The sequence below is a fragment of the Cupriavidus sp. 22TCCZM01-5 genome, assembly GCF_057798915.1.
This window is the reverse complement of the sequence record NZ_JBYOJR010000033.1, coordinates 1-88976: the sequence shown is the minus strand read 5'-3', so window position 1 is coordinate 88976 and position 88976 is coordinate 1. Positions and strand designations below refer to the sequence as shown.

The 88976-nt window shown below is 66.9% G+C and carries 90 protein-coding genes; 48 read left to right on the top strand and 42 right to left on the bottom strand.

Annotation, left to right across the window (positions count from 1 at the left end; all coding sequences use genetic code 11):
• Nucleotides 1-80: 80 nt before the first annotated feature.
• Nucleotides 81-341, bottom strand: a complete 261-nt coding sequence (locus AC3FNH_RS25660; RefSeq protein WP_276101516.1) for a hypothetical protein — start codon at nt 339-341, stop codon at nt 81-83.
• A gap of 375 nt (nt 342-716) precedes the next feature.
• Here AC3FNH_RS25660 and AC3FNH_RS25655 point away from each other — a divergent pair, with 375 nt between their 5' ends.
• The 3 genes from AC3FNH_RS25655 to AC3FNH_RS25645 all read left to right on the top strand — a co-directional run bounded on the left by AC3FNH_RS25655 (nt 717) and on the right by AC3FNH_RS25645 (nt 4558).
• Nucleotides 717-1688 (top strand): Bug family tripartite tricarboxylate transporter substrate binding protein, encoded by a 972-nt coding sequence (locus tag AC3FNH_RS25655; protein WP_488722060.1) that lies wholly within the window; start codon nt 717-719, stop codon nt 1686-1688.
• Between the two features lie 188 nt (nt 1689-1876).
• Nucleotides 1877-2827 (top strand): GntR family transcriptional regulator, encoded by a 951-nt coding sequence (locus tag AC3FNH_RS25650; RefSeq protein WP_488722059.1) that lies wholly within the window; start codon nt 1877-1879, stop codon nt 2825-2827.
• 225 nt (nt 2828-3052) lie between these two features.
• Nucleotides 3053-4558 carry a DASS family sodium-coupled anion symporter gene (locus AC3FNH_RS25645; protein WP_488722058.1) on the top strand — a complete coding sequence of 502 codons (1506 nt, stop codon included), beginning with the start codon at nt 3053-3055 and terminating at the stop codon, nt 4556-4558.
• Between the two features lie 56 nt (nt 4559-4614).
• Here AC3FNH_RS25645 and AC3FNH_RS25640 read toward each other — a convergent pair whose 3' ends face one another.
• From AC3FNH_RS25640 to AC3FNH_RS25625, 4 genes are read right to left on the bottom strand one after another with little or no spacing between them, the layout of a single operon-like run.
• Complete coding sequence (locus AC3FNH_RS25640; protein WP_488722057.1) at nt 4615-6171, bottom strand: TolC family protein; 1557 nt, start codon at nt 6169-6171, stop codon at nt 4615-4617.
• Nucleotides 6158-8173 (bottom strand): FUSC family protein, encoded by a 2016-nt coding sequence (locus AC3FNH_RS25635; RefSeq protein ID WP_488722056.1) that lies wholly within the window; start codon nt 8171-8173, stop codon nt 6158-6160. Before AC3FNH_RS25635 ends, AC3FNH_RS25640 begins: the two co-directional genes overlap by 14 nt.
• Nucleotides 8154-9203, bottom strand: a complete 1050-nt coding sequence (mdtN, locus tag AC3FNH_RS25630; RefSeq protein ID WP_488722055.1) for a multidrug transporter subunit MdtN — start codon at nt 9201-9203, stop codon at nt 8154-8156. The genes AC3FNH_RS25635 and mdtN overlap by 20 nt, the downstream gene beginning before the upstream one ends.
• Entirely contained in the window at nt 9200-9463 is a 264-nt protein-coding gene (locus AC3FNH_RS25625; RefSeq protein ID WP_276103252.1) for a YtcA family lipoprotein, read from the bottom strand. Before AC3FNH_RS25625 ends, mdtN begins: the two co-directional genes overlap by 4 nt.
• A gap of 213 nt (nt 9464-9676) precedes the next feature.
• Here AC3FNH_RS25625 and AC3FNH_RS25620 point away from each other — a divergent pair, with 213 nt between their 5' ends.
• The 4 genes from AC3FNH_RS25620 to AC3FNH_RS25605 all read left to right on the top strand — a co-directional run bounded on the left by AC3FNH_RS25620 (nt 9677) and on the right by AC3FNH_RS25605 (nt 12593).
• The gene (locus tag AC3FNH_RS25620; RefSeq protein WP_346348630.1) at nt 9677-9940 is read left to right on the top strand and encodes a hypothetical protein; all 264 of its coding nucleotides are present in this window, start codon (nt 9677-9679) and stop codon (nt 9938-9940) included.
• 374 nt (nt 9941-10314) lie between these two features.
• Complete coding sequence (phaP, locus tag AC3FNH_RS25615; RefSeq protein ID WP_488722054.1) at nt 10315-10854, top strand: TIGR01841 family phasin; 540 nt, start codon at nt 10315-10317, stop codon at nt 10852-10854.
• A gap of 377 nt (nt 10855-11231) precedes the next feature.
• On the top strand, nt 11232-12059 hold the full coding sequence (locus tag AC3FNH_RS25610; protein WP_276101689.1) for a DUF2092 domain-containing protein: 828 nt from the start codon (nt 11232-11234) through the stop codon (nt 12057-12059).
• 12 nt (nt 12060-12071) lie between these two features.
• Nucleotides 12072-12593 (top strand): hypothetical protein, encoded by a 522-nt coding sequence (locus AC3FNH_RS25605; RefSeq protein WP_488722053.1) that lies wholly within the window; start codon nt 12072-12074, stop codon nt 12591-12593.
• 41 nt (nt 12594-12634) lie between these two features.
• Here AC3FNH_RS25605 and AC3FNH_RS25600 read toward each other — a convergent pair whose 3' ends face one another.
• Nucleotides 12635-13603: a threo-3-hydroxy-L-aspartate ammonia-lyase gene (locus AC3FNH_RS25600; RefSeq protein WP_488722052.1), complete on the bottom strand. Its 969-nt coding sequence runs from the start codon at nt 13601-13603 to the stop codon at nt 12635-12637.
• Nucleotides 13604-13862: 259 nt separating this feature from the next.
• Here AC3FNH_RS25600 and AC3FNH_RS25595 point away from each other — a divergent pair, with 259 nt between their 5' ends.
• Entirely contained in the window at nt 13863-14459 is a 597-nt protein-coding gene (locus AC3FNH_RS25595) for a J domain-containing protein (protein ID WP_276103249.1), read from the top strand.
• Between the two features lie 78 nt (nt 14460-14537).
• Nucleotides 14538-15629, top strand: coding sequence for a mechanosensitive ion channel family protein (locus AC3FNH_RS25590; RefSeq protein ID WP_488722051.1), 1092 nt, complete (start codon nt 14538-14540; stop codon nt 15627-15629).
• A gap of 18 nt (nt 15630-15647) precedes the next feature.
• Here AC3FNH_RS25590 and AC3FNH_RS25585 read toward each other — a convergent pair whose 3' ends face one another.
• The 3 genes from AC3FNH_RS25585 to AC3FNH_RS25575 all read right to left on the bottom strand — a co-directional run bounded on the left by AC3FNH_RS25585 (nt 15648) and on the right by AC3FNH_RS25575 (nt 17662).
• Nucleotides 15648-15983 carry a hypothetical protein gene (locus AC3FNH_RS25585; protein ID WP_276101685.1) on the bottom strand — a complete coding sequence of 112 codons (336 nt, stop codon included), beginning with the start codon at nt 15981-15983 and terminating at the stop codon, nt 15648-15650.
• A 106-nt stretch (nt 15984-16089) separates the two neighbouring features.
• On the bottom strand, nt 16090-16626 hold the full coding sequence (locus AC3FNH_RS25580) for a superoxide dismutase family protein (protein WP_276101684.1): 537 nt from the start codon (nt 16624-16626) through the stop codon (nt 16090-16092).
• Between the two features lie 94 nt (nt 16627-16720).
• Nucleotides 16721-17662 (bottom strand): LysR family transcriptional regulator, encoded by a 942-nt coding sequence (locus AC3FNH_RS25575; RefSeq protein ID WP_488722050.1) that lies wholly within the window; start codon nt 17660-17662, stop codon nt 16721-16723.
• 356 nt (nt 17663-18018) lie between these two features.
• Here AC3FNH_RS25575 and AC3FNH_RS25570 point away from each other — a divergent pair, with 356 nt between their 5' ends.
• From AC3FNH_RS25570 to AC3FNH_RS25535, 8 genes are all read left to right on the top strand, one after another.
• A complete protein-coding gene (locus AC3FNH_RS25570; protein ID WP_488722049.1) occupies nt 18019-18930 on the top strand; it encodes an alpha/beta hydrolase in 912 nt (303 codons plus the stop codon).
• 208 nt (nt 18931-19138) lie between these two features.
• Nucleotides 19139-20371, top strand: coding sequence for an efflux RND transporter periplasmic adaptor subunit (locus AC3FNH_RS25565; RefSeq protein WP_488722048.1), 1233 nt, complete (start codon nt 19139-19141; stop codon nt 20369-20371).
• Between the two features lie 118 nt (nt 20372-20489).
• The gene (locus AC3FNH_RS25560) at nt 20490-23681 is read left to right on the top strand and encodes an efflux RND transporter permease subunit (protein ID WP_488722047.1); all 3192 of its coding nucleotides are present in this window, start codon (nt 20490-20492) and stop codon (nt 23679-23681) included.
• A gap of 11 nt (nt 23682-23692) precedes the next feature.
• Nucleotides 23693-25201: an efflux transporter outer membrane subunit gene (locus tag AC3FNH_RS25555; RefSeq protein ID WP_488722046.1), complete on the top strand. Its 1509-nt coding sequence runs from the start codon at nt 23693-23695 to the stop codon at nt 25199-25201.
• Between the two features lie 105 nt (nt 25202-25306).
• Nucleotides 25307-25864: an SRPBCC family protein gene (locus tag AC3FNH_RS25550; RefSeq protein ID WP_488722045.1), complete on the top strand. Its 558-nt coding sequence runs from the start codon at nt 25307-25309 to the stop codon at nt 25862-25864.
• Between the two features lie 197 nt (nt 25865-26061).
• Complete coding sequence (locus AC3FNH_RS25545; RefSeq protein ID WP_488722044.1) at nt 26062-26541, top strand: YbhB/YbcL family Raf kinase inhibitor-like protein; 480 nt, start codon at nt 26062-26064, stop codon at nt 26539-26541.
• 21 nt (nt 26542-26562) lie between these two features.
• A complete protein-coding gene (locus tag AC3FNH_RS25540; RefSeq protein ID WP_488722043.1) occupies nt 26563-27003 on the top strand; it encodes a hypothetical protein in 441 nt (146 codons plus the stop codon).
• Nucleotides 27004-27091: 88 nt separating this feature from the next.
• Complete coding sequence (locus AC3FNH_RS25535; protein ID WP_488722042.1) at nt 27092-27553, top strand: DUF2127 domain-containing protein; 462 nt, start codon at nt 27092-27094, stop codon at nt 27551-27553.
• Between the two features lie 126 nt (nt 27554-27679).
• Here the strand turns inward: AC3FNH_RS25535 and AC3FNH_RS25530 are convergent, their stop codons facing one another.
• Nucleotides 27680-29626, bottom strand: a complete 1947-nt coding sequence (locus AC3FNH_RS25530) for an ExeM/NucH family extracellular endonuclease (protein WP_488722064.1) — start codon at nt 29624-29626, stop codon at nt 27680-27682.
• Between the two features lie 158 nt (nt 29627-29784).
• Between AC3FNH_RS25530 and AC3FNH_RS25525 the strand changes: the two genes are divergently transcribed.
• Together AC3FNH_RS25525 and pssA are read left to right on the top strand one after the other, a co-directional pair.
• On the top strand, nt 29785-30075 hold the full coding sequence (locus AC3FNH_RS25525; protein ID WP_276101659.1) for an antibiotic biosynthesis monooxygenase family protein: 291 nt from the start codon (nt 29785-29787) through the stop codon (nt 30073-30075).
• A gap of 10 nt (nt 30076-30085) precedes the next feature.
• On the top strand, nt 30086-30718 hold the full coding sequence (pssA, locus tag AC3FNH_RS25520; RefSeq protein ID WP_276101658.1) for a CDP-diacylglycerol--serine O-phosphatidyltransferase: 633 nt from the start codon (nt 30086-30088) through the stop codon (nt 30716-30718).
• 15 nt (nt 30719-30733) lie between these two features.
• Here the strand turns inward: pssA and AC3FNH_RS25515 are convergent, their stop codons facing one another.
• Both AC3FNH_RS25515 and AC3FNH_RS25510 read right to left on the bottom strand, forming a co-directional pair.
• Nucleotides 30734-32044: an MFS transporter gene (locus AC3FNH_RS25515; protein ID WP_488722041.1), complete on the bottom strand. Its 1311-nt coding sequence runs from the start codon at nt 32042-32044 to the stop codon at nt 30734-30736.
• A gap of 106 nt (nt 32045-32150) precedes the next feature.
• Nucleotides 32151-32747 carry a TetR/AcrR family transcriptional regulator gene (locus AC3FNH_RS25510; RefSeq protein WP_488722040.1) on the bottom strand — a complete coding sequence of 199 codons (597 nt, stop codon included), beginning with the start codon at nt 32745-32747 and terminating at the stop codon, nt 32151-32153.
• Nucleotides 32748-32888: 141 nt separating this feature from the next.
• Here AC3FNH_RS25510 and AC3FNH_RS25505 point away from each other — a divergent pair, with 141 nt between their 5' ends.
• From AC3FNH_RS25505 to AC3FNH_RS25470, 8 genes are all read left to right on the top strand, one after another.
• Nucleotides 32889-33656: an SDR family NAD(P)-dependent oxidoreductase gene (locus AC3FNH_RS25505; RefSeq protein ID WP_488722039.1), complete on the top strand. Its 768-nt coding sequence runs from the start codon at nt 32889-32891 to the stop codon at nt 33654-33656.
• 192 nt (nt 33657-33848) lie between these two features.
• Complete coding sequence (locus AC3FNH_RS25500; RefSeq protein WP_488722038.1) at nt 33849-35189, top strand: MFS transporter; 1341 nt, start codon at nt 33849-33851, stop codon at nt 35187-35189.
• A gap of 134 nt (nt 35190-35323) precedes the next feature.
• Nucleotides 35324-36439 carry an NADH:flavin oxidoreductase/NADH oxidase gene (locus AC3FNH_RS25495; protein ID WP_488722037.1) on the top strand — a complete coding sequence of 372 codons (1116 nt, stop codon included), beginning with the start codon at nt 35324-35326 and terminating at the stop codon, nt 36437-36439.
• 34 nt (nt 36440-36473) lie between these two features.
• A complete protein-coding gene (locus tag AC3FNH_RS25490) occupies nt 36474-36896 on the top strand; it encodes a VOC family protein (protein WP_276101652.1) in 423 nt (140 codons plus the stop codon).
• A gap of 91 nt (nt 36897-36987) precedes the next feature.
• Nucleotides 36988-37467 carry a YjjA family protein gene (locus tag AC3FNH_RS25485; protein ID WP_488722036.1) on the top strand — a complete coding sequence of 160 codons (480 nt, stop codon included), beginning with the start codon at nt 36988-36990 and terminating at the stop codon, nt 37465-37467.
• Nucleotides 37468-37664: 197 nt separating this feature from the next.
• Nucleotides 37665-37832 carry a hypothetical protein gene (locus tag AC3FNH_RS25480; RefSeq protein ID WP_488722035.1) on the top strand — a complete coding sequence of 56 codons (168 nt, stop codon included), beginning with the start codon at nt 37665-37667 and terminating at the stop codon, nt 37830-37832.
• A 511-nt stretch (nt 37833-38343) separates the two neighbouring features.
• On the top strand, nt 38344-38694 hold the full coding sequence (locus AC3FNH_RS25475) for an MFS transporter (protein ID WP_488722034.1): 351 nt from the start codon (nt 38344-38346) through the stop codon (nt 38692-38694).
• A gap of 155 nt (nt 38695-38849) precedes the next feature.
• The gene (locus tag AC3FNH_RS25470) at nt 38850-39287 is read left to right on the top strand and encodes an EamA family transporter (RefSeq protein ID WP_488722033.1); all 438 of its coding nucleotides are present in this window, start codon (nt 38850-38852) and stop codon (nt 39285-39287) included.
• A 10-nt stretch (nt 39288-39297) separates the two neighbouring features.
• Here the strand turns inward: AC3FNH_RS25470 and AC3FNH_RS25465 are convergent, their stop codons facing one another.
• Complete coding sequence (locus AC3FNH_RS25465; protein WP_488722032.1) at nt 39298-39951, bottom strand: AraC family transcriptional regulator; 654 nt, start codon at nt 39949-39951, stop codon at nt 39298-39300.
• Nucleotides 39952-40047: 96 nt separating this feature from the next.
• Nucleotides 40048-40746: a Crp/Fnr family transcriptional regulator gene (locus tag AC3FNH_RS25460; protein WP_488722031.1), complete on the bottom strand. Its 699-nt coding sequence runs from the start codon at nt 40744-40746 to the stop codon at nt 40048-40050.
• A 226-nt stretch (nt 40747-40972) separates the two neighbouring features.
• Here AC3FNH_RS25460 and AC3FNH_RS25455 point away from each other — a divergent pair, with 226 nt between their 5' ends.
• On the top strand, nt 40973-42607 hold the full coding sequence (locus AC3FNH_RS25455; RefSeq protein WP_488722030.1) for an acyl-CoA synthetase: 1635 nt from the start codon (nt 40973-40975) through the stop codon (nt 42605-42607).
• Nucleotides 42608-42615: 8 nt separating this feature from the next.
• Here the strand turns inward: AC3FNH_RS25455 and AC3FNH_RS25450 are convergent, their stop codons facing one another.
• From AC3FNH_RS25450 to AC3FNH_RS25440, 3 genes are all read right to left on the bottom strand, one after another.
• On the bottom strand, nt 42616-42888 hold the full coding sequence (locus AC3FNH_RS25450) for a DUF6566 family protein (protein ID WP_488722029.1): 273 nt from the start codon (nt 42886-42888) through the stop codon (nt 42616-42618).
• Nucleotides 42889-42914: 26 nt separating this feature from the next.
• Nucleotides 42915-43187, bottom strand: a complete 273-nt coding sequence (locus AC3FNH_RS25445; RefSeq protein ID WP_276101645.1) for a hypothetical protein — start codon at nt 43185-43187, stop codon at nt 42915-42917.
• Nucleotides 43188-43405: 218 nt separating this feature from the next.
• Entirely contained in the window at nt 43406-43654 is a 249-nt protein-coding gene (locus AC3FNH_RS25440) for a hypothetical protein (protein WP_276101644.1), read from the bottom strand.
• 172 nt (nt 43655-43826) lie between these two features.
• Between AC3FNH_RS25440 and AC3FNH_RS25435 the strand changes: the two genes are divergently transcribed.
• Nucleotides 43827-44933 (top strand): AGE family epimerase/isomerase, encoded by a 1107-nt coding sequence (locus AC3FNH_RS25435; RefSeq protein ID WP_276101643.1) that lies wholly within the window; start codon nt 43827-43829, stop codon nt 44931-44933.
• A gap of 112 nt (nt 44934-45045) precedes the next feature.
• Here the strand turns inward: AC3FNH_RS25435 and AC3FNH_RS25430 are convergent, their stop codons facing one another.
• The 4 genes from AC3FNH_RS25430 to AC3FNH_RS25415 form a co-directional block, all read right to left on the bottom strand.
• Nucleotides 45046-45414, bottom strand: a complete 369-nt coding sequence (locus AC3FNH_RS25430; RefSeq protein WP_276101642.1) for a hypothetical protein — start codon at nt 45412-45414, stop codon at nt 45046-45048.
• A 26-nt stretch (nt 45415-45440) separates the two neighbouring features.
• Nucleotides 45441-46139 (bottom strand): alpha/beta hydrolase, encoded by a 699-nt coding sequence (locus tag AC3FNH_RS25425; RefSeq protein ID WP_488722028.1) that lies wholly within the window; start codon nt 46137-46139, stop codon nt 45441-45443.
• Nucleotides 46140-46303: 164 nt separating this feature from the next.
• Nucleotides 46304-46594: a hypothetical protein gene (locus AC3FNH_RS25420; protein ID WP_276101640.1), complete on the bottom strand. Its 291-nt coding sequence runs from the start codon at nt 46592-46594 to the stop codon at nt 46304-46306.
• 262 nt (nt 46595-46856) lie between these two features.
• A complete protein-coding gene (locus tag AC3FNH_RS25415; protein WP_488722027.1) occupies nt 46857-47735 on the bottom strand; it encodes an alpha/beta hydrolase in 879 nt (292 codons plus the stop codon).
• A 349-nt stretch (nt 47736-48084) separates the two neighbouring features.
• Between AC3FNH_RS25415 and AC3FNH_RS25410 the strand changes: the two genes are divergently transcribed.
• From AC3FNH_RS25410 to AC3FNH_RS25395, 4 genes are all read left to right on the top strand, one after another.
• A complete protein-coding gene (locus AC3FNH_RS25410; protein WP_488722026.1) occupies nt 48085-48636 on the top strand; it encodes a copper resistance protein CopQ in 552 nt (183 codons plus the stop codon).
• 369 nt (nt 48637-49005) lie between these two features.
• Complete coding sequence (locus tag AC3FNH_RS25405) at nt 49006-49572, top strand: TetR/AcrR family transcriptional regulator (protein WP_276101637.1); 567 nt, start codon at nt 49006-49008, stop codon at nt 49570-49572.
• Nucleotides 49573-49979: 407 nt separating this feature from the next.
• The gene (locus tag AC3FNH_RS25400; RefSeq protein ID WP_488722025.1) at nt 49980-50681 is read left to right on the top strand and encodes a copper resistance protein CopQ; all 702 of its coding nucleotides are present in this window, start codon (nt 49980-49982) and stop codon (nt 50679-50681) included.
• Between the two features lie 206 nt (nt 50682-50887).
• On the top strand, nt 50888-51457 hold the full coding sequence (locus AC3FNH_RS25395) for a TetR/AcrR family transcriptional regulator (protein ID WP_488722024.1): 570 nt from the start codon (nt 50888-50890) through the stop codon (nt 51455-51457).
• Here the strand turns inward: AC3FNH_RS25395 and AC3FNH_RS25390 are convergent.
• From AC3FNH_RS25390 to AC3FNH_RS25340, 11 genes are all read right to left on the bottom strand, one after another.
• Complete coding sequence (locus AC3FNH_RS25390) at nt 51441-52193, bottom strand: alpha/beta fold hydrolase (protein ID WP_488722023.1); 753 nt, start codon at nt 52191-52193, stop codon at nt 51441-51443. The genes AC3FNH_RS25395 and AC3FNH_RS25390 overlap by 17 nt on opposite strands.
• Nucleotides 52190-53212 carry a M14 family zinc carboxypeptidase gene (locus tag AC3FNH_RS25385; RefSeq protein WP_488722063.1) on the bottom strand — a complete coding sequence of 341 codons (1023 nt, stop codon included), beginning with the start codon at nt 53210-53212 and terminating at the stop codon, nt 52190-52192. Before AC3FNH_RS25385 ends, AC3FNH_RS25390 begins: the two co-directional genes overlap by 4 nt.
• Nucleotides 53213-53280: 68 nt before the next feature.
• Complete coding sequence (locus AC3FNH_RS25380; RefSeq protein ID WP_488722022.1) at nt 53281-54168, bottom strand: LysR substrate-binding domain-containing protein; 888 nt, start codon at nt 54166-54168, stop codon at nt 53281-53283.
• Nucleotides 54169-54364: 196 nt separating this feature from the next.
• Complete coding sequence (locus AC3FNH_RS25375) at nt 54365-56509, bottom strand: phosphocholine-specific phospholipase C (protein ID WP_488722021.1); 2145 nt, start codon at nt 56507-56509, stop codon at nt 54365-54367.
• Between the two features lie 66 nt (nt 56510-56575).
• On the bottom strand, nt 56576-56788 hold the full coding sequence (locus AC3FNH_RS25370; RefSeq protein WP_276101631.1) for a hypothetical protein: 213 nt from the start codon (nt 56786-56788) through the stop codon (nt 56576-56578).
• 290 nt (nt 56789-57078) lie between these two features.
• Complete coding sequence (locus tag AC3FNH_RS25365; protein WP_488722020.1) at nt 57079-57222, bottom strand: DUF2474 domain-containing protein; 144 nt, start codon at nt 57220-57222, stop codon at nt 57079-57081.
• Complete coding sequence (gene cydB, locus AC3FNH_RS25360) at nt 57222-58229, bottom strand: cytochrome d ubiquinol oxidase subunit II (RefSeq protein WP_488722019.1); 1008 nt, start codon at nt 58227-58229, stop codon at nt 57222-57224. Before cydB ends, AC3FNH_RS25365 begins: the two co-directional genes overlap by 1 nt.
• A gap of 4 nt (nt 58230-58233) precedes the next feature.
• A complete protein-coding gene (locus AC3FNH_RS25355) occupies nt 58234-59673 on the bottom strand; it encodes a cytochrome ubiquinol oxidase subunit I (protein ID WP_276101628.1) in 1440 nt (479 codons plus the stop codon).
• Nucleotides 59674-60037: 364 nt separating this feature from the next.
• Nucleotides 60038-61132, bottom strand: a complete 1095-nt coding sequence (locus tag AC3FNH_RS25350; protein WP_488722018.1) for a branched-chain amino acid aminotransferase — start codon at nt 61130-61132, stop codon at nt 60038-60040.
• A 213-nt stretch (nt 61133-61345) separates the two neighbouring features.
• Entirely contained in the window at nt 61346-62458 is a 1113-nt protein-coding gene (locus tag AC3FNH_RS25345) for a 3-deoxy-7-phosphoheptulonate synthase (protein WP_276101626.1), read from the bottom strand.
• Between the two features lie 44 nt (nt 62459-62502).
• Nucleotides 62503-63456: a LysR substrate-binding domain-containing protein gene (locus AC3FNH_RS25340; protein WP_276101625.1), complete on the bottom strand. Its 954-nt coding sequence runs from the start codon at nt 63454-63456 to the stop codon at nt 62503-62505.
• A 131-nt stretch (nt 63457-63587) separates the two neighbouring features.
• Between AC3FNH_RS25340 and AC3FNH_RS25335 the strand changes: the two genes are divergently transcribed.
• The 10 genes from AC3FNH_RS25335 (at nt 63588) to alaC (ending at nt 73918) form a co-directional block, all read left to right on the top strand.
• Complete coding sequence (locus tag AC3FNH_RS25335) at nt 63588-64607, top strand: tripartite tricarboxylate transporter substrate binding protein (protein ID WP_488722017.1); 1020 nt, start codon at nt 63588-63590, stop codon at nt 64605-64607.
• A 7-nt stretch (nt 64608-64614) separates the two neighbouring features.
• A complete protein-coding gene (locus tag AC3FNH_RS25330; protein WP_488722016.1) occupies nt 64615-66138 on the top strand; it encodes a UxaA family hydrolase in 1524 nt (507 codons plus the stop codon).
• 31 nt (nt 66139-66169) lie between these two features.
• The gene (locus AC3FNH_RS25325) at nt 66170-67645 is read left to right on the top strand and encodes an NAD-dependent succinate-semialdehyde dehydrogenase (protein WP_488722015.1); all 1476 of its coding nucleotides are present in this window, start codon (nt 66170-66172) and stop codon (nt 67643-67645) included.
• Nucleotides 67646-67681: 36 nt separating this feature from the next.
• Nucleotides 67682-68488, top strand: a complete 807-nt coding sequence (hpaI, locus tag AC3FNH_RS25320; RefSeq protein WP_276101621.1) for a 4-hydroxy-2-oxoheptanedioate aldolase — start codon at nt 67682-67684, stop codon at nt 68486-68488.
• 75 nt (nt 68489-68563) lie between these two features.
• Nucleotides 68564-69967: an FAD-binding oxidoreductase gene (locus tag AC3FNH_RS25315; RefSeq protein ID WP_488722062.1), complete on the top strand. Its 1404-nt coding sequence runs from the start codon at nt 68564-68566 to the stop codon at nt 69965-69967.
• A 126-nt stretch (nt 69968-70093) separates the two neighbouring features.
• On the top strand, nt 70094-71167 hold the full coding sequence (locus AC3FNH_RS25310; RefSeq protein WP_488722014.1) for an MBL fold metallo-hydrolase: 1074 nt from the start codon (nt 70094-70096) through the stop codon (nt 71165-71167).
• A 230-nt stretch (nt 71168-71397) separates the two neighbouring features.
• Nucleotides 71398-71745 carry a hypothetical protein gene (locus AC3FNH_RS25305; RefSeq protein ID WP_488722061.1) on the top strand — a complete coding sequence of 116 codons (348 nt, stop codon included), beginning with the start codon at nt 71398-71400 and terminating at the stop codon, nt 71743-71745.
• 165 nt (nt 71746-71910) lie between these two features.
• Nucleotides 71911-72144, top strand: coding sequence for a type II toxin-antitoxin system Phd/YefM family antitoxin (locus AC3FNH_RS25300; RefSeq protein WP_276101618.1), 234 nt, complete (start codon nt 71911-71913; stop codon nt 72142-72144).
• Nucleotides 72141-72536 carry a type II toxin-antitoxin system VapC family toxin gene (locus AC3FNH_RS25295; RefSeq protein ID WP_276101617.1) on the top strand — a complete coding sequence of 132 codons (396 nt, stop codon included), beginning with the start codon at nt 72141-72143 and terminating at the stop codon, nt 72534-72536. Before AC3FNH_RS25300 ends, AC3FNH_RS25295 begins: the two co-directional genes overlap by 4 nt.
• Before the next feature lie 131 nt (nt 72537-72667).
• Nucleotides 72668-73918 carry an alanine transaminase gene (gene alaC, locus AC3FNH_RS25290; protein WP_488722013.1) on the top strand — a complete coding sequence of 417 codons (1251 nt, stop codon included), beginning with the start codon at nt 72668-72670 and terminating at the stop codon, nt 73916-73918.
• Between the two features lie 21 nt (nt 73919-73939).
• Here alaC and AC3FNH_RS25285 read toward each other — a convergent pair whose 3' ends face one another.
• The 6 genes from AC3FNH_RS25285 to AC3FNH_RS25260 form a co-directional block, all read right to left on the bottom strand.
• A complete protein-coding gene (locus tag AC3FNH_RS25285) occupies nt 73940-74605 on the bottom strand; it encodes a Crp/Fnr family transcriptional regulator (protein WP_488722012.1) in 666 nt (221 codons plus the stop codon).
• Nucleotides 74606-74620: 15 nt separating this feature from the next.
• Nucleotides 74621-75751: an enoyl-CoA hydratase/isomerase family protein gene (locus AC3FNH_RS25280; RefSeq protein ID WP_488722011.1), complete on the bottom strand. Its 1131-nt coding sequence runs from the start codon at nt 75749-75751 to the stop codon at nt 74621-74623.
• 9 nt (nt 75752-75760) lie between these two features.
• Nucleotides 75761-76531, bottom strand: coding sequence for an enoyl-CoA hydratase (locus AC3FNH_RS25275; protein ID WP_488722010.1), 771 nt, complete (start codon nt 76529-76531; stop codon nt 75761-75763).
• Nucleotides 76532-76543: 12 nt separating this feature from the next.
• Nucleotides 76544-77437 carry a 3-hydroxyisobutyrate dehydrogenase gene (gene mmsB, locus AC3FNH_RS25270; protein ID WP_488722009.1) on the bottom strand — a complete coding sequence of 298 codons (894 nt, stop codon included), beginning with the start codon at nt 77435-77437 and terminating at the stop codon, nt 76544-76546.
• Between the two features lie 52 nt (nt 77438-77489).
• Nucleotides 77490-79013 carry a CoA-acylating methylmalonate-semialdehyde dehydrogenase gene (locus AC3FNH_RS25265; RefSeq protein ID WP_488722008.1) on the bottom strand — a complete coding sequence of 508 codons (1524 nt, stop codon included), beginning with the start codon at nt 79011-79013 and terminating at the stop codon, nt 77490-77492.
• Nucleotides 79014-79077: 64 nt separating this feature from the next.
• Nucleotides 79078-80211 carry an acyl-CoA dehydrogenase family protein gene (locus AC3FNH_RS25260; RefSeq protein WP_276101610.1) on the bottom strand — a complete coding sequence of 378 codons (1134 nt, stop codon included), beginning with the start codon at nt 80209-80211 and terminating at the stop codon, nt 79078-79080.
• A gap of 169 nt (nt 80212-80380) precedes the next feature.
• Here AC3FNH_RS25260 and AC3FNH_RS25255 point away from each other — a divergent pair, with 169 nt between their 5' ends.
• Nucleotides 80381-81397, top strand: coding sequence for an AraC family transcriptional regulator (locus AC3FNH_RS25255; protein ID WP_276101609.1), 1017 nt, complete (start codon nt 80381-80383; stop codon nt 81395-81397).
• Nucleotides 81398-81478: 81 nt separating this feature from the next.
• Here AC3FNH_RS25255 and AC3FNH_RS25250 read toward each other — a convergent pair whose 3' ends face one another.
• The 3 genes from AC3FNH_RS25250 to AC3FNH_RS25240 all read right to left on the bottom strand — a co-directional run bounded on the left by AC3FNH_RS25250 (nt 81479) and on the right by AC3FNH_RS25240 (nt 83266).
• Nucleotides 81479-81631 (bottom strand): hypothetical protein, encoded by a 153-nt coding sequence (locus AC3FNH_RS25250; protein ID WP_276101608.1) that lies wholly within the window; start codon nt 81629-81631, stop codon nt 81479-81481.
• Between the two features lie 352 nt (nt 81632-81983).
• A complete protein-coding gene (locus AC3FNH_RS25245) occupies nt 81984-82364 on the bottom strand; it encodes a cupredoxin domain-containing protein (RefSeq protein ID WP_488722007.1) in 381 nt (126 codons plus the stop codon).
• Between the two features lie 14 nt (nt 82365-82378).
• A complete protein-coding gene (locus tag AC3FNH_RS25240; protein ID WP_276101607.1) occupies nt 82379-83266 on the bottom strand; it encodes a metallophosphoesterase family protein in 888 nt (295 codons plus the stop codon).
• Nucleotides 83267-83457: 191 nt separating this feature from the next.
• Between AC3FNH_RS25240 and AC3FNH_RS25235 the strand changes: the two genes are divergently transcribed.
• Nucleotides 83458-84078 carry an RNA polymerase sigma factor gene (locus tag AC3FNH_RS25235; protein ID WP_276101606.1) on the top strand — a complete coding sequence of 207 codons (621 nt, stop codon included), beginning with the start codon at nt 83458-83460 and terminating at the stop codon, nt 84076-84078.
• Complete coding sequence (locus AC3FNH_RS25230) at nt 84068-84862, top strand: anti-sigma factor family protein (protein WP_488722006.1); 795 nt, start codon at nt 84068-84070, stop codon at nt 84860-84862. Before AC3FNH_RS25235 ends, AC3FNH_RS25230 begins: the two co-directional genes overlap by 11 nt.
• Nucleotides 84863-84887: 25 nt before the next feature.
• On the opposite strand, the gene AC3FNH_RS25225 is transcribed toward AC3FNH_RS25230, so the two are convergent.
• The gene (locus AC3FNH_RS25225; RefSeq protein WP_488722005.1) at nt 84888-86579 is read right to left on the bottom strand and encodes an MBL fold metallo-hydrolase; all 1692 of its coding nucleotides are present in this window, start codon (nt 86577-86579) and stop codon (nt 84888-84890) included.
• A 228-nt stretch (nt 86580-86807) separates the two neighbouring features.
• Here AC3FNH_RS25225 and AC3FNH_RS25220 point away from each other — a divergent pair, with 228 nt between their 5' ends.
• Nucleotides 86808-87182 carry a short-chain fatty acid transporter gene (locus AC3FNH_RS25220; RefSeq protein WP_488722004.1) on the top strand — a complete coding sequence of 125 codons (375 nt, stop codon included), beginning with the start codon at nt 86808-86810 and terminating at the stop codon, nt 87180-87182.
• 262 nt (nt 87183-87444) lie between these two features.
• On the top strand, nt 87445-88863 hold the full coding sequence (locus tag AC3FNH_RS25215) for a DUF1254 domain-containing protein (RefSeq protein WP_488722003.1): 1419 nt from the start codon (nt 87445-87447) through the stop codon (nt 88861-88863).
• The last annotated feature ends 113 nt before the right edge of the window (nt 88864-88976 follow it).

Below are 88976 nucleotides of genomic sequence, written 5' to 3'. Positions count from 1 at the left end.
CAGGTTCTGGATGGTCAAGGACATGATGGTCTCCTGGGCAGGCTGGTTGGGCTGGTTGGGCTGAACGGGTTGGATCGGGATCAGTGCTGCACGGCCTGCACGATGCCGCCGACGTTGTTGAGCAGGTTGCTGATGCTCGACAGGTTGACGTTGGTGCGGGTCGAGGCATCGACCTGCGTCACCGGGGCGACGATGATGTTGGGGCTGGCGAAGGAAACGCCGGAGCCGCCCAGGATCGCGTTGATGCCGTTATTCAGGAACAGGCTGCCGCCACGAACGGCGCTCATGCTGGCGTGGTCGAGGTCTTGTTCGACGGGCAGGTTCTGGATGGTGAGGGACATGATGTAACTCCTTGGGGTGCTGGTCTGGTTTGGCTTAGAGAGCATCGGGTGTTGCGCTCGCAGTCATATACGCATGGGGTGTGCCAGCTCTCGTCTCAGCCCCGAATCGAGTCGTCAAGTCATTGAAATTAAATAAGAAATCTTGCGAATTGGCACGTCATCCCGCCATTTCAGACCGTGGGCGCTGTGTGGTCGCTCCCAACACATCTGGCCCTCCTGTTTGCGTAGCGACGACACCGGCGACGCCGCGCGTCCGTGGATACCCACATTGACGGTCAATTTCATGTGCGTAAAAATAAATTCATAAACATGAATACCGCGTGGTACTGGCCGGAGGTGGCCGCGCCACGGTCAACGCTGTACTGGAGACATCTGATGAAGCCGAACTTCCGTCGCCGCCTGATGCTCTGTGCCACTGTGCTGGGCGCGATGCCCGCACTGGCCTGGAGCGATACGTATCCGAACAAACCGATCCGGATGGTGGTGCCGTTTGCCCCGGGCGGGGCCACCGACGTGGTGGCGCGCCTGATCTCGCAGAAGCTTGGCGAGGCACTCAAGCAATCGGTGGTGGTGGAGAACCGGCCCGGTGCCAATGGCATCATCGGCACCGATGTCGTCGCGCGCGCCGCACCGGACGGCTATACCTTGCTGCTCAACACGGCTGGGGCGCAGACGCTCAGCCCGCTGATCTACAAGGCCGGCTATGACCCGCTGAAGAGCTTCGAGCCGATTTCGCTGATCAGCAATATCGGCTTCGTGATGGTGGTGCACCCGTCGGTGCCGGCCAGGACCGTGCAGGAATTCGTGGCACTGGCCAAGTCCAGGACCCGGCCGCTGAGCCTGTCGGCGGGCAGCAGCATGATCGAGCTGATTGGCGCCAGCTTCAAGGCGACCGCCGGCACGCCGGACATCGTGACCGTGTCTTACCGTGGCACCGGCCCGCAGATGCAGGCCGTGGTGGCGGGCGAGGTGGACATGACGATCGACCCGTTCAACTCGGTCGCCATGATCAAGGCCGGCAAGCTGCGCCCGCTTGCCGTGCTGTCCGACAAGCGCTCGCCGGCGCTGCCGGATGTGCCGACCATGCAGGAGGCCGGCTATAGCGGCATGGCATTCGGTTCCTGGGCAGGCCTGCTTGCCCCGGCGGGAACACCGAAGGAAATCATCACGCGCCTGAACAAGGAAGTGACCCGTATCGTGGCGCAGCCCGATATCCGCGAAAAGCTGGCCGCCATCGACTACGACGCCGTGGGCAGCACGCCGGAACAGTTCGCCAGGACCATTGCCGACGACACTGCGCGGTGGAAGAAGATCGTGAAGGAGACGAACTACAAGGCGGGCTCGTAATACCGCCGGGCGCGCACCGGATCGCGCTGATCCGGCGCGGGCCTGCGCCAGGACGAGACCGCCAAGGCACGCCTGCGGCCGGCGGCAGCACGACGTGGCCTACCGCACGCAAGTTGCCATGGCAGCTTGGGCCCCGGCACACCATCGACTAACGTTGAAAGTCCGCATCGCTGCTTCGAGGGCTGACGATGAAGAGACGCAACGGGCGCTTGGGCCTGCTGCTCGTGGCAGCAGTGCCGGCCTTGCTGGCCGGGACGGGCGCGCACGCGTCGGATATTGTCTGCAAGGCTCCCGTGGGCGGTCGGTCGACCCGATGCGATGAGCCCTACGGCATTGGCGTGGGCTGCGAAGGGCGGCCCGATGCGCATGCCGGTGCCCGCAAGGAGCACCTGATCTGCGAGTACACCATGCTGTCGGAGCGCTATGAGCACATCTATGCCGAACAGCAGAGAATGCTGCGCCAGGGCGCGATGCAGGCCGCCGACATCGCGGCATGGCGTGCCAGGCGGGACGCCTGCGATTCCGTGCGGTGCATGGACGAGGTCTTCCATCAGTTCTGGCGACAGCGCGATGCCATGCCGAAAACGCCGGCCAGGCCGGCCATGGCCCGACAGGGCGTAACGGAGAGCCCGGGCGCGGCAAATCATGTGGCGGCATCGAGGGCACCCGCACCCGCACCCGCGCCCGCGCCTGCGCGCGCCATGCCGTCGCCGGGGAGGACCGCATTGCGCGATGCGCCCGGCTCCGCGCCGGGGCTGGCAGCCGCTGGTCCGGTGCTATTCGCCGCTCCGGCCGCTCCGGCCGCTCCAGCGGCTCCAGCGGCTCCAGCGGCTCCAGCGGTATCCGCCGCGACCTGGCAGGGAGGCTTGCCTGACGCAAACGCCGCCGCGCTGCCTGTATTCAGTGGCACGCCCGAGCGTCGCGTGAAGGCCTGGCCGGCGCTGTTGCTCGTGGAAAGCCTGGTATCGGGGCTTGCCGTCCTGGGCGTGGGAACGGGCTACATATGGAACCGCAGGCGTGCTGTGCCTCGGGCGGCCGGGATCGCGCAGCGCCGGCAAATTCCGCCGGTCGTGATGATTACGTATGGCCTGCTGTTCCTGAATGCACTGTTGCTGCCGTTCACGCTCGGCCTGCGGTAGGGGTGCCATGGCCCTGATGGCCTGACCTGACAACGCGTCGCCAAAAGTCGGGTCCTCGTAATCTTTTCATATTCCCCTCGAAAAGATTCACTTCTGCTCGCGAGGCACATCGGTCACCCTGACTTTGGAAGAGTGCTACGTCGCGGGGGGCGCTCGGTGCGCCTCGAGTGGCGCGGGACTTCGGCTGGCTTTTATCCCCGATCTCCTTTTAGAGGAGCTTCACAGATGCTCGCAAAGATCGTGGCGATCTATCGCTATTTCATGTCGGTGGTGCCGTTCCGGCTGACGCCGGCCATCATCAGTACAGTCGTGCTGGTCACGCTGCTGCTGATACCCCCGCCGGCTGGCCTGAAGGCCGACGCCTGGGACCTGGTGGCAATCTTCCTGACCACGATCGTCGCCATCATTCTCAAGGTGATGCCGATCGGCGTCATGGCAATGATGGCGATCGTGATCGTGTCGCTGGCGCAGGTGACCTCGAACTCGTCCAAAGGTGCCATTGCGGATGCCCTCAGCAGTTTCTCGAATCCGCTGATCTGGCTGATCGTCGTGGCGATCCTGATCTCGCGCGGGCTGAAGAAGACCGGGCTGGGCAATCGCATCGGCCTGATGTTCATCGAGCTATTGGGCAAGCGCACGATTGGCATCGGTTATGGGCTCGCGATCTGCGAGCTGGTGCTGGCACCATTCACCCCCAGCAACACCGCGCGCGGCGGCGGCATCGTGCATCCGATCATGCGTTCGATCGCCGGGGCCTTCGACTCCGATCCGGCCAAGGGGACACAGGGCAAGGTCGGCACCTACCTGGCACTGGTCAACTACCACGCCAACCCGATCACCTCGGCCATGTTCGTGACAGCCACCGCGCCGAACCCGCTGGTCGTGGACTATGTGGCCAAGGCCAGCGGGCAGTCGCTGCACCTGAGCTGGACCACCTGGGCGCTATGCATGCTCCTGCCCGGCCTGCTCTGCCTGTTTGTGATGCCACTTGTCATTTACGTGCTTTGCCCGCCGGAGTTGAAGGCGACGCCCAACGCGGTCGACTATGCCAAAGGCGAACTGGCCCGCATGGGCCCGCTCAGCGGCCAGGAGCGGGTCATGATGGGGGTCTTCGCCATGATGCTGGTGTTGTGGGCCAACGTGCCGGCGATGATCCTTGGCCAGGCATACACGCTCGACCCGACCGTGGTCGCCTTTCTCGGCCTGTTCGCATTGATCATTACCGGCACGCTCGACTGGGACGACGTCTTATCGGAAAAAAGCGCCTGGGACACCCTGATCTGGTTCGGCGCCCTGGTGATGCTCGCCGAGCAGCTCAACAAGCTTGGCGTGATTGCCTGGTTCTCGACCAATATGCGCGATGCCATCGTCGCCAGTGGCGTGGGCTGGCTCCCGACAGCCGCCGTACTGGTGCTGGCGTTCGTGTTTTCCCACTACCTGTTCGCGAGTACGACCGCACATATCAGCGCGATGATGCTGGCCTTTCTTACCGTGGGCGTGCAGTTGATCCCGCCACCCTATGTCCCGCCGTTCATGCTGATGATGGCGGCCGGCTCCGCGATCATGATGACGCTGACCCACTACGCCACCGGCACATCGCCGATCATCTTCGGCAGCGGCTATGCGACGCTGGGGCAGTGGTGGCGGGCCGGTGCGGTGATGTGCGTGCTGGAACTGATCATCTTCACCGTGGTGGGTGGCGTCTGGTGGAAGATCCTGGGGTTCTGGTAAGGCGGGAGCCGGCGGTGTGCGGTCCTGCTTGCCGCGGTACCAAGATCGGCTGAACCCTACCGCCCAGGCCACGCGCCCTCATCCCGAATCGACCCGATCGACCCGGTAGCCAGCGCCAGCGCCGCCGCGGCCGACAGCGCGCCGCTGTAGGCGTCGGCCGAGGCGTTCTGCGCCAGCAGCAGCTGGTTCTGCGCAAGGTTGGCTTCCGTCACCGAACCCACGCCTTTTCGATAGGCGGCGAATGCCGCGTCATAGGTGATCCGGGCCGCATCGGCCAGTGCCCGGGCCGCATCATAGGCGGCCAGGCTCGATTCCAGCGCGCTCTGGCTGACCACCACCTGCCGCACCGATTCGTCCTTCGCGCGGGTGAGCCTGGTCGACGCGCTGTCGGCATCGTTGCGTGCCTGCGCCAGCACGGCGGAGCGCAGCCCGCCGTCGTAGATCGGCACCGTGACGCCAAGAAAGACGCTTGCGCCATAGCGGTAGCCGTTCAGGTTGACCGTCGGCGGCTGCTGGCCGATCGGCGGTATCGCCGTAATGGCCGAGCCGCCCGAGGCATAGGACGTAAACGCCGACAGGAAGACCTTCGGCATGAAGCCGGCCTCGGCCGCCTGTACGCGGGCCTGGCTTGCGCGTTGCGCCGCATAGGCGCCCAGCACATCGGGGCGCCGCGCGATTGCGGTGTCGACGATCTGCTCGACCGAGCTGCGCAGCGTCGGCGGGAGCGGGCGCAACGGCATCTCCGCGATGCGCGGCCGGGACAGCGGGGAGATCCCTACGGCGTTGACCAGTGCCAGGTAGGCGTCGGTCTCGGCGCCCCTGGCCTGGACCATCGCCAGGTTGGTCTGCGCGCGGTTCTGCGTGGCCTGTGCCACTTCGACCACGGTGCCGATGCCGCGCTGGTAGCGCGCTTTGGCCGCGGCCTGCACCGCGTCGGCGTTGTCCATGGCCTGCTGCACCGTGCCGGCACGCGTGCGCGCGGCCTGGTAGCGGTAGAACGCAACGCTGACGTCGTGGATGATCTTCTGGTGCACGGCGGTGAACGCAATGTTCGCCGCCACCGAAAGCTGTTCCGTGGCTTCGACAATGCCGGAGCGCTCGCCGAAATCGAAGAGCAGCCACTGCAGCGACAGCACGGAGATGGCGCCGTGCGTGGACGCGTTCGCGGCGAGCGGCCCCAGCGCCGTCGATGTGGCGCTGTGCCCGTTCTGGTAGCCGCCCATGGCGGCGGCCGAGATATAGGGCAGGTAGCTGGCCTTGGCGATGCCGGCCGCCAGCGCCGCGTTGCGCGCATCGTTCCAGGCAATGCGCGTCAGCGGGTTGGTGGACTCGGCCAGGTCGATCAGCTCGGGCAGCGTGTAGGCATGCGCGGGATCGAGTGTCGCGGGCGGGGAAACCGCCGCGAGTGCCGGGTTTGCCGGCAGCGTGTAGTCGGATGGCGCGGGTGCCCGCTGGCCGGCGGCCGCGCCCGGCACGATTTCGCCAGACGCGGTGGTGAGCGGCTGCCAGGGCCGGTCGGGCTGCTCCGGTGCCAGATCGAGCGACGATGTCGCGCAGCCGGCCAGCGCCAGCGTGCACAGTGCCAGCGCGGCCAGGGGATCAGGTTTGCGCATGGATGGAGGACGGGGAAGCCGTGTCCGGCGCGTCGGCATGGGACGCGTCGAGTTGGTGGTCGATGATGGCGAGCAGTGCCTGGCGTGCCTCGATATCATGCAGATCGGCCGGCATGGTTTCGGCGGGTGGCGCGGCGTGCAGGGGCGGGCCGTCGGCCCTGAGCCGGTTCAGGCGTTGCGCGAGTGCCGGGTCGCCAGGAAAGCGCTCGGCAAGCAGGAATATGGGCGCTGAGATGGCATCGAGCCTGGCCAGCCGTTCGCGATGACTGTCGACCCATTCCGGCGCCGGCCCGACGCTTGCCGGTTCATAGTGGGCCAGGATCAGGTCCTGTGTGATCGTGCCATGCAGGGCCAGTGCGGTCGCGGCGTGCTGGCGCCTTGCCGCGGGCTGCGGCGTGTCGATCAGCGCCTGCCATTGGCCCACCAGCCCCGCCAGCGCCGGCCCGATGCGGCCCGCGATGCTGATCGGCCAGACCCGCGTGAACACCAGGTAGACGACGAGATTGCCGAGCATCACGCCGATCACGCGGTCGCGCGCGATGGTCAGGTCGAAGCCGGGCGCCGGGCCCTGCACCACGCACAGGTAGAACGCGAACGCGATCTGGAAGCCCGCGTAGGCGATGCGTGGCGAGCCCTGCGCCACCCAGGCGGAGACCCATGTCCCGGCGAACACCAGCAGCATCAGGCCGCCTACGGATGACAAGCCGGGAACGACGTACACGATGGCTGCCGTGCCGATCGCCGCGCCGATCATGCAGCCGGCCAGCCGCAGCGAGAGTTTTTCGACGGTCTCGGCCATGGTCCCGAGCGACACCAGGTAGCACGTGATGAAGCACGTATGGATGCCGGGCCAGTTGAGTTGCTGGTAAAGCAGGTAGCAGAACATTGCCGCGCCGGTGGTCTTGAGCGCATAGCGGACATGGTCGGGATTCGTGAAGGCGTCGGCGTTGAGGAAGCCGCCGTGTCCGGTGCCGTTTTCGGCGCCTTTTCCGGATTCCGCTGCCGGCGCCGGTGGGGCTGCCGCGCCGGCATCGGCGTAGCCATTGATCGCGGCGACCAGTTCGCGCACGACAGTCTGCTGCACCGGCGCAAGGTGGTCGGCCAGCGACGCCGGCAGGCCGATTTCGACGGGATAGCCGCCTGCGTCCAGCATGCGGGCCATCTCGTCGAGCGTATCGGCGATGGGCGCTGCGGTTGCCGCCGGCATTGGCGCGCCAGCCCGTTGCGCCACGTCGACGGCCAGCAGGATCGCCATGGTCGATGCCATCGCCTGCTGCAGCGCGCGCAGATCCTGCGCGTTGACCGTGCCTTCGACCCTGGCAAGCCTGAGCCAGCCGGCAACGGGCTGGACGCCGTCGTGCAGCGCTGCATGCAGGGCCTGCGCATTGCCGCTGTGGTCCGCGGTACCGCGCAGGCAGCGTGCGGCCACGCGCAGGCAATGACCCAGGCGATCCGTTGCGAGCCGGCGCGGCGACGGGCCGATCAGCAGGTTGACGACGATGTTCACGCCGATCGGGATCGCCACCATCAGCAACGCGTAGAGCAGCCCGCGCGTAGCGGCTTCGCCGCCGGGCACAAGCCCGAGTTCATCGAGCCCGAAGCCGATGATCATGGCGACGATGGCGCCGATCGGTCGCAGCTTGCTGGCCGATGTCAGGAACAGCATGGCTGCGGACAGCACCGCCATGCACGCCACGCGCAGCATCGGGTCGTCGACGCTGAGGTCGGCGAGCCACATCACCAGCGCAATGATCAGGCTGATCAGCACCAGCGCGGCCGCGCTCATGATGATGCTGGTGGTGCGGTCGGCCCGGTTGATGAAGAAGATGATGTAGGCGGAGATGGCCGCCTCGGGCGTGCCATAGATGCTGGTGACCAGTACCGTCAGCGTGCAGGCCACCGTGATGCGCGTCGCGGCAGCGGTGCGGCCCGGGAACGGCGCCAGCAGCGCGCCGATATCGGCCAGCCCCAGGCGCAGCTTGTCAGCGGCAGGCTGCGCCATGCCGGATCTCGACCGTTGCGCTCGCGCCCACGCGGGCCAGCGTCTCGGGCGGATCCTCCAGGCGGATCCGCACCGGGAAGCGCCTGGCCACGCGCACCCAGTTCACCGACGGCTGCACATAGGGCAGCGAGCGTGGCAGGTTGAGGCGGTCGGTGTCGGTAATGCCGATGCCGATGCCTTCCACCTTGCCGCGCAGGGCCTGGCCGCGGTCGATCATCGAGTAGACCGTGGCGCAGTCGCCGACATGGATGCCGGCAAGTGCGGTCTCCCGGAAATTCGCCATCGCGAACCATTCGCCGGTATGCACCAGCAGGAACAGCGACTGGTTGGGGATCACGACTTCGCCCGACAGCACGGTCAGGCCGCTGACGCGTCCGGCATGCGGGGCGCGGACCGTGGTGTCGTCGAGCGCGCGCTGGGCGATCGCCAGCGCCGCCTCGCGCGCGTGCACGGCGGCCGTGGCATCGTCTTCATTGCCGACCGCTTGCGCGGTAGCGGTGCGTTGCGTGTGGGCCTGCCGCAGCGACACGCTGGCATCGCGCTGTGCGACCTGCGCCTGGTCGAGCTGCTGCGCGGGCACGTAGCCGTCAGCGACCAGCGGCCGCAGCCGTTCGACGGTGCGTGCGGTCAGCGCGTAGTTCTGCTCGGCCCGCTGCGTCTGCTCCGACGCAAGCGACGCCGTGGCACGTTCGGTGGAGATCGTGCGACGCCGGGTACCGAGCGCGGCCTGGGCCAGCTCGAGGTCCGCCCGCGCCTGCGCGACGGCCAGTTGATAAGGGACGGGATCGATTTCGAACAGTACGTCGCCCTTGGCTACCAGCTGGTTCTCTGCGACGTGGATCTTGGCGATGCGGCCCCCGACCGGCGATGCCACGTGCACCATGTCGGCGTCGAGCGATGCGTCATCGGTCGACGGATAGCGGCTGGTGCGATGGTAGGCGTAGACGGACAGGAGCACGGCCACCAGGACAATGGCCAGCGTGATCAGTTTGCCGCGCTTGGGGCTGCCACGTTCGCCGGCCATTTTCATAGGAGGTGTCCCGTACCCAGTAACCAGACGAGCTCCGCGAGGATGAGGCCGATCGCGGTGTTGACCAGAAGCTGGGCGCGCACGATCTCGGCCCAGCCTGTCGCGACGAAGATCCGGTAGGACACGAGCGCCCCCGCGATGCCGGCCAACGCGCTCAGCAGCCAGAGCGGGAAGTACGCGCCGAACAATCCGAATGACGGGGCACCGGCGCAACCATAAAGCGAAGCGGCCAGCGCGAGAAGCGCAAGCGAGCGTGCCATGGAATCAAGGTCGAAATGGTCGCCGTAATATAGCAGCGCCGCTTGCGCGTTGTCCAAGCCACGCCGGGCTGCTGCGGCGGTCCACCCCTGGCGCGGGCAGCATGCGCCGGTGCTCATGGCAAGGTGTGTCCTGCTACAGTCACAGCTGCGGCCATGACCGCGGCAGCCGCCATCGCAGCGGCTACGACAGATCATTTCCTGGGGACACCACAGATGAACCGCAAGGGCTTGCTTGATGCCGCAGACTCCCTCGACGAACTCGCTGCCGGCAGGCAACCCGCGCCGGCCAGGGTGGCGTCCGGCGCCGCCGCGCTGGAACGCTTGCATGCGGACTTTCCCGGCTGGCGCGATGTTGGCGATGCGCTGTTCGGTCTCAAGGCGCTGGCCGGCGGCTGCGCCGTGGATCTGGACGCCAACGGGCGCCAGCGCGCTGGCCGGCTGGCCGATGTCGTGCGCAGCCTGCTCGACCAGATCTGAGCTTGCAGCCGCGGCACCACGCCATTCGCAGTTCAACGGGCCGAGACCGCCGCCGCGCAGTTGCGGCGCAGCACGGTCGTACGATTTTGAGCCCTTTGGGAGGCTTGGTGCGAGCGACGGTGGCATCTCGCGTCGCAGCATTTAATCGTAACTGAATGTTACAAACATGACCTATGGTGCACAAAATGCTGCGCCACGACGACGAGGTTTGGGTAATTACTTAGGGATCGACTTAGAGCATTTCTTCTAATCTTTGCAGCTCGATGCGGTGCGCCTCTGGCCGACGCGCCGTGGTCGAGAAACCCAACCTCGGTCAGAACGCCATGGCGGCACATGGCGCCTTTCTGGCCGGTCGCTCTCAAGGAGAACCACGCATGTCCGCCTTCACGCCTGATCAGTTTGCGGCGCTCCACAAGACCAACCTGGCCAATCTGGCCATGATGTCCAAGTCGACCATCGACGGCTTCCAGAAATTAACCGAGCTGAATCTCCAGACCGCCAAATCCGCGCTGACCGAGGGCCAGGAGAGCCTGAAAGCCGTGCTGGCGGGCAAGGACCCGAGGGACGTGCTCGCCGTGCAGGGCAGCGTGGCCCAGCCCGCGGCAGAGAAGGCCATTACGTATGCGCGCCAGGTGTGCGAAATCGCCACGCAGGCGCAGGCGGAGCTGGCCCGCGCGGTGGAAGAGCAATACGAACAGCATCACCGCAATCTGCAGGCCTTTGTCGACACCTTCGTAAAGAATGCCCCGGCCGGATCGGAAGCGATTTCCGCGCTGCTGCAGTCGACGGTTGACGCGGCCGGCAACACCTATCGCTCGGCTCAGGCAGTCTCGAACCAGATGACCGAGTTCGCGCGCGGCAACCTTGCCGCCAGCGCGGCCGCGGCAGGCAAGGCGGCTTCCGCCAAGGCCTGACCTGGCGCCGGCATGGCCGGCGCCACATTGGGCAGGGCAGGCCGGCAGCGGCTGCCCTGCCTGGCATGACTCCCTCCCGGCACGCTATCGCGTTGCCCTGGCCACGGGATTGCACCGCGAGGTGACCGTGGCGCGCCGCCTGCGTCGGCGAATCAAGATCCTTCCGCCATGCCCATCGAGTTCCGCCACGCCGCACGCTGGCGTGAAGGGGGCGTTCCCCTGACGACGGCCTGAGCGAAAAATTTCAGATCGTCCTCGCGAACATTCACTACGGCTTTGGAAGGGGTTGCCATAAATTCACTGGAGACATTGCGCCGGATGAGCGGTGTGCAATGGCCTGTCTGCCGTTCGCCCAGCAAGGATAAGGAGAACAAGAGATGAAACTGAGAACGCTCTTCGTCCAGGCATCGCTCGTGGGCCTTGCCGCCTGCAGCAGTGCGCCGCCAACCGCCTCCGGTTCGGCCGCGGGCCCGTCAGCCGGGACTCCCGCGCCAGCACCGGCGCCGGCGCCGGCGGCCAGCGCGCAACCGGCAGCGAACGCGGTCGACCCGGCAGCGATCCAGGCGCTGAATAACATGGGCAAGTACCTGCAGTCACTCAAGGCGTTCGAGGTCGTCATCGACTTGTCTGGCGAGCGCGTGCTGGCCGACGGCCAGAAGCTGCAGCACACCGCGACGGCCGACCTCGATGTCGCGCGCCCGAACAAGCTGCGAGCCCAGATGCGCAGCGCGCGTTCCCAGCGTGAGCTGATTTACGACGGCACGACCGTGACGCTCTATACACCGGCGCAGAAGTCTTACTCCCAGGCACCATTCAAGGAGAACCTCGGTGCGCTTGCGGAGCGCCTGCGGGCGCGGTTCGGTGTCGAGATCCCGTCCGCCGACCTGTTCCTGTGGGGCACCGATGCCGCCCCGCTCGATAATATGCAGTCGGCCATGAACGCAGGTCAGGACATCATTGGCGGCGAGATCTGCGACCACTACGCGTTTCGCCAGGGCGAGATCGACTGGCAGATCTGGATTGCCGCCGGCGGCCGGCCGCTGCCGCGCAAGCTCGTCATCACCAATCGCGGCGACGAAGCGCGGCCGCAGTCGGTCACGCTCTACAAGTGGAACCTGAATCCGCGGCCCGGCAGCTCGGCCTTCGCCTTCAAGCCGCCGCCGGGAACCAAGCAGGCCGAGTTCGTCCCCCTCAAGTCCCGGTAAAGGAGCGACGCCATGAGACACGCATTCGGAAAGCGCTTCGCGGCGGGCACGGCCGTGCTGGTTCTGGCAACGGCGGGATGGACGCCGGCGGCTGAGGCAATCGGCGGCGGACGCGCCGCAGCTGCCCAAGCCGGCGGTGGTGGTGGTGCTCGTCAGGCAGGCGGCGGTGGCGGCGGCGCCAGGCAGGTGGACAACCAGCGCGCCGACGCACGGACCAACAACGTGCGCAGCACGAGCGTCAACAACGTCAATGCCAGCCGCAATGTCAATGTCAATTCAAACCGCAACGTCAACGTCAACGTCGAGTCACACGGCGGCTGCTGCGGCTGGGACAACGACTACCACCCCGTGGCGACGGCCGCCGCCGTTACCGCCACAGTCGCTGTGACTTCGGCGGTGATCGGCTCCATGGTGCGCACGGTGCCGCCGGGTTGCGTGCCGGTCAACTACGCGGGCATGGTCTACCAGCAGTGCGGAACCACGTGGTACCAGCCGCAGGGATCGCAATACGTGGTGGTGAATCCCCCGTATTGACAGGGGCCAGGGGCGAAGGTGCCGGCGCGCGGGTCGATGGCCTATGCCGAGACCAGCGCGCAAAAGCGCTCCAGGTCGATATTGCCGCCGCTGATCAGGATGCCCACGCGCTTGCCCCGGAGCGCGTCCTTGTCCTGCAAGGCCGCCGCCAGGCTCAGGCAGCCCGTGGGTTCGACGACCATCTTCATGCGCGAAGCATAGAACTTCATCGCCTCGATGAGTTGGGCATCGGACGCGGTCAGGATGTCGTCGACATCGCGCCGGATGATGGCGAACGTGTACTGGCCCAGATGCTGGGTCTGCGCACCATCCGCGATCGTCTTCGGGGTATCGATGTGGACGATCGAACCGCTGCGGAACGATTGCTGGCCGTCATTGCCCGCTTCGGGCTCCACGCCATAGAGTTTGCATTGCGGTGCCAGCGCGCGTGTCGCGAGCGCCATGCCCGACAGCAGGCCGCCGCCGCCGAGCGGGCAGAACAATGCGTCGAGCGCGCCGGTTTCCTCGAACAATTCCCGCGCCGCAGTGCCTTGTCCGGCCAGTACGTCCGGGTGGTCATACGGCGGAATCAGCGTGTATCCATGTTGCTCGGCCAGGCGGCGCCCGATCGCCTCGCGGTCTTCCGTGTAGCGGTCATAGATCACGACGTTGGCGCCATAGCCCTTGGTTGCCGCCACCTTTGCCGCGGGCGCGTCATGCGGCATCACGATCGTGGCGGGAATGCCCAGCAGCCCGGCCGACAGTGCGATGCCCTGCGCGTGGTTGCCCGACGAGAACGCCACCACGCCTGCGCGGCGTTGCTCCGGGCTGAACTTCGACAAGGCGTTGTAGGCGCCACGGAACTTGAAGGCGCCCATGCGCTGGAAGTTCTCGCACTTGATGAAGACCTCGGCACCAAGCATGTCGTTCAGGGTGCGCGAGGTATTGACCGGCGTGCGATGGGCGACGCCTTCGAGCCGCCTGGCGGCGGCCTCGACGTCTGCGTAGGTGGGGAGATCCAGTGTGGTCATGGGAGGGTCCGTTCAGCCAGTGGATGAAGGTCCGGGCTCGGTCCTGCAGGGCCGGCCCAGTCAAGTCGAACACTGTAATGTCTGTTCTTGCCGCATGCAAAGCTGGCCGTGCACATAGGTCTGCAACGACGCCAAGTAGCGCTTGCGCCGGTTTATGCTGGTTTATGCCGCGCATCGGCCTGCATGTGGCCATGCGGGAGCGGGGACGCCGATATCGCATGCTAGGATGAACCCTTCCGCAGCCGCCGCCCCATCGGCCATGACTACCCTTTACGCGACCCTCGGCGTCGAGTCCGACGCTACCCTGGACGAGATCAAGCGCGCCTACCGCCGTGCCGCCATGAAATGGCATCCCGACCGCAACCCTGGCCGCGAGGCCGAGGCGCATGCGGCATTCCAGGACATCCGCGACGCCTACGCCATCCTTTCCGACGACGAACAGCGACGCGTGTACGACGAGGTGTTCGAGCAGGAAATGCGCCGCTGGCAGGCCGAGCATGCGGAGCAGGAAGCGCAGGAGCAGGCGGCGCAACGCGAAGCCCAGCGCGCCGCGCAGGAGCACTACGAGAAAATGGTTGCCATCGCCATGCGCTTTGCCGACGACGGCCACAATCGCGACGTGCTCTTCGGCGTGCTGCTGGGCCAGGAGTGCGAGGCTGAACTCGCCGCGCGCATTGCGGACAGCGTATGGGCCTTGCAGGTATCGCGCAGGGCACACGCGCAGGCAGCGCAGGCGTCGGATGATGGCGTGCCAGAGGAGCCGGCGGAGCCACAGGCCGAAGACACCAGGCGCGCCAACCGTCACCCGGGCACGTTCGAGTCGTTCTGGCACGGCTTGTTCGGCATTCGTACCTAAGACCGGCCGGTCACCGGATCCGGAACGCTGTTCCGGACATTGCCCGCGCATTTCACCAGCCTTGTTCAAGGATGACCGATGGATATTGGAATCCTCCTCGCACACCCCTGGTTCGGTACATGGGCAGCGGCCGTGGCCGCCGTGTTCGTCGCGCTGATCGCGCATCGCCTCGGCGGCCTGGTACTGCTGCGCGTGACCCGGCCCGCGGCCGTGCTGCATGCGATCGTCAGGAAAGCCCGCGTGGCGTCGGGCGTCGTGTTGCCGCTGCTCGCCTTGCAGACCGTGTGGCAGGCGGCGCCGGACGCATTGCCCTGGATCGACAGCCTGCGCCACCTCAATGGCCTGCTGATAATCGCCGCGACGACATGGCTGGTGGCCCGGATCATCGCCGGCTTTGCGCAGGGCGTGATGGACCGGCACCCGGTCGACGTGGCCGACAACATGGGCGCGCGGCGTATTCATACGCAGACACGCGTGCTCTCGCGCATTGCGATGACGCTGGTCACGGTGATGGGCGCGGCCATGCTGCTGATGACGTTTCCCGGAGCGCGGCAGGTCGGGGCGAGCCTGCTTGCTTCGGCCGGCGTGGTCGGGCTGATCGCGGGCTTCGCGGCCAAGCCGGTGTTCAGCAATATGATCGCGAGGCTGCAGCTCGCGCTGACGCAGCCGATCCGGCTCGACGATGTGCTGATCGTCGAGGGCGAGTGGGGCCGCGTGGAGGAAATCACGGGGACCTACGTCGTGCTGCGGCTGTGGGACGAGCGCCGGCTCATTGTCCCGTTGCAGTACTTCATCGAGAAGCCGTTCCAGAACTGGACGCGCAACAGCGCGCAGATCATGGGCTCGGTCTTTTTCCACGTCGACTATGGCATGCCGCTGGCACCGCTGCGCAAGGAACTCGAGCGGGTGGTGCACGCCGCGCCGGAGTGGGATCGGCGGTTTTTCGACCTCGTCGTCTCCGATGCCACCGAGCGCACGATGCAGCTTCGCGTGCTGTGCACCGCTGCCTCGTCGGGGCTGGCGTGGGACCTGCGCTGCAGGATCCGCGAGGCGCTGATCGACTTCATGCAGCGGGAGTTCCCCCAGCACCTGCCGCGCCTGCGCTTCGAGCGCGATACCGAGGCCCAGGCCCAGGCCGGCATGCCGGCCGCGGTATTCAGCGAGGCCTGAGCGCCATGCGCCGATGGTTCATGGTTTGCGGCTGGCGTTGGCGGCTTTTGCCTTCCACTCCCGGAACACCGTGTCCAGGCATGAGGCGGACTGGCAGCCGTCGCGCTTCGCGCGGAATGCGGTGAGTTCCGCTTCAGTCAGTTGCCCGGCCTTGAGCAGGCGTTGCTGCTCCGCAAAGATGCGCTGGTAGCCCATCGAGAACAGCGCGGATTCGCAGATCAGGCGGTGCGACGGCATCTGGCTGGCCGGCGCCGCCGCAGGATCGCAGTCGATATCCGTGGCACGGGCATGGCCGGATAGCGCGAGACCGGCGGCAGTCAGGAGGGGCAGGGCGTGGCGGAGCGGGCGAGGCATGACAGGGACTTGGAAGCGGCCCGCTATGGTAAAGCCAGGACGGATGCAGTGAGAGCGGCGCGACGGCGGATTGAACCGTTGCGCCGGCACGGGCACGCGGTCCGGCTCAGGACGCCGCCACCACGCCGCAGGCAATCCGTCCGCCCGAATTGCCCGTCGGCTGCGTCTTGTAGTCGTCCGGATCCTTGTGCACGACCACGGCGCGCCCGATGACGCCATTCGGGCCGGTGCCCACGCTCAGGTCAGGCAGCAGGAAACTCGCGCGCGCATTGCCGTTCGCATCCGCCGTCAGGTTGTTCATGTCGCCGGCGTGGTGGTCGGGCATGTTCATCTGCCCGTGCGGCTTGCCGGCCGGGTTGAAGTGGCCGCCTGCGGTCATGGCGTCGGGTGCCGAGCAATCGCCCTTTTCATGCACGTGGAAGCCATGCGTGGTGTTGGGCGGCAAGCCGGTGACCGACGCCACCATCATCACGCCGCCGCTCTGCTGCGTGAAGGTGACCGTGCCGCCGGTGTTCGTGCCGCTCTTCGGCTCTAGCGTCGCGGTGGCCTTGGCCCCGCCGCTGGTGGTCCCCGTGCCGGCGCAGCCCGCCAGGGTCATCGCTACCGCTGCCGTGGCCGCCAGGCCGAAAAGTACGCGTTTCATCCGAACCCTCCCTTTGATGTTATTGCGGAAGAAACAACAGTATAGGATGCGACGCTTACGCAGGGGTGCTGACTGGGCTACTTGACTGGACAGGTCACGCGGCCATCTGCGAGACCGGGCCTTTCTGCGCCGCGGCGCCAAAATGGGGATGCCGCCCGAAAATGTCAGCGACCCAGTCGACGAAGACCCGGACCTTGGCCGACAGGTGGCGATTCTGCGGGTACATGGCTGAAATCGGCAGCGCTTTGGTTTGCCAGTCACTCATGACTTCGACCAGTCGCCCGCTGGCCACGTAGGGTTCCGCCATCGCGCGCGACAGGCAGGCGAGTCCGTGGCCGCCCAGCGCGCATTCCACGTAGATGTCACCGTCGTTGGTCGAGATGGCGGAGGGCAGCAGGATCTCGGCATGTTCGCGGCCCCGCGCGAGGTCCCATGGCCACTCGCGTCCGTTCCGGTTGGACAGGTAGTTCACGGCCTTGTGCTGGGCCAGGTCGGCCAGTTCGTGCGGCGTGCCGAAGCGGTTGAGGTAGATCGGCGACGCGAAAAACGCCAGCTTGAGCTCGCCGACGCGCCGCGCCACCATGGATTCGTCCACCTCGCCGACGCGCAGCACCACGTCCACCCCTTCCTGCAGCAGGTCGATCGGCTTGCCGTTGATGGTGAGGTCGAGCTTCAGTTCCGGATAGCTCGTGAAAAAATCGTGCAGGTTCGGGATCAGCGCGAGCCGCGCCAGTGCGGCCGTGGTGTCGACCGACAGGGTGCCCTTGGGAGAGTTGTTATGGCGCGTCAGTGACTGCTCGGCTTCTTCCACGTCGGCCAGGATGCGCACGCACCGTTCATAGTAGGCCGCGCCGTCGCTGGTCACGCTGATGCGCCGCGTGGTCCGGTGCAGCAGCTTGACGCCAAGATGGGTTTCCAGGTTCTGGATCAGGCGGGTGAGGGTGGCCTTGGGCAGGTCGAGCGAATCGGCGGCACGCGCGAAGCTGCCCATGTCGACCACCCGGGTGAAGGCCTGCATTGAGACGAGACGATCCATGATGAGCTTCCGACGAAGGTTTCCTGACTGCGCGCCGAACGGGCAACCGGACTGGCTGGTTGAGAGACTGAGGCCTGGAGGATGTGCCGGTCGGCCGCCGTTGCAGGCTTGCCGACCCGTGGACTGGGCGCTGGCCGGCTGCCCTTGGCAGGAGGTGCGCAGCCGCGAGAGCGGGAGTGAATCACATTTCCCAAGACCTTGTCATGCGTGGGGTCTCAGCAGGCCGATTATTCCAAACACGGAACAGTGCATTGGCTATCTCTCGCTTTATCCCATCGGCGTCAATCACCATAATCCGTTCCATCGCAACACATCATAGGCGCGCTGGCGATTTTCAGCACGCCGGACCGGTGCCCATGCCTCAGTCGACCAGCCAACGCTCTCCCGCCGCCCCGCCGGCCAATGGCAACGGGCAGGCACGCGTCGTGGAACACACGGTGGCAAGCGGCGGGCGCGAGATTTCGGTGTGCGTCTGCTATCCGCCCGGCTATCCGGCACCGGCCGCCGCGGGCGGTGCGCTGCTGCCCTGGCTGGTGTACCTGCACGCGGGCGGGTTCGTGGACGGCGGGCTCGAAAAGACGCGGCGACTGGTGCAGGCGCTGGCGGCATCGGTGCCCGCGGTGGTGGTGACGCCGGCGTATTCGCTGGCGCCGGACCACCCGTTCCCGGCGGCGCCCGAAGACGCGTACAGCACCGTGGAATGGGTTCTGCGCAACGCGCGCCGGCTGAAAGTCGACAAGACGCGCTTTGCGCTGGTCGGCGAAGAGGCCGGGGGCAACCTGGCGATCGCCCTGTCGCAGATGCTGCGCGACCGCTGCGCCGCGCAGCCGCGCGGGCAATGGCTGATCCGTCCGGTGACGGACCCGTGCCTGCAGCACGCGTCGTGCGCGGGCGCGGGCGGCGGCCAGGTGCCGCTGGAAACCCTGCAGCGGCTGGCCTGCAACTATCGCGAATACCTGCCGACGCCGGCCGCCAGCGTGCATCCGTATGCCGCACCGGCGCTGGCCTCGCGGCTGGCGGGGCTGCCAGCCACGCTGGTGCAGGTGGCTGAAGTGGATGCGCTGCGCGCGGAAGGCGAAGCCTTCGCGGGGCGCCTTGCCAAGGCCGGGGTGCCGGCCGAGGCCATGATCATGCCCGGCGCCTGTGGCGACGGCGTGGAAGAGACCCACGAGGATTGTCAGTCGTGGGTCGACGAAGGTGCGCGGTTCCTGCGGCGATGTCTGGCCGCGGCCGACGACACCTCAACCCGGCGCGAAAGCCGGCCCTGAAGTTGACCCGGAACGAGCCTGCCGGCTGAGGCCATCCGGGTAAAACCGCCAGCCGGTACTGATGCCGCCAAGACGGACTGCGCGGCATCCGGCAAACAGTCTTGCTGATCTGTCCGACATGGTCCGGACCGCATTTCGCGGCCCGGTGGGCGGCGTTCGCGCTTTTGCTTTCCCAGTTGAAGAAAACCCGCAACAGGAGTGAAGAAAAATGAGTATCCAGAATCGACGCACGTGGATCGCGATTGCCATCGTGATCGTCCTGGGCGCCGGCGTCGCCACCTCCATGCTGCGGCCGTGGCATGGCGGCGAGGCGCATGCCAAAACGCCGCCGCCGGCCCCGGCCATTGAAGTGGCGAGCGTGGTCGGCAAGACCATTACCGAGTGGGACGAGTTCTCGGGCCGCATCGAAGCGGTGGATCGCGTGGAAATCCGTCCGCGCGTGTCCGGCACGATCGAAACGGTGCATTTCCGCGAAGGCTCGATCGTGAAGAAGGGCGAACCGCTCTTCACGATCGACCCGCGTCCATATGCCGCCGAGGTAGCCCGCGCCGAAGCCGCGCTGGCCGCGGCGCAGGTGCGCGCCTCGCACGCGCAGACGGAAAAGGCCCGCGCCCAGCGCCTGCTCGACGACAACGCCATCTCGAAGCGCGAATTCGACGAGCGCATCAACGCGGCCAGCGAACTGTCGGCCGACGTGCGCGGGGCGCAGGCGGCACTGGAGGTGGCGAAGCTGAACCTGAGCTATACGCGCATCGTGGCGCCGGTCTCGGGCAAGGTGTCGCGCGCGGAGCTCACCGTGGGCAACCTCGTGGCCGCCGGCGCGGCGTCGCCGCCGCTGACCACGGTGGTGTCGGTCTCGCCGGTCTACGCCAGCTTCGAAGTGGATGAGCAAAGCTACCTGCGCTACACGGCGCCGGGCGCTGGCGGCGGCAAGGACGGCTTGCCGGTATTCCTGGGCCTGGCGAACGAAGACGGCAATCCGCATGAGGGCAAGATCCATTCGGTCGATAACCGGCTCGATACGCGCAGCGGCACCATCCGCGTGCGCGCCGTGTTCGACAACGCGGACGGGCGCCTGCTGCCGGGCCTGTATGCGAAGGTCAAACTCGGTGGCGGCGCGCCGCACGACGCCGTGCTGATCAACGACCGCGCCGTCGGCACCGACCAGGGCAAGAAGTTCGTGCTGGTGGTCGACCAGGCCAACAAGCTGACATATCGCGAGGTGGACCTCGGGCCGACCTATGAAGGACTGCGCGTGATCCGCAAGGGCCTGAAGCCGGGCGAGAGCATCGTCGTGAACGGCCTGCAGCGCGTGCGCCCCGGCGACACGGTGGCGCCGAAACCGGTGTCGATGGCGTTCCGCAGCGAGCTGGAGCCGCGGCCATCCGCGCCTGACCGCAAGCAGGCGTCCGCCGAGGCGCAAGGCAAGCCGGTGAGCTAAGCAGGCCCAGAAGCCCCGCCACAGACAGTCAATCGCATTTGCTTCCCCTGATGTGCATGGCGCCCGCCACGGCGGGCCGCCAGGGGGGCTTCTTGCCGAAAACAGGCCGAGAACCAAGATGAATCTCTCGAAATTCTTTATCGACCGTCCCATCTTCGCGGGCGTGTTGTCGGTGCTGATCTTCCTGATCGGCGCCATCTCGATGTTCAAGCTGCCGATTTCGGAGTACCCGGAAGTGGTGCCGCCGTCGGTGGTAGTGCGCGCGCAATTCCCGGGCGCCAATCCGAAGGTGATCGCCGAGACTGTGGCCACGCCGCTGGAAGAACAGATCAACGGGGTCGAGGACATGCTCTACATGAACTCGCAGGCCAACAGCGACGGCTCGCTCACGCTGACGGTGACGTTCAAGCTGGGCACCGACCCGGACAAGGCCCAGCAGCTCGTGCAGAACCGCGTGTCGCAGGCCGAGCCGCGCCTGCCCGAAGACGTGCGCCGCCTGGGCATCACCACCGTCAAGAGTTCGCCCGACCTGACCATGGTGGTCCACCTGGTCTCGCCGAACGACCGCTATGACATGACGTACCTGCGCAACTATGCGCTGATCAACGTGAAGGACCGCCTGGCGCGGATCCAGGGCGTGGGCCAGGTGCAGATGTTCGGTTCGGGCGATTACTCGATGCGGGTCTGGCTGAATCCGGACAAGATCGCCGAGCGCAACTTGTCGGCATCGGACGTGGTCAAGGCCATCCGCGAGCAGAACGTGCAGGTGGCGGCGGGTGTGATCGGCCAGTCGCCGTCGCTGCCGGGCACCGACCTGCAACTGTCGGTGAATGCGCAAGGCCGACTGCAGACCGTGGAGGAATTTGGCGACATCATCGTCAAGACTTCGCCCGATGGCGTTGTCACGTACCTGAAGGACATCGCGCGCATCGAACTCGGCGCGTCGGAATATGCGCTGCGTTCGCTGCTGGACAACAAGTCCGCCGTGGCACTGCCGATCTTCCAGTCGCCGGGTTCGAACGCCATCCAGATCTCGAACGACGTGCGCAAGACCATGGCCGAGCTCAAGCAGAACATGCCGGAAGGCGTGGACTACAGCATCGTCTATGACCCGACGCAGTTCGTGCGCCATAGCATCGAGGCCGTGGTCCATACGCTGTTCGAAGCCATCGCGCTGGTGGTGCTGGTGGTGATCCTGTTCCTGCAGACGTGGCGCGCATCGATCATCCCGCTGCTGGCGGTGCCGGTGTCGATCGTTGGCACGTTCGGGCTGATGCATGCGTTCGGTTTCTCGATCAACGCGCTGAGCCTGTTCGGGCTGGTGCTGGCGATCGGCATCGTGGTGGACGACGCGATCGTGGTGGTGGAGAACGTCGAGCGCAACATCGAGGAAGGGCTGTCGCCGAAGGAGGCCACCTACAAGGCCATGCGCGAAGTCAGCGGCCCGATCATCGCGATCGCGCTGACGCTGATCGCCGTGTTCGTGCCGCTCGCCTTCATGACCGGCCTGACCGGCCAGTTCTACAAGCAGTTCGCGCTGACCATCTCGATTTCGACGATCATCTCCGCCTTCAACTCGCTGACGCTGTCGCCGGCGCTGTCCGCGCTGCTGCTGCGCGGGCATGACGCGCCCAAGGACTGGCTCACGCGCGGCATGGACCGCGTGCTCGGCGGCTTCTTCGCGCGCTTCAACCGCTTCTTCGGCCGCAGCTCCGACAACTATGGCCGCGGCGTGAAGGGTGTGATCCGCCGCAAGGGGTCGGTGTTCGGCGTCTACGCGGTGATGCTGCTTGCCACCTGGGGCATCTTCCAGATGGTGCCGAAGGGCTTCGTGCCGGCGCAGGACAAGCAGTACCTGGTGAGCTTCGCCAAGCTGCCCGACGGCGCCACGCTGGACCGGACCGAGGACGTGATCCGCCGCATGTCGGAGATCGCGCTCAAGCATCCGGGCGTGGAATCGGCCGTGGCCTTCCCGGGCCTGTCGATCAATGGCTTCACCAACAGCCCGAGTGCCGGCATTGTGTTCGTCACGCTGGATCCGTTCGAGAAGCGCAAGGGCAAGGAGCTGTCCGGCGGTGCGATCGCCGCGGACCTGAACAAGCAGTACGGGTCGATCCAGGATGCCTTCATCGCGGTGTTCCCGCCGCCGCCGGTACAGGGCCTGGGAACGATCGGCGGCTTCAAGATGATGATCGAGGACCGCGCCGCGCTCGGCTATGACGCGCTGTTCGACGCCACCAATGCCTTCATGGCCAAGGCGCGCGCCACGCCCGAGCTGGCCGGCATCTTCAGCAACTACCAGGTGAACGTGCCGCAGCTCGACGTGCAGCTCGACCGCACCAAGGCCAAGCAGCTCGGCGTCCCGGTGACAGACGTGTTCGATACCCTGCAGACCTATCTTGGCTCGTCCTACGTGAACGACTTCAACAAGTTCGGCCGTACGTACCAGGTCAAGGTGCAGGCCGACGCGCAGTTCCGCCAGCATGCCGAGGACATCCTGCAGCTCAAGGCGCGCAGCGCCAGCGGCGAAATGGTGCCGTTGTCATCGATGGTGAAGGTCAGGCAGAGCTTCGGTCCGGACAGCGTGAGCCGCTACAACGGTTTCACTGCTGCCGACATGAACGGTGGCCCGGCCCCGGGCTTCTCGTCGGGCCAGGCCCAGGCCTCCGCCGAGCGGATTGCCGCGGAAACGCTGCCAAAGGGCATCGGCTTCGAATGGACCGAGCTGACCTACCAGGACATCCTGGCCGGCAACGCGGGCGTGTGGATCTTCCCGCTGTGCGTGCTGCTCGTGTTCCTGGTGCTGGCCGCGCAGTATGAAAGCCTGACGCTGCCGCTGGCCGTGATCCTGATCGTGCCGATGAGCCTGCTGGCCGCCATGACCGGCGTGTGGCTCACGCGTGGGGACAACAACATCTTCACGCAGATCGGCTTCATCGTGCTGGTCGGCTTGTCGGCGAAGAACGCGATCCTGATCGTGGAGTTCGCCCGCGAGCTGGAACACCACGGCCGCACGGTGGTGCAGGCAGCGATCGAAGCCAGCCGCCTGCGCCTGCGCCCGATCCTGATGACCTCGTTCGCTTTCATCATGGGCGTGGTGCCGCTGGTGGTGTCGACCGGCGCCGGTGCGGAAATGCGCCATGCGATGGGCGTGGCCGTGTTCGCCGGGATGCTCGGCGTGACCTTCTTCGGGCTGTTCCTGACGCCGGTGTTCTATGTGGCGCTGCGCCTGCTGGCCACGCGCAAGCAGCGCCGCGAGGCCCTGGCAAACGATGCATCGGCCTCGCGCGCCGTGCCGTCCGCAGAGTGATGGTGACCAAGATGAATAACGTGATGACGCAATACCTGCCGAGGCTTGCCACGCTGGCTGCCGCGCTGGTGCTCGCCGGCTGCTCGCTGGCACCGGTCTACAAGGTGCCCGAGACGCCCACCGCAGCGACCTTCAAGGAGGCCGATGCCGCTGCCGCGGAAGGCGCGCAATGGAAGACCGCCGCGCCGGCCGAAGGCCAGCATCGCGGCGACTGGTGGAAGATCTTCGGCGATGCCGAGCTGGACCGGCTGATCGACGCGGCCAACACCTATAACCAGGATCTCGCCGCCGCGGCGGCGCGGCTGAAGCAGGCGCGCGCGCTCACCGGCGCCACTGAAGCCGACCTGTATCCGCAACTGAGCGTCGGCCTGGACCCGACGCGTTCGCAGCCGTCGGCCGCGTCGCAGGGTTTGCCGGACGGCACGCGCGTGGCGCCGCAGACCGTGCTCAGGGCACGTGCGTTTGCCAGCTACGAGCTCGACCTGTTCGGCCGCGTGGCCAACAGCGTGAATGCCGCGCGCGCCGAAGAGAAGGGTGCCGAGGGCCTGTACCGCTCGGTGCAACTGGCGCTGCAGGCCGACACCGCGCAAGCGTACTTTGCGCTGCGTACGCTGGATAGCGACCGCGAGCTGCTTCAGGCGACAATCAAGCTGCGCGAGGATGCGCTGACGCTGCTGCGCAAGCGTTATGAGGCCGGTGAGACCACCGATCTCGATCCGGCCCGCGCGGAAGCCGAGCTGGGCACGGCGCGCGCCGATCTGGCTGCTACCGAGCGCCGTCGCGCCAACCAGGAGCACGCGCTTGCCGTATTGACCGGTGTGTCACCGTCGCAGTTCGGACTGGAAGCGAAGTCGCTGAGCACCACGCCGGTGGCTGTGCCGGCCGGCTTGCCGTCCGAGCTGCTCGAGCGCCGTCCCGATATCGCTGCCGCCGAACGCCAGATGGCGGCGGCCAATGCCCGGATCGGCGTCGCGAAGGCGGCCTTCTTCCCGCGTATTTCGCTGTCGGCGCTGTTCGGCTTCGAGTCGTCGGATCTATCGAACCTGTTCAAGTGGTCATCGCGCACGTGGGCGCTCGGACCACTGGTGGGTTCGACGATTGCGCAGACCGTGTTCGACGGCGGGCGCAACAGCTCGAACCTGGCAGGCGCCCGTGCCGCGCACGAGGAGAGCGTGGCGAGCTACCGGCAGACCGTGCTGGTGGCGTTCCGCGAAGTCGAGGACAGCCTGGCCGACGTGCGCTGGCTCAGCCAGCAAGCCACGGCGCTGGACCGCGCGCTGGCCGGTGCGAAGCGCGCCCAGCGCACTTCCCGCAGCCGCTATGACGCGGGAGCAGTGGACTACCTGACCGTGATCGACGCGGACCGCACGGTGCTGCAATCGCAACGCGATGCCAACGTGGTGGCGGGCTTGCGGGCCGCGGCGACGGTGGCGCTGGTGCGCAGCCTTGGCGGAGGATGGGGGCCGGCGCCGGAAGCGGTGGCGACCGTGCCGGCAGCTTCGCTGGCTTCCGCGCCCTAGGGCTGCGGCAGGTGGGGGCGGCTGGCGGGAGTGGCGCGATGCAAACGGTTCGCTACACTGAAGGCATTGCGCCACGCACCCGGACCTGCGCGGGCCCCCGCCTCCATGCCCCGACACACGACGCTGTTCTGGATTCTGATTGCAGCGGCCACAGGCGCCGCGGCCTTGTTCGTGCCGCTGCCCTGGACCGACACCACGCGCATCGACAATGAGGTGGTGATTGCCCGGCCGCCGGCCGCAGTGTTCGACTACGTGTCCACACCCGGTAACTGGCCGGCCTGGCACCCGTCGTCGCTGGGCGTGGCGGGTGCCACGGATCACTCGCTGCAACCCGGCGAGCGCGTGACCGAGACGTTCGTGGTCGCGGGGCGCAGCGGCGTTGTGGTGTGGACCGTGACGAAGAGCGAACCACCGCGGACGTGGATGATCGAAGGGGAGATCGAGGGACGCAAGGCCGGTACCGTGACCTACACGCTGACACCGGCGCTGACGCCATCGCTCACGCCGCGCGAGGAGAGCACGCGCTTCGAGCGGGTTTTCAGCTACCAGTCGCCCACCTTGCTGTTTGTCCTGCTGAACCGCCTGGTGCTGCGCCCGCGCATCGAGGCGGAATCGGCGGAAGCCGTCAGGCGCCTCAAGGCGAAGCTCGAGGCCCCGCGCTGAGGCGGGGCGGCGTCGCTTGCGCGGCGACATGATCCGCACTAAGTTGGAATTACCATCCGACGGCGGCCAGCCCGGCTGTAGTCTTCTGGGATCACATGACCTATCCCATGGCCCGGCGTCCTTTCCGCAGGCTGCACTGGCTGCTGGCCGGCGCAGCGGTGCTGGCCCTTGCGTCACAGTCACAGACGAGGCCGCACATGCCGCTTGCCCTGACATCCTCCGCATTCGCCCATGGCGATGAAATCCCGGCCCGCTTCACATGCGAGGGCGCAGATGCTTCGCCGCCGCTGGCATGGTCTGGCATGCCGGCCGGTACGGCCAGCCTTGCCCTGATAGTCGACGATCCGGACGCGCCGGACCCGGCCGCGCCACGCCAGACCTGGGTGCACTGGGTCCTGTACAACCTGCCGCCGCAGGCAAGCGCACTGGCCCAGGGCGTGCGGCGCGAAGAACTGCCGCCCGGTGCCCGCGAAGGGCTCAATGACTGGCACCGGACCGGCTATGGCGGCCCGTGCCCCCCGATCGGGCGCCATCGCTACTTCCTCAAGCTGTATGCGCTCGACGTGGCATTGCCGGACCTGGGCATGCCCGACAAGGCGGCACTGGAGCGCGCCATGCAGGGGCATATCCTGGCGCAGGCCGAACTGCTCGGTACTTACCGGAAGCACGCGCACTGAGCGGGAACGCGGAAAGCCCGAATGAGAACCCTCCAACTTCTTCCGATACATGCCAGTCAGCGTCAGCTGCGGGCAGTGAGCCTGGGACTGCTGGCGGCGCTGGCCTTGTGCGCGGCCAGTCCGTTGCAGGCCCAGCCGCAGGAAACCGGATCGATCACTGTGGCGGGCTCCGCCCATGTGCGCGGGCCGGTGGTGGTGCACGGCAGGTTGATCGTCGCCGGGCGCGTGCATGCGCGCGGGCCGCTCACGGCCGCATTCTTCTCCGGACCCGCCGTGGCCCGAGGCGTGCCCTATGCAGCTGGCTACCTCAAGGTCTTCAATGGACCGCTGACCGTGCATGGCACCATGGTGGTCAACGGCGATCTCACTGCCGACGGGCCCATTACCGTCGACGGTCCACTGGAAGCGAGCGGCGGCATTGAGGCCGACGGCCCGATGCAGGAGCGCGAGTACACGCGCTGACGACGTGGCGTTGCCATTGACGGTGGTGCGCGGGGGCGGCCCATATTGCACAATATGGGCCTCGGATCACAACCCCCGGAGCCCGTTCATGGCGAAGCAGCAGGTATTCGGCCTGAGGACCATTGCGCTGTTCGAAGCCGCCAAAGGCGCGCTGGTTATCGTGGCCGGCCTGGGGCTGGTGGCTTTCCTGCATCGTGATGCGCAGGCGCTTGCCGAAGCCATCATCATGCGCCTGCACATCAACCCGGCCAGCCGCTATCCCACTATCTTCCTGTCCCTGCTGGCACACCCGAGCGACGCGCGCCTCTGGGCCATCGGCGGTTCCGCCGCGGTGTACGCCCTGATGCGCTTTGCCGAAGCCTGGGGACTGTGGCACCGGCTGGCATGGGGCAACTGGCTTGGGGTGTTTTCCGGAGGCATCTACCTGCCGTTGGAACTCTATGAAGCGCTGGCGCACCCGAGCTGGATGCACGCAAGCCTCGCCGTGGCGAACGTGCTCGTGGTGCTGTACCTGATCAAAGGGCTGGCACGCCACGAGGTCCGCGCCTGATCGCGCGAGGGGGGAGCCTGGCGGGTTTCAGATAAAAGACGCGGGCTGCCGGAGAAGCCCGCGTGTTTCCTTGCCGAAGCCCGTGCCGCGCGGATTGCGGAGGGCGGCGCATCATTGGCTGGGCGATTACCGTGCCTTCCGGCGCCGGGCTGTCGGCATGGCAAGCGTTGCGCCTGCGGCGAGCAAAATGGCCAGCAGTGCGACGGTCCCTACGACGCCACCACCGCCGTCGGGCTCGGTCACCGCATTGCCGCCCCCGGGATGGGCGGGCGCGGCGTCCGGCACGGGCTCGCGCCAGGACAGGTCGACCAACACCGGATCATGGTCCGAGGCGCGCCAGGCATTCGGCGCGTAGTAGCGCTGCTGCTGGGCCGCGCTGCGATAGGCCTGCGCGTAGCCAAAGGCTGAAGGTTCGTCGGCGTTGGCATGCCAGATGCTGACAGCCCGGACACGCGTGGCGAGAGCGGCATCGGCCAGGGCGTAGTCAAGGTAGCCAGCCTGCCCGTCGAAGACATAGGTGTACGCGTCGCGTCCGGCCAGCCTTGCGATCATGTCCGCATAGCCCTCGCGTGCCAGCAGGCTGACCGGGTCTTCGCCGGCATAGCTGTTGAGGTCTCCGATCACCAGCGTGCCTGCGCCCGCGGGGCCGGCCGGCAAGGTCTTGAGCCACTCGGCCAGCGCCCGCGCTGCCTGCAACCGGGTCGCGTTCCAGCAACCCTGGCCGTCGCCCTGGTCCCGGTCGGGCCCTTCGGCATCGGTGCAGCTCTTGGACTTGAAGTGGTTGACCACGACAGTGAAGGCATTCGAGGGATTGCCAACAGGCGCGAACACCTGTGCGAGCGGCTGCCGGCTGCGCGCCTCGAGCACCGTCGTCACGGGCGCGCCAATCGGCCTCACGATCCGCTGGTTGTAGAGCAGCGCGACGGCAATGGCGTCCAGGCCAAGCCTTGGCGTGCCGGGCTCGACCGCGCGCCAGTCCGGTCCGAGCAGGGCCGCCAGGCGCTGCACGGCACTGCGCGGACCAAAGCCGTTGTTCTCCACCTCCATGAGGCCGATCACGTCCGCGTCAAGCGCGCGCAGTGCCGCGAGCAGCTTGGCTTCCTGCCGCGCGAACTCGGCAGGGCTCTTGGCGCCACGGTTGTCGGGGGCGTCGAAGCCGCTGCCCTGGCCGTTGCCGTTGAAGTAGTTGAGCACGTTGAATGCGGCTACGCGCATGTCGGTGCCCGTAGCGCGGACGGGGGCAGGCTGGCGAGGATTGGCGGCGGTGAACCGGGGAGGTGCGGCACCGGGCACGGGCTGCACGCGCCAGCTGCCATAGCGCTTTTCCTGCACGCCGCGCAGGCCGGTCACGGTGTCGCCGGCGCGCACCGGGTTTGCGGTGCTCAGGGCGGGAGCGGGGTAGGGAACTACCGCCGGGTTCTGGTGGCTTGAACCATCGTCCAGTACCAGCCGGTTCAGCGCGTTCTCGGCCGCAGCCCGCGCAGCCTCTTCGCGTGGCGCGGCGACGGCAGTAGGCGTGCGCAACCGGCCGAGCCCGAGCAGCAGGCTGCCGTAGCGGCCCAGTTCATGCGTGTCGTTGACCGTCAGGGTCTGAGGCAGGGTGACGAGCATGCCTTCGTGTGCCCTCAGTGCCATCTCGCTGGGAAAGGGCAGCACAAGACTGGCCGCAGTGACGGAGCGCCCCGTCGCGCAGAGCGAGGGCATGCCCGACAAGGCCAGCTGGGTCTGGCCGTAGCGCTCCTCCACCGTGCCGGCCAGCCGCAGCAGGTCGCCGGTACGTGCGGCGTAGCGCGGCGCGTAGACGAACAAGCCCTCGGATACGCCCGGCCGGTGCTGCCGTTTGTCGTCGCCCTGCTGGATGAAAAAGCCCATGAAGCCGTCGGGGCCGCTGTAGTCGGCCGTGACCACGGCCTCGATCTCCACGGGCTTGCCCACGAACGGCGAAACGGCCGCCGCGCCTTGCACATCGGCAATCAGCGTCGACGGTGACCCGCACGCCGCGGTGGCCGCAAGGGCGAGGGTGGTGTGGCCGGCGAGCAGCAGTCCGGCGGTCAGGGCATTCAGCGGCTTCATTGGCATGGCGGTTCATGATGGCTTCAACAGAAGCTGCGATGCTACGGTGCACGAGTCACGAAAGGATTGCGGCCACGCGATCCACCCGCGTGATCGTGCTAAGGTAATGTCATCCGCCGGCACGTGCCGGCAGCCACCCAACCAGATACAGGGACATCATGATCAAGGAAATCGCGCAAATCACCGTCAAGCCTGGCAGTGAAGGCCAGTTCGAGCAGGGCGTCGCCAAGGCCAAACCGCTGTTCCTGCGTTCGCGCGGGTGTCACGGCGTGCAGCTGTTCCGCTCGATCGAGCAGCCGCAGCAATACACGCTAGTAGTCGAGTGGGAAACGGTCGAAGACCACATGGTGCATTTCCGCGAAGCGCCGGAATTCCAGGAGTGGCGCGCGCTGGTCAGCGACTGCTTCGCGGCTGCGCCGCAGGTCGGCCACGTGTCCAAGGTACTCTGAGCCAAACCAGATGTCGGCACCTCAGGAACGGCCCCGCCATTTCTCCATGCTGCGCGAGCTGCAGCTTGCGGATGTGTTCACGCTGGGCAATGCGGCCTGCGGGATGGCGTCGGTGTTCTTCGCCATGTTCTACGTGGCCACGCCGACGCCGGCGCATTTCTTCACGGCGGCCGCGCTGGCGCCGCTGGCATTCATCTTCGACGTGCTCGACGGGCGCATCGCGCGCTGGCGGCACCAGCATTCGGCGCTTGGGCGCGAGCTGGATTCGCTGGCCGACATCATCTCCTTCGGCGTCGGCCCGGCCACGCTGGCGTTTGCCGCCGGCATGCGCGGCGGCTGGGACCTGGCGGTGCTGATTGTCTTTGTCTGCTGCGGCGTCAGCCGGCTCGCGCGTTTCAACGTCACCGCGGAGACGCTGTCGGCCGGCAGCGGCAAGGTGAAGTATTTCGAGGGCACGCCCATCCCCACGAGCGTGCTGCTGACCGGCGTGCTGGCCTGGTGCGCCGCGCAGGACCGCATCGGCGCGGCGCTGCCCGGCGGCGCATGGACGATCGGGCCGGCCGAGCTGCATCCGCTAGTGCTGCTGTTCGCGCTGTCCGGCTCGCTGATGGTCAGCAAGACACTGAGGATTCCGAAGTTCTGAGCGCGTGGCGAGCTCTCAGCCGTTTGCCGGTTGCACCGCGGCGGCGTTGCCCGACGTCGCGGCACGCCTGACGAACAGCGCCAGCAGAGCCGCCGCGAAGCACGCCGCGCCCGCGGCATACAAGGCGGGCGTGTAGGTCAGCAGCAGCGTACGGCTCAGGCCAGCGCCGAACGCCGCCGTGGCCGCGCCGATCTGGTGGGCGGCAAAGATCCAGCCGAACACCATCGGCGCGCGGTCGCGGCCGAACGCGGTGGCGGCCAGCTTGACCGTGGGCGGTACGGTGGCAATCCAGTCCAGGCCGTAGAACATCGCGAAGATCGACAGACCGTACAGGGTGAAGGTGGAATGGGGCAGCCAGAACAGCGACAGGCCGCGCAGCCCGTAGTACCAGAACAGCAGCTTGCGGCTGTCATAGCGGTCCGACAGCCAGCCGGACAGGATGGTGCCGACGAAGTCGAACGCGCCCATCATGGCCAGCGCCGAGGCGGCCGGCACAGGGCCCATGCCGAAGTCCCCGCAGAGCGCGATGAAGTGGGTCTGGATCAGACCGTTGGTGGACAGGCCGCAGATGAAAAAGGTACCGGCCAGCACCCAGAAGGCCTGGTTGCGCATGGCGTCGCGCAGCACGACGAAGGGGCCGCGCAGTGTCAGGGGAGCGGGTGGCGGGGCCGCAGCCACCGGGACCGCGGCAGGGACCTCGCCGAATGCGGCCAGGCCGACGTCGGCGGGGCGGTTGCGCATCAGCGCGAACACCAGCACGGCCAGTACCGCGCATCCAGCCAGCACCGGCAGCACGGCCACGCGCCAGCCCATGTGTTCGATCAGCCAGGCTGCCGCCGGCAGGAAGGCGAGCTGGCCGGTGGCCGAACTGGCGGTGAGCAGCCCGATCACCAGCCCGCGCCGCGCGCTGAACCAGCGGTTGGCCACGACGGCGGCCAGCACCAGCGCGGTCATGCCGGAGCCGATGCCGAGCATCACGCCCCATGCCAGGAACAGCTGCCACAACTCCGTGACGACCGTGGCCAGCGCCATGCCGCCGGCAATCAGCGCCAGGGCGGCGCACACCACGTTGCGCACGCCGAAGCGCTCCATCAGGAGCGCCGAGAACGGCGCCATCAATCCGAACAGCGCGAAACGGAACGCCAGGATCGAGGAAATCTGGTCAGTGTTCCATCCCATCTCGCTGCTCAGCGGCTTGAGGAAGGCGCCGGGCAGGCCGAGTGCCGCCGACGTGGTGAGCATGACGAGAAAGGTGACGGTGGCGACGAGCCACGCATAGTGGATGCCGCGCCGGTCGAGCCGGCTGGAAATCGCTTGGGCGAACATGGGTCTCTCTGTCGGGGCGCTTGCGAGCGCGGGGATGAGCCAGGGCATGCGTGTCCCGGTGGGGCACGCAGAGCGGTAAATCAGGGCGTTTCGGAATTGTGGCGGGTTAGCCGGAAGACGTTCCGAGCAGCCGTTCGCGCACGGCGTCCAGGATGCCGTCGGACATGGTGTCGCCTTCGATGGCACGTGCCAGCGTAACTGCGCCTACCAGCATCGCCATGCGGATCAGGGCTTCCTTGTGGCGCGTCTCGGCGCTGTCACTGGCCACGGTCGTTTCCATATCCCGGACCAGCGACCGGAAGCCTTCCAGGTAAGCGAGCCGTACCGGCTTGTCGGCCGGCTCGCGCGCCACGTCGCTGGCAAGTGCCACCGCCACGCAGCCGTCGCCGGGGTTGGCGCAATGCGCCCGCGTGAGATAGGGCTCGACCAGGTTGGCCAGCATGGCTTGCGGGTCGCCCGCCGCGCGATCGATGCGGCGTTCCCAGCGTGCCGCCGCCTCGTCGAATGCGTGCGTGCAGGCCTGCGCCGCGAGTGCGTCCTTCGAGGCGAAGTGCCCATAGAAGCCGCCGTGCGTCAGCCCGGCGCCAGCCATCAGCTCGGCCACGCTGACGCCATTCAGTCCGCGTTCGCGGAACAGGCGCGACGACGCCTGTTCGATGGCTTCCCGATTCTTGTCGGCTTGTTCCCGTGATGCACGCGCCATCTGAAGGCTCCTTCGGAAATTGATCCTTGACGAATTTTAGATGATGGCCATAATTTGTTCAATAAATGTTGTTCGTCATTTAAGCGGCGTGCCGGTCGGTCACGCCTTCCTTGTGTCCTCCAATCGACAGGAGTCCCTGTAATGCAGAACCTCTTTGACCTTTCGGGCCGCGTGGCCGTCGTGACCGGCTCTACCAAGGGCATGGGCCTTGAGATGGCGCGTGCGCTCGGACATGCCGGCGCCGCTGTCGTGGTTTCCGGCCGTGACAGCGATGTCGCACAGACCGTTGCCGCGCAGCTGGAGAGCGAGGGGATACGCGCCCGGGGCATTGCCTGCGACATCGCCGACCTGGCCAGCGTGCGCGCATTCGCGGAACAAGCGCTGGCGGCGTTTGGCCGGGTAGATGCCCTGGTGCTGAATGCGGCGGCGGACGGTGCGGTGGGATCGTTGCTGAGCCAGGGTCCGGAAGTGTTCGACGCGGCCATGGCCGGCAATGTGCGCGGCAACCTGTTGCTGGTCAACGCGCTGACGCCGCAAATGGTGGCGCGGCGCGATGGCTCGATCACCTTCATGTCGAGCATCGCGGCCAAGCGCGGCTCCGCATACCTGGGCATGTACAGCATCACCAAGGCTGCCGTGGATCAGGCGGTGCGCAGCCTGGCACTCGAACTGGGAGCGAGCGGCGTGAACGTCAACGCCATCAACCCCGGCCCGGTACGGACGGAGTTCTCGCGCGAGGCATTGTGGGGCGACCCGGACCGCGAGGCGCAACTGGCCGCGCGCAATCCGATGCGGCGCATCGGCGAAGCGGGCGACGTAGCTGGCCTGGCGTTGCTGCTGGCCTCGGCCGCCGGGCGCTTCATCAACGGGCAGAGCATCAGCGTGGACGGCGGTCTGTCGGTTGCCTGAGCGGCAGAGGGAATGGCTTCAAATGTGCATACATATGAAGCCGTCTTCAGCGCGTTGAAGGAATTTCCCGTATCGTCTCGGTTGAACCGTGCCGGGCCATGATCCGGCCGCAACCGCGCGATCCCCGTGTCCAGTCCCGCTCCGATCCAATCCGTCTCACAGCCGGCGTCCGCCGCCGTTGCCTCGCATACCATGACGTCGCGCGAGCGCCGCGGCATGGCAGCCATCATGATCGCCGTGGCGCTGGCCACGCTGGACACGGCGATCGCCAACACCGCCTTGCCTTCGATTGCCGCGGACCTGCATGCGACGCCTGCGGCGTCGGTCTGGGTGATCAATGCCTACCAGCTCGCGATGGTGGCCACGCTGCTGCCGTTCGCGGCACTGGGCGGCATCCTTGGGCACCGGCGCGTCTATATCGGCGGCGTGACGGTGTTCATCGCCGCCTCGGTGGTGTGCGCGCTGGCGTGGTCGCTGCCGTCGCTGGCGGCGGCGCGGCTGCTGCAGGGTATCGGGGCCAGCGCCATCATGAGCGTCAATACGGCGCTGATCAGTACGATCTTTCCGATTCACCGACTCGGCCGCGGTGTCGGGCTGAATGCACTGGTGGTCGGCGTCTCGTTCGCACTGGGGCCGACCGTGGCTTCGGTAATCCTGTCTTTCGGCTCGTGGCCATGGCTGTTTGCCGTCAATCTTCCGATCGGCCTGCTCGCGCTCGGTATCGCGCGCGGGTCCCTGCCGCAGACGCCGCGCAGCCAGCACGCGTTCGACCGCGTGGCCGCGCTGCTGAACGTGGTGGCGTTTGCCGCGCTGATCTTCGCGCTGGGCGAAGGCGCGCAGCGCGCGCCGCTGGCGGAGTCCCTGGCCGCGGCGGGCATCTTCGTGGTGGCGTTCGGCCTGCTGCTGTGGCGTGAGCGCGGCCACCCTGCGCCGATGCTGCCGGTGGACCTGTTCCGCCGCCCGATGTTCGCGCTCTCGACCCTGACGGCGGTCTGCTCGTTTGCGGCGCAGGGTTTGGCCTTTGTCTCGCTGCCGTTTTATTTCCAGCACGTGCTCGGCCGAGGCCAGGTGGAGACGGGATTCCTGCTGACGCCGTGGTCCGTGGTGGTGGCGCTGATGGGGCCTGTTGCCGGACGCCTGTCCGACCGTTATCCGCCGGGCCTGCTCGGCGGCGTTGGGCTGGCCGTGATGAGCGCAGGCATGGCGTCGCTGGCCCTGATGCCGGCCAACCCCAGCGCGCTGGAGATCGGCATCCGGATGTGCATCTGCGGCGCCGGTTTCGGCTTCTTCCAGTCGCCGAACCTGAAGGCGCTGATGGCCAGTGCCCCTCGCGAGCGCAGCGGCGGGGCCAGTGGCGTGATCGCGACGGCGCGGCTGCTGGGACAGTCCACTGGCGCGGCGCTCGTGGCGCTCAGTTTCGGCCTGGCGGGTGACCATGGCCCCGGGCTGGCGCTGGCCCTGGGCGCGGGGTTTGCCGGTGTCGCCGCCGTGGCCAGCGGCTTGCGCCTGGTGATGCCCGCTGTCAAGCATTGAACATTTCATGTCGCTGACCAAGCCGTGGCGCGGCGGCGACAAGCGGGAAGTTGGGCCTCGGCCTAGAATCCCGCAATCCACCGTAAGCATCCGGCTATGCGGCGCGTCCTGATCCGAAACACAAGGGTTTCCCCATGAGCCATCTGTTCGATCCTCTCGATATCGGCAAGCTGACCCTGTCCAACCGCATCATCATTGCGCCGATGTGCCAGTATTCGGCGCAGGACGGCAATGCGGGCGACTGGCACATGATCCACCTCGGTTCGCTGGCGTTGTCCGGTGCGGGCATGCTGATCCTCGAAGCCACCGCGGTCTCGCCGGAAGGCCGTATCACCGCGGGAGATCTGGGCCTCTATGACGACGGCAACGAGGCTGCATTGGGCCGTGTTCTGCGTGCCATCCGCGCGCACTCGCCCATTGCCGTGGCCATACAGCTCGCGCACGCCGGGCGCAAGGCGTCCAGCCAGGCGCCGTGGGATGGCGGCAAGCAGGTCCGTCCCGGCGCGCCTGGCGGCTGGCAGGCCGTGGCGCCGTCGCCTGTGCCGCACGCTGACGACGAAGTGCCGCCGACCGCGCTGGACCGCGCAGGCATGGATAAGGTCCGCGATGATTTCGTCGCGGCCGCGGTGCGCGCGGTAAGGCTCGGCATCCAGGGCATCGAGATCCATGGCGCGCACGGCTACCTGCTGCACCAGTTCCTGTCGCCGCTGGCGAATCATCGCGATGACAAATACGGCGGCAGCCTGGAAAACCGCATGCGTTTCCCGATCGAGGTCTTTGACGCCGTGCGTGCAGCCGTGCCCGCGGACTGCCCGGTGTGGATGCGCATCTCGGCCACGGACTGGGTGCCGGGCGGCTGGGATATCGACGGCACGGTGGCGTTGTCGCAGGCGCTCAAGGTGCGGGGCTGTGCCGCGATCCATGTGACCACGGGTGGCGTCTCGCCGGCGCAGGCGATCAAGCTCGGGCCAGGCTACCAGGTGCCCTACGCACAGCGCGTCAAGGCCGAAGTAGGCCTGCCGACCATCGCCGTAGGCCTGATTACCGAACCGGAGCAGGCTGAAGCCATCATCACCGGCAACGAGGCCGATGCGGTGTCGCTGGCGCGCGCCATGCTGTACAACCCGCGCTGGCCCTGGCATGCCGCGGCGAAGCTGGGGGCAAGCGTGGCGGCGCCGAAGCAATACTGGCGTTCGCAGCCGCGCGAACTGAAGGACCTGTTCTCGGACGCGAGCTTCGGCCAGCGTTGAGCCGTTCCCATCCGAAGCCGAAGGAGGATGCTGCATGAAACCACGTGTCACCCTGATTACGCTGGGCGTTGACGATCTGCAGCGGTCCCTGCGCTTTTACCGCGAAGGGCTGGGCCTGACGACCGAGGGCATCGTCGGCGAGCAGTTCGAGCATGGCGCGGTGGCCTTCTTCGACTTGCAGCCCGGCCTCAAGCTGGCCATCTGGCCACGGGCCAGCCTCGCGCACGACAGTGGTCTGCCGCTCTCCGTGCGCGCGGCGCCCGGATGTTCCCTGGCGCATAACGTCAGCAGCCAGGCCGAGGCTGACGCGGTCATGCAGCAGGCTGCCGCCGCCGGCGCCACCATCGTCAAGCCTGCGCAGCCGACCTTCTGGGGTGGCTACGCGGGCTACTTTTCCGATCCGGATGGGCATCTGTGGGAGGTCGCCTGGAACCCGCAGATGCTCCCCGCCGATTGAAGGCAGCCGTAAGTGCCGGGCAGGGTACAAGACTGCCGCGCGCACTATAGTAGTAGCTGACCTACGTGGCCATCGACGGAGGGAAGGGACGATGGAGGCAGGCAAGACATCGCTTGAGCGGGCGCGCCGTTTTGCCACCCTGGCACTGGCCGCAACCGTGTTCATGGGCCTGGCGCCGGTGTCGCGGGCACAGCTGGGTGACGTGCTGAAGAACCCCATGGGAGGCGGGGGCGCCGCGGAGAGCGCGGCAGCGCGTGGCGGAATGGGCGGCGGTCTTTCGCTGCAGTCGCTTTCCTCGGGCAGCGTGGGCAATGTCGCTGGCTTGCTGGACTTCTGCATCAAGAACAACTATCTCGGTGCGAGCGGGGCGGCGTCGGTCAAGGACAAGCTGATGGACAAACTCGGCGGGCCGTCCCAGGCCTCGACGGACACCGGTTTTACAAGCGGCGCACGGGGCATCCTGCAGGATAGCCACGGCAAGACACTGGACCTCAGTGGCAGCGGCCTGAAGGCAAGGGCCACCGAGCAGGTATGCGAGAAGGTGCTCTCGCAGGGTAAATCGCTACTGTGATTTTGCGCACCGCATCATTGTTTTCGCATTTTTCGCAGGGATTTCCATGATTGCCACATCGCATCGAAGTGGCCACCATGGTTTGCAACAGACAGCAAAGGCATTGCGCCAGGGCGTCCCCCCAGTAGAAGCGGCCTGGCGGCAGCACGATGTAGACCAATAAAAACATCCGGGGCAAGACCCCGCGGGAGACATCCATGCAAGTCTATGACGGCCTCTTGTACCTGACTGCGATGGTGCTGGTGTGCTTGTACGTCTATCTAGGCGTGCTGACACGCAGTGCTGCAATTCGGCTGGGGTCTCCGGCCATTGTGGCTGCGCTGGTCTTTGCGTATTCGTTGTCGCCCCTGCATTCGGTTGGGTAAGGGCGTTGGCGGTAGTTTCTGTTCCGCCGCATAGCCGGCGGGGAAGCGCCTGCGCCAGCGACGCTGATGCCAGTGCATGCCGGCTACTGAGCCGCGGAGCAGCCGAAGGCGATGATGCGATATCGGTGTTAGCAGGCGGCCACCGCCCTACATGGGGATCGTACAAAAGCCGGTTATCGCAGGCACTGGTTCTGAATCACTATGCGTAGCAGGCCCGAACGGGCAACCACGTCTCGCGAGACCAAAGCCGCTTGAAAACAAGAAGCGCATCGTTGATGGCCAGCCGCCAGGCGACGCGCTTTTCTGCTTACTCTTTTGTCGCTCGGACAAAAGAGTAAGTCGCCGGCTACGCCGGCGAAACAGCAGCGCCTGCCAAGCGCGACATCCCAGACATCGCCAACCCGCTGGCAGTTCGAAAAGAGTCCCCTTCCGCTCGTCGCTTTAAATCCCATACGACCCACGCCGCAGACCACGCCAAACGTGCGGTCGCATCGGTGGCAGCTGGCAGCGCGTGGCATTGCCGGCGGCAAGCTGCGCGCTGGCGCCGTCGATCTACTCGCTGGGGCCGGCCATGCTGGCCGAGGTCTGCCCGCCCGCGCAGCGTGGCGCGCTGCTGTCGATCGACGCCTCGATCTCATCGATCGCCGGCATCCTGGCGCCGCCGCTGGTGACGGGCTACCTCATACAGAATGCGAGCGGCGCGCATGGCTATGAGACCGGCTTCGCGTTCTGTGGGGCACTGATGATCGTGGGTGGTCTTGCGGGCGCGGCCATGATCAACCCCGAGCGCTCAAGGCAGCGGATGGCCGGCTTGCAGCAGCAGGCGAGTGCGGCCCGGAATGCGCGTCCTGCGCACGCGTAACGACAGATGAGCGCTGCGGGGCCGCGCACGCGGCCCCTTTGCCTTCCGGGCCGCGCGCACTCTGGTGTATTGGAGCAAGGCCCATGTGTGTGCGGCGCCGATATACTTCAGGCTCCGCCGGGCCGTGATGCCCGGTTTTTGCCGGAGCTTTATAGATGATGCCTGCCACATCGAGCTGGTTTGCCTGGGCCGCGCTGTCCGCGGTGTTCGCGGCCCTGACCGCTATCTGCGCCAAGGTCGGCCTGGCCGGCATCGACTCTGACATGGCCACGCTGGTTCGCGTGGTGATCATCTTCGTGGTGCTGGCCGCGTTCGTGGTGGCCACCGGCAAGTGGATGGACCCCTCGGCATTTTCGGCCAGGAACTGGGTCTTCCTCACGTTGTCCGGCCTGGCCACCGGTGCCTCGTGGGTCTGCTACTTTCGTGCCCTCAAGATCGGTGATGCCTCCAAGGTGGCGCCCGTCGACAAGTTCAGCCTGGTGCTGGTGGCGCTGTTCGCCGTGCTGTTCCTCGGCGAGCGGCCGGCCCCGCGCGAATGGCTTGGCATCGGCCTGGTTGCCGCGGGCGTGATCGTGCTGAGCCTGCGGCGATAGCCCTGTGAAATCAGGCCGTAGCGGGGAGCGGCCAGCCGTTCCAGGCCGGCGTTCCGGCGCGCCTGGTGCCGGGCAGGCCCGGCAGCAGTTGCGTCGGCTCTACGCCAAATAGATTGGCGCACGCGCTGGCAAATGCCGCCGCGGAGCGCAAGCCCGACTCGGTGGCAAGCAGGTCCAGCCGCGCGGGTGGCAGCCCAGGCCTGGCGTCGGGCAGCGCCAGCATGTAGAAGGCCCGTGCCGCACGCTGTTCCCGCACGATCGGATGCAGCGCCTCGCCTTCGGCGAACAGGCGCGCGCGCACCAGGCGCTGGGTGACCTGCCACTGTTCGCCGAGGCGCGCGGCATTCCAGTCGACGGTCGGATGTTCAAAGACCAGCCTCGCGAGCGTACGCGACCAGTGCTTGTCATGCTGGATGGCATTCATGCGCGGGCAGACCGCGTCGGGCACGGCTTCGAGCGTGATGGTGCAGGGCTGCGATGGCGCGGCCTGCAACTCGCAGTCGAAGTGCGCGAATGCCGGTACCACGAAGGGATCGCCAGGCCGCACGTCGCGGCGCGCATTGGCGTCGCGCAGCCGGGCCGCGCCCTGCCATGCTTCCACGCGCACGGCGAATGGAAAGCGCAGTCGGGTTATGCGGACGGGGTTGCGGCTGACAAGGGGCATGCGGGCAGTGGCTGGAGCGCGGCCGGTTACTGTCGCAGCATTCTAAGGGCGGCGCAACCGTCGACGATGTCGCCGGGGCGACATTTCGCCGGCGGCCTACAGCTCCGACAGCCCGAAGTGACGCAGCCGCGGCAAGTCCGTCACGCGGATGGTCTGGTAGGCCAGGTGGACCAGGCCCTCGTCGGCCAGCCGCCGCAACGCCTGGTTGACGCGCTGGCGCGACAGGCCGGTCAGCAGGCCGATCTCTTCCTGCGACAGCTCCAGTACGGGGCTGGTGCGCGGATACAGCGATGGATGGAATAGCTGAGCGATCGCCTGTGCCACGCGCGCATCGGCGCTGAGCAGGCGGTCGTTTTGCACCGTGGCGATGAACTGTCCCATGCGTTCGTTGAGCTGCGTCACCACGAAACTGGAAAAGGGCAGGCTCTGCGCGAGCAAGGTGTTGAATACGGGCTCCGGCACCAGCAGCACGCGCGAATCGCGGATCGCGATCACGTCATAGCGGCGTAGTTCTCGCTTGATCACGCTGCCCTCGCCACACCAGCCCCCCGCGGGCACGCCCGAAAACGTGCAGCCACGGCCGTCCGGCGTATAGACGGCCAGCTTGATCAGCCCGCTGTCGACGCCGATCCAGTCGCGCGATGGCTCCCCGCGCCGGGCGATGAAGGCCCCGGCGGGGAATTCCTGCAGCATCGTGGCGCGCGCGGCCAGCGCCTGGTGTTCCGGCGAGAGGGCGCGAAACCAGGCATGGCTTGCCAGCGGCGAGGCGGATGGGGAAAGGTCGGGCGCAGTCATTGAGGACGGGTTGGGCAATCAGGCAATCCGGCCTTGCGAGGCCCCTTGCGAGACCCCTTGTGAGACATTCACGCTGGCCTTGTAAGAAACCTGTAAGCCTTGCCTGGCGCGGGTTTCCGGGGAGTTTGTCATCCGGACGACAGAGCGCGGGCGTGTGCGATGATAGCCTTCTGTACGAAAAAGTAACAGCGCCCCGGTGCAGAAGAGTTCAGCGGAGACACAAGCAATGCCCACAGATTTCGACAGCGGCCTGGGCCGCAATACGGCCAATTTCGTGCCGATCACCCCGATTGATTTCCTGGTCCGCGCGGCCGAGGTGTATGGCAACAGGCTTGCCATCGTGCACGGTCCGGTGCGCCAGAACTGGCGCGACACCTATGCGCGGGCACGGCGCCTGGCCAGCGCGCTGGCACGGGCCGGGGTCGGCAAGGGCGATACCGTGGCGGCGCTGCTGCCCAATACGCCGGCGATGGTGGAAGCGCACTTCGGTGTGCCGATGGCCGGCGCTGTGCTGAACGCCCTGAATATCCGCCTCGACGCCGCCAACCTGGTCTTCATGCTGCGCCATGGCGAGGCGCGCGTACTGCTGGCCGATACGGAATTCGCGGACCTTGCCCGGCAGGTTTCGCTCGAAATCCCCGGCCTGAAGGTCATCGCCGTGGAAGACGCGCTGGGGCCGCAGGCCGAGCGCTTCGGCGATACCGACTATGAATCCTTCCTGGCCTCGGGCGATCCGGACTATGCGTGGCAGATGCCTGCCGACGAGTGGGACGCCATTGCGCTGAACTACACGTCGGGTACGACCGGCGACCCCAAGGGGGTGGTGTACCACCACCGTGGCGCGGCGATGAACGCGATCTCGAACATCCTCGAGTGGGACCTGCCCAAGCACCCGGTCTACCTTTGGACGCTGCCGATGTTCCATTGCAACGGCTGGTGCTTCCCCTGGACCGTCGCCGCGCGCGCCGGCGTGAACGTGTGCCTGCGCAAGTTCGAGCCGCGCCTGGTGTTCGACCTGATGCGCGATGAGGGCGTGACGCATTATTGCGCGGCCCCCATCGTGCACACCGCGCTCGTCAACGCGCCGCCGTCGTGGCGCGAAGGCCTGCGCGGGCCGGTGCGCGGCATGGTGGCCGGCGCACCGCCGCCGGCCGCGGTGCTCGCACAGATGGAAGCCATGGGCTTCGAGCTGACCCATGTATATGGCCTGACCGAAGTGTATGGCCCGGCGGCCGTGTGCGCGGAGCAGGACGACTGGAGCCAGCTGTCCCAGGAAGACCGTGCGGTGATGAAGGCGCGGCAGGGCGTGCGCTATCACCTGCAAGCGGGCGTGACAGTACTCGACCCCGATTCGATGCAGCCCGTGCCGGCCGATGGCGAGACCATTGGCGAGATCATGTTCCGCGGCAATATCTGCATGAAGGGCTACCTGAAGAACGAAAAGGCCACGCGCGAGGCCTTCGCCGGTGGCTGGTTCCACACCGGCGACCTTGGCGTATGCATGCCGGACGGCTACATCAAGATCAAGGACCGCAGCAAGGACATCATCATCTCGGGCGGCGAGAACATCTCCAGCGTAGAGGTCGAAGATGCGCTCTATCGCCATCCTGCCGTGCTGGCTGTGGCCGTGGTGGCACAGCCCGATGCGAAGTGGGGGGAGACGCCCTGTGCGTTCGTGGAGCTGAAGGAGGGCGCCAGTGCAACCGCCGAGGAACTGATGGCGCATTGCCGCACGCTGCTGGCGGGCTTCAAGGTGCCCAAGGCGGTGTATTTCGGCCCGCTGCCCAAGACCTCGACCGGCAAGATCCAGAAGTTCGAACTGCGCCGCAAGGTCAAGTCGGATTCGGCGATCGACGTCTGACGCGGCGGTCAGGAGAAGGCGGCTTCTTCAGCGGCCTGCTGGCTGGCAAGCCGCCTGTCGATAAGCTCGCGGCCCCACGCCAGCCCCGCGCGGCGGGCGTCGGTGGCGCAGGCGAAGCGCACGCCACTGTCCGGGTACAGATCGGGCAGGACGTGGCCGTGCAGCCAGACGCCCGCGCGCAGCGTCCACCACCCATCGTGCTGGCCGCCGTAGCGCAAGGCTACGATGTGGATGCGGTAGCCGCGGTAGCTGTCGCTGTGCTCGTGCGAGCCGCTGGGCATGGCTGTTGAATATTCGTGTTGAACATTCAGCGCAAGCTTGCGCCGTGCCGCGGCGGGCCGGACCTGTGCCACTCCTGCGAGATCTCGGGAAACACCTCGCATTCGCCGCGCACGATATTCTCGATCGTGGCGCAGACGCCCGCAGTGCCGCGCGGCCCCACGCAGACCAGGCTGCGTGGATGGTCGGTGTGCTGCGGGATGGCGTACACGTGCATGCCCTCCTGGAACAGAGGATGCCTTGCCAGGCGCTCGTTCATCAACTCAACGAAGCGCTGGGGACTGACGACCGGCTTTTCCATAGCGAACTCCTGCAGCGCTGCCGTCGGGCGCGTTGTGCGTGCACGGGGCCGGCATACGCGGTAGTAAAGGCCAGGAATATTTCGGGCGAGTGGCATGTGCCCCGCTGTATCGGGGTGGCCGGAGGAAGCGCGGACAAAAAAGCCGCCCACGTTGCCACTGCCAACGATTTCAGGTTAGGCGATGCATCCGGCGAAGCAAGTCCGCCGGATGGACCTGGTCACGAAGGCCGCACTTCTCCGGCGGCGCGTGGCCCCTCGAGCATGTAATTGCCAGCCGCCCAGCAGGCGGCTTCGGCTTCGGCCTCGGAGTGATAGACGGAAGGGGCTTCGATGGTGCAGTCGGCATCAGCCGCGCCGCAGTGCTCTTCCATCACGATGCGCCAGGTGTAAAGGCCCGGCGGATCTTCCAGGACGTGGAGCACGAGGGTGCGGTGGCTGTCGGCGAGGGTCAGGGGCTGGGTCGACATGACAGTCTCCGGTGACGGCGACCCCTAGATGCTAGCAATTGCCGCGGACCAATACCAGCCTGCATTCCGGTCGCCGCATGCGCCGCGCAGTGCGGTGCATCTTCCGCCGCCGCACGGTTTCCAGTATCTTCTGCACCGGGGCGCCGGGTGGCGCCCGCTTCTCCGGATTCGCATGCCCATCTCGCCTCAACTTGCCGAACTGGTTGCGTCGCTGCGCGCACACTATGACACCGCCATCCTGCCGCACTGGACCGGCAACGGCTGGAATGCCGACCTGCTGCTGCCCTACGAGGCACTGGATGGTGCCAACGGCAATGCCATGCCGCCCGCGCGCTACCGTGCCATGGCCTGCGCGCGCCAGATCTACGTGTTTTCCGTGGCGGGCAAGCTTGACCACGCCGATACGCTGTTCGGTTCGCTGCAGGCCTACTTCAGCACCGGCGAAGGCGGCTGGCTCTACAGCGTCGACCCGGCGGGGATGCCGTTGGACCCAACGCGCGACCTCTATACGCATGCTTTCGTGATCTTTGCTTGCGCGCACTACTACGCCTGCGGCGGCAACGAGGACGCGCTTGCCGTGCTGCAGGAAACGCGCGAGATGGTCGAGCAGCACTTTGCCGACGGTGCCGGGCTGTATCACGCGGCGCTTTCCGAGTTCTTCAAGGACAAGGGCGCGGGTGTTCAGCAGAACCCCATCATGCACCTCACCGAGGCTTACCTCGCGGCGCTCGACGCTACCGGCGACGATTGGTTTGCGCGGCGTCTGCGCGAGATCGCCGCGGCCGTGCAGGACCGGTTCGTCGATCCGGCCAGCGGTTGCATTGCCGAGTTGCCGCAGGGCACGGCCGGCAATCGGATCGAGCCCGGTCATCAGTTCGAGTGGTTCTCGCTGGTGGCGGGCAACCCCGCGCTGTTCGAAGGCGTGCCGCTCGGCGCTTCGCTGCAGCGTGCGTTGGTCTTTGCGCAGGCGCACGGCGTGGTCCCAGGTACGCTGGGCGTCAGCGCTGCGCTCGACGCGGACGGCAGCGTGCTCGACGGCACCCAGCGCATCTGGGCGCAGACGGAATTCGCCCGTGCGCTGGCTGTGCACGGGACACCGGAATCGCTGGCGACGCTGGAAGCTCAGCTGGGCCAGTACCGCAGACGTTTCCTGCATGCCGGCGGCTGGCATGAGTGCCTGGCGCCATCAGGCGAAGTGGTGCGTGCCGAGATGCCGTCCACCTCGCCATATCACCTTGCTACGGCCTACGCGGCGCTGGAAGAGCTGGCCGGGAGTTAGCCGCCGGTGCGGCAGCCTGCGGCGCGCGGGTCGCTCTTCTGCAGGAGCCGCAGCATCGGCTCGCCCGCTGGCTCAGCCGGCCGAAAGCGGAGGCCACGGAAGAAGTGGAACGCTACTCGTTGACGCCGTTCTCGCGCAGCAGCCGCTCGCATTCGTCGAGCATGTCATGCGCGAACGCTGACTGGTAGTTGGGATCGAGCGCCTCCATCATTTCGTGCGAGGCATAGAGCCCGGCTTCGCGCGAAAGCGTGTCCGCGAGCTGGCGCGCGAACTGGTCGCTCAGCTCCGAAAGCAGGCGGCGTTCCGACAGGGCGAGTTGCAGCTTGGAGCGCGACAGCCATTCTCCGGCCAGCGTGGCGCCCTGGGCATCGGTGAGCCATTTTCCGTGCTCGTAATAGGCTGACAGGCGCTCGGCGGTCAGCGCGAACAGGAGCGCCTTGCGGGTGTTGAAATCGATCTTCAGAAGCGGTGCAGCTTTCATATTCGTGGTGATGACTGTGGCGTGGCTCAGCGTTGCGCCGCTTGCTGCGTGATGCGGGCAAACGTTCCCTTGAGCCACGAGCCGATTGCCTCGATCTCTTCCAGGCACACTGAATGCGGCATGGCATAGGTATGCCACGCGACGGGAATGCCGCGTGCCAGAAGGAAGTCCCGGGCCTGCTCGCCGAGGCGTGGCGGCACGATGTCATCGAGCGTGCCGTGCGCAGCGAAGACGGGGATGGCGGCATTGGCGGGCGTGGTTTCGGCCGCCAGCATGTCAGGCGCCGGAATATAGGTGGACAGGGCGATGATGCCCGCCAGCGTGTCCGGGTGGGTGAGGGCAGTGGTGTAGGCGATCGCGCCGCCCTGCGAAAAGCCGGCAAGCACAATGTGGCCGGTCGCGATGCCGCGCGCGTTTTCACGCGCGATCAGCGCCCGGATGCGTTCGCATGAAACCCGGATGCCATTCTCATCCGCACGCCGGCCGGCTTCGTTCAGCGAGTAGATGTCATACCAGGCGGGCATGACATAGCCGCCGTTGCACGTGACGGGCATGGCGGGTGCATGGGGAAAGATAAAGCGCACGCCGGGCGTGCCTTCCAGTCCGAGTTCCGGAACCACCGGCACGAAATCATTGCCATCCGCGCCCAGGCCGTGCATCCAGATGACGGTGAAAGCGGGATCTGGCGCGGTCTCGATTTCGATCGCGGGCAGTAGTTCGTGCATGGGGGCTCCTGTGTGACAGTCCGCACGCCAGCTTGCGCGGCGGGCAGCGCGAGTATCGCACAGGTCGGCACACGTTCCCGCGTGCCGTGCGGCGCTACAGATGACCAGCGGAGTTCGAGAGACTCCGCCGCTGGTCAGTCAATTTGCAACCGCGTACTGCAGCGCTAGGCGGCCGAGGGCACGATCGGGACGGTGGTCAGTCCGGGCGCGACACGCGGTGCCGAGAAGGTTTCGATGGCCGCGGGAGCGGCGCGGCGCTTGTCGACCACGTCCTCGACGCCCTTGGTCGCCACGTCTTCGAGGAACGCGACCATGTCGCGATAGTAGGCGACCTGCATTTGCGCCTCTAGCAGGCGCCGTTCCGCCTGGAACAACGTCAGCCTCATGTCTTGCAGTTCCCTTTCGGCAATCTTTTCCGGGGTCGGCGGACTGAACAAGTTTGCGAGCCAACGCATGGCATTACCTCCAGTGCTGATCAACAGCGAAGAATCGATGCTTTTGCCATGAGGACCAATATAGACAAGAAATCGGTAAAAGAATCTCAACCTGCGCATTCGTAGCGCCTAGCCTACAAGGATGATTGCCGCGCCGCGAAGACTCGGTTAGATTCTCCGGTCGCAAGTTGCAGCATCGCGTTTCATCTCATTTGCGCATGGTGGTATTGCGGCATTGCGGCCCTGGCTGGACCGCATGCGATGTCGGGCACGAAGTCCTGATTCACGCGATCGCGGGTTCCCGTGCGGCTGTTGCGCGTGGAGCCAGCATGAATGCGATCACGGGCGTCCAGAACGCACTCATGTAGTCAGGCAAGATGGCTGCGTCATGCGGCATGTCGTCAAACAACATCAGTTCCTGAAGATTCGAAGCCGCCTGCGCAAGGCGCTCCACATGGCCCAGCGGCAGGACTTCATCGGCGCGGCTGTGCACGAGCATCAGCGGCAGTTGCAGCCGGCGCATGCGCGCTGCGTTGTTCCAGGGATCCGGCAGCAACCACGCCAGCCGCGGCGGCACACGGCCAGTCTGGACCGCAGCGGTGCGTGCGGAACTGAAGCCCGAGGCAATGATCATCCCGTCCGGGGCTGGCGCAAGCCGGCGCGCGACATCCAGCAGCACACCCGATCCGAGCGAGTGCCCGAGCACGTAGCGCCGTGTGGCGTCCGGCGTTGCAGCGAGGAAGCTGGCATAGGCCGCCCGCGCGTCTTCGCGCAGGTGTCGCACGGTCGGGTGTCCGCTGCTTGCGCCGTAGCCGCTGTAATCGAACACGAACGTACTGATGCCTGCTTGCGACAGCAGGGCCTGCACGGGCGCCCAGTCGGCCAGGCATTCGTCGTCGCCGTGGCACACCATCAGCGCTGGCGCCGTAGTTTGTGCCGCCGGCGCGTGAGCGGCATGGAGCAGCCGCTTGCCGCTGCGGAATGTACTGTGCTGCAGTGCCGCTTCGGGGAGGTCGGACGCGGGCGGCATGCTGGACGGCGTGACAAAAGCCTCGCGTTCGAGTGCGCGGAACAGCATGTGGCGTGCCAGCCCGGCCAACAGCGCAAGGCCGGCAGTGCCGGCCAGCCAGCGCGGAATCGCGAAGTCAGGAGTTTTCAGCATAGGTCTGGAGGCTCGGGTGCCCGTCAAGGCTAGCAGCTGTCGTGCAATTGGCCCAGCCAGAAGTGTGAGGCCAGCCAGAGTTGGGCGGCCGCCCCTTGACTATCGGGGCGATAGGAAATTTTATCCTTGACTATCTACCTAGTAGTAGATAGTATTCTGTCCATGGAAGCGCTGCTCCACCGGCAAAGACAAAGAAGCCGGTTCTGCAACGGAGCCATTGCAATACCGCAAGGCGGTCTTTTTTTGAAATCAGCCATCTATCTACTAGTAGATGCGAGAACAAAGAGAGACCCCGTAATGAACCGAATATCGCGACGCCTCCGGGAGGTCGCCAGCCAAGGAGCCCATCATGAATGCCAAGTTTGCCAAGACCGTGATCACTGCTGCCACTCTTGCCGCCGCGCTCGCCAGCGGCCTGGCCCAGGCGGCTGGTCCGCGTGACAGCAGCGTTGCCGGTGACAAGTATGGTTACACGTTCCGGGTCAGCAAGGTTGATCCGTTCACCGACGGCGCGAAGATCGGCAAGTACGACCCGTACACCGATGGCGCACGCGTTGGCAAGACTGATCCGTACACCGATGGCGCCCGCACGGTAGCGGGCCTGAACACGGGCGGCGTTTCGGCATCGCCCGCACGCACCGTCGACCCCTACACGGACGGCGCCCGCACGGTAGCCGGCCTGAATACCGGTGGCGTTTCGGCATCGCCGGCGCGCAGCGTGGACCCGTACACGGACGGTGCCCAGGTCGGCAAGTTTGACCCGTACACCGACGGTGCCCGCACGGTAGCCGGCCTGGATACGCGTGGTGTCTCGGCAACCCCGGCCCGCAGCATCGACCCGTACACGGACGGCGCCAAGGTTGGCAAGTTCGATCCGTACACCGACGGCGCGCTCGCCTGATTCGTCTGCCGGCCCCGACAGGACCGGCGACCTTTTCGCCACGGCAGCCAGGCCCGTTCGGGATCTGGCTAGCCGCAATGGAGTCCATCATGAACTTGCGTGACAGTATCCTTCTGCTTGGCGGATGGCTGCTGGTCTGCGTGACGAGTGGCTCGATGATCACCTTCGCCGCGCAGGTCCTGCCTGGTTAAACTGCCCGACTGAATCCCACATCCACGCATGCCCCGTTGTTGCGGGGCTGCGTCCGTTGGGGCGCCGACAAGAGATTTGGGGCCCCGCCGTCTCCGACGAGCATTGGCCCTAAGGGATTACCCGCGCCTCCAGATATTCTGGCTTGAGCGTCTATCTTCATGTAGATAAACTGGCCTCATGAAAACGCAAACCGTCCGAGAGCAACTGCTCGAGCACACACTGGTCCTGATTCGGCGGCGAGGCTTCAATGGCTTCAGCTACCGGGACCTGGCCGAACTGGTCGGGGTCAAGACGTCGAGCATTCATTATTACTTTCCGACCAAGGACGATCTCGTCCTGGAGGCCGTGAAGACGTACAGCGCGACGATGTCCGAGCGCCTGCGGTCGATCGATACGACACTGCCCGTGACGGAGCAGGCCGCCATCTACCTGGCGCCGTTCCGCGCGAGCTGTGGTTCTGACCAGATCTGCCTGTGCGGCATGCTGTCGGCCGAGACCTTGTGCCTGCCCGAGTCGGTCCACGGGCTGCTGCAGAGCTTCTTCCTGATGAACGAGAAGTGGCTGACCGGCTTGCTGGAACGCGCCCAGCCCCACCGCACCACACCGTTCCCGGTGCCGCCTGCACGCCTCGCGCAGGTGGTGTTCGGCTCGTTGCAGAGCGGTCTGATTTCCGCACGCCTGTTTGGCACGGCGGACAGGGTCGAAGCCGCTGCCGATACCCTCATGGCTGCCGTGGCGGGTTGACGCCAACCCGCCCGGTGACGCGGAGCCGCCATGTGGCGAATGCTGCATGGCGGCTTTTACTTTTGCGTCGCATGCGGGTGCATCCGGGCCCCGCCCAGCGCTCGGAAATCCTGGGAATCTCTTTATTTATCAAGCAATTGCCGTGGAGTGAGGCAATGCTATCAAGGCGATAGAAATGTTTTCGCTTGACTATCTACCTAGTAGTAGATAGTATTTGACCCATGGACGCGCTGCTCCACCGGCAAAGACAAGAAGCCGGTTCTGCAACGGGACCATCGCAATACCGTGAAGACGGTCTTTTTTTGAACCCGGTTATCTATCTACTAGTAGATGCGGGATCAAAAGAAGACCTGAAATTGAACCGAACCCAGGCGCCCCTGTGGGGGGCGCCAGCCAAGGAGTCCATCATGCAAGCCAAGTTTGCCAAGACCGTCATCACTGCAGTCACCCTTGCCGCCGCGCTCGCCGCGGGCGTCGCCCAGGCCGCCGCGCCGCAGGGCAGCCGTTCCGCCGGTGACACGTATGGCTACAACTACCGCGTCGGCAAAACCGATCCGTTCACCGACGGCGCGAAGATCGGCAAGTACGACCCGTACACCGACGGCGCCCGCGTTGGCAAGACTGATCCGTACACCGACGGCGCCCGCACGGTAGCCGGCCTGAACACGGGCGGCGTTTCGGCATCGCCCGCACGTACCGTCGACCCCTACACGGACGGTGCCAAGGTCGGCAAGTTTGACCCGTACACCGACGGCGCCCGCACGGTAGCCGGCCTGAATACCGGTGGCGTTTCGGCATCGCCGGCGCGCAGCGTGGACCCGTACACGGACGGTGCCCAGGTCGGCAAGTTTGACCCGTACACCGACGGTGCCCGCACGGTAGCCGGCCTGGATACGCGTGGTGTCTCGGCAACCCCGGCCCGCAGCATCGACCCGTACACGGACGGCGCCAAGGTTGGCAAGTTTGACCCGTACACCGACGGCGCCCGCACGGTAGCCGGCCTGAACACCGGTGGCGTTTCGGCATCGCCGGCACGCACTGTCGATCCGTACACGGACGGCGCCAAGGTCGGCAAGTTTGACCCGTACACCGACGGCGCACTCGCCTGATCAGAGCGGCCGGCAATGGCCGGCCAGCTGACATCAACAGCGGGCCGTGCTGCGCCCGGTGCCAAGGGGAACATCATGAATCTGCGTGACAGCGCACTGATACTGGTCGGATGGGTGGGGCTCTGCCTCTTCAGCGGTTCGCTCATCACGCTGGTCGCGCAAACGCTGCCAGCCTGACCGGCAGAGATTGCAGGGAGTCTGAAGCCATGAAATCACTATCCGTACGCGAACAACTGATCGAGCACACGTTGGTGCTGATCCGTCGCAAGGGGTTCAACGGCTTCAGCTATCGCGACCTGGCCGAGCTGGTTGGCGTCAAGACCTCGAGCATTCACTACTATTTCCCGTCCAAGGACGATCTGGTGCTGGAAGCGGTGCGCGAATACAGCGCCCGCACCTGCGAACGCATCCGCGCGATCGATACCAGCCTGCCCCCCGCGGAACAGGCACGGCAATACCTGGAACCGATGCGCACGGGCTTCGGCACCGACCAGGCTTGCCTGGTGGGAATGCTGTCGGCCGATGTGCTGTCGCTATCCGAGCCGGTGCGTACCACCATGCGCGAGTACGTCCGCATGCACGAGCAATGGCTGGCCGGCCTGTTCGAGCGGGCGCAGCCGCTGCGCGACACCCCGTATCCGGTGCCGCCCGCGCAACTGGCCCAGGTCGTCTACGGCGCGCTGCACAACGGGCTGATGGCCGCTCGGCTGTTCGGCACGCATGAGCGGCTCGAGGCCGCTGCGGCCGTGCTGGCCGGGGTCATGCCGCAACCGTGAGCCGGCGCGCGACCATCTCGCACAGCCAGTCCGGATCATCGTGGGGCAGGTCGTGGCCCGCCCATGGGTGGCGCAGCAGCGGCATATTCCACCTGTGCGCGAGTTGTGCCGAACAGACCGGGTCGACCAGGCGGTCGGCATCCGAGGCGATCAGCAGCATGGACGCACAGGGCGCCCGGCGCCCGGCGCGGTAACGGGCAGCCGCCAGCAATTGCCGCAGTGCCGAGCTTCGGCTGACCGGCGCGCTTGCCGCGATCTGCTTCCACGCCAGGATGTCGGCCTCCCTGGTATCCGTCCGCGCGCAGGTCAGCCGGTGGATGGTGCGCTCGCAATAATCCCGGTCTGCCCAGCTGGCGGCCACGCGCAGCAGGCCGGGCCAGTTGGCGGCACGCAGTCGCTGCGTCGTGGTGCTGAAGGGGCGCATGCTGGTATTGACCAGCACGAGCGCCGCCACTTCGTCGGGATACTGGCGTGCCCATTCCGCCGCCACCATGGCGCCCAGCGACATCGCCAGCACGCGGCTGCGCCGCGGCCCTCCCGCTTGTCGCAGACTGTCCCGCACCGAAGCCACGAGCCCCTGCACGCTTGCGGGTGATCTCTCATGACAAAGACTGCCATTGCCGGGCAGGTCCACGGCCAGCGGACGGCCCAGGCCGGCCGCCTGCCAGCGCTGGGCCAGCGTGCCCCAGTGCCGGCTTTCACGCGTGAGGCCGCGCAGGAAGATCCAGTCCGTCATGGCCCGGGGCGCTGGTGCCAGTGAGCCAGCGCCTGTTCCTGCAACTGTGCGCGGCGCTCGCCCGTCGGCAACCAGCGCTGCGGCGCAAAGGCGATGCGGCCCAGGAAATCGAACAGGCTCACATGGCGGCGCAGGACCCGCGCGGTACGGTGCGCCTTGATCGGGTTGAAGATGCCCTCGCGCGAGAACAGCTGTCGCGGATTCTTCTTGATCCACAGCCATGAGCCAAGCTCCAGCGTCATTGGCAGGAACAGGTTGTGGGGCGGTGTCAGGTCATACGCGTAGTCCCACAGGTCGCCGTGCAGCAGATACTGGTGGCTCTGTGGCTCGAAGGCGTAGCCATGGTGCGGGTGCGCCTGCTCGAACATGGTCTTCAGCAGGTACATTTCGGGCAGGTGCGGCATGGGACTGTGCGTGCGCGCATACGGAAACCAGATGCTGTCGCGCCAGCCGTAGCCGGAGTGGCAGTCGACCGCGAAGCTGAGCGGCCGCGACAGCAGTTCGTCCTGGACCACGCTCAGCAAGGCCAGGCTTTCTGCCTCCATGGGGCGGCCGGCCTGGCCACGGAACCATGGCAGCCAGGCGCCGATACGCTGGCCGCCCGCCAGGAACGGCACGTGCGCGTCGGCGTCCTGCGGCGCGTTGCGCATCAGGTCCACGCCATTCGGGTTGGCGCGGGTGGCGGCCCACATGCCGCCCGGATTGACGATGGGCATGAAGACCAGCCGCACCGACTGCAGCTCCTCGTGCAACAGCTCGTCCCACTCGAGCCGGCTCAGCAGCGAGCGCAGGTAGTCCAGCACGAGTTGCGTGCCGATGCGCTCCAGGCCGTGAATGCCTCCGAAAATGCCGATCGCCGGCGCATTGGGCGCGGTGGTGCCCACCGTGGCAGCATAGACCGAGAAACGATGGCCGCGCACCGAGGTTTCGCAGACCGTGCGCGCGTCCAGCACGCGGCTGCCGGCATCCAGGAGGCCCAGCAACTGTTCGTATTCGGCAAAAGCGGCGTGCTCGCTCATGGCACCAATATAGGCGCTGGGCGGCATGGCGGCCACGTGGCGGCCGGGCAGCGCACTCCTCGCATCGTTCAGGCAACCTGTGCCTGCAGATCAGGCACCTGCGCTTCCACGCATTCGAGAAAGGCGCCTACCAGACGCGTATGGCGCCGACTTTCCAGGCAGTACAGGTACTCGTGCAGGATGGGCGGACGCTGCGTGAACGGCACCATGCGCAGTGCCGGGTCGCGCGGCACTTCGCCGGCGGGCACGACGCTGGCGCCAAGGTTCTGGCGAATGGCTTCGTAGATGGCCTCGCGGCTGCCGATGACCATGTGGCGCGGCAGTTCATGGCCGCAGGCGGCCAGTGCGGCCTCGGTGGCCTGGCGCGTCATCGAACCATGTTCGCGCACGAGCAGGTGGCAATCGGCGAGCCGGGCGATATCGACATGGGGCAGGCGTGCGAAGGGGTGGTCCGCGTGAACGACAAGCACCATCGGATCGGAAGCCAGGCGGGTACGTGCCAGCCTGGCATCCTCCACGGCGTGCGAGGAGACCGCGGCGTCGATGCGGTACTCCAGCAGCGCTTCGATCATCTGCTGCGAGTTGCCGATCTCGATGCTGACCTCGACCGCGGGATAGCGTTGCCGGAACGCGGCCACGCTGCGCAGGATGTAGTAAGGCCCGGTCGCGCCGATGCGCAGGTTGCCGAAACGCAGGTTTCCTGCGTTGCGCAGCAGATAGTCGGCATTGCTTTCCTGTTGCATCAACTGCTCCACCACCGGCATCAGCGCGACGCCGACGTCGCTCAGGTCGATCCGGCTCGCGCGGCGATAGAACAGCTCCACGCCATAGGCATCCTCCAGCTGGCGGATGCGTGCCGTGACCGTGGGCTGGCTGACGCCGAGCTGCCTGGCGGCCGTGGTAATGCTGCCCTGGCGAGCCACTTCGAAGAAGGTCGTGAGAAGGTCGCCGAGCATGGTGGTTCCGGGAAACGGGGGCTGGAAGGCGGCAGACGCGCTGCGACCGCGCAGTCTAGCGGTCCAAGATGACAGAACGGCTACAGCCTTCCCGTGGCATTTCCCGATACCAACACGGATTCCCCTTCCAGGCCCCTCTGCCGTCATGGGAGAGGGGAGTCGTCGGGCGGCACGCCGGCCCGCGGGCGCGGCGACGTCAGCCTCCCGTGCCCATTGCGGGATCCGACACACTGTCTTCGCCGGTCTCGATCCGCCCGGCGAAGCGGCGCGTGAAGCCGCCTTGCGCCGTGGTCACGCTGAAGTCGTACCAGTTGCCCTGCCTGCCCACCGGCCAGTGCTGTTCCAACTGCTTGCCGGCGGGAATCTCGTAGGACCAGGGCCCGTCGGTACGATAGGCATTGGGCCGGACCGTAAAGGTGCAAGGGGCGCTGCCGGTGTTGATCATGGTCAGGTACACGGCCGCGTTGGCAATGTCGTAACACACCCGGATCTCCGGCGCGCTGGCGCCGGCGGCCGCCACGGCACTGACGTCGCCGCTGAAGGCGCGGTGGAATCCGTTGGGACCGAGCACCCACAGGTCATACTTGCCGCTGTCGGCGGCGAATGTGTCCCAGCTGCCGTTCAGGTCCTTGCCTGCCTCCACCATATAGCGGCGCGGGACGCGGTCCAGGTGCAGACGGTCGTAAACATGGAACACGGCGGCCTGCGTGCCGGTATTGCTGAAAAGCAGCCACAGCTTGCGCGCGGCGGCGTCTTCGCGGGCGCTGACATGCAGCTCGTAGGGCAGGGCGCGCGAGGGCCGTACGCCCGTCTGCTGGGCCGGCATCTGCTGGCTGTCCGCCGAGGGCAACGGCACCTGGGGCAGGGCACCCTGCGCGGTACGGATGGCGTCGGCGCTGATCTTGTCGCGGTTGGGCAGGGAAGGTACCGCGCCGGAGTTGGGATTGAGGAAGTTGAAGGCGGAGGTCAGGTCGCCGGCCACCGCGCGGCGATAGGCGCTGATATTGGGCTCCTGCACGCCAAAGCGGGCCTCCAGGAAGCGCAGCACCGAAGTGTGGTCGAACACCTGCGAGTTGACCCAGCCACCGCGGCTCCACGGCGAGAGCACATACATCGGCACGCGCGGGCCGGGACCGTACGGCTTCTGGTCGGTGTGATATTCGCCGGCCGTCGACACGGTGGAGGCGCCAGCCAGTACCCCGTTCTCGTACGCCGGCGCACAGGGAGGCGGCACGTGGTCGAAGAAGCCGTCGTTCTCGTCGAAATTGACCAGCAGCACGGTCTTGCTCCACACATGCGGATTGTCGGTCAGCGCGTTCAGGACTTCCTGCGTGTACCAGGCACCCTGCACCGGGCTGGACGGCCCGGGGTGCTCCGAGTAGGTCGCGGGGGCCACGATCCATGACACCTGGGGCAGCGTGCCCGCGGCAATATCGTCCTTCAGCGCCTGCAGGAATCCGCCGTCGGGCATGGTATTGCCAATGCCCTTGAGCAGCGGGCTAACGGCCTCGTCGGCGGGGCTGTACGGCGGGTACGGGCTGCCGTTCGGCTGGTTGCCGCGGGCGGCGTTGGCGTCGCGGTACTGCTTGAAGCCGGCCAGCGGATTGTCGGTGAAGTTGTCCGGCAGGTTCTGGTAGACCTTCCAGCTCACGCCGGCGGCCTGCAGGCGTTCCGGGTAGGTGGTCCAGCGGTAGCTGACTGTGGTGGCGTCGAGCGAGTCGCCGCTATTGTCGATGACGGGGCCGCCCATCGCTCCGGTCGGATCGTTGGTGCCGGTCCAGTGGAACAGCCGGTTGGTATTGGTGCCGCCATGGAAGGAGCAGTGGTAGGCGTCGCAGATCGTGAAGGCATTGGCCAGCGCGAACTGGAAATCGGCCTCGGCTTCGGTGTAGTAGCCCATCGACTGCGTCTTCTTGTAGGTGGGCCACTTGTTCATCCGGCCCAGGTCCCAGGCGTTCTGGGCGTCGGGGTAGCTGTGCGGCGTGCCGCTGACGCGCTGCGCATTGCCGGCAGTGCTGTCCAGGTGGTAGGGCAACACCATGCGGCTGGCGCCATTGCTGATATACGTCTGCTGGAACGCATTGAGCCCGCCCGCGAGCGGGATCGGGAACCTGTCGCCAAAACCGCGTACGCCCCTGAGCGTACCGAAATAGTTGTCAAACGAACGGTTTTCCTGCATCAGGATCACCACGTGCTCCACGTCGCGGATGGAGCGGGTGGCATTGTTGGCCGGGATGGCGAGCGCTCGCCGGATCGCGGGCGGAAAGGCGGCCAGCGCGGCGGTGGCGGCGGCGCCGGTGCCGGCGAGCTTGAGGAAATTGCGTCTGCTGTTGGAGTTCATGGGGTTCGGTAGCCGGATAGGTTGGTGGTGGGCGGCGTATGTGTCTGGGAACCGGGCCGGCGCCGTTCAGGGCGCGCAGCGCATGACCGGCTTGGCGGCAGGCGGCTGGTTGGGCTGGTCGCCACCGCCCTGATTCGCGTTTTGCCCCGCACTGCTGGGGGTGAGGGTCCCCTGTCCACCGTTGTCCGCGCCGTCGCCGCCGCAGGCGGTCAGTGCCGTGCACAGCAGTACGGCGCCTATCCAGCGCGAGCGCGCCAGGATGCTGAGTGGGTTTGTCATGATCGAGCTCTCTTCAGGGAATAGGGGTGTTCGGTCTGCGCGGCTGCGCGCCTGGCATTGCCTGGCGGGCTGGGCACCGGGCAATGCGCTCGCAGAGTAAGAGGGGAGGTTGTCACCGGGGTGACAGAGGGGCAAAGAATCCTGATTCCGGTATTCGGAATCTTGCGGACATTGCAGACAATGCCGGCGTGACAAGGCCGCGCGGGCAGTGCCGCGCGGCCGTCAGGATCGGTATCGGTATGGGGAAGGAAGTGGCATTGTCCGGCGGGCGCCGGAGCATGCCGTGCAGATCAGCGGTGGAAGCCGGCGCCAGCCATCAGCAGCCGCAGCAGCCAGGCTGCTACGCCCAGTGCCGCAACGCTGGCCGCCCAGATCAGCAGGAGCCAGCCAACGCGCCTGAGCCACAGGCGAGCGCCGCCTGTTTGGGAGCGCATCAGTGGTACCCCTCGCCGTGGCGGACCTTGCCGCGGAACACGTAGTAGGCCCAGACCGTGTACATCAGGATGAACGGGATGATGAAGAGCGCGCCCACCAGCGCGAAGCCCTGGCTCTGCGGCGGCGCGGCGGCGTCCCAGATCGAAATGCCGGGCGGGATGATATTGGGCCAGACGCTGATGGCCAGCCCCGTATAGCCCAGGAACACCAGGCCCAGCGCGTACAGGAACGGAGCCATATTGGGCGACTGCCGCAGCGAACGCATCAGCCCGAGCACGCACAGCACCACCAGCAGCGGCACCGGCGAGAACCACACCAGGTTCGGCAGGCGGAACCAGCGCTCCGCAATCTCCGGGTGCGTGAGCGGGGTCCACACGCTGATGGCCGCGATCACGGCCAGCAGCACCCAGCCCAGCGTGCCGGTCAGCCGCACCATGCGCTGTTGCAGGCCGCCTTCGGTCTTCATGATCAGCCAGGTGCTGCCGAGCACCGTGTAGGCCACGACCACGCCCACGCCGCAGAACAGCGGGAAGGGCGCCAGCCAGTCCAGCGGCCCGCCGGCAAAGCGGTGGCCTTCCATGCGGATGCCGTCGATATACGCGCCCAGCGCCACGCCCTGGAAGAACGACGCCGTGAGCGAGCCGCCGGTGAAGGCGGCATCCCACACCGGGCGCTCGCGGTCATTGGCCTTGAAGCGGAACTCGAAGGCCACGCCGCGGAAGATCAGCCCCAGCAGCATCAGCATAAGCGGCAGGTAGAGCGCGCTCAGCACCACCGAATAGGCGAGCGGGAACGCCGCCAGCAGCCCCGCGCCGCCGAGCACCAGCCAGGTCTCGTTGCCGTCCCAGACCGGGGCCACGGTGTTCATCATCACGTCCCGGTCATGGCGGTCCGGCACGAACGGAAACAGCATGCCGATGCCCAGGTCGAAGCCGTCCATGACGACGTACATCATCACGCCGAAGAAAATGATGAGGATCCAGAGGAGGGAAAGGTCGATGCCCATGGTGTTAGCTCCTGCTGCGAGCGGGTTGGTTGGGCGCCATCACATCATCGTCCTCAATGGCGGAAAGCGGGCGTGCGGGAGTATGTCCGCGGCCGGGGCCGCCCTGGGGCTCATGCTTGCCTTCGTCGATCACCGGGCCCTTGCGCACCAGCCGCAGCATGTAGGCAATGCCCACGCCGAACACGAAGAAGTAGGCCACGACGAACAGGCCCAGCGTCAGTGCGAGTTCGGGCACGTGGTGCGGCGTGACCGCGTCGGCGGTGCGCTGCAGCCCGTAGACGACCCAGGGCTGGCGCCCGATCTCGGTGGTGTACCAGCCGGCCAGGAGCGCGACCAGTCCTGTCGGTCCCATCCACAGCGCCATGCGCAGGAACGGCCTCGACTGGAACAGCCGCTTGCCGCGCCTGAGCCACAGGCTCCACAGGCCCAGCAGGATCATCAGCATGCCGAGCCCGACCATCACGCGGAATGACCAGAACAGGATGGCCGAGTTGGGCCGGTCCTGCGGCGCGAATTCCTTCAGGCCCCGGATCTGGCCATCGAGGCTGTGCGTGAGGATCAGGCTGCCCAGGCGCGGAATGCCCACGGCAAAGCGGGTTTCCTCGCGTTCCATGTCGGGCCAGCCGAACAGCAGCAGCGGGAAGCCCTGCTCGCCGTGGTTTTCCCAGTGGCCTTCCATCGCGGCGATCTTGGCAGGCTGGTGCTCCAGCGTGTTCAGGCCATGCATGTCGCCGATCACGGCCTGGATCGGCGCCACGATCAGCAGCATCCACATCGCCATCGACAGCATCTTGCGGATGGCCGGATTGTCGCGGCCGCGCAGCAGGTGCCAGGCCGCTGATGCGCCGACGAACAAGGCCGTGGCCAGGAAGGCCGCCACGCTCATATGCACCAGGCGGTAGGGGAACGACGGGTTGAAGATGACCTGGAACCAGTCGGTCGGCACGACGCGGCCATTGATGATCTCGTAGCCTTGCGGGGTCTGCATCCAGCTGTTGGAGGCCAGGATCCAGGTCGCCGAAATCAGCGTGCCGAGCGCCACCATGACGGTCGCGAAGAAATGCAGTCCCGGCCCGACGCGATTCCAGCCGAACAGCATCACACCGAGAAAGCCTGCCTCGAGAAAGAAGGCCGTCAGTACCTCATAGGTCAGCAAGGGGCCGGTGATGCTGCCCGCGAATTCCGAGAAGAAGCTCCAGTTGGTGCCGAACTGGTACGCCATGACCAGCCCCGACACCACGCCCATGCCGAAATTGACCGCAAAGATCTTCGACCAGAAGTGGTACAGGTCCCGGTAGACCGGCCGCTGCGTGCGCAGCCAGCAACCCTCGAGCACCGCGAGATACGCGGCCAGCCCGATGGTGATGGCGGGAAAGATGATATGGAAGGAAACGGTAAAGCCGAACTGGATACGGGCGAGTTCTAGCGCGGTGAAGCCAAACATGTCTTGTTCTCCGTGGCGCTGGCCCTTCGCACGCCGTAGCTGCTTCGCCACGCTGGTAAGCGCGACGGGTTCGCAGGCAGGCGCGCCAGGGGCTCGGGCCGTTGGCGCGTGCGGTAAGCGTAGTGTACGCCGCACGCGCCGCCACGTGCCGGCAAGGGCTCAGATGCTGCGGCGACATATCGTCGCAGCAGGCTGGCGCCAGCTCTGGGCCTTCGCCGCACGTTTCGATGCTAAGCGTGCGGCGGGCAGGAGAACAGAAGCAATGGACGTGAAAAAGACCGTATCAGATTGGCCACCCAGGCTTGCTGGGCCGGCCCTGACCCGGTGACCGGTGACCGGTCAGCCCCGGGGCAGGGCGTGGGCGTCAGTCGATGTGGTGGACCCAGCCGAAGGTGTCCGGCTCCTTGCCGCGCTGGATGCCGGTCAGCAGCGAGCGAATGCGGCGCGTGACTTCGCCCTCGCCGCCGTTGCCGATCGTGAATTCGCCGCCGGCATGGCGCACGGTGCCAATCGCGGTCACCACGGCGGCGGTGCCGCAGGCGAAGGTTTCCTTGACGCGGCCGCTCGCGGCGTCCGCCTGCCATGCTTCGAACGCGTATGGCGTTTCAGAAACCTTGAGGCCTTCGCGGCGGGCCAGTTCGATGATCGATGCGCGCGTGATGCCCGGCAGGATCGTGCCGGACAGCGGGGGCGTCAGCAGCGAGCCGTCGTCCATGACAAAGAACACGTTCATGCCGCCGAGTTCCTCGATCCAGCGGTGTTCCGCGGCGTCAAGGAAGACCACCTGGTCGCAGCCCTTCTGCGAGGCCTCGGTCTGCGCGATCAGGCTGGCCGCATAGTTGCCGCCGCACTTTGCCGCACCCGTGCCGCCCGGCGCCGCGCGCGTGTACTGGTCCGACACCCACACCGTGACCGCCGACTTGCCGCCCTTGAAGTACGGGCCGACCGGGCAGGCGATGACACAGAACACATACTCGGCCGCGGCGCGCACGCCGAGGAAGTTTTCCGTGGCAAACATGAACGGGCGCAGGTACAGGCTGCCGTCGCCACCCGGGATCCAGTCGCGGTCGATGTCCACGAGCGCCTCGACCGCGCGCAGGAAATCGGCTTCCGGCAAGTCGGCCATCGACATGCGGGCAGCGGAGGCGCGAAAACGCTTGGCGTTTTCCTGCGGGCGGAACAGCGAGATCTTGCCATCGGCGCCGCGGTAGGCCTTCATGCCTTCGAAGATCTCCTGCGCATAGTGCAGGACGGCGCAGGCCGGGTCGATCTGGAACGGGCGGCGCGCTTCCACCTTGGCGTCATGCCAGCCGCGCCCTTCGGTCCAGCGGATCGTGACCATGTGGTCGGTGAAGACACGTCCGAAGGCGGGGTCGACCAGCGCGGCCGCGATCTTGTCGGCCGGCGTGGGGTTGGGGTGACGTTCCACGGTGAACTGCAATTGGTTGTCAGCGCTCATGTTTCTGTGTCTCTTCGTCTTCGGATAGGGATTCCGGATTGCCGATGCAATGCGTGCAAGCTAGTCCCGGGTTCAGGTGTGAAAGTGGCGAAAATGCCGCATTTCAGATGCCGGTCCGGGAACAGGAAGAAGTTTAACTCGACGGTGCGGTGCAGGATCGGTCAATTAGGCCGATGCACTCCGTCCACGCGGGCAGCGGGACACCAGGATGGGTCAAACGGCAGTCTTGCGCTGTCGTGCCGTGACCGCGTCGGCCAGCATGTCGAGCACCGCGACCGAGTCTTCCCACCCGATACAGGCATCGGTGATGCTCTGGCCGTAGGTCAGTTCCGCCGGGCTGTGCTGGCCCGGCGTGAACTTCTGGGCGCCGGCGATCAGGTGGCTCTCGACCATCACGCCAAAGATCGACCGGCTGCCGCCGCTGACCTGTTGTGCCACGTCGCGCGCGACATCGACCTGGCGCTGGTGTTGCTTGCTGCTGTTGGCGTGGCTGCAGTCGACCATGAGGCGCCGGCCCAGCCCGGCCGCTTCCAGCTCCTTGCAGGCGGCGGCCACGGAATCGGCGTCATAGTTCGGGGCTTTGCCGCCGCGAAGGATGACGTGGCAGTCCGGATTGCCGCGGGTGTGTACCGTCGCGACCTGCCCGTTCTTGTGCACGCCAAGAAAGTGGTGCGGGCGCGAGCCCGCCTGGATCGCGTCGATGGCGATCTTGATATTGCCGTCGGTGCCATTCTTGAAGCCGATCGGCGCCGACGTGCCCGATGCCAGTTCCCGGTGGATCTGGCTTTCCGTGGTGCGCGCGCCGATGGCGCCCCAGCTGATCAGGTCACCGATGTATTGGGGCGAGATGACGTCCAGGAACTCGCCGGCGGCCGGCAGCCCGAGGCGATTGATCTCGAGCAGCAGGTGGCGTGCCATCCGCAGCCCCTCGTCAATGCGGTAGCTTTCGTCGAGGTACGGGTCGTTGATCAGGCCTTTCCAGCCCACGGTGGTACGGGGCTTTTCAAAGTACACGCGCATCACGATTTCCAGCGTCGCGGCATGCCGTACGCGCTGCGCCATGAGCCGCTGCGCGTAGTCGATCGCAGCATGCGGGTCGTGGATGGAGCACGGCCCCATGATGACGAGCAAGCGGTCATCCTGGCCATGCAGGATGCGGGAAATGCGCTGACGCGTCGTTGTGACGAGCGATTCGACCGGCGTACCGCTAATGGGAAAGAACCGGATCAGGTGTTCGGGCGGCGGCAACGGGATGATGTCGTCGACACGTGCGTCGTCCGATACGCTGGTGCGGTCCGAGGTGGAGGTCTGCGGATCGTGGTGCATGGCTTGCTCTTGATGAACTGGGCAAAAGCGGTATGGTAGCCCTTTTATGCCGCCTGGCCGCGCGCCGTCAACCCGGCGGCGGCGCGCCGAAGGTAGTCGGTCATCTGTACGGCACTGCTGGTCAGCGCGCGCTCGCGCAGCGTCATGACGCCTACCGGGGGCAGATCTACCGGCACGTCCATGGCCAGGATCCGCAGGCGGCCCTCGGCCTCCAGGGCCTGCGCGGCGGAACGGGCCATGAAGCCCGCCGCGTCGCGCTCGGCGGCAAAGGTGGCCAGGGCCAGGTAGGACGACGACTCGATCACGTCCTGCGGCGGATGCAGGCCGTGCTGGTGGAAGGCCTGCTCGATCTTTACCCGCAGCGAGGCCCAGGGCGGCGGCAGTACGCACGGCATCTGCGCCAGGTCGCGCCAGCCCGGGCCGGACTTGCGCGTGAGGCGGTGCCCGCGCCTGACTACCACGACCATCGGATCGTCATACAAGGCTTCGGCCAGCAGGTCCGGCGCGGCATAGCCGGGTTCGAGCCTGCCGACGATGAGATCCAGCTCGCTCAGGCGCAACTTGGGCAGCAAGTGGGTCAGGTCGCCTTCCTCGACCAGCACGGTGGCGCGCGGCGAACGCTCCTTGAGCATGCCCACCGCGCGCGCCAGCAGTGCCGGCAGCGCCGCACCCATCGAGCCGATACGGATACGCCCCGATGCACCGCTTTCGACGGCAGCGATCTCGTCGCGCGTCTGCTCATACTGCGCCAGTACCGAGCGTGCGAAACGCACCAGCGATTCGCCGGCCGCCGTGGGCTCGGTGCCGCGCGTGGAGCGCGTGAACAGCGTCAGGCCGAGCATCTTCTCGACTTCCGTCAACACGCGCGAGACGGCCGGCTGGCTGACCGACAGGAATTCGGCCGTGCGGCCCAGGTGCCGGAATTCATCGAGCGCCACCAGCAACTGCAGGTGGCGTAACTTGATGTTGGAGCGCAGTGCGCGATCGATATTGGCCATGGCCCGAGTCTACATAACGATGATGTTATGTAGCAATGCCAGTTTCTGATTGGATTGTTATGTTTGGCGCGAACACAATGCAGGCACAGCGCGGGCGGCCTGTCCGCCCCATAACAACGGAGACATCCCCCATGACTCAAGGACTCCCCTTCAACCCGAAGCGTCGCCAGCTGCTCATCGGCGGTGCGGCGGCCGCTGCCGCGGGTACGGCCGGCATGCTCCTGCCTGGCGTGGGCCACGCTGCCGCGGCGGAGTATCCCGAGCGTCCCATCACGTTCATCTGCCCCTGGCCGGTGGGCGGCACCGCGGACCAGTCCATGCGCGCCCTGTGCCAGGTGGCCTCCGGCATCCTGAAACAATCGATCGTGGTCGAGAACCGTGCCGGCGCGTCCGGCATGATCGGCACCAAGGCACTGGCGCGGGCCAACCCGGACGGCTACACCATCGGGCAGATCCCGATCTCGGTCACGCGCTTCTCGCAGCTGGGCATGCTGCAGCTGGACCCGCGCACCGAGCTGACCTACCTGGCGCGCACCTCGGGCCAGACCTTCGGCATTGCCGTACCCACGAACTCGCGCTTCAAGACGCTGCAGGATGTCGTAGCCGCGGCCAAGGCCAGTCCCGGTCGGATTACGTACGCGCATGCCGGCATCGGCGGCGCCACGCACGTCGGCATGGAGCAGTTCGCGCTGGCGGCCGGCGTGAAGTTCAACGCCATCGCCTACAAGGGCGGCGCCGCGGCGCTGCAGGATGTGCTGGCCGGCCAGGTCGATCTGCTGGCCGACTCCAGCTCGTGGGCCCCGCACGTCGAGGCCGGCAAGCTGCGCCTGCTGGCCACCTGGGGCGAGCGGCGCGCCACGCGCTTCAAGGAGACGCCCACGCTGAAGGAACTGGGCTTCAACGTGGTGGTGGAGGCGCCGAACGGTATCGGCGCGCCAAAGGGCCTGCCAGCGGCCATCGAGAAGAAGCTGCGCGACGCCTTCCGTGCTGCGGTGGCAAGCACCGAGTTTCACAATGTGGCCGCGCGCCTTGACGCACCTGTGATGTACCTCGATGGCCCCGACTACAAGAAGTACGTGGCAACGGTGTACGCCCTGGAAACCCAGCTGATCCAGGAGCTGAGGCTCAAGGAACTGCTGCAGCAAGGTTGAGTGCCAAGTGAATACGAATCCCGTTATCCGGCTGCATGCCAACGACAACGTATTGATCGCCAGGGGTGAACTGGCGCTGGGGCAGCAGTTGTCCGATCCCGCGCTGCGCGTGCGTGCGCAGGTTCCGGCCGGCCACAAGATCGCGGCCTGCGCCATTGCCGGCGGCACGCCGGTGCGCAAGTACGACACCGTGATCGGCGTCGCGGCGCGCGATATCGCGGCCGGCGAGCACGTGCATTCGCACAACCTCAGGCTGGTGGACTTCTACCGTGATCCGGGCTTTTGCCAGGACGTGCGCGAGATCGACTACGTGCCGGAAGCGGAGCGGGCCACGTTCATGGGCTTTGTACGCCCGGATGGCCGCGTCGGCACGCGCAATTTCGTCGGCATTCTGTCGTCGGTGAACTGCTCGTCGACCGTGATCCGGCAGATCGCCGCGCATTTCACGCCGGAACGGCTGGCCGCCTATCCGAACGTGGACGGCGTGGTGGCCTTCGCGCAGACCAGCGGCTGCGGCATGTCGTCGCCAAGCGAGCACTTCGACGTGCTGCGCCGTACCCTGGCCGGCTATGCGCGGCATCCGAACCTGGCCGGCGTGCTGATCGTGGGCCTGGGATGCGAGCGCAACCAGGTCGCCGGGCTGGTGGAATCGCAAGGGCTGGAACCGGGCGCGGCCATGCAGACGCTGGTCATGCAGGACACCGGCGGCACGCGCGAGACCATCCAGGCAGGCGTCCGCGCCGTGGAATCGATGCTGCCGGCCGCAAACCTGGCGGTCCGCCGGCGCGTGTCGGCCAGCCATCTGAAGATCGGGCTCGAGTGCGGCGGCTCGGACGGGTTCTCCGGCATCAGCGCGAACCCGGCGCTGGGCGCGGCAATGGACATCCTGGTGCGCCATGGCGGTACCGCGATCCTGTCGGAAACGCCGGAGATCCACGGCGTGGAGTACATGCTGACGCGCCGCGCGGTCACGCCGGAAGTCGGGCAGAAGCTGCTCGATCGCCTGGCCTGGTGGGAGCGCTACACCGCCGGGCACAACGCGCAGTTCAACGGCGTGGTCGGTCACGGCAACCAGCAGGGCGGACTGGCGAACATTTTCGAGAAGTCGCTCGGATCGGCCATGAAGGGCGGCACCACGCCGCTGCAGGCGGTGTACGAGTACGCCGAGCCGATCGACCAGGCGGGTTTCGTCTTCATGGATTCACCCGGCTACGACCCGGTGGCGGTGACGGGCCAGATTGCCAGCGGCGCCAACCTGATCTGCTTCACGACGGGCCGCGGCTCGATGTTCGGCTCCAAGCCGGCGCCGACGATCAAGCTCGCGTCGAATTCGCCCATGTACGCGCGCCTGCAGGAGGACATGGATATCAACTGCGGGCTGGTGGTGGATGGTGTGCTGACGATCGAGCAGATGGGGCAGCGCATCTTCGAACATATCCTGCAGGCCGCGTCCGGCCTGCCGACCAAGAGCGAGCTGCTGGGACTGGGCGACAACGAGTTCGTGCCCTGGCACCTGGGCATCGTCAGCTGAGCGCTGCATCTGCATTCCTAACGCAACTTCCATGTCCCTGACTCTTGCCAATGCCGCGCTGCTGCGCGGGCAGAACTTCATCAACCAGCAATGGCGCGATGCCGGGCAGGGCCGCCGCCTTGCCGTCACCAATCCGGCCACGGGCGAGGTGTTCGCCCATGTGCCCGACAGCGACGATGACGACGCGGGCCGTGCAGCCGACGCCGCCGCCGACGCGTTCCCAGCCTGGAGCGCCCGCCCGGCGCGCGAGCGCGCGCAACTGATCAAGCGCTGGCACGCGCTGATCCTCGAGAACAAGGATGACCTGGCGCGCATCATCTCCACCGAGCAGGGCAAGCCGCTGAAAGAAGCAGTGGGCGAGGTGCTGTATGGCGCCTCTTACGTGGAGTGGTTTGCGGAAGAGGCCACGCGCATCTGCGGCGACATCGTCGCGGAGGCCGTGCCCGGCCGCAAACTGCTGGTGCTCAAGGAGCCGGTAGGCGTGGTGGCGGCCATCACGCCGTGGAATTTCCCGCTGGCGATGATCGCCCGCAAGATCGCACCGGCACTGGCAGCGGGGTGTACGGTAGTGGCCAAGCCCGCCGAGGACACGCCGCTGACCGCGCTCGCGCTGGTCTGGCTGGCGGAGCAGGCCGGGCTGCCGGCGGGCGTGCTCAACATCGTCACGGCGTCGCGCGAAAGCACGCCGGCCGTGGTCGATGCCTGGCTGGCCGACAGCCGCGTGCGCAAGATCACGTTCACGGGCTCCACGCCGGTCGGCAAGCACCTTGCGCGCGAATCGGCCGGCACGCTCAAGAAGCTGTCGCTGGAACTGGGCGGCAATGCGCCGTTCATCGTGTTCGGGGATGCCGACCTGGACGCCGCGGTCGATGGCCTGATGGCGTCCAAGTTCCGCAATGGCGGGCAGACCTGCGTATGCCCGAACCGGGTCTACGTGCACGAGTCCGTGCACGACGACTTTGTCGAGCGGCTCGCACGCCGCGTTGGCGCGCTGCACGTCGGCCCTGCCACGGACGAGCATGCGCAGATCGGGCCGATGATCAACGCGCGTGCCGTCGACAAGATCGCGCGGCATGTCGAAGACGCGGTGGCCAAGGGCGCGCGCGTGGTGACGGGCGGACGGCGTCTGCGCACGGCCGAGGGTCCGCACTACTACGCACCGACGGTGCTGATCGATGCCACGCCGGCGATGGAACTGTCCTGCGAAGAGACCTTCGGGCCGGTGGCGCCGGTCTTCCGCTTCCGTGACGAGGCCGAAGTGATCCGCGACGCCAATGACACGCCGTTCGGGCTGGCCGCGTATTTCTACTCGAACGATGTGCGCCGCATCTGGCGCGTGGCGCAGGCGCTCGAGACCGGCATGGTCGGCATCAATGAAGGCGCCATTGCGGCCGAGGCCGCGCCGTTCGGCGGCGTCAAGGAATCCGGCTACGGGCGCGAAGGCTCCCGCCACGGGCTGGACGACTACCTGCATACCAAGTACCTTTGCCAGGGCCAGCTCGGCTGAGCGGCAACACCCCCAGTACCCCGGATACAGAACACCATGCCCGCACACAACCCGTTCAAGGCCGCCCTGGCGGCCCGCCAGGCGCAGATCGGCCTCTGGCTGTCGATGGCCACCCCCTACCTGGCCGAGGTATCGGCCACCGCCGGCTTCGACTGGTTGCTGATCGACGGCGAGCACGCGCCGAACGACCTGCGCTCGACCCTGCAGGCGCTGCAGGTTGTGGCGCCGTATGCATCGCAGCCCGTGGTGCGCGCGGTGGCGGGCGAGGTCGCCCTGATCAAGCAGCTGCTCGATATCGGGGCAAAGACCCTGCTGGTGCCGATGGTCGACACGGCCGAGCAGGCGCGCATGATTGTCAGCGCCACGCGCTACCCGCCGCAGGGTATCCGCGGCGTGGGCAGTGCGGTCGGGCGAGCCTCGCGCTGGAGCAGCCGCGCGGACTACCTGGACGTAGCCGATGACGAGGTCTGCCTGCTCGTGCAGGCGGAAACCGTGACGGCGCTGAAGAACCTGGAGGAGATCTGCGCGGTGGACGGCGTCGACGGCGTGTTCATCGGCCCGGCGGATCTGGCTGCGTCGATGGGCTATCGGGGCAAGGCGGGACATCCGGACGTGCAGGCCGCGATCGAAGGCGCCATGCGGACCATCATCGCCAGCGGCAAGGCGGCCGGCACGCTGACTTCCGACCCCGCACTGGCCCGCCGCTACCTGGAACTTGGCTGTACCTTCGTGGCAACCGGCGTCGACGTGACGATGTACGCCAGCGCGGCACGGCGCCTGGCGGCGGAATTCAAGCCGCAGCAGGCCGGCAGCACTGGCGGCGCACCGTCCGCCGCTTATTGAACCCGACCCCGAATGCCCGATCGCAACATGCAAGCCGAAGCCCAAGCCCCGAATCCGGAAACCACCCTGCGCGCGATGCAGGCCATTGTCGGCGAGAACGCCTGCCTGAGCGGCGACGCCGACATGCAGCCCTTCATCACCGACTACCGCGGCATCTACCATGGCAAGGCGCAGGTCGTGGTGCTGCCTGCGTCGACGGAGGAGGTCAGCCAGGTCATGCAGTGGTGCTACGCCAACCACGTGCCGGTGGTGCCGCAAGGCGGCAACACCTCGCTCATGGGCGGCGCGGTGCCCGACGGCACGGGGACCGCGGTGGTGATCAACCTGCGACGCATGAACCGCGTGCTGGCCATCGACACCATCAACGACACCATGACGTTGCAGGCGGGCGTCACGCTGAGCGCGGCGCGCAGCGCGGCGGAAGGGGAGCAGCGCCTGTTCCCGCTGCGCATCGGCTCGGAAGGCTCATGCCAGATCGGCGGCAACCTGTCCACCAATGCCGGCGGCACCGCGGTGCTGCGCTACGGCAATATGCGCGACCTGGTGCTGGGCATCGAGGCCGTGCTGCCGGACGGACGCATCTACTCGCAGCTGCGCGGGCTGCGCAAGGACAACACCGGCTATGACCTGAAGCACCTGTTCATTGGCGCAGAGGGCACGCTGGGCATCATCACCGGCGCGGTGCTCAAGCTGATGCCGCAGCCACGCAGTACGGCGGTGGCGTTCGTTGCCGTGCAGAGCCCGGCAGCGGCGGTACAACTGCTGGGTGAGGCCAAGCGCCTGTCGGGGCAAGCCGTGACCGCATTCGAACTGATCTCGCGGCCGGCGCTGGAACTGGTGCTCGAGTACCTGGGCAATGTTCCGTCGCCGCTGCCCGAAATGCACGACTGGATGGTGCTGATCGAACTCACGTCGGGCACCGATGCGGAGAGCCTCAATGCGACCTTGATGGAGATCCTGGAGTCCGGCTTCGGGCAAAGGCTGGTGCTGGACGCTGCGGTGGCGGCCAGCCTGTCCGATGCCCAGAACTTCTGGCGTATCCGCGAAGAGATCTCGGACGCGCAGACCCGCACGGGCGGCAGCATCAAGTGCGACGTTTCGGTGCCGCTGTCGCGCATCGCGGCTTTCGTGGAAGACGCGTCCGCACAGGTGCTGGCACTGGAGCCGGCGGCCCGCATGGTGATCTACGGGCATATGGGCGACGGCAACGTCCACTTCAATCCGCTGCGCCCCAAGGACCAGCCGGCGAAGGAGTTCCTGGCGCAGTGGTACACGCGCATTTCCGGACTGGTCGATGCGATGGCGCATGCCGAGAACGGCTCGATCTCGGCCGAACACGGCATCGGCGTGGTCAAGCGGGATGACCTCGCGCAGTTCAAGTCTCCCGTGGAGATCGAACTGATGTGGCAGGTGAAGCAGGCGCTGGACCCGCGCAACCTGCTCAATCCGGGCAAGGTGCTGCCGGCGCGGCAGCGCTAGCGCCTGAAACGGCGCGTGACACGAAGGGGCCAACTCGGCTAAGGTGTCTGCTGGACAAGAGACCTGGGCTCGCCGCAACGGCGGGTACCCGGGCGGACAGCCCGACACTGACAAGACCGAGAGAGCATGAGCCAGCACGCCCCGACCACGCAGTCTCCCCTCGAAAAGCCCACCCTCGACTACCCCTGCGGCGACGCGCCCGCGCCAGGCCAGGCGCATGAGGTCGCGCCCGGTGTGCGCTGGCTGCGCATGCCGATGCCGCTGGGCCTCAACCACATCAATCTCTGGGCTATCCGCGACGGCGCCGGCTGGGCGGCGGTGGACTCCGGCCTGCAGACGCCGGAAACCGCGGCGGCCTGGCGCACGCTGTTCGCCGAAGGCGGCGCGCTGGCCGGTGGCGGCCTGACGCGGCTGTTCGTCACCCACATGCATCCGGACCACGTCGGCATGGCCGGCTGGCTGACGCGCAAGTTCGGTTGCCGGCTCTGGATGACGTCGATGGAATACCTGATGTGCCGCGTACTGGCCGCCGATACCGGCCGCGCCGCGCCGCAGGAGGGCGTCGACTTCTACCGGCAGGCCGGCTGGAGCGAGGACGACATTGAAGTCTACCGGGCCCGCTTCGGCGGCTTCGGCAAGTATGTGCACGCGCTGCCCGAGAGCTTCCAGCGCCTGACGGATGGCGATGTGCTGCGCATCGGCGAGCACGAATGGCGCGTGGTCGTCGGCAACGGGCATTCGCCCGAGCATGCGTGCCTGTACTGCCCCGCGCTCGGCTTGCTGGTTTCCGGCGACCAGGTCCTGCCGCGCATTTCGTCCAATGTCTCGGTGTTTCCGACCGAACCGGAAGCGGATCCCATGGGCGACTGGCTGGACTCGCTCGACAAGCTCCGGCGCGAGGTGCCGGACGACGTGCTGGTGCTGCCCGCGCACAACGAACCGTTCCGCGGGCTGCACGCCCGGCTCGGCTACCTCGCGCGCAGCCAGCACCAGGCACTCGATCGCCTGCGTGAGGCACTAGCCGAGCCGCGGCGCGCGGTCGATGTGTTCGGGCAGCTGTTTTCGCGGCCCATCGACAGCCCGGGCCTGCTCGGCATGGCCACCGGCGAGAGCATCGCGCACCTGAATTACCTGATGCACCGGGGCGAAGCGGTCCGGGAAACCGGGCCGGACGGATTCCACTGGTACCGGATGAAGTAGCCGGGGCGCCCGTTCCTCGGGCCTGCCGGGGCAGGTCGAGCCCGAGCAGGGCGGCTGGGTGCCGGAGTTCGTGCAGGCGCGCGTGGCGCGGCCGCCGTGCATGAAACGCTCGAAGACTGACCAGCATCCGGATAGCTTAAGATGACGGCAACGCAACTCGCAAGGAGGCTGCCGTGCCGTATCCTACTTCCGGCTGGGGAAGGTTGCAGGTTGCTGCGGCGGCGGGCGTCATGATGATGCTCGCCGCGTGCGCACCGGACTCGGTCCGCAACATCGAGGCCAAGGGTTTCAATGCCTATCTCGATTCGCTGAAGACCACCTGTCCCAATATGGTCGTCGGCAACAACAACATCAGCGAATGGCTGCGCCGCAGTGCCAGCACCGACGACGATGATTACGTCTACTGGCTGGACCAGACCTCCCGCCTTTACTACAAGCGGATTACGCCGGCGCAGTACCGGACCTCGGTCGGCGCGGCGCTGGGCGCTGGCAAGGCGGACACGCGCGCGCTCGACTGCATCATCCAGCACTTGCCGGCCGATCGGCCGACGAGTCCGCCCGGTGGAAAGTTGTTGTGACGCGGGCAGGCAAGTCTCCTCCCGCCTCCCGCCTCGCAGACGGACCGTCTTGCATGGGTCCTGCTGGCTTTAACAGACGAATCTCAACCTCATGTCGTAAAATGACTATTCACTATGGTCATATCAGGTGCGATGATGCGTTCGAAGAAAATTCGAGGGCTTACCATGCCGGGCATGCAGGTTTCCAAAACGGAATTCAAGGCGAAGGCGCTGGAGTACTTCCGGCAAGTCGAACAATCCGGCCAGCACGTGATCGTGACGGACCACGGCAAGCCTACGCTGGAAGTGCGTCCATTCCACGGCTTTGACCGGGAGCCGCTCGAAATCCTGTCCGGCACGGTCGTGCGCTATGACAACCCGACCGACCCGGTTGACGTCGACTGGGAGGCGGGCCAGTGATCGTGCTGGACACGCATGCCCTGGTCTGGTGGGCGAGCGCCAGCGCAGAGCTGAGTGCCAGAGCCAAGGCGGCGATCGACCGCGAATGTCAGGAAGGGCAGATCATCGTTTCCGCGATTTCAGCATGGGAGATCGCAATGCTGGTGGAACGCGACAAGCTCGCGCTGTCCATGGACGTGGAGAGCTGGCTCGACACGGTGTCGGAAATAGAAGCGGTCTGCTTCTTTCCGGTGGATGTCGATATCTCGATCAAATCGGTCCAGCTGCCGGGAGAGTTCCACAAGGATCCGGCAGACCGGATGATCGTCGCGACAGCGCGCAGGCTCGGAGCGCCCCTGGTAACGAGGGACGAGAAGATCCGTGCCTACAAGCACGTGAAGACGATCTGGTAGCGGCACGCTGCAGATCGGCGTCCCCCGTTGTGCAATCCCCATATCCCCGCTAACATGAGTCCCCGGCAGCCGAGACAGCGGTTGCCGACGTCGCTCGGACGGTTCCGGGCGCTTACGTAAAGGACTCCTTCATGACTGCCAGCTCTGGCAAGCGCCGCTTCGCGCGCATCGATCGCCTTCCCCCCTACGTTTTCAATATCACCGCCGAGTTGAAGATGGCCGCCCGCCGCCGTGGCGAGGACATCATCGACATGAGCATGGGCAACCCGGACGGGGCCACGCCGCCGCATATCGTGGCGAAGCTGGTGGAGGCCGCGCAGCGGCCGGATACGCATGGCTATTCCGCGTCGAAGGGCATTCCGCGGCTGCGCCGCGCAATTTCGCACTGGTACCGCGAACGTTATGACGTCGAAATCGATCCGGATACGGAAGCCATCGTCACCATCGGCTCGAAGGAAGGGCTGGCGCACCTGATGCTGGCTACGCTCGACCGCGGCGATTCCGTGCTGGTGCCGGACCCGAGCTACCCGATCCACATCTATGGCGCGGTGATTGCCGGAGCCGATATCCGCTCGGTGCCGCTGGTGCCTGGCGTCGATTTCTTCGCGGAACTGGAGCGCACCATCCGCGGCAGCTACCCGAAGCCCAAGATGATCGTGCTCGGCTTCCCGTCGAACCCGACGGCGCAATGCGTGGAGCTGGATTTCTTCGAGCGCGTGATCGCGCTGGCGCGCAAGCACGACATCTTCGTGGTGCACGACCTGGCCTATGCCGACATCGTCTTCGACGGCTGGAAGGCACCGTCGATCATGCAGGTGCCTGGCGCCAAGGACATTGCGGTGGAGTTCTTCACGCTGTCCAAGAGTTACAACATGGCCGGCTGGCGCATTGGTTTCATGGTCGGCAACCCGGACCTCGTCGCCGCGCTCACCCGCATCAAGAGCTATCACGACTATGGCACGTTCACCCCGGTCCAGGTGGCGGCCATTGCCGCGCTGGAAGGCGACCAGGCATGCGTGAAAGAGATCGCGGCACACTACCAGTCGCGCCGCGATGTGCTGGCGAAGGGGCTGATCGAATCGGGCTGGCTGGTGGATATCCCGAAGGCGTCGATGTATATCTGGGCGCGGATTCCCGAGCCGTATCGCGCGCTGGGCTCGCTGGAGTTCTCCAAGCAGCTGCTGGCCAAGGCGAAGGTCTCGGTCTCGCCGGGCATCGGCTTTGGCGACTATGGCGACGAGTACGTACGCTTCGCGCTGATCGAGAACGAAGCCCGCATCCGGCAGGCGGTGCGCGGCATCAAGGCGATGTTCCGTGCCGACGGGCTGGTCAGGGTGCCGGCGGCCGAGCATGCGGACGGGCACGGCAAGGGCAAGGCCTGAGGGCCAGGCCCGGGCCTGCGTTCAGAACTCGCGCAGGCCTTCCAGGTCGAGCACATGCACCGTGCCGTAGTCGATCCTTACCAGCCCCTCCCGTTCCAGCACCTTGAGCGCGGCATTGGCCCGCTGGCGTGAAATACCCGCCAGCAGGCCGACTTCCTCCTGCGTCAGTTCGAGCGCCGGGTCAAGTCCCGGGCACAGCACCGGATTGAACAGCGCCGCGAGCGAGCGCGCGATTCGGCCTTCCACGCCGTGCAGCCGTTCATGTTCGACCGTGGCAATGAACAGGCCCAGCCGCTCGTTGAGCTGGCCGATCAGGTAGCGGTTGAAAGGCAGGCTGGTTTCCTGCAGCCAGCGGAACGTGGCGGCGGGCAGGCAGGCAATGCGCGAATCGCGCAACGCCACCACGTCATAGCGCCGCGCTTCCTGCTTGAGCAGTGATCCTTCGCCAAGCCAGCCGCCGGCCGGCACGCCAGTCAGCGTGGCGCGCTTGCCGGTGGGCGCGGCGCAATGGACCTTGACCAGCCCGTGCGCGACGCCCAGCCAGTAGTCAGCCGGCGCCCCCTTGCGGGCAACATAGGCGCCCGGCGGCACGTTGCGCTCGCGCAAGTCGGCACGCATGCGCTGCCACTGCTCGGGCGTCAGCGCGCTCGCCCATGGGCTGCGCGCAAGCAGCGCGTCGAGGCTCATCGCAGGTGCCGCGTGTCAATCCAGCCTGTGCAAGGGATCGTCGCCCGGCTGCCACCAGCGCGCGAACAGCGCCTCGACCGCACTGCGATCCACGCCCGTGTAGCTGTCCACGCGCCAGCGCGGCGCGTTGTCCTTGTCGACGATCAGCGCGCGCACGCCCTCGATGAAATCCCCGCGCGTGAACGATTGCACCACCACGGCCAGTTCCATGCGGAAGCAGTCGGCCAGGTCGAGCCGGCGGCCGCGCAGCAACAGCTCGCGCGTGGCACACGCGGCCAGTGGCGAGCGCTTGCGCAGCGTGTCCGCCGTGCGCGCGGCCCACTCGGCGTAGCGCGGATCGTCCTGGCCGGCCAGGCCGGCAATGATCTCGGGGAGTGCCGCGTCGGCCGGGAAATGCCGCAGCAGCGCCGGCAGCACGGCAAGCAGCGGTGCGTCCGCCGCGCTGCAGATCGGCTCGCGCACCAGCGCGCGGCGCAGGTCGTCGAGCGGCTGGCCACTCCAGCACACGGCCGCCAGCGTATCTTCGAGGCCGGCCAGCGTCACGCTGTTGACCGCGGCATCCGCCAGCCCGCACAGCAAGGCATCCTCCGCACCAATGGTCACACCGGTCAGGCCGAGATAGAGCGCCAGCTGGACCGGCATCTTCGACAGGAAATGGCTTGCGCCGACATCGGGCACGAGGCCGATCCCGGTTTCAGGCATGGCCACGCGCGAACGTTCGGTGACGATGCGCAGCTGAGTGGCCTGCGACAGGCCCATGCCGCCGCCCATGACGATGCCGTCCATCAGCGCCACGACCGGCTTGGGATAGCGGTGCAAGCGGTAATCGAGCTGGTATTCGTCGATGAAGAACTGCCGCTGCAGCGGCGTGCCGTTGCGATGGCTGTCGTACAGCGCGCGGATGTCGCCGCCCGCGCAGAACGCCTTGGGCCCGGCGCCGCGCAACACCACGGCTTCGATATCTTCCTGTCCGGCCCACGCATCGAGCTGTGCGGACAGCATCGTGACCATCGGGTAGGACAGCGCATTGAGCTGGCGCGGCCGGTTCAGCGTCACCAGGCCGACGCGGTTGATGACCTGGAACAGGACTTCCGGTTCGGTGTCGGCCGGCGGGCTGGCAGGGGCGTTTTCCGGTGTCAGTCGCATGACGGGTTCCTAGGCATTGCGCCATTGCGGCGCGCGCTTCTGCAGGAAGGCGTTGACGCCTTCGCGCTGGTCCTCGCCGTCGAACAGGTCGACAAAGCGCTCGCGCTCCAGTGCCAGCGCGGCCTGGCGCGGCACGCCCTGGCGTGCCAGGTGCACTAGCCGCTTGCTGTAGGCCGCCGCGCGCGGGCTCACGGCGCAGGCGCGTTCGGCCATGGCCAGCGCGGCGTCCAGCGCCTTGCCGCGCGGCACGACTTCTTCCACCAGGCCAATGCGCAGTGCGGTGGTGGCATCCACGCGCTCGTTGGTCAGGATCATGCGCTTGGCCCAGCCTTCGCCGACCAGCCACGGCAGGGTCTGCGTGCCGCAGCCGCATGGCAACAGGCCGACGCTGGCCTCGGGCAACGCCATCTGCGCCTGTTCCTCGGCAATGCGCACATCGCAGGCGAGCGCGCATTCGAGCCCGCCGCCCATGGCGTAGCCATTGATGGCGGCAATCACGAGCGGCCGTGCATTCTGCAGCGCTTCAAACGCCGCGCCGAAGTGCTGCGCCATCACGCGCGCATGGGCGCGGTCGCCTTCGGCGAAGCCGTTGAGGTCCGCGCCGGCACTGAAGAAACGGTCTCCGCTGCCGGTGATGACGACGGCGCGGACTTCCGGGTTCGTGTCAATGCTGGCGACAAGATCATGCAGCTGCTGCAGCCCCTCCGCCGTGAAGGCATTGGCCGGCGGGCGGCTGAGCGTGAGGCGGGCAATGTGCCCATCGATGGCGAATTCGATCATGGCTGGTTTCCGTCACGCCCCGGTCTTGGGCTGGTATTGCCGGATCACCCCGGAGAAATCAAGCTGGCCGTCACCAGCCTGGCTCATGGCCTGATACAGCTGCTGTGCCAGCGCGCCGAGAAACAGCGGCTGCTTCACGCTGCGCGCGGCATCGGCCGCCAGCCCCAGGTCCTTGAGCATCAGCTCGGCGCCAAAGCCGCCCGTGTAGCCGCGCGAAGACGGCGCGGTCTCGATCACGCCAGGGTAGGGGTTGTAGGTATCCGACGACCAGCAGCGGCCGGTCGAGGTGTTGACGATGCCCGCCAGCACATTGGCGTCGATGCCCAGCCGCACGCCGAGCGCCATGGCCTCGGACACGCCGATCATCGAGATCCCCAGGATCAGGTTGTTGCAGATCTTGGCGACCTGGCCGGTGCCGGTGTCACCGCAATGGACCAGGTTGCGGCCCATGTTGGCGAGCACCGGCTTGACCTGCTCGAACAGCGCCGGCGTGGCGCCGACCATGAAGGTCAGCGTACCGGCCTGTGCGCCGCCGGTGCCGCCGGACACCGGCGCATCGGCCAGCGCATTGCCGTGCGCCGCGGCGGCGGCCGCCAGCTCGCGCACAGTGGCCGGGTCGATGGTGCTGGAGTCGACCAGCGGCACGCCGCGGCGCACACCCGCCAGCACGCCGTCCTCGCCAAGATAGGCCGCGCGGACATGCGCGGCCGCGGGCAGCATGGTGATGACGAAGTCGGCCTCCGCCACCGCCTTGCGCGCGGAATCGGCCGAGGCCGCGCCTTCGGCGCACAGCGAGGCCACGGCAGCCGCGCTGAGGTCGAACACGGTCAGCGTGTGGCCGGCCTTGAGCAGGTTGCGCGCCATGGGGGCGCCCATGTTGCCGAGGCCGATGAAGGCGATATGCATGTCGGGTCTCCTGGATATGGTCTGGCGGAATGTGGCGGCGCAGCGGTGCCGCTTACTTCAGGCTGATGGTCGTGTTCACGCCATCATTCACGGTGGCGTCGTCGAACCAGCGTGCCGTGACGGTCTTGGTCTGGGTGTAGAACTGCACCACCTGCTTGCCGTACGGGCCCAGGTCGCCGAGCTTGGAGCCGCGCGAGCCGGTGAAGCTGAAGTAGGGCACGGGCACCGGGATCGGAATGTTGATCCCCACCTGGCCGACGTCGATCTCGCTCTGGAACTTGCGCGCCGCCGCGCCGCTCTGCGTGAACACGCCAGTGCCGTTGCCGAACGGGTTGCGGTTGACCAGCGCGATGGCCTCGTCCAGCGTATCGACGCCGATGACCACCAGCACCGGCCCGAAGATCTCGTTGGTGTAGATCGACATCTCGGTCGTCACATCGGTGAAGATGGTCGGGCCGATGAAATTGCCTTGCGGGTAGCCCGGCACCTCGACGTTGCGGCCATCGAGCGCCAGGGTGGCGCCTTCCTTCTCGCCGGAAGCGATCAGGCCGAGGATGCGCTCCTTGGCCGCAACCGAAACCACCGGACCGACATCGGTACCGGCTTGCGCGCCGGCGCCGACCTTGAGCGTCTTCGCCTTGGCTACGAGGTCCGGCACCCATTCGCGCGCGGCACCGACCAGCACCACGACCGAGGTGGCCATGCAACGCTGGCCGGCAGCACCGAAGCCTGCGCCGGCGAGCGCGTTCAGGGTTTGCTCCTTGTGCGCGTCGGGCAGCACCACGGCGTGATTCTTGGCGCCCATCATCGACTGCGCGCGCTTGCCGTGCGCACTGGCCAGGTTGTAGACGTGGGTGCCGACCGCGGTCGAGCCGACGAAGGACACGGCCTTGATATCAGGGTGCGTGCACAGGGCGTCCACCACCTCCTTGGCACCTTGCACCACGTTCAGCACGCCCGGCGGCACGCCGGCTTCGACGGCCAGCTTCACCAGCTCCATGGTCGACAGCGGATCCTGCTCCGACGGCTTGAGCACGAAGGTATTGCCGCAGACGATGGCCATCGGGAACATCCACAGCGGGATCATGGCCGGAAAGTTGAACGGCGTAATGCCGGCGCACACGCCGATCGGCTGCTGCAGCGTATAGGTATCGACCGTGGCGGCCACGTTCTCGGCAAAGCCGCCTTGCTGCAGCGTGCCGATCGAGCACGCATGCTCGACCACCTCCAGGCCGCGGAAGATGTCGCCTTCCGCATCGGCCAGCGTCTTGCCCTGTTCGGCCGTGAGGATGGCCGCGATGCGCTTGCTGTGTTCGCGGATGAGTGCCTGGTAGCGCAGCATGATGCGCAGGCGAGCGCCGATGGGCGTATGGCGCCAGGTGGCAAAGGCGCGGTGTGCCGAATCCACGGCCGCGGCGACTTCGCTGGCGGTGGCCAGCGGTACGCGCGCCAGGACTTCCTGCGTGGCGGGGTTGACCACGAGGCGGAATTCCGTGGCGGAGGACTCCACCCACTCGCCATTGATCAGCAGCGGGACGGTCGGAACGGCGTTGGCAGTCTGGGGCAGTGCACTCATGATGTCTCCGGTCGGTTCTGGATTGGAATGCGGGTTGAAGCGGGTTCGATGGGGCCAGTCGGTACTACAGGCTGCGCGCGATCAGCATGCGCTGGATCTCGCTGGTGCCTTCGTAGATCTGCGTGATGCGCGCGTCGCGGTAGTGGCGCTCGACGGGGTAGTCCTCCAGGTAGCCGTAGCCGCCGTGGATCTGCAGCGCCTTGGAGCAGACCCGCTCGGCCAGCTCGGACGCATAGAGCTTGGCCTGCGATGCTTCCGACAGGCATGGCAACCCTTGCGTGCGCATGCGCGCGGCGCGATGCACGAGCAGCCGCGCGGCATTGAGTTCGGTGGCCATGTCGGCCAGCATGTTGGCGATCGGCGGGTGCTCGCGCAGCGGCCGGCCGAACTGCACGCGCTCGGACGCATAGCGGCACGCGGCCTCGAACGCCGAACGCGCGATGCCGATGGCCTGTGCGGCAATGCCGATGCGCCCGCCTTCCAGGTTGGACAGGGCGATGCGCAGGCCCTCGCCGGGCTCGCCCAGCAGCGCGTCATGAGGCACTTCGCAATCATCGAGCGTGATGGCGCAGGTGTCCGAGGCGCGGATGCCCAGCTTCTTCTCGGGCGCGTGAACGATAAAGCCCGGCGTGTCCGTCGGCACCAGGAAGGCGGAGATGCCCTTCTTGCCGAGTTCCGGCTCGGTGGCGGCGAATACCACGGCTACGCCGGCGCGCTGGCCGTTGGTGACGAACTGCTTGCTGCCGTTCAGCACCCAGCCGCGCTCGGTGGGCCGGGCGCGCGTGCGCAGGTTGTGGGCTTCGGAGCCCGCCTGCGGCTCGGTCAGGCAGAAGGCGCCGATCACTTCACCGCTGGCCAGGCGCGGCAGGTAGCGCTGCTTCTGGGCGTCGGTGCCGTAGTGCAGCACCGGCCCGCAGCCTACCGAGTTGTGCACGCTCATGAGCGTGGCGCATGCGGCGCAGCCGGCGGCGATTTCCTCGATGGCCAGCGCATAGGCCACGTAGTCGGTATAGGTGCCGCCCCATTCCTCCGGCACGATCATGCCCAGCAGGCCCAGCGCGCCCATGGCGGCGACCACGTCTTCGGGCAGCCGGCCGGCGCGGTCCCATTCGGCGGCGCCCGCGGCAAGGCGCTCGCTGGCGAAGGCGCGCGCGCTGTCGCGGATCATGGTTTGCTCTTCGGTGTAGTCGCTGTGCATGGCAGGGGGCGCGGCTGGCGCGATTGAGTGGGTCTGTGGCGGTCTTCAGGTGGAACAGGCGCAGTGTAGAAACCGCCTGCCGCCGCTCCTATGCCAAAATCCGCCATTCTTGATGAACTCGAATGCCATCCGACCGGCGCCCAGCGGCTGCCTGGAGCATGGCCGCACCATGGAAAAAGGCAGCGTCGCGATTTGCTTTGTCCACCACGCCATCTCCGGGCTGGCTGCCCGCGGGCTGGATCCCGAGCCGGTGCTGCGCCGTGCCGGCATTGCGTCTGCGCTGCTGGAGGTGCCGCAGGCGCGCGTCTCCACGGCCAGCTACAGCGACCTGTGGATGGCCGTGGCCGCCGCGCTCGACGATGAATTCTTCGGGCAGGACTCGCGCAGCATGAAGTGCGGCAGCTTTGCCATGCTGTGCCACGCGGTCGCAGGCAGCCGCACCTTCGCCCAGGCACTGGAACGTGTCGCGCGCTATTTCGGCTTGCTGCTCGACGACATTGGTGTCCGGCTCGAGCGGCACGGTGACCGCGCGGCGCTGGTGCTTACCGCGCCGTGCGCGGCACAGGGCCGGCTGCCGGGCATATTCGCCCAGGAAACCATGCTAATCATGCTGCAGGGCCTGATGAGCTGGCTGCTCCACCGCCGCGTGCCGATCCTGCTGGCGTCGTTTGCCTATGCCGAGCCGCCATACGGGGCGGAGTACCGGATCATGTACTCGCGCCAGACAGCGTTCGGGCAGCCGGCCACGGCGCTTGTGTTCGACGCCTGCCTGCTCGACCAGCCCGTGCGGCAGGACGAGCGCAGCCTGAAGTCATTCCTGCGCGATGCACCGCACAACGTGGTCGTGAAGTATTCGGACCGCAGCAGCGTGGCGGCGCGCGTGCGCCGCCAGTTGCGCAACCAGCGGCCCGAGCAGTGGCCGACGTTCGAGGCGCTGGCGTTGAGCCTGAACCTGTCGGCGTCGTCGCTGCGGCGGCGCCTGATGGACGAAGGCGCAAGCTACCAGGAGCTCAAGGACCAGCTTCGGCGCGACCTGGCGATCGATGCGCTGAGCCGTACCGGCAAGCCCGTGGCGGACATTGCCGCGGAACTGGGCTTCGCAGAGCCCGGCGCGTTTCATCGCGCCTTCCGGCGCTGGACCGGGTCGCGGCCCGGCGCGTACCGCGGCACGGCAGCCGAAAGCTGAGCCGCGCGGCGCGCGGGGCGGCGGTCCAGGCCAGTGGAAGGTCGTGACGCCATCGGGCCGGCTTTCAGGGGCCTCACCCTGTCAGTCGCCGCGTCGCAAAGGGGGCTCGCGTTCGGGTTCGACGGACGGCTCGGCGCGCAGGGCCGGGTCATGCTTCAGCGACCAGCGCGCGGCCAATAGCAACGCCATGAGCAGGGCGACCATATAGGCGCCCAGCGACGTTATGTATTCCATGTCTGACCCCTTCTGGATGCCGGCTCTATGGACCGGTCGTGAAGATATTATGAAAAGCGGAGCCTAACCCTACATCACCTGTTTGGGGGTTGCCCCACCAGCGTGGGGGAAGCGGCGTGGATCAGATCACTGGCGATCGCTACGGCGGCTTGTTGGCATGCATGGCGCTACTCGCCTCGGCCAGTGGCGCGTCGCGCTGGCATGTTGCCGGGCGCGCGAGCCGAGCCCTCAGGCGACGACTGCTACCACGTGTGCCCGCATCCGGCCCTCGATGGGGCCGGATATCCGTGTCCGTGCCAGGGGGCCGGCGGCAGCAACGGTAGCACTGATGGGCCAGGCTGCGACACGCGATTCAACGAATCTCGATTTGTCCATTCATCGATTCGTGCCCCGATCCGCAGAAGATGTCGCAGAGGAACAGGTGCGACCCCGCCGCCGTGGCGTGGATGGGGACCTCCACCTTCTTGCCGGGCGGCAGGTCGGCGCGGATGCCAAGGTCGGGCACGCTGAAACCCATGATGACGTCCAGCGCCGTCAGTTCGAGAATCACCGATTCATTCTGGCGCAGCGCAATACGGTCCGGGGTGAACACAAAGCGTCGCGCGGTGACGGCGATGCGGCGCGGCTCAGCGGCCGACGCGGTCCAGAACGGGACCGTGGCCGCCAGTGCCGCCAGCCAGGCAAGGCTGCGGCGGCGCGCGGGTTGGAAGGGCGTTTGCTCGATCATCGTCATTCTCCTTTGGGGCCTCAGCCGGTAACGGGCCGCTCATCCAGCGCCAGGCGCAACGGTGCCTGTTGCGTCCTGACCTGGCGCCACCCAAGTCCGCGGTAAGGGTGTTCGGCATCCCACGGCACGGGCTGGCGCATCGGCTGCGAGGCCGGCGGCGGCAGCGGGAACATCAGCGAACGTGCGGCGTGGTGGGCAATGTGGCCGGTCTGGTGGTGGTGTTCCTGGTGGATGTGGCCGTAGAAGACCGTGACGTTGCGGTACGGATCGAGGCGCTGCAGGACGTCGGCGCCGTCGCGCGTCGCCCAGTCCCATTGCGGATACAGGTCGAACAGCGGCCGGTGCGTGAACACGACGATCGGGGCGTCGCGCTGCTGGCGCGACAGGTCCGAGGCCAGCCACTCGAGCTGGGCCGTGCCGACGCGCCCGGCCGGATCGGACACATTGTCCAGGACGATGAAGTGAACGCCCTGGTGGTCAAAGGTGTAATGCGTGCGGCCGAAGAACTCCTGGAAGGCCTCGCCGCGATCGAGGCTGGCATCGTGCTCGCCCGGCATCAGGTAGCGGGTCTTGACCTGGAGCGTGTCGATCTGCGCTTTCACTTCACGCATGCGCCGGCGCCGCTCGTCCGGATCGTCGGTCGTATGGGTCAGGTCGCCCGTAAAGACGATGAAATCTGGCGGGGCGGGCAGCGCATTGACTGCCGCGATGGCCTTGGGCAACGTGCCGCGCGCATCAGGGTTGGGCGGGCCCTGGAAGCCCCAGTGCAGGTCGGAAAGCTGCACGAAGTAGAAATCCTTGCCGGGCGTGGCGGCCCAGCCGGGCAGGGTGGACGCCAGCACGGCGCCGCCTGCAGCGGCGGCAAGGCGCAGGAAATCGCGCCGGTTGGGAGCGGAATTCGTGGGCATGGTGTTCTCCTTGGGGAGCGAGGCGCGAGGCCGATGCCTGTCATACCGCGCGCGGACCGTTTCTATTCCCGCGCCGCTGCCGGCGCACTGGAAAACCGGTGCAACGGAATAAACTGGTACCGACGCCGGTAAACACCGGCGAGGGCGGAGGCCAAAGCGCGGACTCCGCAAGGTCCGGGCAAAGGAGTGCCGTGAACGCCGCTGACGAACGCCGCCGGTTTGCCGAGGTAGTCCTGCCGCACCTGGATGCGGCCTACAACCTTGCGCGGTGGCTCAGCGGCGGTGCTGCCGAGGCGGAGGACGTGGTGCAGGAGGCGCTGCTGCGCGCCTACACCTACTTCGGCAGCTACCACGGCGACCGGCCGCGGCCGTGGCTGCTGGCCATCGTGCGCAATACCTGGTTTTCCGCATGGAGCCGCAACCGGCCTGCCCGCGAGGCCGCGCTCTACGAGGACGGCACCGATGTGGCGCAGGCCTGGCCCGGGTGGCAGGATGCCGGCGAGCGCGAGCCGCTGTGCTGCCTGTTGCGCGCCGAAGACGTGCGCCTGGTCCATGAGGCACTGGCGCGCTTGCCCGCTCCACTGCGGGAGGTGATCGTCCTGCGCGAACTGGAGGACATGTGCTACCGCGATATTGCGCAGGTTGCCGCCATCCCGCTTGGCACGGTCATGTCGCGGCTGGCCCGCGCGCGGCATGCGCTGGCCGCCGCGGTGGCGGCGCTGCGCGGGGAGCGGCCCGGAGTGCCGGCGGCGGATCCGGCCCGGGTGGATGGCCTGGCAGGAACGGCCGGGGAGGTGGGCAATGGACTGTAATGAGGCTCGCTGGCTACTGCATGCCAGCGCGGACGGGGAGCTGGGCCCGGCCGACCTGGCGCGGCTGGAGCCGCACCTGGCGTCCTGTTCCGCCTGCGCCGCGGAGATTGCCCGTATCCGCGCCTTGCGCGACGCCGTGCGCGAAGGCGCCACCTATCATCGCGCCGACGGCGAACTGCGTGCCCGGCTGATGGCAAGCCTGCCAGCGCCGCCGCAGCAGGCTGCCCGCCCAAGCCGGGGCTTGGGCAAGTGGTTCACCTGGGGTAGTCCGGCCGGGCTCGGTCTCGCGCTGGCGATGGTGGTCGCGGTCGCGCTCGGGGTCGGACAACTGGCCAGGGTCCGGTATGACGAGGACGCCGTGGCGCGCGAGATCGTGGGCAGCCACGTCAGGGCACTGCTTTCGGGGCGGCCGCTCGACGTGGCGTCGCTGGACCAGCACACGGTCAAGCCCTGGTTCAACGGGCGGCTGGACTATGCGCCAGTCGTGCGCGACATGGCGGCGCAGGGCTTCGTGCTGGCCGGCGGCAGGCTGGATTATGTCGATGGCCGTCCGGTGGCCGTGGTGGTCTACCGGCGCAACCGGCATCCGGTCGACGTGTTCGTCTTCCCTGAAGGCGCGGCGGGACTGCCCCCGAAAGTATCGGGTTCGCGGCAGGGCTACGAGCTCGAGAGCTGGGACGCGGACGGCATGCGCTTCCTGGCCATTACCGATGCCTCCGCCGACGACCTGCATGCGCTGCGCCGGGCCTGGGAGGCAGGCGCGCCTGCCGCGCCGCAGCGATAGCAGCCCGGCGGGCAGGCGGAGCGAGTCAGGCGCTCTGCCAGCGGCTATCCGCTTCGACAGCCTTGCCGTCCGCGGCCAGCTTGAGCAGGTGTGCCAGCAGAGAGCGCTGGGCCACCGGGTACATGCGCTCCGGCACATCGTCATAGACGCGCGGCAGCAACGCCTCGATCGGGGCCGGACCGAGATCGCGCAGCGCGTTGAGCACCTTGGCCTCGCGGTGCAGGCGGTGGCGCATGAGCAGGCGGATGGCTTCCTGCGGGCGCGCGATCAGGAAGCCGTGGCCCGGCGCCAGCCATTCCAGGTCTTCGTCCTGCAGCGCGGCCAGCGAATCGAGGTAGGCGCGCATATCGCCATCGGGCGGGGCGATGACGACCGTGGAACCCTGCATGACATGGTCGCCGGTGAAGAGGGTCTTCTCTTGTTCCAGCAGGTAGCAAAGATGGTTCGATGCATGGCCCGGCGTATGGATGACGCGCAGCGTGCAGTCGTCGCCAATGGCGATGCGTTCGCCATGCTGCAGCTCGCGCGCGGCGGCAAAGGCGGTGTCCTGCCATTGCGTGGCCGGCGCGGCGCGGCCGAGCACCGTCGCGCCCGTGGCGGCCTGCAGCGCGGGCGCCGCGGGCGAGTGGTCCATATGGGTGTGCGTGACGACGATCCAGCGGATCGGGCCCGGCGCGGCCGCGAGCACGGCCTGCACATGGGCGGCATCGTCGGGGCCGGGATCGATCACGGCCCACTCGTTGCGCGCGCCGCCGCCCACCAGGTAAGTATTCGTGCCCGGACCCGTCATCACGCTGCCGTTGTTGGCGGTGACGCGCCAGACCCGCCCGGAAAGCTGCACGGGCTCGCCCGGCGCCAGTTCATAGCGCGCGTGGGCCCTGCCGTCCGGGTCGATGCGGCCGATCTCGGCATAGCAGGACTCGTTGGGCATGACCGGGCGTACGCCCGCCGCGCCCTGGGCCAGCCGCGGCATGATGCAGGCTATGTCGCGCAACTGCGAGGTACTGGCAAAACAGTCCTGCGCGGTCTCGAAATGGGCAATGGATTGCAGCGTGCGGCGCGTGACATGCATCATCGGCAGGCCGCTGGCCGCGTCCGCCGCTTCGCCGGGGCGAATCCAGCGGTGTTCGACGATCTCCATGCCATCGTGGACGACAACCTGGCCGGCGGGCGCGATCGCGACGAAAAAGCGTGTGTCGAAGCGCTTGGGCAAGCCCGGGGGCGTAAGCCAGTAGCTGTGGTAGGCCAGGCGGTCCGCTGCCAGGCGCAGGCCCAGTTCGGCGCACGCATGCGCCAGGCCGGAGCCGCCGCGCTGCACTGCCTGGCGCAGGAAATCCTGCTTCGCGGCATCCAGGTGCCCTGGAGCCAGCATCTCGCCGTCGCGATGGTAGGCCAGCAGCAAGCCGGCCTCTTCGAAGCACTCGCGCACGGCCGCCAGATAGAAGTCCAGGCCGTTGGCCGGCAGGTTCAGGCGCTCGCTGGCCGCGGCGTCGTCCAGCCCTGCGGCATGGACATGCAGGGCCTGGTCTTGCGGATCCAGCGTGCCGCCGGGAAACACGTAGGCGCCGCTGCTGCGGTCGTTGGCGCGCTCGACGCGCCGTACCAGCAGGACTTCCATGCCCTGCGGGCCATCGCGCACCACCAGCAGGCTGGCAGCGGCGCGCAACAGGGTAGACGGTTTGGCGGCTTGGATCGGGTTTGTCTCTGTCGTTGTCATTGTGTCGGCGCGCTGGCCGGGCCGCGCGGCAGGATGTGGCAGGACCGGTCTCGCGCCGGTGCGTTCGTGCGAGGTTTCGTCGCATGCAGGGCCATAGTGTAGCGGCCCTGGACGGTTCGCTCTGCTCCGGGGATTTCCGCATGGTGGCACCGGTGCACTCGGTGTGCCTTTGGCATTTCCAGCCGGAGGGCCTACTCTGATTGCTGTACTGCACATTGAGAAGGGAGGATGCCCGCTGTGTTCCGAGCCTCGACCCTATGCCTGGCCTTCGCATTGCTCGTGGCCGCATGCGAGACGCCGCCGCAGCAGGCAGGCCGCCCCGCGCCGCGCCCGGCGGCGGAGCCCAGGATCGTGCCCAAAGTGGCAGCCGAAGCCTGCGAGCAGGCCGTCACCAGCAATGTCAGGAAGGGACACCCCGAGCCCGGCAGCATCTTCCTGCTGGAGGACCGCGAGCAGGTCAGCCCACGTCCCGGCGGCATCGCCGCGGTCACCGGCGAGGGCACATTCGAGCCTGACAACAGCCATGCCTCGATCGGATTCCGCTTCACCTGCCTCTACAACGGGCGCACGGCCCGCGTGGACGACGTGCAGTTGCGCTATTGAGGCGCCGCATGCCAGGCCATCCGGCGAGATGGCCGTGGCGCAATGCAATCTGTTGCAGCATGCCGACAGTTGACCAGTCAGTGCGCCTTTGCGGGCGGCGGTTGGTTCGCTTCCACTCGCATCCCTGCGTCGGAGGAATTGACACGTTCGGGACGTACGCACATGATTCGGACGGAATAGATGCGCCTCCGGGGTAACTTGGCACCATGACATTTGCCGACCCCGCAAGAAGGTCGCCAGAACAAATTTGGGAATCGGGGTCATGAATCCTTCCATCCGCCAAATGGCGGGCGTCGCGGCGCTTGCCGTCCTCCTCGGCGCTTGCTCCAGCACGCATGAACCGGCCACGGCGCCGCTTGCCACCGTTCAGTCGCCGTCGAACCAGGCCATGAAGGCCCTGTCCGCCGAGATCTTCACCTACGCCTACCCGCTGGTGCTGATGGACGTGACACGCGAGCTGATGAGCGTGCGCACGCCCCCGAACACCTTCAGCCACAAGCGCACTTTCCCGGATGCCAGCTTCACTGAAGTGGTCACCCCCAATGCCGACACGCTGTATTCATCGGCCTGGCTGGACTTGTCCAGGGAGCCCGTGGTGCTGTCCGTGCCCGATACCCGCGGCCGCTACTACCTGATGCCGATGATGGACGCGTGGACCAACGTCTTTGCCTCGCCTGGCAAACGCACCACCGGCACGCAGCGTGGCAATTTCGTCATCACCGGCCCGGGCTGGGAAGGGCCGTTGCCCAAGGGCATGAAGCAGATCCAGTCGCCCACGGCCATGGTCTGGCTGCTCGGGCGCACGCAGGCCAACGGCAAGAAGGATTTCCCCGCCGTGCACCGGCTGCAGGACCAGTACCGGCTGACGCCGCTGTCCGCCTGGCAGATGGGGGTGCGCGCGGCGCAGGAAAAGCCGGCGCCGCGTTCGCCGACGCTGGACACGCAGACCCCGCCGGTCGAGCAGGTCGCGGCCATGGACGCGCAGGCGTTCTTCAGCCGGTTTGCCAGCCTGTTGCCCGCCAATCCGCCCGCCGCGGCCGACGCCGCCATGGTGGAGAAAATGCGCCGCATGGGACTGGAGCCGGGCGTACCGTTCAAGACCACGGTGCTCGAACCCGCCACCGCGCGCGCCGTGCAGGAAGGGGCCACCGCCGCGCTGCAGGCGATCTCCGAGATGTCCCGCAAGGGCAACGCCGATGCCGGCAACGGCTGGGTCATGCACCGTGATCTGGGCAACTACGGCACCAACTACGGGCGCCGCGCGGTCACCGCCATGGTCGGGCTTGGCGCCAACCTGCCGGAAGACGCGATCTATGCCTCGACCCGGACCGATGCCGCGGGCAAGGCGCTGCAAGGCAGTTCCAGCTATGTGCTGCACTTTGCCAAGGACCAGCTCCCACCCGCCAGGGCATTTTGGTCGCTGTCGCTGTACAACCAGCGCCAGGCCTTCGTCGAGAATCCGATCGGCCGCTACGCCATCGGCAGCCGGGACCGCTTGCGCTACAACCGCGACGGTTCGCTCGATATCTATATCCAGCATGAGCGCCCGGAGCGCGCCAAGGTGGCTAACTGGCTGCCGGCGCCGCCCGATGCGCTCAATATGACATTGCGTGCCTACTGGCCGGAACAGGCGCTGCTCGATGGCACGTGGATGCCGCCGGCGGTTGAGAGGGCGAATTGAGTTTAGGTGGGTCGCCGGGCGGAACGGGGTTGTCGGGCTTGGCATGCGCCGCTGTTTCGCCGGCGTAGCCGGCGAGTCACTTTTTGTCCGAGCGACAAAAAGTAACCAAAAAG

What these genes read in the sequence shown, in the direction of transcription:
- AC3FNH_RS25660 (WP_276101516.1), bottom strand. Translation starts at nt 341, where the DNA reads ATGTCCCTCACCATCCAGAACCTGCCCGTCGAACAAGACCTCGACCAC.
- AC3FNH_RS25655 (WP_488722060.1), top strand. Translation starts at nt 717, where the DNA reads ATGAAGCCGAACTTCCGTCGCCGCCTGATGCTCTGTGCCACTGTGCTG.
- AC3FNH_RS25650 (WP_488722059.1), top strand. Translation starts at nt 1,877, where the DNA reads ATGAAGAGACGCAACGGGCGCTTGGGCCTGCTGCTCGTGGCAGCAGTG.
- AC3FNH_RS25645 (WP_488722058.1), top strand. Translation starts at nt 3,053, where the DNA reads ATGCTCGCAAAGATCGTGGCGATCTATCGCTATTTCATGTCGGTGGTG.
- AC3FNH_RS25640 (WP_488722057.1), bottom strand. Translation starts at nt 6,171, where the DNA reads ATGCGCAAACCTGATCCCCTGGCCGCGCTGGCACTGTGCACGCTGGCG.
- AC3FNH_RS25635 (WP_488722056.1), bottom strand. Translation starts at nt 8,173, where the DNA reads ATGGCGCAGCCTGCCGCTGACAAGCTGCGCCTGGGGCTGGCCGATATC.
- mdtN (WP_488722055.1), bottom strand. Translation starts at nt 9,203, where the DNA reads ATGAAAATGGCCGGCGAACGTGGCAGCCCCAAGCGCGGCAAACTGATC.
- AC3FNH_RS25625 (WP_276103252.1), bottom strand. Translation starts at nt 9,463, where the DNA reads ATGGCACGCTCGCTTGCGCTTCTCGCGCTGGCCGCTTCGCTTTATGGT.
- AC3FNH_RS25620 (WP_346348630.1), top strand. Translation starts at nt 9,677, where the DNA reads ATGAACCGCAAGGGCTTGCTTGATGCCGCAGACTCCCTCGACGAACTC.
- phaP (WP_488722054.1), top strand. Translation starts at nt 10,315, where the DNA reads ATGTCCGCCTTCACGCCTGATCAGTTTGCGGCGCTCCACAAGACCAAC.
- AC3FNH_RS25610 (WP_276101689.1), top strand. Translation starts at nt 11,232, where the DNA reads ATGAAACTGAGAACGCTCTTCGTCCAGGCATCGCTCGTGGGCCTTGCC.
- AC3FNH_RS25605 (WP_488722053.1), top strand. Translation starts at nt 12,072, where the DNA reads ATGAGACACGCATTCGGAAAGCGCTTCGCGGCGGGCACGGCCGTGCTG.
- AC3FNH_RS25600 (WP_488722052.1), bottom strand. Translation starts at nt 13,603, where the DNA reads ATGACCACACTGGATCTCCCCACCTACGCAGACGTCGAGGCCGCCGCC.
- AC3FNH_RS25595 (WP_276103249.1), top strand. Translation starts at nt 13,863, where the DNA reads ATGACTACCCTTTACGCGACCCTCGGCGTCGAGTCCGACGCTACCCTG.
- AC3FNH_RS25590 (WP_488722051.1), top strand. Translation starts at nt 14,538, where the DNA reads ATGGATATTGGAATCCTCCTCGCACACCCCTGGTTCGGTACATGGGCA.
- AC3FNH_RS25585 (WP_276101685.1), bottom strand. Translation starts at nt 15,983, where the DNA reads ATGCCTCGCCCGCTCCGCCACGCCCTGCCCCTCCTGACTGCCGCCGGT.
- AC3FNH_RS25580 (WP_276101684.1), bottom strand. Translation starts at nt 16,626, where the DNA reads ATGAAACGCGTACTTTTCGGCCTGGCGGCCACGGCAGCGGTAGCGATG.
- AC3FNH_RS25575 (WP_488722050.1), bottom strand. Translation starts at nt 17,662, where the DNA reads ATGGATCGTCTCGTCTCAATGCAGGCCTTCACCCGGGTGGTCGACATG.
- AC3FNH_RS25570 (WP_488722049.1), top strand. Translation starts at nt 18,019, where the DNA reads ATGCCTCAGTCGACCAGCCAACGCTCTCCCGCCGCCCCGCCGGCCAAT.
- AC3FNH_RS25565 (WP_488722048.1), top strand. Translation starts at nt 19,139, where the DNA reads ATGAGTATCCAGAATCGACGCACGTGGATCGCGATTGCCATCGTGATC.
- AC3FNH_RS25560 (WP_488722047.1), top strand. Translation starts at nt 20,490, where the DNA reads ATGAATCTCTCGAAATTCTTTATCGACCGTCCCATCTTCGCGGGCGTG.
- AC3FNH_RS25555 (WP_488722046.1), top strand. Translation starts at nt 23,693, where the DNA reads ATGAATAACGTGATGACGCAATACCTGCCGAGGCTTGCCACGCTGGCT.
- AC3FNH_RS25550 (WP_488722045.1), top strand. Translation starts at nt 25,307, where the DNA reads ATGCCCCGACACACGACGCTGTTCTGGATTCTGATTGCAGCGGCCACA.
- AC3FNH_RS25545 (WP_488722044.1), top strand. Translation starts at nt 26,062, where the DNA reads ATGCCGCTTGCCCTGACATCCTCCGCATTCGCCCATGGCGATGAAATC.
- AC3FNH_RS25540 (WP_488722043.1), top strand. Translation starts at nt 26,563, where the DNA reads ATGAGAACCCTCCAACTTCTTCCGATACATGCCAGTCAGCGTCAGCTG.
- AC3FNH_RS25535 (WP_488722042.1), top strand. Translation starts at nt 27,092, where the DNA reads ATGGCGAAGCAGCAGGTATTCGGCCTGAGGACCATTGCGCTGTTCGAA.
- AC3FNH_RS25530 (WP_488722064.1), bottom strand. Translation starts at nt 29,626, where the DNA reads ATGAAGCCGCTGAATGCCCTGACCGCCGGACTGCTGCTCGCCGGCCAC.
- AC3FNH_RS25525 (WP_276101659.1), top strand. Translation starts at nt 29,785, where the DNA reads ATGATCAAGGAAATCGCGCAAATCACCGTCAAGCCTGGCAGTGAAGGC.
- pssA (WP_276101658.1), top strand. Translation starts at nt 30,086, where the DNA reads ATGTCGGCACCTCAGGAACGGCCCCGCCATTTCTCCATGCTGCGCGAG.
- AC3FNH_RS25515 (WP_488722041.1), bottom strand. Translation starts at nt 32,044, where the DNA reads ATGTTCGCCCAAGCGATTTCCAGCCGGCTCGACCGGCGCGGCATCCAC.
- AC3FNH_RS25510 (WP_488722040.1), bottom strand. Translation starts at nt 32,747, where the DNA reads ATGGCGCGTGCATCACGGGAACAAGCCGACAAGAATCGGGAAGCCATC.
- AC3FNH_RS25505 (WP_488722039.1), top strand. Translation starts at nt 32,889, where the DNA reads ATGCAGAACCTCTTTGACCTTTCGGGCCGCGTGGCCGTCGTGACCGGC.
- AC3FNH_RS25500 (WP_488722038.1), top strand. Translation starts at nt 33,849, where the DNA reads ATGACGTCGCGCGAGCGCCGCGGCATGGCAGCCATCATGATCGCCGTG.
- AC3FNH_RS25495 (WP_488722037.1), top strand. Translation starts at nt 35,324, where the DNA reads ATGAGCCATCTGTTCGATCCTCTCGATATCGGCAAGCTGACCCTGTCC.
- AC3FNH_RS25490 (WP_276101652.1), top strand. Translation starts at nt 36,474, where the DNA reads ATGAAACCACGTGTCACCCTGATTACGCTGGGCGTTGACGATCTGCAG.
- AC3FNH_RS25485 (WP_488722036.1), top strand. Translation starts at nt 36,988, where the DNA reads ATGGAGGCAGGCAAGACATCGCTTGAGCGGGCGCGCCGTTTTGCCACC.
- AC3FNH_RS25480 (WP_488722035.1), top strand. Translation starts at nt 37,665, where the DNA reads ATGCAAGTCTATGACGGCCTCTTGTACCTGACTGCGATGGTGCTGGTG.
- AC3FNH_RS25470 (WP_488722033.1), top strand. Translation starts at nt 38,850, where the DNA reads ATGATGCCTGCCACATCGAGCTGGTTTGCCTGGGCCGCGCTGTCCGCG.
- AC3FNH_RS25465 (WP_488722032.1), bottom strand. Translation starts at nt 39,951, where the DNA reads ATGCCCCTTGTCAGCCGCAACCCCGTCCGCATAACCCGACTGCGCTTT.
- AC3FNH_RS25460 (WP_488722031.1), bottom strand. Translation starts at nt 40,746, where the DNA reads ATGACTGCGCCCGACCTTTCCCCATCCGCCTCGCCGCTGGCAAGCCAT.
- AC3FNH_RS25455 (WP_488722030.1), top strand. Translation starts at nt 40,973, where the DNA reads ATGCCCACAGATTTCGACAGCGGCCTGGGCCGCAATACGGCCAATTTC.
- AC3FNH_RS25450 (WP_488722029.1), bottom strand. Translation starts at nt 42,888, where the DNA reads ATGCCCAGCGGCTCGCACGAGCACAGCGACAGCTACCGCGGCTACCGC.
- AC3FNH_RS25445 (WP_276101645.1), bottom strand. Translation starts at nt 43,187, where the DNA reads ATGGAAAAGCCGGTCGTCAGTCCCCAGCGCTTCGTTGAGTTGATGAAC.
- AC3FNH_RS25440 (WP_276101644.1), bottom strand. Translation starts at nt 43,654, where the DNA reads ATGTCGACCCAGCCCCTGACCCTCGCCGACAGCCACCGCACCCTCGTG.
- AC3FNH_RS25435 (WP_276101643.1), top strand. Translation starts at nt 43,827, where the DNA reads ATGCCCATCTCGCCTCAACTTGCCGAACTGGTTGCGTCGCTGCGCGCA.
- AC3FNH_RS25430 (WP_276101642.1), bottom strand. Translation starts at nt 45,414, where the DNA reads ATGAAAGCTGCACCGCTTCTGAAGATCGATTTCAACACCCGCAAGGCG.
- AC3FNH_RS25425 (WP_488722028.1), bottom strand. Translation starts at nt 46,139, where the DNA reads ATGCACGAACTACTGCCCGCGATCGAAATCGAGACCGCGCCAGATCCC.
- AC3FNH_RS25420 (WP_276101640.1), bottom strand. Translation starts at nt 46,594, where the DNA reads ATGCGTTGGCTCGCAAACTTGTTCAGTCCGCCGACCCCGGAAAAGATT.
- AC3FNH_RS25415 (WP_488722027.1), bottom strand. Translation starts at nt 47,735, where the DNA reads ATGCTGAAAACTCCTGACTTCGCGATTCCGCGCTGGCTGGCCGGCACT.
- AC3FNH_RS25410 (WP_488722026.1), top strand. Translation starts at nt 48,085, where the DNA reads ATGAATGCCAAGTTTGCCAAGACCGTGATCACTGCTGCCACTCTTGCC.
- AC3FNH_RS25405 (WP_276101637.1), top strand. Translation starts at nt 49,006, where the DNA reads ATGAAAACGCAAACCGTCCGAGAGCAACTGCTCGAGCACACACTGGTC.
- AC3FNH_RS25400 (WP_488722025.1), top strand. Translation starts at nt 49,980, where the DNA reads ATGCAAGCCAAGTTTGCCAAGACCGTCATCACTGCAGTCACCCTTGCC.
- AC3FNH_RS25395 (WP_488722024.1), top strand. Translation starts at nt 50,888, where the DNA reads ATGAAATCACTATCCGTACGCGAACAACTGATCGAGCACACGTTGGTG.
- AC3FNH_RS25390 (WP_488722023.1), bottom strand. Translation starts at nt 52,193, where the DNA reads ATGACGGACTGGATCTTCCTGCGCGGCCTCACGCGTGAAAGCCGGCAC.
- AC3FNH_RS25385 (WP_488722063.1), bottom strand. Translation starts at nt 53,212, where the DNA reads ATGAGCGAGCACGCCGCTTTTGCCGAATACGAACAGTTGCTGGGCCTC.
- AC3FNH_RS25380 (WP_488722022.1), bottom strand. Translation starts at nt 54,168, where the DNA reads ATGCTCGGCGACCTTCTCACGACCTTCTTCGAAGTGGCTCGCCAGGGC.
- AC3FNH_RS25375 (WP_488722021.1), bottom strand. Translation starts at nt 56,509, where the DNA reads ATGAACTCCAACAGCAGACGCAATTTCCTCAAGCTCGCCGGCACCGGC.
- AC3FNH_RS25370 (WP_276101631.1), bottom strand. Translation starts at nt 56,788, where the DNA reads ATGACAAACCCACTCAGCATCCTGGCGCGCTCGCGCTGGATAGGCGCC.
- AC3FNH_RS25365 (WP_488722020.1), bottom strand. Translation starts at nt 57,222, where the DNA reads ATGCGCTCCCAAACAGGCGGCGCTCGCCTGTGGCTCAGGCGCGTTGGC.
- cydB (WP_488722019.1), bottom strand. Translation starts at nt 58,229, where the DNA reads ATGGGCATCGACCTTTCCCTCCTCTGGATCCTCATCATTTTCTTCGGC.
- AC3FNH_RS25355 (WP_276101628.1), bottom strand. Translation starts at nt 59,673, where the DNA reads ATGTTTGGCTTCACCGCGCTAGAACTCGCCCGTATCCAGTTCGGCTTT.
- AC3FNH_RS25350 (WP_488722018.1), bottom strand. Translation starts at nt 61,132, where the DNA reads ATGAGCGCTGACAACCAATTGCAGTTCACCGTGGAACGTCACCCCAAC.
- AC3FNH_RS25345 (WP_276101626.1), bottom strand. Translation starts at nt 62,458, where the DNA reads ATGCACCACGATCCGCAGACCTCCACCTCGGACCGCACCAGCGTATCG.
- AC3FNH_RS25340 (WP_276101625.1), bottom strand. Translation starts at nt 63,456, where the DNA reads ATGGCCAATATCGATCGCGCACTGCGCTCCAACATCAAGTTACGCCAC.
- AC3FNH_RS25335 (WP_488722017.1), top strand. Translation starts at nt 63,588, where the DNA reads ATGACTCAAGGACTCCCCTTCAACCCGAAGCGTCGCCAGCTGCTCATC.
- AC3FNH_RS25325 (WP_488722015.1), top strand. Translation starts at nt 66,170, where the DNA reads ATGTCCCTGACTCTTGCCAATGCCGCGCTGCTGCGCGGGCAGAACTTC.
- hpaI (WP_276101621.1), top strand. Translation starts at nt 67,682, where the DNA reads ATGCCCGCACACAACCCGTTCAAGGCCGCCCTGGCGGCCCGCCAGGCG.
- AC3FNH_RS25315 (WP_488722062.1), top strand. Translation starts at nt 68,564, where the DNA reads ATGCAGGCCATTGTCGGCGAGAACGCCTGCCTGAGCGGCGACGCCGAC.
- AC3FNH_RS25310 (WP_488722014.1), top strand. Translation starts at nt 70,094, where the DNA reads ATGAGCCAGCACGCCCCGACCACGCAGTCTCCCCTCGAAAAGCCCACC.
- AC3FNH_RS25305 (WP_488722061.1), top strand. Translation starts at nt 71,398, where the DNA reads ATGATGATGCTCGCCGCGTGCGCACCGGACTCGGTCCGCAACATCGAG.
- AC3FNH_RS25300 (WP_276101618.1), top strand. Translation starts at nt 71,911, where the DNA reads ATGCCGGGCATGCAGGTTTCCAAAACGGAATTCAAGGCGAAGGCGCTG.
- alaC (WP_488722013.1), top strand. Translation starts at nt 72,668, where the DNA reads ATGACTGCCAGCTCTGGCAAGCGCCGCTTCGCGCGCATCGATCGCCTT.
- AC3FNH_RS25285 (WP_488722012.1), bottom strand. Translation starts at nt 74,605, where the DNA reads ATGAGCCTCGACGCGCTGCTTGCGCGCAGCCCATGGGCGAGCGCGCTG.
- AC3FNH_RS25280 (WP_488722011.1), bottom strand. Translation starts at nt 75,751, where the DNA reads ATGCGACTGACACCGGAAAACGCCCCTGCCAGCCCGCCGGCCGACACC.
- AC3FNH_RS25275 (WP_488722010.1), bottom strand. Translation starts at nt 76,531, where the DNA reads ATGATCGAATTCGCCATCGATGGGCACATTGCCCGCCTCACGCTCAGC.
- mmsB (WP_488722009.1), bottom strand. Translation starts at nt 77,437, where the DNA reads ATGCATATCGCCTTCATCGGCCTCGGCAACATGGGCGCCCCCATGGCG.
- AC3FNH_RS25265 (WP_488722008.1), bottom strand. Translation starts at nt 79,013, where the DNA reads ATGAGTGCACTGCCCCAGACTGCCAACGCCGTTCCGACCGTCCCGCTG.
- AC3FNH_RS25260 (WP_276101610.1), bottom strand. Translation starts at nt 80,211, where the DNA reads ATGCACAGCGACTACACCGAAGAGCAAACCATGATCCGCGACAGCGCG.
- AC3FNH_RS25255 (WP_276101609.1), top strand. Translation starts at nt 80,381, where the DNA reads ATGGAAAAAGGCAGCGTCGCGATTTGCTTTGTCCACCACGCCATCTCC.
- AC3FNH_RS25250 (WP_276101608.1), bottom strand. Translation starts at nt 81,631, where the DNA reads ATGGAATACATAACGTCGCTGGGCGCCTATATGGTCGCCCTGCTCATG.
- AC3FNH_RS25245 (WP_488722007.1), bottom strand. Translation starts at nt 82,364, where the DNA reads ATGACGATGATCGAGCAAACGCCCTTCCAACCCGCGCGCCGCCGCAGC.
- AC3FNH_RS25240 (WP_276101607.1), bottom strand. Translation starts at nt 83,266, where the DNA reads ATGCCCACGAATTCCGCTCCCAACCGGCGCGATTTCCTGCGCCTTGCC.
- AC3FNH_RS25230 (WP_488722006.1), top strand. Translation starts at nt 84,068, where the DNA reads ATGGACTGTAATGAGGCTCGCTGGCTACTGCATGCCAGCGCGGACGGG.
- AC3FNH_RS25225 (WP_488722005.1), bottom strand. Translation starts at nt 86,579, where the DNA reads ATGACAACGACAGAGACAAACCCGATCCAAGCCGCCAAACCGTCTACC.
- AC3FNH_RS25220 (WP_488722004.1), top strand. Translation starts at nt 86,808, where the DNA reads ATGCCCGCTGTGTTCCGAGCCTCGACCCTATGCCTGGCCTTCGCATTG.
- AC3FNH_RS25215 (WP_488722003.1), top strand. Translation starts at nt 87,445, where the DNA reads ATGAATCCTTCCATCCGCCAAATGGCGGGCGTCGCGGCGCTTGCCGTC.